The sequence below is a fragment of the Anaerococcus sp. AH8042_DFU013_CI05 genome, from assembly GCF_047936775.1.
Taxonomy (GTDB): Bacteria; Bacillota; Clostridia; order Tissierellales; family Peptoniphilaceae; genus Anaerococcus.
This window is the reverse complement of sequence record NZ_CP175954.1, coordinates 935,001-1,050,343: the sequence shown is the minus strand read 5'-3', so window position 1 is coordinate 1,050,343 and position 115,343 is coordinate 935,001. Positions and strand designations below refer to the sequence as shown.

109 protein-coding genes, 3 tRNA genes and 2 pseudogenes (2 of these 114 cut by a window edge) are annotated in these 115,343 nt (G+C 31.4%); 106 read left to right on the top strand and 8 right to left on the bottom strand.

Annotation, left to right across the window (positions count from 1 at the left end; genetic code table 11):
• The 9 genes from ACKRLN_RS05455 to ACKRLN_RS05415 all read left to right on the top strand — a co-directional run.
• On the top strand, positions 1 to 2 hold a 2-nt sliver of the coding sequence (locus tag ACKRLN_RS05455; protein WP_416334516.1) for a hypothetical protein. 208 nt of this gene lie to the left of the window's left edge; just 2 of its 210 coding nucleotides fall inside the window; its start codon lies beyond the left edge, outside the window; only part of the stop codon is in view: it crosses the left edge, with 2 bases visible at positions 1 to 2.
• Between the two features lie 68 nt (positions 3 to 70).
• Positions 71 to 1,414 (top strand): hypothetical protein, encoded by a 1,344-nt coding sequence (locus tag ACKRLN_RS05450; RefSeq protein ID WP_416334515.1) that lies wholly within the window; start codon positions 71 to 73, stop codon positions 1,412 to 1,414.
• A 64-nt stretch (positions 1,415 to 1,478) separates the two neighbouring features.
• Positions 1,479 to 2,378 carry an RluA family pseudouridine synthase gene (locus ACKRLN_RS05445; RefSeq protein WP_416334514.1) on the top strand — a complete coding sequence of 300 codons (900 nt, stop codon included), beginning with the start codon at positions 1,479 to 1,481 and terminating at the stop codon, positions 2,376 to 2,378.
• A 1-nt stretch (position 2,379) separates the two neighbouring features.
• Positions 2,380 to 3,909 carry a YifB family Mg chelatase-like AAA ATPase gene (locus tag ACKRLN_RS05440; RefSeq protein ID WP_203128248.1) on the top strand — a complete coding sequence of 510 codons (1,530 nt, stop codon included), beginning with the start codon at positions 2,380 to 2,382 and terminating at the stop codon, positions 3,907 to 3,909.
• Entirely contained in the window at positions 3,909 to 5,090 is a 1,182-nt protein-coding gene (locus ACKRLN_RS05435) for a GspE/PulE family protein (RefSeq protein WP_416334513.1), read from the top strand. The genes ACKRLN_RS05440 and ACKRLN_RS05435 overlap by 1 nt, the downstream gene beginning before the upstream one ends.
• Before the next feature lie 95 nt (positions 5,091 to 5,185).
• A complete protein-coding gene (locus ACKRLN_RS05430; RefSeq protein ID WP_416334512.1) occupies positions 5,186 to 6,247 on the top strand; it encodes an NCS2 family permease in 1,062 nt (353 codons plus the stop codon).
• A gap of 8 nt (positions 6,248 to 6,255) precedes the next feature.
• Positions 6,256 to 6,792: a phosphoribosyltransferase family protein gene (locus ACKRLN_RS05425; protein ID WP_203128254.1), complete on the top strand. Its 537-nt coding sequence runs from the start codon at positions 6,256 to 6,258 to the stop codon at positions 6,790 to 6,792.
• Positions 6,793 to 6,865: 73 nt separating this feature from the next.
• Positions 6,866 to 8,277 (top strand): IS3 family transposase gene (locus ACKRLN_RS05420; RefSeq protein WP_416334511.1). Its coding sequence is split into 2 segments (ribosomal slippage): positions 6,866 to 7,372 and positions 7,375 to 8,277, totalling 1,410 coding nucleotides; the frame shifts between segments, so codons are not numbered across the junction.
• Between the two features lie 235 nt (positions 8,278 to 8,512).
• Positions 8,513 to 10,210 carry an alpha-keto acid decarboxylase family protein gene (locus ACKRLN_RS05415; protein WP_416334510.1) on the top strand — a complete coding sequence of 566 codons (1,698 nt, stop codon included), beginning with the start codon at positions 8,513 to 8,515 and terminating at the stop codon, positions 10,208 to 10,210.
• A 43-nt stretch (positions 10,211 to 10,253) separates the two neighbouring features.
• Here ACKRLN_RS05415 and ACKRLN_RS05410 read toward each other — a convergent pair whose 3' ends face one another.
• Positions 10,254 to 11,018, bottom strand: a complete 765-nt coding sequence (locus ACKRLN_RS05410) for a type III pantothenate kinase (RefSeq protein WP_203126752.1) — start codon at positions 11,016 to 11,018, stop codon at positions 10,254 to 10,256.
• Positions 11,019 to 11,765: an ECF transporter S component gene (locus ACKRLN_RS05405; RefSeq protein ID WP_296142008.1), complete on the bottom strand. Its 747-nt coding sequence runs from the start codon at positions 11,763 to 11,765 to the stop codon at positions 11,019 to 11,021. It abuts the gene before it with no gap.
• A 153-nt stretch (positions 11,766 to 11,918) separates the two neighbouring features.
• On the opposite strand from ACKRLN_RS05405, the gene ACKRLN_RS05400 reads away from it, so the two are divergent.
• The 7 genes from ACKRLN_RS05400 (at position 11,919) to ACKRLN_RS05370 (ending at position 22,708) form a co-directional block, all read left to right on the top strand.
• Positions 11,919 to 12,689: an isoprenyl transferase gene (locus ACKRLN_RS05400; RefSeq protein ID WP_296142006.1), complete on the top strand. Its 771-nt coding sequence runs from the start codon at positions 11,919 to 11,921 to the stop codon at positions 12,687 to 12,689.
• Entirely contained in the window at positions 12,676 to 13,452 is a 777-nt protein-coding gene (locus ACKRLN_RS05395; RefSeq protein ID WP_416334509.1) for a phosphatidate cytidylyltransferase, read from the top strand. The genes ACKRLN_RS05400 and ACKRLN_RS05395 overlap by 14 nt, the downstream gene beginning before the upstream one ends.
• A gap of 9 nt (positions 13,453 to 13,461) precedes the next feature.
• Entirely contained in the window at positions 13,462 to 14,481 is a 1,020-nt protein-coding gene (gene rseP, locus ACKRLN_RS05390; protein ID WP_296142003.1) for an RIP metalloprotease RseP, read from the top strand.
• Between the two features lie 9 nt (positions 14,482 to 14,490).
• Positions 14,491 to 15,552, top strand: a complete 1,062-nt coding sequence (ispG, locus tag ACKRLN_RS05385; RefSeq protein ID WP_296142000.1) for a flavodoxin-dependent (E)-4-hydroxy-3-methylbut-2-enyl-diphosphate synthase — start codon at positions 14,491 to 14,493, stop codon at positions 15,550 to 15,552.
• Positions 15,542 to 19,666, top strand: a complete 4,125-nt coding sequence (locus ACKRLN_RS05380; protein ID WP_416334508.1) for a PolC-type DNA polymerase III — start codon at positions 15,542 to 15,544, stop codon at positions 19,664 to 19,666. The genes ispG and ACKRLN_RS05380 overlap by 11 nt, the downstream gene beginning before the upstream one ends.
• A gap of 159 nt (positions 19,667 to 19,825) precedes the next feature.
• Entirely contained in the window at positions 19,826 to 22,054 is a 2,229-nt protein-coding gene (locus ACKRLN_RS05375; RefSeq protein ID WP_416334507.1) for a hypothetical protein, read from the top strand.
• A 9-nt stretch (positions 22,055 to 22,063) separates the two neighbouring features.
• Complete coding sequence (locus ACKRLN_RS05370; protein ID WP_203126762.1) at positions 22,064 to 22,708, top strand: ABC transporter ATP-binding protein; 645 nt, start codon at positions 22,064 to 22,066, stop codon at positions 22,706 to 22,708.
• 38 nt (positions 22,709 to 22,746) lie between these two features.
• On the opposite strand, the gene ACKRLN_RS05365 is transcribed toward ACKRLN_RS05370, so the two are convergent.
• A complete protein-coding gene (locus ACKRLN_RS05365) occupies positions 22,747 to 23,058 on the bottom strand; it encodes a hypothetical protein (protein ID WP_203126763.1) in 312 nt (103 codons plus the stop codon).
• A 50-nt stretch (positions 23,059 to 23,108) separates the two neighbouring features.
• Entirely contained in the window at positions 23,109 to 24,563 is a 1,455-nt protein-coding gene (locus tag ACKRLN_RS05360; protein WP_296141995.1) for a carbon starvation protein A, read from the bottom strand.
• A 215-nt stretch (positions 24,564 to 24,778) separates the two neighbouring features.
• Between ACKRLN_RS05360 and rimP the strand changes: the two genes are divergently transcribed.
• From rimP to recA, 16 genes and pseudogenes are all read left to right on the top strand, one after another.
• Entirely contained in the window at positions 24,779 to 25,222 is a 444-nt protein-coding gene (rimP, locus tag ACKRLN_RS05355) for a ribosome maturation factor RimP (protein ID WP_296141993.1), read from the top strand.
• 9 nt (positions 25,223 to 25,231) lie between these two features.
• Positions 25,232 to 26,605, top strand: coding sequence for a transcription termination factor NusA (gene nusA / locus ACKRLN_RS05350; protein ID WP_203126767.1), 1,374 nt, complete (start codon positions 25,232 to 25,234; stop codon positions 26,603 to 26,605).
• 3 nt (positions 26,606 to 26,608) lie between these two features.
• Positions 26,609 to 26,875, top strand: coding sequence for an RNase P modulator RnpM (gene rnpM, locus ACKRLN_RS05345; RefSeq protein WP_203126769.1), 267 nt, complete (start codon positions 26,609 to 26,611; stop codon positions 26,873 to 26,875).
• Between the two features lie 10 nt (positions 26,876 to 26,885).
• Positions 26,886 to 29,186, top strand: a complete 2,301-nt coding sequence (infB, locus tag ACKRLN_RS05340; protein ID WP_416334506.1) for a translation initiation factor IF-2 — start codon at positions 26,886 to 26,888, stop codon at positions 29,184 to 29,186.
• Between the two features lie 2 nt (positions 29,187 to 29,188).
• Positions 29,189 to 29,572 carry a 30S ribosome-binding factor RbfA gene (gene rbfA / locus ACKRLN_RS05335; protein ID WP_203126772.1) on the top strand — a complete coding sequence of 128 codons (384 nt, stop codon included), beginning with the start codon at positions 29,189 to 29,191 and terminating at the stop codon, positions 29,570 to 29,572.
• Positions 29,562 to 30,518 carry a DHH family phosphoesterase gene (locus ACKRLN_RS05330; protein WP_416334505.1) on the top strand — a complete coding sequence of 319 codons (957 nt, stop codon included), beginning with the start codon at positions 29,562 to 29,564 and terminating at the stop codon, positions 30,516 to 30,518. The genes rbfA and ACKRLN_RS05330 overlap by 11 nt, the downstream gene beginning before the upstream one ends.
• Entirely contained in the window at positions 30,519 to 31,403 is an 885-nt protein-coding gene (truB, locus tag ACKRLN_RS05325) for a tRNA pseudouridine(55) synthase TruB (protein ID WP_416334504.1), read from the top strand.
• Complete coding sequence (locus ACKRLN_RS05320; protein WP_416334503.1) at positions 31,393 to 32,331, top strand: bifunctional riboflavin kinase/FAD synthetase; 939 nt, start codon at positions 31,393 to 31,395, stop codon at positions 32,329 to 32,331. Before truB ends, ACKRLN_RS05320 begins: the two co-directional genes overlap by 11 nt.
• Before the next feature lie 112 nt (positions 32,332 to 32,443).
• On the top strand, positions 32,444 to 32,710 hold the full coding sequence (gene rpsO / locus ACKRLN_RS05315; RefSeq protein ID WP_416334502.1) for a 30S ribosomal protein S15: 267 nt from the start codon (positions 32,444 to 32,446) through the stop codon (positions 32,708 to 32,710).
• A 43-nt stretch (positions 32,711 to 32,753) separates the two neighbouring features.
• Positions 32,754 to 34,916 (top strand): polyribonucleotide nucleotidyltransferase, encoded by a 2,163-nt coding sequence (locus tag ACKRLN_RS05310; protein ID WP_416334501.1) that lies wholly within the window; start codon positions 32,754 to 32,756, stop codon positions 34,914 to 34,916.
• Between the two features lie 129 nt (positions 34,917 to 35,045).
• A pseudogene (locus tag ACKRLN_RS05305) lies at positions 35,046 to 35,985 on the top strand (ABC transporter ATP-binding protein).
• Between the two features lies 1 nt (position 35,986).
• Entirely contained in the window at positions 35,987 to 37,084 is a 1,098-nt protein-coding gene (locus ACKRLN_RS05300; RefSeq protein ID WP_416334500.1) for an ABC transporter permease, read from the top strand.
• Positions 37,071 to 38,183 (top strand): ABC transporter permease, encoded by a 1,113-nt coding sequence (locus tag ACKRLN_RS05295; RefSeq protein WP_416334499.1) that lies wholly within the window; start codon positions 37,071 to 37,073, stop codon positions 38,181 to 38,183. Before ACKRLN_RS05300 ends, ACKRLN_RS05295 begins: the two co-directional genes overlap by 14 nt.
• 97 nt (positions 38,184 to 38,280) lie before the next feature.
• On the top strand, positions 38,281 to 40,617 hold the full coding sequence (locus ACKRLN_RS05290) for a DNA translocase FtsK 4TM domain-containing protein (protein ID WP_416334498.1): 2,337 nt from the start codon (positions 38,281 to 38,283) through the stop codon (positions 40,615 to 40,617).
• The gene (gene pgsA, locus ACKRLN_RS05285) at positions 40,601 to 41,131 is read left to right on the top strand and encodes a CDP-diacylglycerol--glycerol-3-phosphate 3-phosphatidyltransferase (protein ID WP_416334497.1); all 531 of its coding nucleotides are present in this window, start codon (positions 40,601 to 40,603) and stop codon (positions 41,129 to 41,131) included. Before ACKRLN_RS05290 ends, pgsA begins: the two co-directional genes overlap by 17 nt.
• A 9-nt stretch (positions 41,132 to 41,140) precedes the next feature.
• Complete coding sequence (gene recA, locus ACKRLN_RS05280; protein WP_203126794.1) at positions 41,141 to 42,181, top strand: recombinase RecA; 1,041 nt, start codon at positions 41,141 to 41,143, stop codon at positions 42,179 to 42,181.
• Between the two features lie 39 nt (positions 42,182 to 42,220).
• On the opposite strand, the gene ACKRLN_RS05275 is transcribed toward recA, so the two are convergent.
• Positions 42,221 to 43,255 carry a DNA polymerase IV gene (locus ACKRLN_RS05275; RefSeq protein ID WP_416334496.1) on the bottom strand — a complete coding sequence of 345 codons (1,035 nt, stop codon included), beginning with the start codon at positions 43,253 to 43,255 and terminating at the stop codon, positions 42,221 to 42,223.
• Between the two features lie 76 nt (positions 43,256 to 43,331).
• Here ACKRLN_RS05275 and ACKRLN_RS05270 point away from each other — a divergent pair, with 76 nt between their 5' ends.
• The 36 genes from ACKRLN_RS05270 to ACKRLN_RS05095 all read left to right on the top strand — a co-directional run bounded on the left by ACKRLN_RS05270 (position 43,332) and on the right by ACKRLN_RS05095 (position 75,708).
• Positions 43,332 to 43,571: a DUF2382 domain-containing protein gene (locus ACKRLN_RS05270; protein ID WP_203126798.1), complete on the top strand. Its 240-nt coding sequence runs from the start codon at positions 43,332 to 43,334 to the stop codon at positions 43,569 to 43,571.
• 123 nt (positions 43,572 to 43,694) lie between these two features.
• Positions 43,695 to 44,507, top strand: a complete 813-nt coding sequence (locus ACKRLN_RS05265; RefSeq protein ID WP_416334495.1) for a YsnF/AvaK domain-containing protein — start codon at positions 43,695 to 43,697, stop codon at positions 44,505 to 44,507.
• Positions 44,508 to 44,589: 82 nt separating this feature from the next.
• Positions 44,590 to 44,835: an RNA-binding S4 domain-containing protein gene (locus ACKRLN_RS05260; RefSeq protein ID WP_416334494.1), complete on the top strand. Its 246-nt coding sequence runs from the start codon at positions 44,590 to 44,592 to the stop codon at positions 44,833 to 44,835.
• Complete coding sequence (locus ACKRLN_RS05255) at positions 44,828 to 45,208, top strand: septum formation initiator family protein (RefSeq protein ID WP_416334493.1); 381 nt, start codon at positions 44,828 to 44,830, stop codon at positions 45,206 to 45,208. The genes ACKRLN_RS05260 and ACKRLN_RS05255 overlap by 8 nt, the downstream gene beginning before the upstream one ends.
• The gene (gene tilS / locus ACKRLN_RS05250; RefSeq protein ID WP_416334492.1) at positions 45,192 to 46,553 is read left to right on the top strand and encodes a tRNA lysidine(34) synthetase TilS; all 1,362 of its coding nucleotides are present in this window, start codon (positions 45,192 to 45,194) and stop codon (positions 46,551 to 46,553) included. Before ACKRLN_RS05255 ends, tilS begins: the two co-directional genes overlap by 17 nt.
• Positions 46,546 to 47,100: a hypoxanthine phosphoribosyltransferase gene (hpt, locus tag ACKRLN_RS05245; RefSeq protein WP_416334491.1), complete on the top strand. Its 555-nt coding sequence runs from the start codon at positions 46,546 to 46,548 to the stop codon at positions 47,098 to 47,100. Before tilS ends, hpt begins: the two co-directional genes overlap by 8 nt.
• 33 nt (positions 47,101 to 47,133) lie before the next feature.
• Positions 47,134 to 47,637, top strand: coding sequence for a DUF5673 domain-containing protein (locus ACKRLN_RS05240; protein ID WP_416334490.1), 504 nt, complete (start codon positions 47,134 to 47,136; stop codon positions 47,635 to 47,637).
• Between the two features lie 71 nt (positions 47,638 to 47,708).
• A complete protein-coding gene (locus ACKRLN_RS05235; RefSeq protein ID WP_203126824.1) occupies positions 47,709 to 48,494 on the top strand; it encodes a type III pantothenate kinase in 786 nt (261 codons plus the stop codon).
• A complete protein-coding gene (dusB, locus tag ACKRLN_RS05230) occupies positions 48,475 to 49,437 on the top strand; it encodes a tRNA dihydrouridine synthase DusB (RefSeq protein ID WP_416334489.1) in 963 nt (320 codons plus the stop codon). The genes ACKRLN_RS05235 and dusB overlap by 20 nt, the downstream gene beginning before the upstream one ends.
• A 1-nt stretch (position 49,438) precedes the next feature.
• A complete protein-coding gene (gene greA / locus ACKRLN_RS05225; RefSeq protein ID WP_203126827.1) occupies positions 49,439 to 49,912 on the top strand; it encodes a transcription elongation factor GreA in 474 nt (157 codons plus the stop codon).
• Between the two features lie 9 nt (positions 49,913 to 49,921).
• On the top strand, positions 49,922 to 51,823 hold the full coding sequence (lysS, locus tag ACKRLN_RS05220; RefSeq protein ID WP_296141959.1) for a lysine--tRNA ligase: 1,902 nt from the start codon (positions 49,922 to 49,924) through the stop codon (positions 51,821 to 51,823).
• Between the two features lie 208 nt (positions 51,824 to 52,031).
• Positions 52,032 to 53,108 carry a siderophore ABC transporter substrate-binding protein gene (locus tag ACKRLN_RS05215; RefSeq protein ID WP_416334488.1) on the top strand — a complete coding sequence of 359 codons (1,077 nt, stop codon included), beginning with the start codon at positions 52,032 to 52,034 and terminating at the stop codon, positions 53,106 to 53,108.
• A gap of 1 nt (position 53,109) precedes the next feature.
• On the top strand, positions 53,110 to 54,075 hold the full coding sequence (locus tag ACKRLN_RS05210; protein WP_416334487.1) for an ABC transporter permease: 966 nt from the start codon (positions 53,110 to 53,112) through the stop codon (positions 54,073 to 54,075).
• Positions 54,072 to 55,085, top strand: coding sequence for an iron chelate uptake ABC transporter family permease subunit (locus ACKRLN_RS05205; RefSeq protein ID WP_296141953.1), 1,014 nt, complete (start codon positions 54,072 to 54,074; stop codon positions 55,083 to 55,085). Before ACKRLN_RS05210 ends, ACKRLN_RS05205 begins: the two co-directional genes overlap by 4 nt.
• Positions 55,082 to 55,837: an ABC transporter ATP-binding protein gene (locus ACKRLN_RS05200; RefSeq protein WP_416334486.1), complete on the top strand. Its 756-nt coding sequence runs from the start codon at positions 55,082 to 55,084 to the stop codon at positions 55,835 to 55,837. The genes ACKRLN_RS05205 and ACKRLN_RS05200 overlap by 4 nt, the downstream gene beginning before the upstream one ends.
• Positions 55,838 to 55,881: 44 nt before the next feature.
• Positions 55,882 to 56,397 carry a hypothetical protein gene (locus ACKRLN_RS05195; protein ID WP_416334485.1) on the top strand — a complete coding sequence of 172 codons (516 nt, stop codon included), beginning with the start codon at positions 55,882 to 55,884 and terminating at the stop codon, positions 56,395 to 56,397.
• A gap of 84 nt (positions 56,398 to 56,481) precedes the next feature.
• Complete coding sequence (locus ACKRLN_RS05190) at positions 56,482 to 57,762, top strand: CapA family protein (protein ID WP_416334484.1); 1,281 nt, start codon at positions 56,482 to 56,484, stop codon at positions 57,760 to 57,762.
• Entirely contained in the window at positions 57,762 to 58,328 is a 567-nt protein-coding gene (locus ACKRLN_RS05185; RefSeq protein WP_416334483.1) for a phosphatase PAP2 family protein, read from the top strand. The genes ACKRLN_RS05190 and ACKRLN_RS05185 overlap by 1 nt, the downstream gene beginning before the upstream one ends.
• Before the next feature lie 30 nt (positions 58,329 to 58,358).
• Positions 58,359 to 58,445, top strand: a tRNA-Leu gene (locus ACKRLN_RS05180).
• 194 nt (positions 58,446 to 58,639) lie between these two features.
• Entirely contained in the window at positions 58,640 to 61,282 is a 2,643-nt protein-coding gene (gene polA, locus ACKRLN_RS05175) for a DNA polymerase I (protein WP_416334482.1), read from the top strand.
• Positions 61,269 to 61,862, top strand: a complete 594-nt coding sequence (coaE, locus tag ACKRLN_RS05170) for a dephospho-CoA kinase (RefSeq protein WP_416334481.1) — start codon at positions 61,269 to 61,271, stop codon at positions 61,860 to 61,862. The genes polA and coaE overlap by 14 nt, the downstream gene beginning before the upstream one ends.
• Positions 61,859 to 62,515: a lytic transglycosylase domain-containing protein gene (locus ACKRLN_RS05165; RefSeq protein WP_203126862.1), complete on the top strand. Its 657-nt coding sequence runs from the start codon at positions 61,859 to 61,861 to the stop codon at positions 62,513 to 62,515. Before coaE ends, ACKRLN_RS05165 begins: the two co-directional genes overlap by 4 nt.
• A 65-nt stretch (positions 62,516 to 62,580) precedes the next feature.
• Positions 62,581 to 63,918 (top strand): electron transport complex subunit RsxC, encoded by a 1,338-nt coding sequence (rsxC, locus tag ACKRLN_RS05160; protein WP_416334480.1) that lies wholly within the window; start codon positions 62,581 to 62,583, stop codon positions 63,916 to 63,918.
• A gap of 10 nt (positions 63,919 to 63,928) precedes the next feature.
• The gene (locus ACKRLN_RS05155) at positions 63,929 to 64,903 is read left to right on the top strand and encodes an RnfABCDGE type electron transport complex subunit D (RefSeq protein ID WP_416334479.1); all 975 of its coding nucleotides are present in this window, start codon (positions 63,929 to 63,931) and stop codon (positions 64,901 to 64,903) included.
• The gene (locus ACKRLN_RS05150) at positions 64,896 to 65,435 is read left to right on the top strand and encodes an FMN-binding protein (protein WP_416334478.1); all 540 of its coding nucleotides are present in this window, start codon (positions 64,896 to 64,898) and stop codon (positions 65,433 to 65,435) included. The genes ACKRLN_RS05155 and ACKRLN_RS05150 overlap by 8 nt, the downstream gene beginning before the upstream one ends.
• An 8-nt stretch (positions 65,436 to 65,443) precedes the next feature.
• Positions 65,444 to 66,124: an electron transport complex subunit RsxE gene (rsxE, locus tag ACKRLN_RS05145; RefSeq protein WP_416334477.1), complete on the top strand. Its 681-nt coding sequence runs from the start codon at positions 65,444 to 65,446 to the stop codon at positions 66,122 to 66,124.
• Positions 66,125 to 66,132: 8 nt separating this feature from the next.
• Complete coding sequence (locus tag ACKRLN_RS05140; RefSeq protein ID WP_416334476.1) at positions 66,133 to 66,705, top strand: electron transport complex protein RnfA; 573 nt, start codon at positions 66,133 to 66,135, stop codon at positions 66,703 to 66,705.
• Positions 66,706 to 66,714: 9 nt separating this feature from the next.
• Positions 66,715 to 67,515 carry an RnfABCDGE type electron transport complex subunit B gene (locus ACKRLN_RS05135; protein WP_416334475.1) on the top strand — a complete coding sequence of 267 codons (801 nt, stop codon included), beginning with the start codon at positions 66,715 to 66,717 and terminating at the stop codon, positions 67,513 to 67,515.
• Positions 67,516 to 67,636: 121 nt separating this feature from the next.
• Positions 67,637 to 68,017, top strand: a complete 381-nt coding sequence (locus ACKRLN_RS05130; protein WP_203126875.1) for a NusG domain II-containing protein — start codon at positions 67,637 to 67,639, stop codon at positions 68,015 to 68,017.
• A 3-nt stretch (positions 68,018 to 68,020) separates the two neighbouring features.
• Complete coding sequence (locus tag ACKRLN_RS05125) at positions 68,021 to 68,551, top strand: Gx transporter family protein (protein WP_416334474.1); 531 nt, start codon at positions 68,021 to 68,023, stop codon at positions 68,549 to 68,551.
• Complete coding sequence (radC, locus tag ACKRLN_RS05120) at positions 68,535 to 69,215, top strand: RadC family protein (RefSeq protein WP_203126879.1); 681 nt, start codon at positions 68,535 to 68,537, stop codon at positions 69,213 to 69,215. Before ACKRLN_RS05125 ends, radC begins: the two co-directional genes overlap by 17 nt.
• A gap of 12 nt (positions 69,216 to 69,227) precedes the next feature.
• Positions 69,228 to 70,238: a rod shape-determining protein gene (locus tag ACKRLN_RS05115; RefSeq protein WP_416334473.1), complete on the top strand. Its 1,011-nt coding sequence runs from the start codon at positions 69,228 to 69,230 to the stop codon at positions 70,236 to 70,238.
• A gap of 6 nt (positions 70,239 to 70,244) precedes the next feature.
• The gene (gene mreC, locus ACKRLN_RS05110) at positions 70,245 to 71,135 is read left to right on the top strand and encodes a rod shape-determining protein MreC (protein WP_416334472.1); all 891 of its coding nucleotides are present in this window, start codon (positions 70,245 to 70,247) and stop codon (positions 71,133 to 71,135) included.
• Positions 71,128 to 71,616, top strand: coding sequence for a rod shape-determining protein MreD (mreD, locus tag ACKRLN_RS05105; protein WP_203126884.1), 489 nt, complete (start codon positions 71,128 to 71,130; stop codon positions 71,614 to 71,616). The genes mreC and mreD overlap by 8 nt, the downstream gene beginning before the upstream one ends.
• An 11-nt stretch (positions 71,617 to 71,627) precedes the next feature.
• Entirely contained in the window at positions 71,628 to 75,071 is a 3,444-nt protein-coding gene (locus ACKRLN_RS05100; RefSeq protein WP_416334471.1) for a penicillin-binding transpeptidase domain-containing protein, read from the top strand.
• A gap of 10 nt (positions 75,072 to 75,081) precedes the next feature.
• A complete protein-coding gene (locus tag ACKRLN_RS05095; protein WP_416334470.1) occupies positions 75,082 to 75,708 on the top strand; it encodes a hypothetical protein in 627 nt (208 codons plus the stop codon).
• 9 nt (positions 75,709 to 75,717) lie between these two features.
• Here the strand turns inward: ACKRLN_RS05095 and ACKRLN_RS05090 are convergent, their stop codons facing one another.
• Positions 75,718 to 75,975, bottom strand: a complete 258-nt coding sequence (locus ACKRLN_RS05090; RefSeq protein ID WP_203126890.1) for a GIY-YIG nuclease family protein — start codon at positions 75,973 to 75,975, stop codon at positions 75,718 to 75,720.
• Entirely contained in the window at positions 75,972 to 76,577 is a 606-nt protein-coding gene (locus tag ACKRLN_RS05085; protein ID WP_416334469.1) for a regulatory protein RecX, read from the bottom strand. Before ACKRLN_RS05085 ends, ACKRLN_RS05090 begins: the two co-directional genes overlap by 4 nt.
• A gap of 346 nt (positions 76,578 to 76,923) precedes the next feature.
• Here ACKRLN_RS05085 and ACKRLN_RS05080 point away from each other — a divergent pair.
• From ACKRLN_RS05080 to ACKRLN_RS04950, 27 genes are all read left to right on the top strand, one after another.
• Positions 76,924 to 77,000: transfer RNA gene (locus ACKRLN_RS05080), tRNA-His, on the top strand.
• Between the two features lies 1 nt (position 77,001).
• Positions 77,002 to 77,087: transfer RNA gene (locus ACKRLN_RS05075), tRNA-Leu, on the top strand.
• A 139-nt stretch (positions 77,088 to 77,226) separates the two neighbouring features.
• Positions 77,227 to 77,943 (top strand): UMP kinase, encoded by a 717-nt coding sequence (pyrH, locus tag ACKRLN_RS05070; protein WP_416334468.1) that lies wholly within the window; start codon positions 77,227 to 77,229, stop codon positions 77,941 to 77,943.
• Complete coding sequence (gene frr / locus ACKRLN_RS05065) at positions 77,944 to 78,504, top strand: ribosome recycling factor (protein ID WP_416334467.1); 561 nt, start codon at positions 77,944 to 77,946, stop codon at positions 78,502 to 78,504. It begins immediately after the preceding gene.
• A 1-nt stretch (position 78,505) separates the two neighbouring features.
• Positions 78,506 to 79,603, top strand: coding sequence for a type II secretion system F family protein (locus tag ACKRLN_RS05060; protein WP_416334466.1), 1,098 nt, complete (start codon positions 78,506 to 78,508; stop codon positions 79,601 to 79,603).
• A gap of 8 nt (positions 79,604 to 79,611) precedes the next feature.
• Positions 79,612 to 79,989: a type IV pilin protein gene (locus ACKRLN_RS05055; RefSeq protein ID WP_416334465.1), complete on the top strand. Its 378-nt coding sequence runs from the start codon at positions 79,612 to 79,614 to the stop codon at positions 79,987 to 79,989.
• Between the two features lie 2 nt (positions 79,990 to 79,991).
• Positions 79,992 to 80,696, top strand: a complete 705-nt coding sequence (locus ACKRLN_RS05050; RefSeq protein ID WP_416334464.1) for a prepilin peptidase — start codon at positions 79,992 to 79,994, stop codon at positions 80,694 to 80,696.
• 4 nt (positions 80,697 to 80,700) lie between these two features.
• Positions 80,701 to 81,129: a pilus assembly FimT family protein gene (locus tag ACKRLN_RS05045; RefSeq protein ID WP_296141910.1), complete on the top strand. Its 429-nt coding sequence runs from the start codon at positions 80,701 to 80,703 to the stop codon at positions 81,127 to 81,129.
• Positions 81,116 to 81,466 carry a competence type IV pilus minor pilin ComGE gene (comGE, locus tag ACKRLN_RS05040; RefSeq protein WP_296141908.1) on the top strand — a complete coding sequence of 117 codons (351 nt, stop codon included), beginning with the start codon at positions 81,116 to 81,118 and terminating at the stop codon, positions 81,464 to 81,466. Before ACKRLN_RS05045 ends, comGE begins: the two co-directional genes overlap by 14 nt.
• The gene (locus ACKRLN_RS05035) at positions 81,438 to 81,950 is read left to right on the top strand and encodes a type II secretion system protein (protein WP_416334463.1); all 513 of its coding nucleotides are present in this window, start codon (positions 81,438 to 81,440) and stop codon (positions 81,948 to 81,950) included. Before comGE ends, ACKRLN_RS05035 begins: the two co-directional genes overlap by 29 nt.
• Positions 81,947 to 82,429: a hypothetical protein gene (locus ACKRLN_RS05030; protein ID WP_203126904.1), complete on the top strand. Its 483-nt coding sequence runs from the start codon at positions 81,947 to 81,949 to the stop codon at positions 82,427 to 82,429. Before ACKRLN_RS05035 ends, ACKRLN_RS05030 begins: the two co-directional genes overlap by 4 nt.
• Before the next feature lie 56 nt (positions 82,430 to 82,485).
• The gene (locus tag ACKRLN_RS05025; protein ID WP_416334462.1) at positions 82,486 to 83,676 is read left to right on the top strand and encodes an acetate/propionate family kinase; all 1,191 of its coding nucleotides are present in this window, start codon (positions 82,486 to 82,488) and stop codon (positions 83,674 to 83,676) included.
• Positions 83,677 to 83,748: 72 nt separating this feature from the next.
• Positions 83,749 to 83,928, top strand: coding sequence for a 50S ribosomal protein L32 (rpmF, locus tag ACKRLN_RS05020; RefSeq protein WP_203126906.1), 180 nt, complete (start codon positions 83,749 to 83,751; stop codon positions 83,926 to 83,928).
• Positions 83,929 to 83,976: 48 nt separating this feature from the next.
• On the top strand, positions 83,977 to 84,960 hold the full coding sequence (gene plsX / locus ACKRLN_RS05015; protein ID WP_416334461.1) for a phosphate acyltransferase PlsX: 984 nt from the start codon (positions 83,977 to 83,979) through the stop codon (positions 84,958 to 84,960).
• The gene (locus ACKRLN_RS05010; protein WP_203126908.1) at positions 84,950 to 85,174 is read left to right on the top strand and encodes an acyl carrier protein; all 225 of its coding nucleotides are present in this window, start codon (positions 84,950 to 84,952) and stop codon (positions 85,172 to 85,174) included. The genes plsX and ACKRLN_RS05010 overlap by 11 nt, the downstream gene beginning before the upstream one ends.
• Entirely contained in the window at positions 85,174 to 85,884 is a 711-nt protein-coding gene (rnc, locus tag ACKRLN_RS05005; RefSeq protein WP_416334460.1) for a ribonuclease III, read from the top strand. The genes ACKRLN_RS05010 and rnc overlap by 1 nt, the downstream gene beginning before the upstream one ends.
• Positions 85,877 to 86,968, top strand: coding sequence for an elongator complex protein 3 (locus tag ACKRLN_RS05000; RefSeq protein ID WP_416334459.1), 1,092 nt, complete (start codon positions 85,877 to 85,879; stop codon positions 86,966 to 86,968). Before rnc ends, ACKRLN_RS05000 begins: the two co-directional genes overlap by 8 nt.
• Positions 86,950 to 90,468, top strand: a complete 3,519-nt coding sequence (gene smc / locus ACKRLN_RS04995) for a chromosome segregation protein SMC (protein WP_416335381.1) — start codon at positions 86,950 to 86,952, stop codon at positions 90,466 to 90,468. The genes ACKRLN_RS05000 and smc overlap by 19 nt, the downstream gene beginning before the upstream one ends.
• 45 nt (positions 90,469 to 90,513) lie before the next feature.
• Positions 90,514 to 90,990, top strand: a complete 477-nt coding sequence (gene def, locus ACKRLN_RS04990) for a peptide deformylase (RefSeq protein WP_203126911.1) — start codon at positions 90,514 to 90,516, stop codon at positions 90,988 to 90,990.
• Positions 90,974 to 91,918 (top strand): methionyl-tRNA formyltransferase, encoded by a 945-nt coding sequence (gene fmt, locus ACKRLN_RS04985; protein ID WP_416335380.1) that lies wholly within the window; start codon positions 90,974 to 90,976, stop codon positions 91,916 to 91,918. The genes def and fmt overlap by 17 nt, the downstream gene beginning before the upstream one ends.
• A complete protein-coding gene (gene rsmB, locus ACKRLN_RS04980) occupies positions 91,884 to 93,191 on the top strand; it encodes a 16S rRNA (cytosine(967)-C(5))-methyltransferase RsmB (protein ID WP_416334458.1) in 1,308 nt (435 codons plus the stop codon). Before fmt ends, rsmB begins: the two co-directional genes overlap by 35 nt.
• A gap of 1 nt (position 93,192) precedes the next feature.
• The gene (gene rlmN / locus ACKRLN_RS04975) at positions 93,193 to 94,218 is read left to right on the top strand and encodes a 23S rRNA (adenine(2503)-C(2))-methyltransferase RlmN (protein ID WP_416334457.1); all 1,026 of its coding nucleotides are present in this window, start codon (positions 93,193 to 93,195) and stop codon (positions 94,216 to 94,218) included.
• 2 nt (positions 94,219 to 94,220) lie between these two features.
• A complete protein-coding gene (locus tag ACKRLN_RS04970; RefSeq protein WP_416334456.1) occupies positions 94,221 to 94,943 on the top strand; it encodes a Stp1/IreP family PP2C-type Ser/Thr phosphatase in 723 nt (240 codons plus the stop codon).
• A 9-nt stretch (positions 94,944 to 94,952) separates the two neighbouring features.
• Complete coding sequence (gene pknB / locus ACKRLN_RS04965) at positions 94,953 to 96,959, top strand: Stk1 family PASTA domain-containing Ser/Thr kinase (protein ID WP_416334455.1); 2,007 nt, start codon at positions 94,953 to 94,955, stop codon at positions 96,957 to 96,959.
• The gene (gene rsgA, locus ACKRLN_RS04960; RefSeq protein ID WP_416334454.1) at positions 96,959 to 97,828 is read left to right on the top strand and encodes a ribosome small subunit-dependent GTPase A; all 870 of its coding nucleotides are present in this window, start codon (positions 96,959 to 96,961) and stop codon (positions 97,826 to 97,828) included. The genes pknB and rsgA overlap by 1 nt, the downstream gene beginning before the upstream one ends.
• Positions 97,822 to 98,484: a ribulose-phosphate 3-epimerase gene (rpe, locus tag ACKRLN_RS04955; protein ID WP_416334453.1), complete on the top strand. Its 663-nt coding sequence runs from the start codon at positions 97,822 to 97,824 to the stop codon at positions 98,482 to 98,484. The genes rsgA and rpe overlap by 7 nt, the downstream gene beginning before the upstream one ends.
• A gap of 70 nt (positions 98,485 to 98,554) precedes the next feature.
• Complete coding sequence (locus ACKRLN_RS04950; protein WP_416334452.1) at positions 98,555 to 100,684, top strand: catalase; 2,130 nt, start codon at positions 98,555 to 98,557, stop codon at positions 100,682 to 100,684.
• Between the two features lie 68 nt (positions 100,685 to 100,752).
• Here ACKRLN_RS04950 and rpmB read toward each other — a convergent pair whose 3' ends face one another.
• Positions 100,753 to 100,941, bottom strand: coding sequence for a 50S ribosomal protein L28 (rpmB, locus tag ACKRLN_RS04945; protein ID WP_416334451.1), 189 nt, complete (start codon positions 100,939 to 100,941; stop codon positions 100,753 to 100,755).
• A gap of 154 nt (positions 100,942 to 101,095) precedes the next feature.
• Between rpmB and murB the strand changes: the two genes are divergently transcribed.
• From murB to ACKRLN_RS04890, 11 genes and pseudogenes are all read left to right on the top strand, one after another.
• Entirely contained in the window at positions 101,096 to 101,998 is a 903-nt protein-coding gene (gene murB, locus ACKRLN_RS04940) for a UDP-N-acetylmuramate dehydrogenase (protein WP_416334450.1), read from the top strand.
• Positions 101,999 to 102,847, top strand: coding sequence for an RNase adapter RapZ (gene rapZ / locus ACKRLN_RS04935; RefSeq protein ID WP_203126921.1), 849 nt, complete (start codon positions 101,999 to 102,001; stop codon positions 102,845 to 102,847).
• Between the two features lies 1 nt (position 102,848).
• Positions 102,849 to 103,565 (top strand): tyrosine-protein phosphatase, encoded by a 717-nt coding sequence (locus ACKRLN_RS04930; protein WP_416334449.1) that lies wholly within the window; start codon positions 102,849 to 102,851, stop codon positions 103,563 to 103,565.
• Between the two features lie 8 nt (positions 103,566 to 103,573).
• Complete coding sequence (whiA, locus tag ACKRLN_RS04925) at positions 103,574 to 104,470, top strand: DNA-binding protein WhiA (RefSeq protein WP_296141888.1); 897 nt, start codon at positions 103,574 to 103,576, stop codon at positions 104,468 to 104,470.
• Between the two features lie 30 nt (positions 104,471 to 104,500).
• Entirely contained in the window at positions 104,501 to 107,956 is a 3,456-nt protein-coding gene (locus ACKRLN_RS04920) for a DNA polymerase III subunit alpha (protein WP_416334448.1), read from the top strand.
• Between the two features lie 9 nt (positions 107,957 to 107,965).
• Positions 107,966 to 108,924, top strand: a pseudogene (pfkA, locus tag ACKRLN_RS04915) (6-phosphofructokinase).
• 14 nt (positions 108,925 to 108,938) lie between these two features.
• Entirely contained in the window at positions 108,939 to 110,717 is a 1,779-nt protein-coding gene (gene pyk / locus ACKRLN_RS04910; protein ID WP_416334447.1) for a pyruvate kinase, read from the top strand.
• Entirely contained in the window at positions 110,717 to 111,967 is a 1,251-nt protein-coding gene (gene rlmD, locus ACKRLN_RS04905) for a 23S rRNA (uracil(1939)-C(5))-methyltransferase RlmD (protein WP_416334446.1), read from the top strand. Before pyk ends, rlmD begins: the two co-directional genes overlap by 1 nt.
• A 21-nt stretch (positions 111,968 to 111,988) precedes the next feature.
• Positions 111,989 to 112,411: a polyketide cyclase gene (locus tag ACKRLN_RS04900; RefSeq protein ID WP_416334445.1), complete on the top strand. Its 423-nt coding sequence runs from the start codon at positions 111,989 to 111,991 to the stop codon at positions 112,409 to 112,411.
• A 279-nt stretch (positions 112,412 to 112,690) separates the two neighbouring features.
• Positions 112,691 to 113,962 carry an ATP-binding protein gene (locus tag ACKRLN_RS04895; RefSeq protein WP_416334444.1) on the top strand — a complete coding sequence of 424 codons (1,272 nt, stop codon included), beginning with the start codon at positions 112,691 to 112,693 and terminating at the stop codon, positions 113,960 to 113,962.
• A 985-nt stretch (positions 113,963 to 114,947) separates the two neighbouring features.
• Positions 114,948 to 115,343, top strand: partial view of a hypothetical protein gene (locus ACKRLN_RS04890; protein ID WP_416334443.1) — the beginning only. The gene runs 1,077 nt beyond the window's last position; 396 of the gene's 1,473 nt are visible here — the first part of the coding sequence; it begins with the start codon at positions 114,948 to 114,950; its stop codon lies beyond the right edge, outside the window.

The following is a 115,343-nucleotide window of genomic DNA, read 5'->3' as shown; positions in this document are numbered from 1 at the left end:
AAGTGCTTTTTTTTATTTAAAATATCAATAAATTGGGTAATATATATAAAAGAATATTAAGGAGGATTTTATGAAAAATAAAATACTAGCATTAGGACTTAGTTTTACATTTTTATTTGCAATAAGTCCTAACACATACGCAAGCGAATCAGCAAATCCGAAACAAGAAGTAAATCAAGAAAATCAAAATGAAGAACATAGTTATGTTTTTAATGTAACTAATATTAGCGAAAATCAAGTAACTCTTTCCTATGCTGGAGAAATAAGAAACGATGCTCGTGAAATAACTATGGATGATAATTACAATAACCTTGTCCTTAGCCAAGATTTATTTGCTGAGGATGTAAGTTTAAAAGATGAATATCAAATCAAAACAACAAAAAATATTCATGAATTAAACAAGGATAATATTAAAAAAGAAGATTTAGAATTAATTCAAAAATACGAAAAACCAGTGAATATGCCAGTAGATCAACTTCCTGAAAATACTGATACAATTGAAGTAGAAGTAGGAGAAGTTTTTGCAAATGACCCTATAAATAAGGCAGCAAATGTATTTGAAGTAGGCAATAAAGATAATCTATACTCAATAAGCTTTGATGACTTAAGAGATGAAAATCCAAAAGTAGGAGATAAGTACAAAATTTATTGGGATGGCATTATCATGGAGTCATATCCAGGACAATTTGGTGAAATCTATAGAGTAGAAAAACTAGAAAGTAAGCCAGCAGAAAATTGGGACACAAGAGAATTTGAACTAGTTGAAATACGTGACACAAAAGATGGCAAAGAAGCAGTTCTTAAAGATTTAAAATTTAATAAAAAAACTTATTGGACATATCTGGATAAATTAAAAGATGAAAATGCCCAAGTTGGAGATAGATATTTAATCACCTTCAATGATAAGGGTGATGATGATATGACCCAAATACAAAAAGTTGAAAAATGGATGAAAAAGGAAGATCCAAAATCAGAAATAAATTATGATGAGCTTAACAAAGTGATTGATGAAGCATCAAAGATTGTATTGGGAGATCAAACATACACAAAAGAAAGTGCAGAGCATTTTCAAAATACATTTACTGATGCTAAAAATCTATTAAAAAAGCCAGATGCTAGTCAAGAAGAAGTAGATGAGGCTGCAAAAAAAGTAAGAAATGCAATTGATGGTCTTACAGAAGAAAAAGAACAAGCAGCACCAACAAAACCAGAAGACAAATCAAAATCAAACAAAAGCGATGAAAACACAAAAAATAAAAAAGAAAATACAAAAGCTGCTGGTGTAGAAGAGCCAAAAGAAGATAAAAAATCAGTATTTGGAAACCCAAGCACTGGTATCACTTCTATAGCTCCAATAGCAGTAACTGCTATCCTTGCTGGTGTAGGTTATGCTGCAAGTAAGAAAAATAAATAAGTAAACTAAAATGCAGGTAATTGCCTGCATTTTTTTGTGCAAAAATCTATGCTATAATAAAATTATGAAACTAGAAGCATTTGAAAATATTAGAATTGATAAATATATTTCCGATGAATTTGAAGAAATTCCTAGGGAAAAAATAAAAACATTTATCAAGGATGAAAAAATAAAAGTAAATGACAAAAAAATAAAACCAAGCTATAAATTAGAAATCGATGATGAGATTTATATAGATGATGAACTTTTTGAAGTCCCAGAAATAAAGCCTGAAGAAATGGATTTAAAAATAGTCTATGAAAATGAAGACTTTGCAATAATTGATAAGGATGAGGATGTCATAGTCCACCCAGCAGGCTCGATAATAACGGGTACTTTGGTAAATGCTTTGCTCTATAAGTACGGTTATGATGGACTTTCTCACATAGGTGGCGATGACAGACCAGGGATAGTTCATAGACTTGATAAGGATACAACAGGCCTAATGGTGATTGCAAAAAATAATGATTCTTACAAATATTTAAAAACTCTTTTTGAAACCAGAAAAGTAGATAAGGAGTATCTAGCCATTGTCCACGGTAATTTTGAGCAAAAAAAAGGCAGAATAGAGAACTTTATGGATAGGGATCCCAATAATCGTAGGAAAATGGCAGTGACTTCTAGTGGACGAGTTGCTATTAGTGAATATGAAGTTTTAAAAGAAGTGCAAGGATACTCACTTGTCAAAATTCATATAATCACCGGCCGAACTCATCAGATAAGGGTCCATATGACTGATATTAATCACCCCCTTGTTGGAGATCCGGTTTATGGTAATGTCAAAACCAATTTTAATTTAGACCACCAATTGCTACACTGCACTTATTTAGGATTTACAGATAAAAATGGAGAGTATTTAAGTTTTACTAAAAAGCCTCATAAAACTTTTTTAAAATATCAAAATATCTTAAGACTTGGAGAATAAAATGTACTCAAAAACAAACACTTGCTCACTTTTAGGCCTGGCTGGAAATTTGGTAGAAGTAGAAAGCGATATTACTTCTGGCCTGCCAGCTTTTTTAATAGTAGGTTTGCCTGACTCATCTATAAAAGAATCAAAGGAAAGAGTTAGAGTTGCAATAAGTAACTCTGGATATTCGTTTCCTCCTGGAAGAATCACAGTAAATTTATCCCCAGCAGATCTAAAAAAAGAAGGTACTCAGTTAGATTTACCAATTGCTATTTCACTTTTAAATTCTATGGGCATTATCACTTATCCTTATGAGGATTATGTATTTTTAGGAGAACTTGCCTTAGATGGTAGAATTTTACCAGTAAGAGGTGCTCTTGCCATGGTCATTTCCATGCGTGAACTAGGATTTAATAAATTTATAATTGCAGATGAAAATAAGGATGAATGCGCAATAATAAATGATGTAGAAATATTACCCTTTAAAAATTTAAATGACATAGTTGGATTTTTAAATAAAGAAAAAGAAATAAAAGCCTATAAGCTTGATTTATCCAAAGCAAACGAAGAGTTAGATTACGATTTGGATTTTAGAGATATAAAGGGTCAAGAAAGTTTAAAAAGAGCCTTACAAATTGCTGCAGCAGGCAATCACAATCTATTAATGATAGGCCCACCAGGTTCAGGAAAAACTTTTTCTGCCAAACACTTACCAACCATTCTTCCGGATATGAATTTTGATGAGAAAGTTGAAGTAACAAAAATCTACTCAATAATGGGACTTTTGGATAAGGGACGACTTGTAAATGAAAGACCATTTAGATCTCCCCACCACTCAGCAAGTGAAGTTGCACTTATAGGTGGCGGTCATTCTATACCAAAACCTGGAGAAATCTCTCTTGCCCATCGTGGAGTTTTGTTTTTAGATGAGTTTCCAGAATTTAACAAAAAAACTATAGAGGCCCTTAGGGAACCACTTGAAAATCGTGAGATAAATATATCCCGTGCCCAAGCAAGTTTAAAATATCCATCAGATTTTATTCTAATTGCAGCTATGAACCCTTGCCCATGTGGAAATTATGGAAATCCATTAAAAGAATGTACTTGCTCTCAAAATGAAATTAGAAGATATCTTAATAAAATTTCTGCCCCTATACTTGATAGGATTGATATCCATATTGAAATATCACCTGTAAAATATGAGGATTTAAGAAACAATGCTCATTCAAAGTCGTCTAAAGAATTAAAAAAGGAAGTAATTCTTGCAAGAAAAATCCAAGAAGACCGTTATAAAAACGAAAAAGTATCTACAAACTCACAGCTTTCTACAGCACAGATGAAAAAATACGTAAAATTAAGTCCAGAAGTAGAAAAAATAGCGAAAATGGCCTTTAATAAATACAATTTTTCGGTAAGAAGTTTTAATAAAATTATAAAAATGGCAAGAACTATTGCTGATTTAGATCAAAGTATTGAAATTGAACAAAAGCATTTGCTTGAAGCTGTCAGATATAGAACTTTAGATGGTAAATATTGGGGAGAATAATGCTTGATCAACGTGATATATTAGCAAATATTGATAAATTTATTTATGATTTATTTGACTATGCAATTTTTTATAAAGCAAGTGATATTCATATAGAAGCAGAAGAAAGTTACGGTCGTGTAAGACTTAGAATTGATGGTAAGCTTGATGAAATTTTAAGGATTACACGTAAAAATTATGAAATGCTCGTATCAAAATTAAAGCTTCTAGCAAATATGGATATCAGTGAGCATCGTAGACCCCAAGATGAAAATTTAAAACTTATTGCTTATCCAAATGTGGATTTTCGCGTATCTGTAATTGGAACAATTAATGGGGAAAAATTAGTAATCAGAATATTATCCTTGGGTGAATTTAAAGAAAATGCTAATTTGCTTGGTTTTAGCGAAAAATCAAAAAATATTTTAGAAAAAACACTTAAAAACAGATCTGGCATGATTATTTTCTCGGGTCCAACCGGATCTGGAAAGTCAACCTCACTTTATTCATTGCTAGAAGAGTTAAATAATGATTATGAAAATATAATCACAGTTGAAGATCCAGTCGAATACAATATCGAGGGCATAAATCAAATAAATATCAATGAAAAAATTGATTTTACATTTGCAAAAGCTTTAAGATCTATTTTAAGACAGGATCCGGATATAATTTTAATTGGGGAAATAAGAGATTATGAAACAGCACAAATTGCTGTAAGAGCAGCCATAACTGGACACTTAGTTTTAACTACCCTACATACTAATAATGCTTTGTCATCTATTATTAGATTAAAAGATTTAGGTGTCGAAAATTATTTATTATCCTCAGCAATAAATGCAGTTGCTAGTCAAAGGCTAGTTAGAAAACTTTGTGATTGCAAGATACCTGATAAAATGACAGATTTAGAATACAATTTAGCTAAAAAGTATATAGATGTTGATAGGAAAAAAGAAATTTATAGACCAAATGGCTGTCCAAATTGTAATGAAGGTTATAGGGGAAGGGAAGCTTGCGAAGAAGTTTTTATCCTTAACGATGAGTTTCGTGATATGGTAAGAGCGGATAAAATTGACTTGGTAAGTGTAAGTGAATTTGCCGAAGCTAATGATTTTGTTCCTATGGTTGCTAATGGACTTCAAAAAGTTTTTGATGGAACTACTAGCTTTGAAGAGTTAATAAATGTTATGTATGACCAAATATAAAATTACTAATTAATAAAGAAAAATAGATAAAGCATATAAATTTTATTAATTTAGTATGGTATAATTATAAGCGTATTTTTATTTTTGGAGGTTATATGACATTAAATGATATTATGGCGGCTTTGGGGGTTGTAATTAATGGGATCCCTCAAGCACTGTTAGCTTTATCTGTGGGTTTTGCAGCTTTTCCAACTTCACTTGGTTTTGCGGTTGGAGTTATAGCTTGTGCTATCTTACAATCACCTATTCCAATTTCTATGCAAGCTGAAACTATTGCATTAGCGGGAGCTTACGGTGATGATGTAAGCGAAAGATTGTCAGTTGTTTTTTGGGCTGGGATAATAATGACTATCCTAGGAGTTACTGGTAGTTTAAATTATATTGTGGATTTAGCTGGTGAGTATGTCCTAAATGGTATGATGGCAGGAGTTGGTTTAATTTTAGCGAAAATTGCTGTAGATGGATTAAAACTTGAAACAAAAATGGTAACATTAATTTCTATCCTGACAGCTTTTATCACTTATTTTATCTCAGGTAGAAATTTAGTTTATACCATAATTATTTCTGTAATCATCTCTTCAATTTATGCAAATATTAAAAAAATGGAAATAGGAAAAGATATAAAAGAAGAAGAAAGAAAACTTTCTATAAAAAAACCACCTTTAAATAAAAAAGTGGTGAGGGGAGGTCTTTCTCTATCATGTTTAACCATTGGGGCTAATATTGCTTTTGGGAACATTACTGCATCATTATCAGGTGGAAAAGTTGCTGCAAATATTGACCATCTAACAGTATACTCTGGAATTGCTGATGCAGTTTCTTCAATATTTGGAGGTGCGCCTGTGGAAGCTATTATTTCAGCAACAGGAGCAAGCGATAATCCAGTAAATTCAGGTATTTTAATGATGGCAATACTTGGAATAATTATGTTTATGGGACTTTTACCAAAGCTTGGGAAATATGTGCCAGGAGAATCAATTCATGGATTTTTATTTGTACTAGGAGCATTAGTAACCGTTCCTACAAATGCAAACATTGCTTTTGCGGCTGGTGGCGATGCAGCCTTAGTTGCAGGTATTGCTATGGCAACAACTGCAGCAAGTGATCCATTCATTGGACTTATAGCTGGAATTATTCTTAAGCTTATTATTTTATAGGAGGTTTTATGGATAAATATAAATTAAATGTATGTGGATTAGAAAAAGACTTACCTATTATACAAATATCAGAAAACTTAAAAATTGCATCCTTTGTTTTATTGGGAGATGCAGAACTAGCAGAAAAAGCAGGCTATGAATTAAGCAAAAAAATAAATTGTGATATTATCATCACAGCAGAAGCCAAGGGAATCCAACTTGCTCACGAAATTGCTAGAAACTTAGGTGAAAAATCATTTATCGTTGCTAGAAAATCAGAAAAAGCTTACATGAATGACCCAGTAAGTGTAGAAGTAAACTCAATAACTACTACAAATGTACAAAAATTATATCTCGATTCAAAAGATGCAGAAAAAATAAAAGGAAAAAAAGTAGCTCTTGTAGATGATGTAATATCTACTGGTCAATCTATAGCAGCTCTTGAAGCTTTAGTGGAAAAAGCAGGTGGTGAAGTTGTTCAAAAGCTTGCTATCCTTGCAGAAGGTGATGCTGCAAATAGGAAGGATATAATCTATCTAGAAAAGCTTCCTTTATTTGAAATATAAATTTTAAAACTTCCAAAGAAATGAACTGACCCCTTAAAGTTGGACCTAATCAACTTAAGGAGGTCAGTTTTTTATGGCAAAATATAGAACAGAATTCAAATATAAACTAGTTAAAAGATATTTAGAAGGTGACGAAAGTTATGAATCTTTAGCTAAATCATTCAATATTCCTGATAAATATCAACTAAGAGTATGGGTGAACGCATATCAAACACTAGGTTATGAAGGATTAAAAAGATCTAGAAATAAGAAGGATTACTCTACAGAATATAAATTAAAAGTAGTAAAGTTGTATTTAACAAGTGAAATGTCCTATCTAGACCTAGCCAATAATTTAAATATATCAAATCCATCTATGATATGTACATGGATTGGCAAATATAGAAAATATGGAATTAAGGGACTGGAAGCTAAAAAACGAGGAAGGCCTTCAAGTATGACTAAAGAAGATAAAAAAGTTAGTAAATCAACAGATAAACAATATACTCAAGAAGAAAAAGATAGAATCAAAGAACTTGAAGATCAAGTATATTGGCTACAAATGGAAGTAGATTTCTTAAAAAAAAAGAGGGAATTCAGACAAAGGGACAAACTCAAAAAGAAGAAATAGCTAGGATAATACACGAACTTAGAGAAACATACAAATTGAAAGATTTACTAAATAAATTAAACTTTCCAAAATCAACATATATGTATTGGCAAAAAAGATTCGGTAGAACTAACAAAGATGCTGATTTAGAAGAAAAAATATTAAATATTAGAGCTAATCATAAAAACTATGGATATCGTAGAATATATGGACATTTAAGAAATCAAGGAATACTAATAAACAAAAAGAAAGTACAAAGATTAGTCCAAAAACTAAAACTACAAGTTACAAGCTTTGCAAGAAAATCTAAGTATTCATCATACAAAGGGCATATAGGAAAGTTATCAGACAACCTAATAAATCGTAATTTTAAATCAGACCTAGCTCATCAAAAGATAACAACAGACACATCAGAATTTAAATATTACGCCACTGATGATAAAGGTAATACTAGAATAGGTAAACTGTACTTAAATGCATTTCTAGATATGTATAATAGTGAGATAATATCATATTCCATAAGTAAAAGGCCAACAATAAAAGCAATCTTAACCCCACTAGAAGAAGCCATCAACATAACAAGTGACTGCAAAGAAAGAAGAATAATTCATTCAGATCAAGGATGGGGATACCAGATAAATCAGTACACAAAAAGACTTAAAGAATATGGAATAACTCAAAGTATGTCAAGGAAAGGTAATTGCTTAGATAATGCTCCAATGGAAAACTTCTTTGGAATACTAAAACAAGAAATGTATTATGGTCAAACTTACAAATCCTATGAACAACTAAAACAATCCATAGAAATGTATATCGAATACTATAATGAAGAAAGAATAAAAGAGAAATTAGGATACTTATCACCGGTAGAATATAGAAGAAGGAATGCTGCTTAAAAATAGACTTTCCCCTAGGGGAAAGTACAAACAAAAACATCAGACACAGATATAAATCTATGCCTGATGTTAAGTCCAACTTTTTGGGGTCACCTTAGAAATTTGGGAGTTTTTTTAATGCCAAAATTAATATTAAAAATTTATAATGGTTCATTAACTTGATATTTTTTGGTAAAGATTGCTATATTGGGTATAGTAATTAATAATGATAATCAACGAAAAGAAAGGAATAATAATGAAAATTACAATAGGAGATTATATTCTTAAAAGACTTAAAGAATTAAATATAAAACACATTATCGGGGAACCAGGTGACTTTAACTTAGAATTCCTTGAGCAAATTTCAGAAGATAAAGACATAGAATTTGTAGGTATGTCTAATGAGTTAAATGCTGCATTTGCGGCCGATGGGTATGCAAATGAAAATGGAATTTCAGCTTTAATGACTACTTATAGTGTAGGGGACCTTAATGCTCTAGGTGGTATTGCAGGATCTGTTGCAGAACACAGACCAATTATAATTATTTCTGGTACTCCACCTCTATTTGCAATGAGAGAAAGAAAAATGACCCACCACACATTAGCCGATGGAGATTATGAAAATGTTCGTCGTGCTATGAATGAATTTGTGGATGATTCTGTTTTAATTACTCACGAAAATGCAAGATATGAAATTGATAGGTTAATTGAAAGAGCCGTAACATACAGCAAGTCTGTAAATATTGAGCTACCTTCAAATATTGCTTACCTTGATATTAAAATCGAAGATGATTTAAAACCAATTGAGAAAAAGAAAACTAAATCTGATGATGAAAGGCTAGATGCAGCGGCTAAAAAAATTGCAGAGAGATTTGTAAATGCTAAAAATCCAGTTGTTTTAATTGATGAAGCTGTTGATAGATATGATGTAGCTGACAAAGTGCTAGAATTAATCGAAAGATCCCAAGTACCATTTGCAGTTCTTGCAACAGCAAAAGCATATTATAATGAATCTCATCCGTTATATTTAGGGATCTATCAAGGTGAAGAATCAGATAAGGGTGTTCAAGAAAAGGTTGAAAATTCTGACTTTCTAATTTCAATTGAGCCAGTGTTTATGCAAGCAAATAATGGGGAATTTACATCAAAATTACCAGAAGATGCAATTATTATCAATGCAGATTATACAAAAGTAGGCGAAGAAATCTTTGAAGCGGTTTATGTAAATGACTTAGTAGAACTTGGTCTACAAAACATTACACAAAGAGAAAAAATCGAAAGTGTAAATAAGACAAAAGAAAAAGAATACAAATTTGAAGCTGATAAACTAATTATGCAAGAAGATTTCTATGCACAAATTGCAAGATACTTTAAAGAAAATGATGTTGTTTATGGAGAAACTGGTACAGCTAGTCATGGGCTTACAGAAATAAAAATTCCTGATGGAGTAAAACTTGTAAGAAGTCAAATTTGGGGATCAATCGGAGCCATGCTTCCAATGCAAATGGGTGGTATGCTAGCAAGTCCAGAAAAACGCCACATACTATTAATAGGAGATGGTTCCTTCCAAGTAAGTGCTCAAGCCCTATCAAGAATGATTTATAATAAACAAAATCCAATTATTTTCCTAATCGATAACGACGGATACACAATTGAACGTTATATCATGGGCATGAAAAGAGATTATAACGATATACCAAAATGGGATTACTCATTACTTCCACAAGCATTCAGTAAGGGTCAATCAAATATGAAAACTGCTGAGGCAAGAACACAAGGAGAACTTGAAGAAATTTTAAAAACACTTGATGATGTAAATGAAGGAATAATAATCACTGTTTATATGCACCAAGAAGATTCACCAGAAGTAATGGTAGATTATGGTAAAAACAAAGAAGAATTTAACTTTGGTGAAAGAGGACCTAAAAACCCAGAACCAGACTTTAAAGCTTAATAATAGTATTAAAAAACTGCAGATTAATTTCTGCAGTTTTTTATTAATTTAATTTATAAATTTTTTGTAAGCCGTAAAGTCCTAGATTTTCTATTATTTCAAAATTATAATTTTCTATATTTAAAATATCTACAAAAGGACCGGTAAGGATTATTTTTAACTTATCAACTTTTAATTTATTTTGGATGACTATTCTATCTATTATTCCATTTATAGAAAAATTATAAGAATGATAAATCCCGTTTTGTATTGCCTTTTTTGTAGAATTTCCTAAGACTTTATTACTTTTTAAAATTTCAACTTTTGGAAGCCTAGCGCTTTGTTCATTTAATGATTTTGCATATAAATCAATACCTGGTAAAATAACCCCGCCCAGAAATTGATTTTGGCTGTTGATAAAATCTATTGTGGTTATAGTTGCTGCAGAGATTATTATTAAATCATTTTCAAAATTATTTACTCCGACAGCTCTAATTATCCTATCAGATCCAACATCTTTTGGATTTTCACATTTTATGTTAAGACCGGTTTTAACGCCAGAAGAGATTAATATAGGTTTTTTTCCTGTAATATTTACAGCAATTTTTTCAAAAGTATATGCCATTTCTGGAACTACTGTTGAAATTATAATATCATCAATATCTATAAAATAAATATTATATTCATTTAACATCAACTTAATTAAGAGATTAAGCTCATCTACGGTTTTATCTTGATCGGTCTTAAAATTAAAATTTGCTATTAAACCTTCCTCATCAAATACCCCAAAACTAGTAAATTTATTATCTATGTCAATTGCAAGTAACATTTATCTCCTCGCTTTTAAAACTGCTTTTATTACTCCACTTGTAATAATTATTGATAAAAATGCTTCTGGCAAACCGGATGTGATAGATACACCAAGTATGGCTGACCTTGCATTTTCTAATGGGATATTTAAAGCTTCTACATATTTTTGAGCATAAATTAAATATATCCCAGTTAAAACTAATATAGTATTAGTCATTGATCCGACAAAGGCACCGATAGCTATAGGAAAATCTTTGGTTGCTGTTTTATTAGAATAATAAAATAGGCCTAAGCAAACTATAATTAAAATTATTACTAAAATAATATTTACTTTTGAAGCTCTGTTTTTAATATTTTTGTACAAAATAAAGGCTAAAAATATCAAAAGTAAGGACCAAAGTATCTTTGATGCAGTTTTTAAATTTTTATCATCAAACTTCTTAACAGATGTGTAAGCATAATAAGAAGTAATTCCTATCAAAATACGCGGAATGACTGAAATCAGTGGATTGTAAAATACAAAAGAAATAGGTGTTGGCCTTATTACTGCATTTATCAGAGAAAAGACTCCAAAAATAAGTCCGACAAGTCCCCCAACAACAGGACCTTCTACAATTGCTGCAATAATAACTGGAATATGCATTGTTGTTGCATTTATGATCCCTAAAGGAATAAGTCCAAGTGGGGTAAGTCCTAAAACAATAGTGATAGCACCAAGAACTGCAGCAGTAGTTAATTTTCTGCTGGATAGAGTTTTTTTATTCATTTTTTCCTCCTGATACGGTTCGATATAGATACCGTTCTATTCATAACTCTTGATTTTAATTTCTATACTAGCTAGGATCAAAGGTATCCTGCCTAAAAAATCTAAACCAATCCGATTATAACATAAGAAAAAATATTGGTAAATAATTGCAAAATGGATTCCAAATTTTGCTTTAAAAAATGGTATAATATTGCTAGACTTTTAGAAGAGGAAATTATGGATACTTTAAATACACCAAATCACCTTGCAATTATCTTAGATGGCAATGGACGCTGGGCTAAAAAACAAAATAAGCCAAGAACTTTTGGCCACAAAAACGGGGCGGAAAATGTCGTGGATATTGCAATTCATGCAAAAAAACGTGGGGTAAAATACCTTACTTTATATGCTTTTTCTACTGAAAACTGGAAAAGACCAGCTAGTGAAGTGGATTATTTAATGAAGCTGTTGATAAAATTTGTTGAAAAAAAGATAGATCAGCTTATGGAAGAAGATTGCAGAATTAATTTCTTGGGAGATTTGTCTGCCTTACCAGATGCAACACGTGATGCAGTTAACAAGGCATTAGAAAAAACAAAAAATAATAAGTCTTTGTTTATAAACATCGCCCTAAATTATGGGGGCAGGGATGAAATTGTCCATGCTGTAAAAAAAATTGTTGAAAAAGGATATAGACCAGATGAAATCACAGAAGATTTAATTTCTGAAAATCTTTATACTGCTAGTATCCCTGATCCAGATTTATTAATCAGACCGGGGGGAGAATTACGCATATCAAACTTTTTGATATATCAAATTGCCTATTCTGAATTATATTTTACTGATGTTTTGTGGCCGGATTTTGATGAAGACGAGCTTGACAAGGCTCTTGAGGCTTTTGCAAATAGAAATAGAAGATTTGGAGCACTTGATGAATCTAATTAAGAGAACTTTGGGTGGGGCTATAATCCTTCTTGTGTTATTTGCAATCACATATTTTGGCAAAATCAGTCTTGCAATTGGATTTACAATTTTTTCGCTAATTGCAATAAAAGAGCTAACAGATGCCTTTTGTAAAATAGGATTTAGATTTAATAAGCCCTTGCTTTATTTTTCTAATTTATTAATTATGGCAGCAAGTTTTGCCAAGGAAAGAGAACTTTTTGCAGTTAGTATCACCCTTTCATTTGCAATTATATTTGGCATATTAATCTTTGATGAAAGAAGAAATTTAGATGATATACTAGTTCATATATTTATTTTAATTTATGTGGCAGGACTTATAGGCTCTATTGTAAAAACCCATGATACAAGATATTTATGGATGCTATATCTTACTGCTTGGGGTTCTGATACCTTTGCTTATCTTACTGGATCTCTTGTTGGTAAAAGAAAAATTGAATCAGTAAGTCATATTAGTCCCAATAAAACCTTGGAAGGATCAATTGGCGGGATAATTGGGGCTGTGATTTTAAATTTAATTTATAATCACTATTCTGGACTTCATTTAGATATTAGTTTAGTAATTATATTTTCAGCACTAGGTGCTATACTATCGCAAATTGGTGATTTGGTAGCATCATATATAAAAAGAAAGACAGGAATAAAGGACTTTGGAAATCTTATTCCAGGTCATGGAGGGATCATGGATCGCTTTGACTCTATGATATTTATTGCTCCTTTATTTTATTTATTTTCTGTTTTGTAAGGAGGAGAAATGGGAACAATTATTATTGCCCTAATAATGTTTTTAGCCTTGGTAACCATCCATGAGTTTGGACATTTTATTGTGGCAAAATTATCAGATATTAAAGTAAATGAATTTGCTGTTGGCATGGGGCCTGAAATATTTAGCAAGCAAAATGGTGAAACAAAATATTCGCTACGTGCTTTGCCTATCGGTGGATACTGTGCCATGGAAGGTGAAGAAGAATCTTCGACTGATCCAAGAAGCTATGACAATGCGCCTGCATTCAAAAGATTTTTGACTATACTTGCAGGACCAGCCATGAATTTACTTTTAGCAATTATAGTTTTTACTATTGTAGTATTTAATACTGGAACAAGTACAAATTTTGTTGGGGGTTTTGCTGAAAATTCACCTGCAAAAGAAGCTGGAATCAGTGTTGATGATGAGATAGTCTCTATAGACAATAAGGAAATTAAGGAATTTACTGATATTTCAAATGTACTTAGAGATTATTATGCTAGCAACGCAAAAGACAAAGCAGTTGAAGTTAAAGTAAAAGATGCTAACAATGGGGAGACTAAAAATTATAATATTACACCAACTTTTGAAAATGATATAGCTCTTTTAGGTATCACTTCAAAAATGAGAAATGTTAATTTTCTAGAGGCCGTTGCTCTAGGAGTTAGTGAGACTTGGCGCAATTTCAAAATGATATTTAATATTTTAGGCATGCTTATAACTGGAAAGTTATCATTTGGTGCCTTATCAGGACCGGTGGGCGTAGTAAAGGAAATTGGCAACCAAGCTCAAAGTGGGATTATGAATGTTTTATATTTCTTATCCTACATTAGCGTAAACCTTGGTGTTTTCAATTTGATACCATTCCCAGCCCTTGATGGATCAAAGCTTGTAACCAATCTTTATGAGATGATTACTAAAAAAAGGGTTAACAAAAAAATTGAAGAAAGAGTTACTATTGTTGGTTTTATAATATTAATCAGTTTGATATTAATAATCACAGTTAAAGATATATTTACACTTTTTTAAGGAGATGTAATGAGAAAAGAAACTAGAAAAATTTATGTAGGAGATGTTGCAATTGGAGGTGACTCTCCTATTTCTATCCAATCAATGACCACTGCAAAAACAAGTGATATTGATGCTGTTGTCAGCCAAATAAATGCTTTAGAAGAAGCAGGATGTGATATTTCAAGGTCAGCCATAAATGATATGGATGATGCAAAAGCAATTAGTGAAATCAAAAAAAGAACTAATTTGCCATTTGTTGCTGATATCCAATTTGACTACAAACTTGCCCTAGCTGCAGTTGAAAATGGTTGTGATTGTCTAAGATACAATCCAGGAAATATTGGTAGCGAGGATAAGGTACGTGAAATTGTAGAAGCATGTAAAAGCAAAAATATTCCAATAAGAATTGGTGTAAATTCTGGTTCTATTTCCCGTGAAATAGTAGATAAATTTGGTGGAGTAAATGCAGATAGCCTAGTAGCTAGCGCTATAGAAGAGATAAAAATCCTAGAAGATATGGATTTTTATGATATGAAAATATCTGTAAAATCATCAGATGTAAATATCATGATAGATGCTTATAGAAAATTGTCTTCATTAGTAGATTATCCACTTCATTTAGGAGTGACAGAAGCAGGACCACTTTACCAAGCCCTTGTAAAATCATCAATAGGTATTGGATCTTTACTAAAAGATGGTATTGGAGATACAATCAGAGTTTCAATAACTGGCGATCCAGTTGAAGAAATCAAAGCTGGAAAAGCAATTCTAAAAGCTTTAAATTTACGTCGTGATGGTTTAGATATTGTATCTTGCCCAACTTGCTCAAGAACTACAGTTAACCTTGAAGAAATAGTAGCAGAAGTAGAAGAAAAAGCTTCTGGATTAAATATCGACGCCAAAGTAGCCATTATGGGTTGTCCAGTAAATGGACCTGGCGAAAGCAAGGAAGCCGATTATGGAATTTCTGCTGCAAATGGTATGGGTTTCTTATTTAAAGATGGAAAGACAATTAAAAAAGTAAAGGAAGATGAAATAGTAGATACACTTTTAGATGTATTAAAAGAAAGCTATAAGAATGAAGATTGATTTAAGCAGATTTGTTGACATCAAAGAAAATGAATACACTATTACAAATGCAATATACTATAAAAATACCAATGAATTAAAATTAACTGTTGAGTCAGACCTAGATCATTTTGATGATAAGGTAAGGGTAGAGCTTGATGATTTTTTATCCTTTGTAACACTCACAATTGAATTTGTAAACTTATCTCCAGATATTAATGAGGATGTATGTGGCAATGAAGTTGAGCCTGACATAAACGAGGTAGAAATTATCGAGGATAAGGACTTAGGTTCAAAACCAAAAGAGCTAGTAGAAAATATTTCTGAAAATTGTGAGCAAGATACTGTCTCAGATCTTCTAAATCAAAAAGAAAAAGATCTTCAGGCCCGTATAAGCCATGCTATAAACCTTAGCCATAAGGAAGAAAAAAAAGAAATCGAACCTGTTGATGGTCTTGATTATGGTGGCAAGATAAAAAATGATGTGATTCCTATAGCAGAAATTTATGATAAAAAGGGATTACGTGTTTCACTAATCGGTACTGTTTATAATCTTGATGTTTTTGAAACCAAAAATCATTATTTTATCTATACATTTGACCTAGAGGATAGCACTGATGCTATTTCTTGTAAGATATTCTCATCTGAAAAAAATAAAGAAAAACTAAGACTTTTAAGAGATGGCGTTGCTGTACAAGTTGAGGGTGTCCTAAATTATGATGATTATGCCCACGAAGAAATTTTTACAGCGAATATTTTAAAAGAAGCACTTATCAGCAAAAAAATAGATACCGCCTATGAAAAAAGAATTGAATTAGAAGTTCATACAAAGATGACAAATCTAGATGGTTTTGTAGACAATACTGATATTTTAAAAGTTTTAACAGATTGGGAATGGGATGCAATCGGTATTACAGATACAGAAACCTTGCAAGGCTTGCCAGACTTATACGATGCAATAAGTAAGACTGGAAAGAAAATGTTGCCGGGTGCTGAGCTTTTGCTTGTAGAAGATGAATTAAGAATTTTAACCAATCTTTCATCTAATCCTGTCCCAACTACAAAAGATATAAAAGACCAAGAATTTGTAGTATTTGACTTAGAAACTACAGGTCTTTCAAGGTTTGCCGATAAAATCACAGAAATAGGTGCTGTTAGAATAAAAAATGGAGAAATAACAGAAGAATTTAATGAGCTAGTAAATCCAGAACAATTAATCCCAGAAAAAGTTATTGAACTAACTGGTATTACAAATGAAATGGTAATGGATAAGCCAAAAATCGATGAGGTTTTGCCTAAATTTTTAGAATTTGCGGGTGATGCAATCCTAGTCGGACAAAACTCAGACTTTGATATTGGTTTTGTAAGAGAAAACGCTAGAAATTTAAGGCTAAATTTTGATCCTATTTATATGGATACTTTGCCTATGGCCAGAGCTCTCTTTGAAGATATGGGTAGATTTTCCCTAGATAAGATTGCTAAAAAATTAAATATTCCATCCTTTAACCACCACAGGGCAAGTGATGACGCAAGAGCTACAGCTCAAATTTTTATAAAAATGTATGAAATGATAATGAAGCAAGATCTTGATTTATCAACTATAAATAAGTTTGAAACTCATTATCCAAAGTCAAAATATGAAAACTTTTCTGCCCTTGTTTATGCAAAAAATGAAATCGGTCTAAAAAACTTATACAAGCTAATTTCAAAATCAAGGATGAAAAATTTTAATAATGAAGCAAAAACACCGATATCTATCTTAAAAGAGCATAGGGAAGGTCTTATAATTGGTAGTGGTGGACATGAAGGTATGTTTTTTAAGTATCTACTTGATGGCTATCCACAAGAAAAGATTGATGAATTAATAGAATTATTTGACTTTTTCCAAGTTGAACCACTTGGCATCTTTGCCGATGAAGTTTCTAAAGGTAGGGTTAGGAATCTTGACCAAGTCATAGATATAAATAAAAAAATAATTGAACTAGGAAAAGAAAACAATAAATTAGTGGCAGCTACAGGTGGGGTAAGATATTTTAAACCAGATGATTATATACTAAGAAATATCCTCCATAAAGGCCAATATTTTAGATATCATGAAAACAAACCCCTATATTATCTAAGAACTACAAATGAGATGTTGGAAGGTTTTTCATATTTGGATAAGGATACGCAAAGAGATATTGTAATTATCAATCCTAAAAAAATTGCTGATGAGATTGAGGATATCAGACCTATTCCTCCTGGTACTTTCCCACCAGTAATTGATGGGTCAGATGAAAAACTTCGAAATACTTGTTTTGAAAAAGCCTACTCAATCTATGGAAATCCACTGCCAAAAATTGTAGAAGATAGACTAAACAAAGAGCTTAATTCCATAATTTCAAATGGATATGCAGTTCTTTATATAATTGCAAAAGACCTAGTAGGAAAATCCAACGAAGACGGTTACTTAGTAGGATCTAGAGGATCGGTTGGTTCTTCTTTTGCGGCAACAATGGCAGATATTACAGAAGTAAATCCATTGTCGCCTCATTATGTTTGCCCAAACTGCAAACACAGTGAATTTTTTGAAGAAGATAGGTTAGGGGCCGGAATAGATTATCCAGATAAGGATTGTCCAAAATGTGGTACTCCTTTAAGAAAAGATGGGCACAATATCCCATTTGAAGTTTTCTTAGGATTTGAGGGAGATAAGGAGCCAGATATAGATTTAAACTTTGCTGGTGAATACCAACCAACCATCCATAGATTTACTGAAGAATTATTTGGTGAAGGCAAGGTATTTCGCGCAGGAACCATAGGAGCTATCCAAGATAATACTGCCTTTGGTTATATCAAAAAATATTCTGAAGAGTATAATGAAGAATTTACCAATGCTCAAATTAGAAAACTTCAAAGAGGGCTTAAAGATGTAAAAAGAACCACAGGCCAACACCCTGGCGGACTTATAGTCGTGCCAAATGATATAGATATCTTTGATATAACACCTATCCAGTATCCAGCAGATGATCCGGCAGGTGATATAAAGACAACCCATTTTACCTACAATATGATGCATGAAACTTTATTAAAGCTCGACTTACTAGGCCATGATGTGCCATCCATAATCCGTGCCTTACAAGATTTAACAGGTACAGATCCACTAAAAATAAAAATGGGTGACCCAAATGTAATGAAGATTTTCTCATCAACGGATCCCTTAGATATAAAACATGATTTTTCAAATAATGAAATAGGTACCTTGGGAATTCCAGAATTTGGTACAAATTTTGTAAGGGGAATGCTTAAAGAAACTTATCCAACAAAGTTTTCAGAAATGACCCGTATATCAGGGCTATCCCATGGTACAGATGTTTGGAATAATAATGCCAGAGACCTAATTATGGCAAAAACTACAAACTTTAATGAAATCATCTCAACCCGTGATGACATAATGAACTCCCTTATCCAGCAAGGTCTTGATAAGAAAAAGTCTTTCCAAATCATGGAAATTGTTAGAAAGGGTAGGACTTTATCAGAAGAACAAGTAGATTATATGAGAGATAACGGTGTACCTGAATGGTATATAGAATCTTGCCTAAAAATAAAATATCTATTCCCAAAAGCTCATGCTGTAGCCTATTGCTTGATGAGTTATAGAATAGCTTATTATAAGGTTTATTATCCAGCAGCATTTTATGCAACATACTTTAATACAAAAGTTAATGATTTTGTATATTCAATAATAATAAATGGTCTAGGATCTATCCAAACAGCTCTAAGTAGTTATAAAGAAAGATTTGACTTGACTGCAAGAGATGAAAATATCAGAAAAGTATTAGAAGTTGCAGAAGAAATGTATGCCAGAGATATTAAAATTGATAAGGCTGATTTGTACAAATCAGATGCTATAAAATTTATCTTAAACGAAGAAAATGGATATTTAATTCCACCTTTAAGTTCTGTAGACAATGTATCAGAGGCTATGGCTCTAGATATAGTAGAAGAACGAGAAAAGGGAGAGTTCATATCTATTGAAGATTTTAATAAAAGAACAAAAGTAAATAAAAATGCCCTAGAAAGCCTAAAAACTTTTGGAATTATAGATGGCATCCAAGAAGAAAATCAAATGAGCTTATTTGATGGGATGTTTTAGTTTTAAACTGCTATTTTTATAATAGCAGTTTTTTTGTTTTAATTTTTTTATTTAGAATTTCTAATATATATTTTGATAAAACTAAAAATGATTGACTCACTATAAGTAAGGTGTTATACTAAACATAACACACTAGTGCTATTGAATTTGGAGGTTATTATGAAAAGGAGTGCAAGTTACAAGTTACTTATAGTTTTGATAGTCATACAATCAATAATATTTGCTGTAGTAACAAGCCTTTATTTAGATCAAAAATATACGGAAAACTTTGATAATTTAGTTAGCGATTACAAAGAGATCTCTATAAATAATATTGATATAACTAAAGGCAATGAAGTAGGAGATTACATAGATGATTTTTTAAAGGAAAACCAGGCCTTAATGATAAAAAAAGTCGAAGGTACTGACTATACTGGAAAAAAATTAGTTCATGGCTATTGGATGAGTGGGAACTATGAGGCTAATAAAGAAAAATTAAATTTAAAGTTTTTGGATAAGCAATATGCTTCAGATAATAGTTTTAAAAATTTAGATAAGGGTGGGACTATTGGTCTGCTAGGAGGAGATTATAGTATGATAGAGTCCACTCCTAGATTTATTTTAGGGGATAGTTATTTTTTTATAAATTTAACCGGAACTGGAAAAATTGGAGGGTTTAATGGTGAATATAAGCTAGTTGGCCTAGACGATGAAGGTGTAAATAGATTTTATGAAGGATTATCTAAGGTAACCGGACTAAGTGTAGATGATATTAAAACCTCAAATGGTGGATCAGCTATAATGGGAGGTGGATCTTCCCTTACCTTTATAATTATTTATGCAGTATTAACTTTAATAATTATAACAATTTTAACTACTACAACAGTATCGTCTTTAAAGAATATGGGAGTTTACCTCCTTCAAGGTTGGTCTAAAAAATCTTATATAAAAAGTATATATGAACCTGTAAATAAAATAGCATATTTTTCACCACTTTTATTTATTCCCTATGGCTTTATCTTAACTATGGGAAGCTTTAATACTTTAAAATTTTACTCGGTATTTTTGCTAGCAGGGATAATAAATCTAGCTATATTTTTACTTTTTGAATTTTTAATATCACTAATCTTAAGAACTGTTAAGCCAATAAATGCTATCCATGGCAGGACATCAAAAAAAGGCTTACTTATTTTTGGCATAATTTTATTTATGATATTTAATACTTCAACAAGTTCCCTATCCTTTATGGATATAGATAATATGATAATCGAGCTAAAAGATCAGATAGTTACCAAAAACGAATGGGAGAATGTATCTGATTATTATGTAAGTACTTCTTTTTACGAAGGAGATGATTTTGAAGGTGACCACTCTCGAACTCCTATGAGTTTTCACAGAGATTTTTATAAATTTTATGAGTCTATAGAAAATGAGGATGGAGTTAAATTTATAAATACAGAATTTCAAAGGAAGAATTGGAATAAAGAAATGAAAGAAATGGGGCTATATAAGCATGCACCCGATTTTTCTTATCTCTTATTTACTGCTAATAAAAATTATATAGAAGATGATATGCAAGTAAAATTGACAGATGAAATGGAAAAATTTGCTAATGAAGGTTATAGAGTTTATCTGATACCAAAAAGTTTTTCAAAAGAAGATAGAAAGTCTTTAGAGATAGCTTTAAAAGAGATGGATGAAAAAATGTTTCTTGATGACACTGATGATAGCGATAGAGAAAATTTTGATATAAAGTTTAAAGGGATCAAGTTCTTTAACTATGACAATAATAAAGATTATTTTGCCTATCCAAGCAATATTGATGATGAAATGTTTGGTGAAGAATTTCCAACTACATCCAAAGAACCAGTTATAAACTACGTTAATACTAATAACATGAGTGTTCTTGAGATATTAAATTTAATAACTGGTGGAGAAACTAATTCAGAAATAAAGTTAAATCAAGAGGCCTATGATAAGTTTGTAAATAATGAATACTATAAAAAATATAATATTGATGATAATAAACCTGAATTTGTTCAAATAAGAGAACTTATAGGTGGCATGATTAGAAGTCTAACCCAAGCTATCTTTACATTTTTATTAGTTGGACTACTATTTTTTGGGATATCAGCAGCGATATTATCTGCACTCATAAACCTTTATAGGGAGATATACCTAGAAGAAGTAAATATCAAAAAGTTCTTAGGCTATGATAATAAAAAAATATATAAGCCAATTTATATAATGGTTATAGTTGCAAGTATTATAAACTTAATAATTGCAATATTTAATAGGTCAATATTTGGTATATGCTTTGGTATCATTTTTGCTTTAATTGAGCTTATACTATTAAGAAAGTTTACCAATAAAAATCAGTTTGAAATGTTAGTAGAGTTTTTAAAATAGGGGATAAAAATGAAACATATAGAATTAAATAATATTTCTAAGTCTTATGGTAATAGAAAAATAATAGATGATTTATCATTTTCAATAGATGAAAATGAGATAGTAGCGATAGTTGGAAAAAGTGGTTCAGGCAAATCAACTCTTTTAAATATGATTGGACTTTTAGAAACTTATGATAGTGGAAAGATCTTACTAAAGGGAGAAAAACTTCCTAATCTTAATAGTAAAGAAGCTACATCACTAAGGAGAAATGAAATAAATTATCTTTTTCAAACAAATGCTTTGATAAGTGAAAAAACTGTTAGAGAAAATCTTTTAATTTCTATGGAGTATGTAAGTATAAAAGATGAAGAAAAATCTAAAAAAATAAATGAAATTTTAGATAAGCTTGATATCTTAGATATAGTAGAGCAAAAAATAAATACTATATCTGGAGGAGAAGCCCAAAGAGTAGCCTTGGCTAGATGTGTACTAAAACCAGGAGATTTAATTTTGGCAGATGAGCCAACTGGATCTTTAGATCCTATTATGAGCGATGAGGTTTTTTCTCTACTTTTAAATTTAAGAAGTGCTTATAATAAAACTATTTTGATTGTAACCCATGATATGGATATAGCTAGAAGATGCGATAGGATTATAGATATAAATAAATAGCAAATAAAAAATTCCATTTTTTTTAAAAATGGAATTTTTTATGAATTTAAAGGTGAAAACTCAGTTGCAGTATAGAAACTTTTTCTATTTCCAATTCCAAAAACTGATATCTCTACTTGAGGACAATTGACTAGTAAGGATTCAAGTCTTGGGTCATAATAGGTTGTAACTAAATCAGAAACTTCTTTTTTATAATTTTCTTCATTACCACCTTTCTGACTGATTTTTAACTTTATAGATCCTAAATCACAGCAACCCATTCCGCGTTCGATATCTTCTCTTATAAAAATTTTTTTAATATTATTTTTATTTATATAATTTTTAGCTTTTTCACTATAAATAAATTTCATCTAAAATCCTTTAAAAAAATGAGGAGATTAAATCTCCTCAAATTTAATTGTTAGTTTAATATAATATTTGCAATTCTATCTTGATTTTTACGAGCTTTCCTAACTGTTAGAACAGCTATTACTAAACTGATAATTGCTCCTAAGATGTATGCAATATTATAATCAGCACCAAATCCTACTCCCTTATCAGAAATGATAAATGCAAATACTATGAATGCATAGAATAATTCTGGTATTAATGCAATCCAGTAATTGTTATGGTTATTTAATAGATAGCTTGTTGCAGTTGCTAGAGCAAAGATTGCTACTAATTGGTTTGTAAATCCGAAGTATCTCCACAATAAGTTGAATCCGTTTGGATCGTTTTTAGCCCAAACCAGGATTAAAATTGCTGGGATAAATAGTACTGCAGCAACAGCAATTCTTTTTACAGGAACTTTTTGATCGATATTTAATTCTTCAGCTACGATTAATCTTAATGATCTAAATGCAGTATCTCCAGATGTGATTGGAAGTACGATAACCCCGATAATTGCTAGAAGACCACCGATGTTACCCATGAAATATTTTGAAATTTCTCCTACCATTAAAGTAGCTCTTGTATCTAATGGAACAATTCCTTGTGAGAAGATTACCATAGCTCCAGCAGCCCAAATCATAGCAATTATTCCCTCAGCAATCATTGTTGAGTAGAATGTAGCTCTGTTTTCTCTTTCACTTGCAACTGTTCTTGAAACTAATGTTACTTGAGAACCATGGAAACCAGAAAGTATACCACAGGCAACAGTAATAAAGAATGCTGGTATAAATCTTTGGCCAAGTGGGTGTTCACTTAAATATCCTGCTCCTTGAAACTCTAGATGAGAAGCTCCTTTTGTAAGAACTCCAAATAAAACTCCAATAGCTGAAATAATTAAAAATGCACCAAATAATGGATAAATTCTACCGATAAGTTGGTCTATTGGAAGAACTGTAGAAAGTATGTAATACAAGAAAATAATTCCGTATATAATCCAAATTCCTTTTGAACCATCAGCAAAACCCATAACATCATTTGCAAGTAAGTCTCCAGGTGTATAAACGAAAACAGTACCTGTTAAAAGAAGTAAGATTCCTATAACTATATTATAAATTTTTCTAGTACCATTACCTAAGTATTTACCAACAAGTTTTGGAACTTGAGCTCCACCGTTTCTCATTGACATAGTACCAACTAAAAAGTCGTGAGTAGCACCTGCTATAACACAACCAATTGGAATTGCTAAAAAGGCAATTTTTCCAAAAAGGATACCTTGAATAGGTCCTAAAATTGGGCCAGTACCTGCAATATTTAATAGATTAATTAGCCAGTTTTTCCATTTTGGCATAGCAACAAAATCGATTCCATCAGCTTTAGAAACAGCTGGTGTTGGTCTATCATCTAAATCTAGTTGGCTTTCAACATATTTTGAATAAAAGTAACCACCAACTAGGAGGATGAAAATACCAATTAAGAATAATAACATATAAACCTCCTATCAAAATAATATGTATTATATAGCTATATTATAAACTTAATTAAGAGATAAAAGCAAATTTTTCGTAAAAAAATTATCAATAAAATCTGAGCTTCCATTAGCTTATATATTATTGAATAAAGTAAGCTTTGCAGTATAATATTTCTATCAAAGAGTGGGCAAGTTATCCGCTCTTTTAATATGTATAGGCAAAGGATGGTAAGATGGATTTAATAACAAACCTTAAAGAAACCTTTGAAGATGATATAAAAAACTTAGGATACGAATTAGTTGATATAGAATTTAAAACAACAAAGGATGGCAAAACCTTAACATTTTTTATCTATAATGAAAACGGCATTACAATCGATGATTGTGAAAAGGTAAGTACATTTTTAGATGAAAAATTGGATGAACTTGATTTAATAAAAGGCCAATACTATTTAGAAGTTTCATCCCAAGATTTATCAAGACCCCTAAAAACTGATAGGGACCTTGAAAGAAACGCTGGTGAGCTTTTAAAAGTAGTAATGAAAAATGGTGAAAGCTTTGTAGGCTATATAGATAAAATAAATGAAAAAACTTATGCATTTTCTTTAAATGAACAAGAGGAAATAGAAGTAGAAAAAGAAGATATAAAACAAATAAAAATTGAGATTGTGTTTTAAGGAGAACTGATGAATGAAGAGTTTATACTAGCCTTAGAGGAGCTAGAAAAAGATAAGAACATTGATAAGGATGTAATCTTAGATGCATTAGAAAAAGCCCTAGTAAAAAGTTATCAAAAAAATTATGATAACGCAGAAAATGTAGATGTTATAGTTGATAAACAAACTGGGGATATAGAGGTTTTTGCCTTAAGAGAAGTTGTAGATGATGTTAATGATAATATAAACGAAATTTCTCTAAAAGAAGCAAAAGAAGAAATTGATAGTAATTTAGAAATAGGGGATGTTGCAAGAATAAAAATTGCACCAAAAAACTTTGGAAGGGTTGCAGCCCAAACAGCTAGAAATATTGTCATCCAAAAAATTAGAGATGCACAAAGAGATTCTGTTTATGGAGAGTACCTAGATCGTGAAAACGAAATGATAACAGGAACTATCCAAAGACAAGATAACTACAATCTTTATGTAAACCTTGATAAAATCGAGGGCATCGTTCCAGTTAAGGAACAGGTGGTGAATGAAAAATATATTCCAAACGAGAGAATGAAATTTTTAATTAAAGATGTTAAAAATTCATCAAAAGAACCACAAATTATCCTTTCTCGTACAAGCGAAAATCTTGTAACAAGACTTTTTGAGCTAGAAGTGCCAGAAATTACAGAAGGAGTAATTGAAATTTACTCCATTGCTCGTGAAGCTGGTTCTCGTACAAAGATTGCAGTTTTCTCAAATGATGAAGCAATTGACCCAGTTGGTGCTTGTATAGGCTATAAGGGGGCTCGTGTAAATTCAATTGTAGAAGAGCTTCAAAATGAAAAAATAGATATCATAAACTATAACAAAGATATTGAAGAATTCATTTCAAATGCCTTATCTCCAGCAGATATCATAGAAGTTTTGACAAATGAAAAAAATAAACAATCACTAGTTGTAGTAAATGACCAACAACTATCACTTGCTATAGGCAAAGAAGGCCAAAACGCAAGACTTGCAGCAAGACTTACAGGTTGGAAAATAGATATAAAATCAAAAGAGGACTTCGATAATATGACTAATGAAGATATCGATGAAATTTTGGGTTTAAATCAAGAAATGGAAGATGAAGACATTATGATAGATGAAAATTTAGTAGAAAATCCAAACGAAATTACTGATGATATGTCAAGCGTTGACGAACAAATTATTGAAGATGCTAGTGATGATTTATCTGATGAACAGGTAGAAGACATCACAAGCGATACATTAGAAGAAATCTATGATGAAGAAAACGATGAACTTTCTAATCAAATCGATGTAGATGATAGTCAACTCAATGAAGTATATACTGATGAATCTGACCTTATCCCACACAGGGAAAGTGATAAAGAAGATGAGGATCAGTAGAAAATGAAAAAAACAAAAAAGATTCCCCAAAGAAAATGTATTAATTGCGGAAATCTTTACGATAAAAATGACCTCTTAAGAGTTGTAAACAACAAGGAATTAGGGGTTGTTATTGATGAAAGTGGCAAACTTAACGGACGAGGTGCTTATATTTGTAAAAACAGTGAGTGTCTTTCAGATGTTAGGAAAAATAATAAGCTTAATCGTGTATTTAAACAAAAAATAGATGACAAACTTTACGAGGAGTTAGAAGCTTATGAAGTAAAATGAGGTGAAATAGATGGCTGATAAAATAAGAGTTTACGAACTAGCAAAAGAACAAGGAATGCCAGCAAAAGAAATGGTTGAACTTTTGAATAAGGAATTTGGATTGGGAATTAAATCTCACATGTCAAATGTAAGTGGAGATAATCTTGAGTTGATTAAAGAATACTTTAATGAAAATTCTAAACCTGATAATAAAGAGAATTCAAAAGAAAAACCAAGAGTAGAAAATAAAGACAATAATACAGAACTTAAAAATAATCAAAAATCAAATAAGGCTACAGATAAAAAATCAAATATGAAAAATATCAATACTAGCAATAATGATAAGTACGATGATATGGATGAATACGATGATGATGAAAGCATGCACGGATCAAAACAAAAAATCGGAAAATCTAATAAATCAAAAAATCAAAAAAAATCAAAATCTAAGAAAAACTTTGAAAATGATGACAACGATGATTATGAAGTAAATAAACCTAACAAAAATCGTAAAAAGAAAAATAGAAAATCAAAATCAAACAAGTCTAATAACCAACAAGCTAAGAATAATGAAGCAAATGATAAAATAGAAATCCCTGAGGTTATCAATGTTGGAGCTTTTGCAGAAAAAATTGGCGAAAATCCAAATGCAGTTATAGGAAAATTAATTCAACTTGGTGTAATGGCAGGTCTAAATGACCCAATCGAATTTGAACAGGCAGAATTAATAGCAATGGATTTTGGAAAAGAAATTACTTTAGAACAAGAATATTCTGCAATTGAAGAACAAGCGATGGACCTAGATTATGAAGATAAAGAAGAAGATTTAATTACTCGTGCACCAGTAGTTTCAGTTATGGGACACGTAGACCATGGTAAAACTTCTATCCTTGATGCAATTAAAAACACACGCGTAACAAGCGGAGAAGCTGGTGGTATTACACAACATATCGGTGCTTATTCTGTAGATTTAGATGGCAGACCTATTACATTCTTAGATACTCCAGGCCACGAAGCATTTACTGAAATGAGAATGAGGGGTGCTCAATCAACAGATATTGCAATCTTAGTAGTAGCAGCTGATGATGGGGTTATGCCTCAAACTGTAGAAGCTATCAACCACGCAAAAGCTGCTGAAATTCCAATAGTTGTTGCAGTAAATAAAGTGGATAAAGAACAATCTGATCCAAATAGAGTAAAACAAGAGCTTATGGAATATGGATTAGTTTCAGAAGATTGGGGTGGGGACACCATCACAGTTGATGTTTCTGCAAAAACTGGCCAAGGAATCGAAGATTTACTAGAAATGGTTCTATTAGTAGCAGAAATGAGAGAACTAAAAGCAAACCCAGATAGAGATGCTGTTGGTCTTATCATCGAAGCTCAACTTGACAAAGCTCGTGGTCCAGTTGCAACAGTTCTAGTACAAAAAGGTACATTACATGCAAGTGACTATGTACTTACTGGATCAGCTTCAGGTAGGATCCGTGCTATGTTTGACTCAAAAGGAAATGCTATCAAAGAAGCAGGCCCATCTGTACCAGTACAAATCTTAGGTTTATCTGATGTAGCAGAAGCTGGAGATAAATTATTTGCAGTAGAAGATGAAAAAACTGCTAGGGCATATGCACAACGTGCTGAAGAACAAAAAAGAGAAGAACGTCTTATGGCAAAAGGTGCAAGCCTTGAAGATATATCAGGTGATGCAGCTGAAGGTGAGCTAAAAGACTTAAATATTATCGTAAAAACAGACGTAAAAGGTACTGTAGATGCCATGAGCCAATCACTTCTAAAACTTTCAAATGAAGAAGTAAAAGTTTCAGTAGTAGCTGGAGCTGTTGGTGGTATTACAGAATCAGACGTACTTTTAGCCCAAGCTTCAAATGCTATCATTATCGGATTTAACGTTCGTCCAACCCAAGGGGCAATGGAAAGAGCAAAAGATAATAGTATTGAAATTAGAACATATAGCGTAATCTATGAAGCAATAGAAGATGTAGAAAAAGCTATAAAAGGGATGCTTGATCCAGAATTTGTTGAAGAAGTCCTAGGTCGTGCAGAAGTACGTGATACATTTAGAGTACCAAGTGTCGGAACTATTGCCGGTGTTATGGTAACAAGTGGTTCAGTACCAAGAAGAGCAAAAATTAGACTTCTTCGTGACAACGTAGTTATCTTTGATGGGGATATCACATCAATGAAACGATTTAAAGATGATGCCAAAGAACTAGCAAATGGTTATGAAGGTGGTATCGGCTTAAACAGATTTAATGACATCAAAGTTGGAGATGTTATGGAAGCGTACGAAGTAGTCGAAAAAGAAAGAGAATAAGAATGAAAAAAATTAGAACTGAAAGAATTGGAGCAGAAATCCAAAAAGAATTATCAAAAATAATTAGAGATGATTTAAATGATCCAAGACTATCAGATACAGCAAGAGTTTCAGTAATAGAAGTAAGGGTCACAAATGACCTTTCTTTTGCTGATTGCTACATCTCTGTCCTAGGAGATACTAGCAAAAAAGATGATGTCCTAGACGCTCTTAACCAAGCAAAAGGCTACATCAAAATGCTAATTGGGGATAGAATGAGACTTCGTTCCATGCCAGAATTTAGATTCAAACTTGATGAATCGATAGAATATGGAGCTTACATGGAAAAATTAATCAAAGAAACCATCGCAAAAGATGAGAGGGCTCACCAAGAAAATGATAATTAGTAATGAAAATATCGAAAAACTTAAAAATCTAATAGATGATGCAGAGACAATCGGGGTTGTCTCCCACGTAAATCCAGATGGGGATAACCTAGGATCATCATTAGCATTTGCAAGAGCACTTAGAAATTATGGTAAAGATACACAAGTAGTAGGCCATGATACTATTGATAATTATTTGAAATTTTTACCAGATTTAGAATTTTATGAAAATAATTATAAAGATTCATATGACTTGCTTTTAATCCTTGATGCATCAGAGTTAGACCGAATAGGAGATGCTCAACCACTTGCATCAAAATCTAAAAAAACTGCAGTAGTTGACCACCACCTAGGTGGCAAAATTACTTCAGATTTAAATATTATCCATCCAGAAGCTCCTGCAACTTGCCAATTAATTTTTGAAATAATCGAAAGAATGGCTTTACCATTAGATGAAAAAACGGCAAACCTATTATTTACAGGCATAGTGACAGATACAGGTAGATTTATGTATTACGATACAAATCGTGAAACATTTGAAATTGCTGGAAAATTAATTGATTTAGGAGCAGATAAGGAAAAAATCTACTCAGCCCTATACCAAAATAAACCTATAGATGTTTTAAAATTTGAAACAGACCTTATTGCCAATGCAGAATTTATGGGAGATAGGGTTTTTGCCCTTGCATCAATTGACAAGGTAGATGAATATGGTGTGCAAATGGGTGATAGTGAACACATTGTAAATATCTTAAGAGATTTAGAGGGTATAAGCATTTCTATGCTTGTAAAAGAATATGGCAATGGAGAATATAAGGTGTCTATGAGATCAAAAGGCATTGATATTTCTAAAACTGCCAGAGAAAACGGCGGTGGTGGCCATGCCAATGCCAGTGGTTTTTCAATTTTCGATGATAGTCTTGAGTCGGCAGCCGCAAAGGCGCGTGAAATTTTACAAAATATATAGATGATAAGTGGAATTTTAAACATAAATAAAGAAGTAGGCATTTCTTCTAATAAATGCGTAAGCCTTGTAAAAAAGGCTCTTGATACAAGAAAAGTGGGCCATACTGGTACTTTGGATCTTGAAGCTAGCGGAGTTTTGCCAATTGTAATTGGAAAAGCTACTAGAGTTTCAGATTTTTTAATGGATGAGAAAAAAGAATATATTACAGAAGCCATTTTTGGAAAAAGAACTGATACTCTTGATTATGATGGGGAAGTTGTGGATACTTCTGATAAAGTTTTTTCTATCGAAGAATTAAAAAATGAGATGGAAAACTTCACTGGCAAAATTATACAAATCCCACCCATGTATTCAGCTTTAAAAGTAAATGGTCAAAAACTTTACGATTTGGCTAGAAAGGGAGTCGAAGTTGAAAGAAAAAAACGTGAAGTAAATATTTTTTCTTTTGAAATAATTGGCTTTGATTTTCCAAAAGCAATATTTAAGATTACTTGCTCAAAAGGCACTTACATTAGAACTCTTATTGATGATTTGGGAGAGGCTTTAGGTTCTTTTGCATATGTAAATAGTTTGACTCGTTCTAAAGTTGGTGATTTTTATATAGAAGATGCTATTAATTCCGAAGATTTACTTAAAATGAGCAAAGAGGAAATTTTAGATAAGCTAATGCCAGTAGACTATGCCTTAAAAGACTATCCAGAGATTGTTCTTGATAAATCATATCTTAAACAGGCTACAAATGGAATGACCATGCATATTGATAAGTGCCATTTTGATAAACTGATTAGAGTCTATGTTGAAGATGATTTTATAGGACTTGGCAAGACCCACAAAGATAACGACAAATATTTTCTAAAAATGGAGAAAGTATTTTATGAAAAATAATATTAAAATATATGATCTAGATAGGGGCATGACTGACTTTGAACCCAAGGCTATAGCCTTAGGTAATTTTGATGGTATCCACATAGGCCACCAAAAGCTCATAAAAAAAGATTTGGAGATTGCAAGACAACTTAATCTGGTCCCATCTGTTTTACTTTTTAAAGAAAATAGCAAGAAAACATTGCATGATGAAAAAGATTATTTGACAAGTTTAGATGATAAGATTGAAATACTTGCAAATATGGGCATGGATACCTTTTGCATCCTTGATTTTAATGAGGAATTTAGATCCCTAAGTCCTAAAGAATTTATCTCACAGATTTTATATAGAAAGCTTAATACCAAATATATTGTCATAGGTGAGGACTACCATTTTGGAAAGAATGCTGAAGGTGATATAAAAACCTTAGCTCGCTTTGAAGATGAGTTTGACTATGAGACATTAATTATAGATTTTGAACTTGTTAATGGTGAGAAAATATCATCAGGAAATATAAAAGAGCTTATAAAAAGTGGAAATATAAAAAAAGCAAATAAATATTTAGCAAGACCCTATAAAATAATAGGACATGTAGTGGATGGTCATAAAAGAGGTCGCACTTTAAATTTCCCAACTGCAAATCTTAAAATGAAATTTTCTTACACAATCCCAAAAGATGGAGTTTATCTAACTAGGGTAAATGTAAAGGGGAAAAATCACTTTGCTTTAAGCAATGTTGGGTCTAATCCTACTTTTGAAAATGATTATAGAAAAATAGAAACATATATCCTCGATTTTAATCAGGATATATATGGAAAAAATATAACAATTGAGTTTTTGGAATTTTTCCGTGATGATTTAAAATTTGATTCGGTTGATGAATTAATAAATCAGATGGAAATGGATAAAAAAAGAGCAATTGAAACCATAAACAATAAGTATTTGTAAGCTTTACAAATGCTTTTTTTATTGGTATAATACCTTAGGTACCTTGGCTTTGTAAATGCAACCTCGACTTTTACACGGTCAAAGGCAAATGCAACATATAGGAGGAAAAATTATGTTATCACAAGAAAAAAAGACAGAACTAATTAAAGAATATCAATTAAAAGAAGGAGATACAGGATCTCCAGAAGTTCAAATAGCTATTTTAAGCTATAGAATTAAAGATTTGACAGAACACTTAAAAGCTAATCCAAAAGACCACTCATCAAGAAGAGGACTTTTCAAAATGATTAGACGTAGAAAAGGGTTATTAAACTACTTAAGAGATAATGATATCGAAAGATATAGAGCTATTATCGAAAAAGTAGGCATCAGAGGTTAGTAGATTGGCGGGGTATATCCCGCCTTATTTTTTAGGAGAAAAGATGGAGAAAAATTATATTTATACATCAAATCATGGATATGAGCTTGATGTAACAATAGGAAAATTTGCAGAACAGGCTAATGGCGAATGTTACATAAAATGTGGTGATACCTCTCTTTTAGTAACAGCAGTAGCTAGTGAAAAACCAAGAGAAGGGATAGACTTTTTTCCACTAATTTGTGATTTTCAGGAAAAATTATATGCAGTTGGCAAAATCCCAGGTGGTTTTTTAAAAAGAGAAGGTAAAGCATCTGATGAAGCAACCCTAATTTCCCGCCAAATGGATAGACCTTTGCGTCCACTTTTCCCAGAAAATTATTACAATGATGTGCAAGTAATTGCTACAGTTCTATCAATGGATGAAGATAATCAGCCAGATTGCCTATCAACAATTGGGGCAAGTATTGCACTTGGGACTTCTGATATACCATTTAACGGTCCAGTGGGAGCTGTTTCTGTTGGATTTGTAGATGGTGAATTTGTTGTATTCCCAAATGAAGAACAAAGAAAAAAATCTGAATTAGATCTTACAGTTGCAGGTAGCAAAGAAGCTATAAACATGGTTGAGGCTGGTGCAAATGAGCTAACTGAAGCACAAATGCTTGAAGCAATGCTTATTGCCCATGAAGAAATTGGCCATATTTCTGACTTTATTCAAGGAATAATTGATGAGATCGGTAAAGAAAAAAATATGGTAGAAGTTATCGTGCCATCTGAGCTTGAAGAAAAAATTATAGCAGAATATGCTGAAGCTATTAAAGGATCTATCAGAACAACTGATAAAATGGAACGTGGCGAAGCTATGTTTAATATAGAAGAATCTGCAAAAGAGAGATTTTTACCAGATTATCCAGAAAGTGAAGATGAAATCCACAGAGTAATCGATAATATCATGAAACTTGAAGTACGTCGTATGATTTCAATTGATAAAATCAGACCAGATGGCCGTGATCTTAAAGAAATCAGACCGCTTTCAGCAGAAGCAGGACTTTTACCAAGAGTACATGGATCAGGTTTATTTAAACGTGGACAAACTCAAGTTTTATCAGTAACTACACTTGGTTCACCAGCTGATGTTCAAATTATTGATGGATTAAATCGAGAAGAAATTCAAAAAAGATATATGCACCAATATAACTTCCCACCATTTAGTGTAGGAGATGTAAAACCACTTCGTGCACCAGGACGTCGTGAAGTTGGTCATGGTCACTTAGCAGAAAGAGCATTAGTGCCAGTATTGCCAGTTGAAAGTGACTTCCCATATACAATTAGGGTTGTATCCGAAGTTTTAAGTTCAAATGGCTCAAGTTCTCAAGCTTCAATCTGTGGCTCTACACTTTCACTAATGGATGCAGGTGTTCCAATTAAAAAACCAGTAGCTGGTATTGCAATGGGACTTATTAAAGAAGATGAATCTATTTCAATTCTTACAGATATCCAAGGTCTTGAAGACCACTTAGGCGATATGGACTTTAAAGTAGCTGGAACACGTGATGGAATTACTGCCCTACAGATGGATATGAAAATTGCAGGAATTACTCGTGAAGTCTTAGAGGAATCACTCGATAATGCAAAAGAAGCCAGAATGCAAATCCTTGATTTAATCGAATCTACAATTGAAAAACCAAGAGAAGATATATCTGATTATGCACCAAGACTTTTCACAATTGATATTGATCCAGAAAAAGTCCGTGATGTAATAGGTTCAGGTGGTAAAACAATTAATAAAATTATCGATGAGACTGGTGTAACGATCGAGACAGAAGATGATGGACACATAACAGTAGCTTCAACTGATGGAGCAAGTGGTAAAAAGGCAATCGAAATGATTCGCGCAATTGTTACTGACCCACAAGTAGGAGATGTTTACACAGGAAAAGTTACTAGAATTATGAATTTTGGTGCCTTTATCGAAATTGCAATTGGAAAAGAAGGACTTCTTCACATTTCTCAAATTGACCATACAAGAACTGACAAGGTAGAAGATGTACTTTCTGTTGGCGATGAAGTTACTGTAAAGGTAACAGAAATCGACAAACAAGGCAGAATTAACCTATCAAGAAAAGCTCTTTTAGAAAAACCAGAAAGAGAAGAAAAAGAAGATTACAAAAACAATCCAAATGCTGGGGCATGGCCAGCTGATGAAGATCCAAGAAATAAATAATAAAAAAATAAATCGGTTATTAAGTAAAGCTTAATGCCGATTTTTTTGTATCCATTAAAAAATTGTAAAATTTATTTTATATATTAGATTAATTATAAAATGATGATATAATTTCCCTAGGAGGAGCCTATGGAAAATATAATTGAAATAAGAGGATTAGAAAAATCTTACAAAAAAATAAAAGCCATTGATAATCTGGATTTAAATGTGAAAAAAGGCAGGGTACTAGGACTTTTAGGCCCAAATGGATCTGGAAAATCAACAACTATAAATTGCCTTCTAGCCCTTATAAAAAAAGATAAAGGGTCAATTAAAGTTTATGGCAAAGAAATGACACCGGAATCCTATGATATAAAAGAAAAAATTGGTGCAGTATTTCAAGATGTAGGTGTATATGATGAGCTAAATGTCTATGAAAATATCGATTATTTTTGTGGCCTCTACATAAAAGATAAAGAGCAAAGAAAAAAAACTTATCAGCGAAACTATCGACTTAGTAGCTTTAAATGATTTTCTAAATTTCAAACCAAAGGAACTATCAGGTGGTTTACTAAGAAGGCTCAATATAGCTTGTGGTATAGCCCACAAACCAGAAATAATAATTTTTGATGAGCCAACAGTAGCTGTGGATCCTCAATCTAGAAATAATATTTTAGAAGGCATTAAAAAGTTAAACGAGAATGGGGCAACCATAATATATACATCTCACTACATGGATGAAGTCGAGGAATTATGCGATGATATAGTAATAATTGCCAGGGGCAAAGTCATTGCTAAAGGAAGCTCTGATAGTCTAAAAAATATAATTGCTATAAACGAAAAAGTTTCCTTTATTAGTGAAAATCTAGATGATTCTGTAATAAAGAAAATAAAATCAATGGAAACTCTTGTTAATTTTGAATCTAAGGACAATTTTTATCATCTAAGCTTTGGCCATGGAAAGGATAATTTAATAAAACTAATTAGTATTTTAAATGAAAATTCAGTGGTCTATGACAGTCTTACTAGCCAATCGCCATCACTTAATGATGTATTTTTATCACTAACTGGCAAAGAATTGAGGGACTAATATGTTTTTCCATGAATTTAAAAAGACATTTAGAGTCTTTGTTAGACAAAAATCTTTATTATTCTGGGCCTTAATATTTCCTTTAGTCCTTGGGGTGTTTTTTAAACTAGCACTTGGAAATATTGTAAATGCTGATGAATTTGAACCTATAAAAGTTGCAGTAAATGAAAAATTATTGGATGATCAAAATTTTAAGAACTTCACTGATAATATGATAGAAGAAGAAATATTAGATATTTTTCCAGTCGATGATGATAAGGATTTAGACAAGGAAGAAATCAAGGCCTACATCGATAAAAAAGATAAAGTTATTGTGAAGAAAAATGGGGTTTTTGAAAGTATCTTGGTAAGTTTATTAAGATATTATAATATGAGGGAATCAATGATAAAAACAATCCTTGAAAAAAATCCAAATCCTGATTTCGATACTATTCTAGAAGAAAAGTCCTACTTAAATATTAAGGGTCCTAGAAAAAAATTAGATCCAATGATGACATTTTTCTTTGCTTTGATTGCTTATCAATTAATATATGGCTATTCTTGGGGGCTTGAAATAATCCACCAATATGAAGCAAATCTATCTACAGTTGCAAAAAGAAATGCAATATCTCCAGTAAATAAAAAAGTAAGCTTATTTGCATCCATGTGTGTTGGATTTATTCTAAATTTTTTAATATCAATAGTAACTATAATAATTTTCAATAAAATATTAGGGGTTGATTTTTCTGAGAAATTAGTAGAACTATTGTTGATTACCGGCATAGGTGCCCTTTGTGGAGTATCTTTGGGTATGCTAATTGGTTCTAGCAATAAAGCTAATATTGAAATCAAATCTGGAATTGGTTTAGCTTTGTCATTATTAATGTCTTTTTTAGCTGGCATGATGGTTTCGAATGTCAAAGTAATGATTGCTGATAATGCTCCAATCATAAATAAATTAAATCCAGTTGCTCTTATTAGTGATGGGATATATTCCTTGTACTATTACGACACCTTTGACAGATTTTACAATAATATAGCTTGGCTTTTGGCAGTAACATTATCTTTTATAGTCCTAACATATATATTTACTAGAGGTAAGCAGTATGATAGTATTTAAAAATTATTTTAAGATATTAAAAAGTCATATTAAGTCACTCTTATTGTATTCGGTAATATTTTTAGTATTAATTTTTATATTTACAAAATCTGGTGATCCTGTTGATAAGTATAGTAATTTAAAATTGCCGATCTATGTAAATGATCAATCAAATGCTGATAGGTCTAAGGCTCTTGTAGATTTTATAGATAAAAATCACAATCTAGTAAAAATTGATGATGATAAGGTTGATGACAAATTGTTTTACGGAGAGATAGTTTGTGCTTTAACAATACCTCAAGATTTTGATGAGAATGGTAAGCTTGATTTTAAAGAAGTTTATGATGATTCCTATACACTTTATGCAAAAAATGAAATAAATTCATTTTTAAATCAAATTGTTTCATTTGAAAAAGCAGGATTTTCGACAAAAGAAGCTATAAAAAATGCAAAAGAAAATTTTGACAAAGATATCGATGTGGAAGTTAAATCGCTTGTAAAAAATCAAAAAGATAATGCACCATACTTTTTTAGGATGCTTGGATATGTAATTATGAGCCAGATCATAATGATGGTTGGTATTATAAGTCTTACTTATAATAAAGAAAGTACTAACAAAAGAAATTTAATATCTCCTCTTAAAAAATCTAAGCAAAATTTACAAATAATCCTTGGCCATATAGTTTGTGGTCTAGGGATTTGGTTAGTCTATATGATTTTTTATTGTATATTCTTTAAAGATTTCACGTTTTCAAAACCAACTATGCAAATGATGGCAAATGCACTATTATTTACAGCAACTATTGTATGTTTTGCAGTAATGATATCAAAACTAGCAAAAAATCAAAATACAATTACAGGAATAATGAATGTATTTTCTCTGGGATCATCATTTTTAACAGGAATATTTGTACCACAAGAACTATTAGGCGATTTCGCTAGTAAACTAGGAAAAATATTCCCTTCCTTTTACTATGTGGCAAATATTAAAAATATAAATACAGATTTAAATTACTCATTTTTCAATACTAATACCTTTATATTACTTGGATTTTCGATTGTTTTTATTATAATAACCATATTTACAAAAATGAATGTAGAAAAAACCAAGACTGAGTAATAAATTCTTTGGGCAGCTAAGTTTTACTAGCTGCCTTTTATCTTTACCAAGGTTTATTTTTTTAGTCATTTCATATATAATTTATAGTGAGGTAATTATGACAAACACTAAAAATGACAATAGAATAAGAAAAAAATCTACAAATAAGCCTCCAAAAAATAGAGCTAAGAAAAAGAGAGAATGGGCCTTTGATTTTAATGTATTTTCATTAGTAATGATGGGCCTATCTTTAGTTTTATTTATATTTATATTTTCATCAAATACAGGAAAAGTTGGAAATATTATAACCAATGCTTTTAAAGGAACATTTGGAAAATTTGCATTGGCTTTTCCAGTAGTTATCTTTGTAAGTTTTTTATTTGCTTATAGGGATAAGTACAAAGAAAATATTAAGAACTTTTTGTTTTTGTATTTACTTTTTATAATGACTTTATCATTTTTCTCAAAAGCTTTTGTCAGAAATGATTTAAGCTGGTCAATGGATTATAGCATCCAAAATGCATCTGACTCTGGAGGACTAATTGGTGGATTTTTTGCATATTATATAATTAGTTTTCTAGGAAGCCTGGGACTTGATATATTATTTGTACTTTCTATATTTTTATTTGTTATAGGGATTAGTCCTTTGACTTATGGAGAATTTATTAGAAAGTTAAGAGATGTTTTAATTCTAATTGGAACTAAGATTACAGAATTTTTTAATATACTAAAAGAAAAAAGACAGCTATCAAGAGAAAATACAGAAAATGCTGATACAAGTGATGAAGAAATTATTGTAGCTAATGACAACCACAATCTCGGACCAACCTTAGAAGAAAAAGCTATTACAGAAACTGATATATCCCAAAAGATTGATCATCCAATTGAAAGAGAAATAAAAGCAAAAAGAAAACCAATCAAAGCCTATGATTTTTCAGAAGATGATGAGATAGAAGTAAGAAGCTATAAGTCAAAGCAAATCGAGATGAAAGACTTAGATGATAGTTTTAAAAAAGAATTTGATAATTACAATTATCCACCAACTGATTTATTAGAAGATAGATCAAATGCAGGATCAATTGATGAGGGCGAAATAAAAGAAAAGGCCCTAGCCATAGAAGAAACTTTAGAAAGTTTTGGTATAGAAGCAAAAGTTGTTCAAATTGACATAGGACCTACAGTAACTTGCTATGAATTAAAACCACAAAGAGGGGTAAAGGTAAGTAAGATATTAAATCTTGCGGATGATTTGGCCTTATCTCTAGCAACTAGTGGAATTAGAATATTAGCCCCTATTCCTGGCAAGAGTCATGTGGGTATAGAAGTCCCAAATGATAGCAAAGAAATAGTAGGATTTAAGGAAATAATATCCACATCGAAATTTGCAAATGCTAAGTCAAAAATACCTTTTGCTATGGGTAAGTCAATTGCTGGTGACCCAGTGGTTTCTGGTATAGAAAGAATGCCACACTTACTTGTTTCTGGGGCAACTGGATCTGGTAAGTCAGTTTGTATCAATACTATCATAATGAGTATCTTGTACAAACATTCACCAGATGATATAAAATTATTGATGATAGATCCTAAAGTAGTTGAGCTTTCAGTTTATAATGGCATACCACATTTGATAATGCCAGTAATTACAGATCCAAAAAAGGCTAGTTCTTCGCTATTTTGGGCTATATCTGAGATGGAAAAAAGATATAAGGCCTTTCAAAAATATCACGTCCGTGATATAGAAGGTTATAAAAAAGCAGCTGAAACTGATGAATCTATGGAAAATTTACCATATATAGTAGTTATTATAGACGAGCTTGCTGATTTAATGATGACGGCCGCTAGTGAAGTGGAAGATTATATTATGCGTCTAGCTCAAAAATCTAGAGCCTGCGGAATCCACTTAGTAATTGCAACTCAAAGACCAACAGTTGATGTAATTACCGGTACAATTAAGGCAAATATTCCATCTAGAATTTCCTTTGCAGTTACAAGCCAAACTGACTCTAGAACAATACTGGATACATCTGGAGCAGAAAAGCTTCTAGGAAAGGGTGATATGCTCTATGCATCAAGTGATTCTATGAAGCCACTAAGAATCCAAGGAGCTTTTGTATCTGATACAGAAGTTTTAGATGTGGTTGATTATATAAAACAAGAAACCAAGGCTGATTACAATCAAGAAGCCATTGAAACAGTTGAAGAAAATTCTCAAGTAAAAGAAGTGGATGATGAAGATGAACTAATTGATGAGGCCACTAAAATAATTATAGACGAAAATACAGCCTCAGTTTCGCTTTTACAAAGAAAACTTAGAATTGGATATGCAAGAGCTGGTAGGATAATAGACCAGCTTGAAGCAAAAGGAATTGTAGGCCCATATGAGGGTAGCAAACCAAGAAAAGTCTTGGTAGATAGTTCTTATTTTGAAGGAGATTTAGGTGAATATAGCGAATAAAGTTACGGTTTTAAGATTACTTTTAATTCCGGTTTTTCTAGTTTTGTATTACATGTATGGTAGTACATATAATATTGCAGCAATAGTATTTGTAATTGCATCTTTAACAGATGCACTCGATGGCCACCTAGCTCGTAGCCGCAATCTAGTTACAACATTTGGTAAATTTGTTGATCCATTGGTAGATAAATTATTAACCGTGGCGGCATTTATAGTTTTGGTAGAAGGAAGTATAATTCCTGCTTGGGCGGTAATAATTATTATAGTAAGAGAACTAACTATAACAGGTTTTAGAACACTTGCAGCCGATAAGGGTATAACTATTGCAGCTAGCAAATGGGGAAAACTAAAAACAACCAGCCAAATGATAGCACTAGTTTTACTATTAGTAAACAATACTATTTTAAATAATATAGGAATATATGTATTTTATATAGCAGTTATACTAACGATTATTTCAGGACTTGATTATATAATCAAAAACAAAGAAGTTTTGGACTTAGAAAACATATAGGAGATTTTTATGGATGATAACAAACAAAAAGCATTAGACCAAGCCTTTAAAAATATTGAAAAAAAATATGGTAAAGGCTCAATAATGAAAATGGGCGAGGCTCCAAAAGTTGCAGTTTCAGCTATACCTACAGGTGCCATCAATCTTGATATTGCACTTGGAATAGGTGGTATCCCACGCGGTAGGGTTATAGAAATATTTGGTCCAGAATCATCTGGTAAAACAACCCTTGCCCTTCATATGATTGCAGAAGATCAAAAACAAGGCCATATGTGTGCATTTATAGATGCAGAACACGCAATGGATGCAGAATATGCTAGAAATTTAGGAGTAGATATTGATAATCTTATCCTATCCCAACCGGATACAGGTGAGCAAGGTTTAGACATTGCTGAATCTTTAGTGCGTTCGGGAGCTGTAGACTTAATTATTATTGACTCAGTGGCAGCTTTAGTACCAAGAGCAGAAATTGAAGGGGAAATGGGAGATAGCCATGTAGGTTTACAAGCTAGACTTATGAGTCAAGCTTTAAGAAGACTTACAGGTGTTATTGCAAAATCAAACACAACAGTAGTATTTATCAACCAATTAAGAGAAAAAGTTGGTGTAATGTTTGGATCTCCAGAAACCACAACAGGTGGACGTGCCCTTAAATTCTATTCATCAGTTAGACTTGATATTCGTAGAATAAAAACTATTACAGAAGGTGATAATTCTATCGGATCACGTACCCGTGTAAAAGTTGTAAAAAATAAGGTAGCACCACCATTTAAGGTAGTAGAATTTGATATCATGTATGGATCTGGTATTTCAAAGTCTGGGGTTATCCTAGATACAGCTGTAGAGATGGATATTGTTGATAAGGCTGGATCTTGGTTCTCCTACGGTGGAGAAAAGCTTGGTCAAGGTCGTGAAAATGTAAAAACATATCTTGAAGACAATCAAGATATCATGAATGAAATCGAAGGCAAAATAAGAGCATCATTAAGCCAATCAGAAGAAGGCGATTTGTTCGAAGAGGAAGATACTCAAGAAAGCCTAGATGTGTAAAATTAAAAAAAGTACTGGTTAAATCCAGTACTTTTTCTTTTATAAAAAAGATAATTGGTTACTATTGCGATTAGATAATTTGGATAGTGAGATGCCAATTAGCCTTATATATTCATTTTTGTAAACCTCGTTTAATAATTCGCTAGCTGATTTATATATATCCTCTCTTTTATAAATGGGCTCTTGGAGGGTTATAGCTCGTGTAATTGTTTTAAAATCACTATTTTTAAGTTTAAGATTTACTGTTTTGCCTTGCAGATCTTTTTTTTCTAAATCATTTTCGACTTTTTCAGATATTTCTTTTAGATACTGTTTAAGAATATTTATATCATTTGTATTTTCTCTAAAAGTACGTTCGCGACCAAGTGACTTTCGTTGACGGCTGGGATTTATTTCTCTATCATCTTCACCGCGGATGACCCCATAAATATAGGAACCATGTTTGCCAAAAAGACCTATTAGGAAGTCTTTATCAAGTCTTAGTAAATCTTTTATAGTATAAATTCCAATTTTTTTTAATTTTTCTACTCCGTGGCTACCAAGACCGTGGACTTTTTTTATATCAAGATCTAATAAGATTTCTGGAACATCTTTCCTAGATATTTCTTTTATGCCATGAGGCTTGTTCCAATCACTGGCAAGTTTTGCTAAAAATTTATTATACGATATACCTATAGAGACATTAATTTGAGTTTTTATAAAAACTTCATCTTGGATTTTTTTTGCAAGAGCAAATGGATTTTGGTTTTTTATCCTCAAATAGGCCTCATCTATAGAAACCTGTTCAAAATTAACCGCATATTTTTTAATTATATTAAATACCTCTTCAGATTTTTTTCTATAGTAAGGATGATCCACAGGTATTAAAATCAGATTTGGGCAAAGTTCTTTTGCCATAAAAACCGGCATTGCTGAGTGGATGCCAAATTTTCTTGCCTTATAGTTTGCAGTTGTAATAATTGATTTATTTGTAAGTCCGCCAACAGCTACAGGAAAATTTTTTAGCTTAGGATTTCTAATTTCTTCACAAGATGCATAAAAAGCATCGCAATCTATATGTAAAATATTATTCATATCATCACCATATTTACTATACTTTTAAAATTGTGGGTATAAATTAATAAACTGCGATGCGAAAGGATGATGTCACATGGAAACTTTAAATTTAAATGATGAATATTTAGAAAAGTTAAAAAATGGTGAAACTATTACTATTCCTCTTCATGAAGAGCGAATACGTGTAAAAAAAGAAAAAGTAGTTGTAGAAGAAATAGTTATTAAACGTGAAAAATATATAGAAATGCAAAAGATTACGGTACCAGTAAGAAGAGAAGTACTCAAGGTCGATGATTCCAAATTAAATTTTGAAGATATTGATAAACATATATAAATAACTGTAGAGTTAAAAAAAAAGTTTGATATTTATGTTTAATAATTTTTTCTAGGGGGTATATAGCTACTAGAACGATATAGACGAGAGTCTAAGAAGTTAAAAATAAAAAGGAGATATATAATGGCAAATTTTGAAACATTTAGAACAGAAGATGAATTACTAGCAAGAATTGACCAGCTAAGAGCTCAAGGTTTTAGCGACAGTGAACTTGAAGTTATTTCTGCTAACGAATTTGATAATGATAATTTAAGATACTATGGAATTTCTGATAGAGCAAATAGAGACACACTAGATCCAGACTACAACGGAATCTACGCTTACTACACAGGTGAAGATTTAGATCCAGCTTACTTTGGAGACTTCGGATTTGATAGAACAGTTTCTGATGAAGCTCTTGGAGCTGTTGAAAGTGGTAACTACGTACTAGCTATCGAAAGAGATGACTATTTAGAAGATCCAGAATATGTAGATACAGCTTATGAACAAAGAAAAGACTACATCGATGAAGATATACTAGAAAGAGATGACCTATCAAAAAGAGATAAAATCAGACTTCATGAAGAAAGATTAAGAGTTAACAAAGAAAAAGTTCAAACTGGTGAAATCGGACTTAAAAAAGAAGTTGTAACTGAAACTCAAGAAATCGAAGTACCAGTAGAAAAAGAAAGAGTAACAGTTGAAAGACATGCAGTAGATGGAACAGCTGCTGATGGATACCAATTTGATGAAACAGCTGAAGAAATTAGAATTCCAATTCACGAAGAAAAAGTATCTGTAGATAAAGAAGCTTACGTAACAGAAGAAGTAGATGTAAATACAGAAACAGTTACAGAAAACGAAAAAGTTTCTGATACAGTTAGAAAAGAAAGATTAGACGTTGTTGAATCTGGTGATGTTAAAGAAGTAGATTCAGAAGACGATAACTTACTATAAAAATAATCTTTTAAGCCCAGGCCATCCTGGGCTTTTATTTTTTTGCCTAGATATAAATCCTCCCTTATAGTAAAATTAAGCTATGAGAATAGATAAATTTTTAAAAAATGCAAGAATAATAAAACGTAGACAAGTAGCAAAAAAAGCTTGTGAAAATGGTAGAGTATCTATAAATGGAAATCTCGCAAAACCAGGTTCTGTGGTAGAAGAAGGCGACATAATCGAAATTGCATTTGGAAAGAGTAATTTAAAAATAAAAGTTATAGATCTAATAGATGGAGCTAAAAAAACAACTGCAGAAGAAATGTATGAGGTGATAGATGGCTAGGGCAAAATCTTATCAAAAAAAGAGAAAGGCTAAAAATAGGCGATTTTTATTAAGCATTTTTCTCATACTAATACTTAGCACTATTGCTTATGTATTTTTAAACAATATGATGAATGCAGAGATAAACACCCTTAATTCTGAGATAAATTCTACTAAGAAAAAATTAGATGCAGTAAATGAAGAAATAACATCGCTAGAAAGTGATTATGAGATTAGAAATACTGATCAATTTAAAGAAAAAATTGCGAAAGAAAGACTAGGAATGGTTAAGGGAAAGAAGCCTATACTGAATGAAGAAGAAAAAAATAACAAAGAAGATAAAGAAAAAACAGAAGAATTAGATCAAGAAACAAATAATGACAGTAACGAATAGATTTTTATCAAATATAAATAAATATAATTTAATAGATAAAAATGATACCATAATAATAGGTTCCAGTGGCGGACCAGATAGTCAATTTCTTATATATCTTCTGAATGAAATAAAAAATGAATATAATCTTACTATTATCCTCGCTCATCTAAACCACTTACACAGAAAAGAAGCCAGTTTTGATGAAAAATTAGTAATAGATACTGGAGAAAAGCTAGGGCTAAAGGTAGAAGTCAGAAAAGCGAGTATGGATGAGTTTGCAAAAGTAAATAAAATCTCCCCAGAAGATGCCGGCAGAAGGCTAAGATATGAATTTTTTAATGATATAGCAAGTTCTTATAGAAATTCAAAAATTGCCGTTGCTCACAATATGGACGATCAAGCAGAAACAATGCTATTTCGTATGGCACGTGGGACAGGATTAGATGGACTCGCTGGCATGGATTATAAAAATAAAAACATTATAAGACCAATTTTATCATTTAAAAAATCAGAAATTTTAGAATACCTAAAGCAAAATAATATTTCCTATGCCATTGATGCAACTAATTTAGAAAATGATTATAGTAGAAATTACATAAGAAATGAAATCTTTCCAAAAATTAGTGAGATTAACCCAAATGCAATAAATAACTTTTTTAATCTATCAGATATAATAAAAAATGATTTGGCTATTATAGATGAAGTTATTGATAAAAAGTATAAAGAAATAGTAATAAATGAAAAAGATTATTTTGTAAAATTTGATAAAGAAGAATTTGAAGACATATCTTATCCTATAAAAACTCGCTTAATTAGAATAGCAATTTTTAAGCTTACAGGAGATACTAAAAATATTTCTAAGGAGAATATAGAAGACTTCATAAATATAGAGAATCTTCAAACTGGAAAGAAAATTATAAAAGATAAACTAGTATTTCAAAAAAATTATAATAGCTATGAATTGATGGTTTTAAATCGTGAACAGAATGATAGTGTCATAAAAAAAATTAATTTGGATGAAGAAATAGTTTTTAATGGTAGAAAAATTAAAACGTCCATAGTTTTTGAAAAAAAAGAAAAATTAAAGAATATAGGATATTTTGATTTAGATAAAATTTCTTTTCCTCTTACAGTTAGAACAAGAGAAAATGGAGATAAATTTAGGCCGCTTGGCATGAATCACAAAAAAAAGTTAAAAGACTTTTTTATAGATGAAAAGATAGATAAAAGCATTAGGGATCAAATCCCTATAATTTTATCAAATGATGATATAATTTGGATAGCAGGATACAGAATTTCTGAACAATTTAAGGTCGATAGTGGTACAAAAAACATTTTAAAAATAGAGGTTGAAGATGATTAATGATACAAACGAAATTATAGAAAAAATTTTGATTGATGAAGAAAGCTTAAATATTCGAATCAAAAAATTAGCAACAAATATAAATGAGCATTACAAAGATGAGGATACTTTGATAATGGTTGCTATTTTAAAGGGTTCAGTTATGTTTATGTCAGAGCTTGCAAAACATATAAAGCTTGATATAAATTTAGAGTTTATGGCTGTTTCTTCATATGAAAGTGGGACTACTTCTAGTGGAAATGTTAAGATTTTAAAGGATTTAGATACTGATATTACCGATAAAAATGTATTGTTAGTTGAAGATATTATAGATACTGGAAATACACTTTTGAAACTTAAAAACAATTTAGAAAAAAGGGATCCAAAAGATATTAAGATTGTAACTTTGCTTGATAAACCAGAAAGAAGAGAAGTTAAGATAAAACCAGATTGGTATGGATTTAAAATACCAAATGAATTTGTTGTTGGATTTGGTCTTGATTATGATCAAAAATATAGAAACTTGCCATATATCGGCGTACTAAAAAGATCAGTTTATGAAGGATAGGTCAATGGATCTATTTTTTGTTAAGGAGATATTATGTTTAAGGGAAAAAATAATTTAGATAACTTTGTTTTGATAATGTATATTGCAATTATTGCATTTTTTATTTATAGAATTTATAAATCATTTAAAAATAAAAAGCTACTTGCAGGAGAAATTAATAAATTTGATAGACCATCTACCACTTTTGAATGGGTACTATTAGCCTTTTTACTTGCAACAGGAGTTTTTAACTTAATAGCAGGAATTAAACAAAATAACCAAAATGCTATCTATATGTCAGTAGTAATGGTTGTTCTAGCTATTGTATTCTTAGTGGCTCAGCAAAATAAATTATATGTTGCAGAAAATGGAATCTTAATTAATTCTACTTTTTATACCTACAAAGAGCTTAAAAAATGGGGATTTGATAAAGAAAAAAATGATTTTGTAATGGCAGTAAAAAAAGATAGGCAAGATACTAGTGAAGCAACAAAAGTAAAAAGTGAGGATATCAAGCCTCTTAATGATCTAATTAGAAAATATAAATTAGGTAAATAGCTTGAATATCACAAAAAATATCGTATCATATTAGGGTTAAATTTGATTATAAAACTCTAAGGGGAGAATAGATGCTTCTAGTAGTAGATATTGGAAATACCAACACTGTGCTTGGTGTTTTTAACAATGGTAAATTAGAATTCAGATATAGAGTGGCTACAAATTTAAAACGCACCAGCGACGAATTGGTAGCTACCCTTTTTAATATGTTCATAATTCATGAGATTAAAAAAAATTGCATTGAAGATACCATAATTTCTTCAGTAGTTCCAGATATCATGTATGCATGGCAATCGTGCAATAGAAAGATGTTTGGTAAAGATCCAATAATTATTGATTATAAAACCGATACTGGAATTATAAATGATTATGAATCACCAAAGGATGTTGGAGCTGACAGAATTGTAAATGCAGTTGCAACTTTTAACAAATACGGTGGTCCGGCGATAATTGTTGATATGGGTACAGCAATAACTTTTGATGTAATTACTAAAGAAGGAAAATACCTAGGTGGGTCGATAGCTCCGGGAATCCGAATTGCCCAAGATGGTCTTTTTGGAATGACTGCTCAATTACCAAAAATAGAACTTCGAAATCCAACAACAGCAATTGCAAGAACTACACCTGAAAGTATGAATGCAGGTATTGTGTATGGTTATATTTCGCTAATAGATGGAGTAATCGAACAAATAGAAAAAGATCTTGTAAATGATTATGAACTTTGTGGGAAAATAAATGTAATTGCAACTGGCGGATACTCAGAATTAATTGCTCATGAATCAAAATATATCGAATATATAGAACCTGATCTAATGCTAGATGGGCTAAAAATTATTTATGACCGAATTAAAAAATAAAGAGTTAATGCTAGCTCCCCTAGCAGGAGTTACTGATGTAGCCTTTAGGATAATTTGCGAAAAATACGGTGCTGATAAAACATTTACAGAAATGGCAAGTGTTAATGCCATGGTCTATGATAATAGGCAAACTGATGAGATACTTTTCATATCAGAAAAAGAAAAACACGCAAATGTCCAAATTTTTGGCAGAGATCCAGAAAAAATAGAAATGGCTATTAAAGATAAGATAAACCCACTTGAAAATATTACCGATTTAAGTTTTAATATGGGTTGTCCTGCACCCAAAATTTTTAAAAATGGGGAAGGCTCTGCCCTAATGAAAGAACCTGATCTAGTAGATAAGATTACAAAAACTTTAGTAAAATCAACTAATAAAAAAATAAATGTAAAATTTCGATCAGGCGTAGATGAATCTTTAAAAAATTATATTGAAATTGGTAAGATTTGCGAGGATAATGGAGTAGATTATGTCATCCTCCACGGCAGAACACGTGAACAACATTATAGTGGAATTGCAAATTGGGATGATATTAAAAAATTAAAAGAAGCTCTTACTATACCAGTAATTGCAAATGGTGATGTATTTACTGTAGATGATTTTAAAAATATTATCGAAAAGACAAATGCTGATGGCGTTATGCTTGCAAGAGGAGCAATGGGCAATCCATTTTTATTTAAATACATTAAGGAATATCTAGAAACTGGAGACTATACTCCAATAACTCCAAGTGAGATTATAGATCAGATTAGAGAGCAATACGATTTATCACTAGAATTTAAAGATCAAAGACTAGTAGTAAATCAAATGAGAAAGCATGTAGGCTGGTACATCAAAGGTTTACCAGATTCAAGTAAAGTTAGAGATGAAGTTAATAAATTAAAAACAAAAGAAGAGATTTTTGATTTATTAGATGAATATAAGAATGTTTTAGAGGGATGAAATGGCAGAAAATAAAGAAGTTATACTTTCTAAAGAATATTTAGAAAAATTAGAAGATGAATTAGAGTACTTAAAAACCAAAAGAAGACCAGAGATTGCAGAAAAAATCAAAATTGCAAGAAGTTTTGGTGACTTATCAGAAAATGCTGATTATGATGAAGCTAAAAATGAACAAGGTGAAATCGAAAGTCGTATAGCAAAAGTTGAAGATATGATAAGAAATGCAAAAACTATCGAAGTAGACTTAAATTCTGATGAAGTTGGGGTAGGAAATACAGTGACAGTATATGATGAAGAATTTGATGAAACTTTGGATTATAAAATCGTAGGAACAGCAGAATCTGATCCAATAAAAGGTTTCATATCAAATGAATCACCAGTTGGTGCTGCACTTTTAGGTAAAAAAGTCGAAGACAGAGTAGAAGTAGCTACTCCAAACGGCAAAATGTATTTCACTATTAAAGACATTAAATAAGGAGAAATGATGACTGATAACAACAAAGATTTAAATGAAATGCTTAAGATTAAAAGAGAAAAACTTGAAGAACTTAAGCAAGAAGGCAGAGATCCACACGAAATTGTAAACTTTAAGGACCGCACACCTGCAAATGAAATTAAAGATAATTTTGAAAATTACGATGGCAAGTCTGTAAGAATTGCTGGTCGTATAAGAGCAAAACGTGGTCACGGAAACATGAGCTTTATGGATATCCAAGATGAATCTGGAACAATCCAAATTGTAAATCGTAAAAATGTTATCGGTGATGAATTCAAACAAGTTAAAAAATACGATATTGGTGATATCGTAGGTATAGAGGGAAATGTATTTAAGACCAATCAAGGTGAAATTTCAATTGAAACACAAAATCCTCAATTACTAACAAAATCCTTACAAATATTGCCAGAAAAATGGCACGGACTAAAAGACCCTGACTTAAGATATAGACAAAGATACCTAGACCTTATTGTAAATCCAGAAGTAAAAGAAGTTTTCTACTTAAGAAGCAAAATCATTACTGAAATTAGAAAATTTTTAGACGGTAGAGGATTTATAGAAGTAGAAACTCCAATTCTTAATACAATTGCAGGGGGAGCTACAGCACGTCCATTTATAACCCACCACAACACTTTAGATATCGATATGTATCTAAGAATTGCAAACGAACTTTACCTAAAAAGACTAATTGTCGGTGGATTTGATAAAGTTTATGAAATGGGCAGAATGTTTAGAAACGAAGGAATGGATGCTACTCACAATCCTGAGTACACCGCAATGGAACTTTACCAAGCCTATGCTGATTACGAAGATATGATGGAAATTACCGAACATATGGTAGAAACAGTCGCAACAAATGTTTTGGGAAAAACCACTATCGAATATGATGGCCAAGAAATAGAATTAAAAGCTCCATGGGCTAGAATCCCTATGATTGATGCTATTAAAAATGAAATTGGTATCGACTTTAACGAAATCACATCCTATGAAGATGCAGTTGCAATTGCAAAAGAAAAAGGCGTTGAAGTAAAAGATACACGTGGAGAAATTATCGCAGAATTCTTCGAAGAATTTGTAGAAGATAAGCTAATCCAACCAACATTTATAATTGACTACCCAGTAGAAATCTCACCACTAGCTAAAAGAAAAAATGATGATAAATCATTAACATATAGATTTGAAGCATTTATTAATGGTAAAGAAGTAGCAAATGCCTTCTCAGAATTAAATGATGCTGCAGATCAAAGAGAAAGATTTGAAGCTCAAGTTGCTAAACGTGAAAAAGGTGATGATGAAGCACAAATGATGGATCACGATTTTGTAAATGCTCTAGAAGTAGGACTTCCTCCAACAGGTGGCCTTGGTATAGGTATTGATAGAGTGATAATGCTGCTTACTGGCCAACACTCAATCCGTGATGTCCTATTATTTCCAACTATGAAACCAACTGGCAAAAATGCTGTAGAAAGCAATGAAATAGCACCTACAAAAACAGTTGAAGAAACTAATGAAGTAATAGACTTTACAGGTGTAAAAACAGAAGATTTCTATGATGATATAGACTTTGATACATTTACAAAATCTGACTTTAGAGTTGTAAAAGTAACTGATTGTGAAGAAGTACCAAAATCAAACAAACTTCTTAAATTTACCCTTGATGATGGATCTGACACACCAAGAACAATCTTATCAGGTATCAAAAAACATTACACAGCAGAAGAGTTAATCGGCAAAAACTTAGTAGCCATAGTTAACCTACCACCAAGAGCAATGATGGGTGAGGAATCTCAAGGTATGATTCTATCAGCAGTACATGAGCAAAACGGTGAAGAAAAACTAAATGTCCTAATGGTAAGCAATAATATCCCAGCTGGGGCAAAATTATATTAATAGAAAATGTAGACTTCCTAAATCTCCTAGAGACTTAGGAAGTTTTTTTATTGAAATTAGAGTATTTTTAATAAATTTAATTGACAATCTAAATAGAGAGATTTTGTAACAAAATATATTAGTTCTTAATCTTGACTAGTTTACTAGGGTATGTTATACTTTTGCTAATGATAATCAGTATCATTAATAATATGTTTAAGGAGTATTTATGAAAAATACAAAAATCATGTCAATAGCAATACTTGCACTGGCTTTATCAGCTTGTGAAAATAATGTAGGCACCGAAAATACTAAAGCAGAAAATCCTGCCCCCAAAAGTGAAGTTAGTCAAGAGCTTGAAAAAGACTCGCCAAGTATTGATGAAAATTCAAAAGATACTGAATCAAGCATGGAAAAATCAGATATTATTACTATAACAGATGCCCATGGTGAAGTAGAAGTAGCCCGCAATCCAAAAAAAGTTGTTGCTCTTGATAGCAGAAACTTTGAAGTTTTAGAAGCAATGGGAGTTGATTTAGTAGCTGCACCAAAAGATGTTATGCCAAAGACATCTTCTTATTTAAAAGATGATAGTATAGAAAATATTGGCAACCACAGAGAACCAAATCTAGAGTTACTCGCAGCAACTGATCCAGACCTAGTAATAATTGGACAAAGATTTGCTGATTACTATGAGGATATTAAGGCTATCGTACCAAATGCTTCTGTAATTGATTTAGATACAGATGTCTCAGAAGAAGCAAATTCTCCAGGAAATAATCTTATAGAAGGATTTACAAATTCTACAATGATTTTAGGAGAAATCTTTTCTAAGGAAGATAAGGCAAATGAGCTAATAACAGACCTTGAAGAATCAATTGAAAAAGCAAAAGATGCCTACAAGGGTGGCAGTGTAATGGGAATGGTAGTTTCTGGTGGAGAAATTGGATATTCAGCTCCAAAATATGGAAGAGTTTGGGGTCCGGTTTATGAAATATTAGAACTAGAACCATCTTTAGATGTGAAAAATGATTCTTCAGACCATAAGGGAGATGATATTTCTGTAGAAGCAATTGCAGAATCAAAACCAGATTATCTAATGGTCTTAGACCGTGATGCCGGAGTAGCTAGCGAAGAAAATGCAAAACCTGCTATGGAAGTAATTGAAGGATCAGAAGCCTTAAAAGACCTTGAAGCTATAAAAAACAATAAGATTTATTACGCTCCAAATGATACCTACACCAACGAATCAATCATTACTTATACAAAGATATTTGATGGTTTAGCAGAATTGTTTAGCAAATAAGATGGAAAATACAAAAAGAAAAATATTTACAAAACCCTTTATTTTTGCACTAGGGATAGTAATAGTCCTTGCCATAGCTTCTGTTTTTACAGGAGCTTATGATATTTTTAAAGAGAACAATTCTATTGAAATGGTATTTATAACAAGAATTCCAAGGACCTTAGCCCTAATGCTTTCAGCAGTAGCCATGAGCCTATCGGGCATTGTCATGCAGCTAATATCACAAAATAAATTGGTAGAACCAACCACAACTGGAACTATTGAATGGGCTGGTCTAGGCCTTGTTTTAGTTTATATTTTAATTCCAAAGCCTAGCCTGCTTCAAAGAATGACAGGTGCAATCATAGCTTCATTTATTGGATCTATGGTTTTCTTTTATTTACTTAGAAATATAAAATTAAAATCATCCCTATTTGTGCCAATTGTTGGTATTATGCTAGGAGCAGTTGTTTCTGCAATTTCAACCTTTATTGGCCTAGAATTCAATATGACTCAGGTAATAGAAGTTTGGTTTCAAGGATCATTTGCCCCAGTCCAACGTGGTCGCTACGAATATTTATTTTTTATAATAATAATTACAATAGTTATTTATAGGTATGCTGATAAGCTGACAATTGCAGGGCTTGGAGAGGATATAACAACAAATCTTGGTCTCAATTATAATCAGATTATTTTAAGGGCTAATATTTTAGTTGCATTAGCTTGTGGGATAGTTTCTGCAGTGATTGGCAACATCCCATTTTTAGGTCTAATAGTGCCAAATATTGTCTCCATCTATAGAGGAGACAATCTAAGGGCAAATATTCCTTGGGTTTGTTTGGTATCCATGATGGTGATGCTAGCAGCAGATATTATTTCAAGGACGATTATTGCACCATTTGAAGTACCCGTATCACTTATTTTAGGAAGCGCAGGTTCAATTATATTTATAATTATTTTATTAAATATGAGGAGATTTAAGATATGAAAAGTAAATCTTCTTTTATAAGTAGTTTTAGATCAGAAAAAGAAAAAAAATCATATTTTATAGGTCTGGTAATTTTATCTTTGCTAGCTATTTTAACAACATATGGGCTCCTTGTTTATAAGAACCCAGTCCCAATTGATTCACCATCATTTTTACCAATTATTAAACGCAGGCAAAATGCTATTATTGCCATGGCAATAGCAGCTATCTGCCAATCAGTTGGAAGCATACTTTTTCAAAGTGTAACAAATAATAGGATAATAACTCCATCGATTTTAGGCTTTGAGGCTATATATTCCACAATAAATACAGCAATCATGTATTTTTTAGGAATAACAGGTTTTTTGGTCATAGGAGGTAAGGGTTATTTTATATTTCAAATCCTCCTTATGGTAGGCCTTTGTTTGCTCCTTTTTATGGGGATTTTTACAAAAAGAAATGGAAATATAGAGCTAATGCTTTTAATAGGAGTTATTTTAGGCCAAGGGCTTAGAGCAATATCAGCCTTTATGCGTAGGCTCCTTTCTCCATCAGAATTTGATATTTTGCAAGCAAAACTTTTTGCTTCTGTAAATAATTCTGATACAGAATATTTCCCCCTAGCAATTGGAATAATCTTTTTTGTGACACTGGGAGTATTTTTAAATATGAGAAAGCTAAATGTTTTAAGTCTTGGCAAGGATGTGGCTACAAATTTAGGTCTAAACCACAAAAAAGCAACTTTTCTATCATTGATAGCAGTTGCTATTTTAATTAGTATTTCAACAGCCCTTGTTGGCCCAATGACCTTTTATGGTTTTCTAGTAGCTACATTAACTTATGAACTAGCGAAAACTTATGACCATAAATACCTGATGATTATGGCAATACTACTTGCCTTTGATATATTAGCTGGTTCATATTTTATTATGAATCACATATTCAATGCAAACGGAGTGGTTTCAGTCTTGATTGAATTAATAGGAGGGATTTCATTCCTTATTTTAATATTTAAGGAAGAAAAATTATGATAAGTTTAGAGAATGTAGAAAAAAAATATAGCGATGAAGTTAGTATAGGTCCAGTTAGTCTTGATATAAAAACAAACGGTATAAACTCAATAATCGGCCCAAACGGTGCAGGCAAGTCTACCTTACTTATGATGATTGGTAGACTTTTGCCAAAGGATGCCGGAAAAATAAATGTAGGTGGTCTGGATATTGATAATACAAATCCAAATCAAATGGCAAAGACAATTTCAATTTTAAAACAAGAAAATAATTTTATCAGCAAATTAACCGTAAAGCAACTAGTAAGTTTTGGAAGATTTCCTTATAGCCAAGGCAGACTTACTAATGAAGATGTAAAAATAATTGAAAAATATATAGACTTTTTTGATTTAAGAGCTCTTGAAAATAGGTATTTGGATGAATTATCTGGAGGACAAAGACAAAGGGCCTATGTTGCAATGGTCCTAGCCCAAGAAACAGAATATGTTTTGCTAGATGAGCCGTTAAATAATCTTGATGTGGCAAGATCAGTTTCAATGATGAAACATCTAAGACGTGCTTGTGACACTTTGAAAAAAACTTTTGTTTTGGTAATCCATGACATAAATGTAGCAGCCCAATATTCAGATAGGATATTTGCTATGAAAAATGGAAAATTAGTCCTAGAAGGATCTGTAGACGAGGTAATGGATGGGGCTAAATTAACAAATATTTTTGATACAAGTATAAATATTGTAAATGGTCCCTATGGGAAAATTGCTGTCTATAATTAACTTTAGCAATCCATTGTGGGTATAAATCCATAAAGGAGATAATTATGAACGATAATTTTCAATCAGAATATAAGGACACCGAATCAGTTAGAAAATACGTAAATAGACAAAACATTTATTCACTACTTTTTGCCCTAGGTTTTTTTATAATTATTATATCAATAATTCCATATTTACTAATAACTTCTGAAAAGATAGAAGATAGGATATTACCATCTATTATAGTTTTCTTAATTGGTTTGATAATGGTAATTTCAAGTAATTTTTCCAAAAGAAAATTAAGAGACAAACAAGCCAATAAATATACTGTTGCTGCAAGTGAATTTATAGATTTAGAGACAGAATCGAGAAGGAAAATATTTAGAAAAGACCTTATAATTTCAATTTTATTAATAATTTTAGTTCCGATTATCTATTATTTAATCCACAAAAAAACATCGATGATTGCTACAAATTCAAATAAATATATAAATTCAATATTAATATTAATTATTGCCATAGCAGTATTTATTATTTTATATAGCAAGGGTAAAAAAGACGCATACAATAGCTTACATTAAAATGCACCTAGCAATGGGTGTTTTTTTATTGCTTTATTTTAAGCTTATAGGTTACAATGGATGTAGTATATATTTGGAGGGAATATGAAGTATATAAAAAGAACACTCGCCTTTATTTTTTCAATTTTACTACTTACTGCCTGTGGCCAAGAAGAGGTAAAGGAAGAAAGTAATGAGCCAATAAGAACTACTGACCTTATTGAAAATTTAAATTCAAATGATCTTGCAAAGCAAGATGATAAAGAAGTAGGTAAGGAAGTTGCCGCTGAAAATACTAAAAAATCAGAAGAAGTAGAAGAAAGTAAAGAAGAAAAAATCGAAACCATTACTTTAAAAGTCGGCGGAGACCTTATGGCAAATATGGGACAAACCCAATATGCCTACAACAAGGGTGGAGGTACTTATGATTTCTCTGACTCTTTTATGTATATATCAGATTTTATAAGCGATGCAGATATCGCAATTGCTAACTATGAGACAACGACAGATCCAAATGTTCCATATGCGGGTCATCCAAGATTTAATGCGCCAGCAGAATATTTGAATGCTATAAAAGAATCTGGATTTGATATTGTAACAACTGCTAACAATCACTCGCTAGACAATGATATTGAGGGAGTCAATACCACAATTGAAGCTATCCAAGATGCAGGACTAGACCATGTTGGTACACGTGCTGAGGATGATGATACTAGATTTATTATAAAAGAAGTAGGTAATATTAAACTTGCATTTTTATCCTACACCTTTGGTTGTAACGGGAAAGAAGATTTATTCCAAGTACGTGAGGAAGTTCCAGAAGTAAACTATTTACATGAAGATCAAATCAAGGATGACATCAAAAAAGCAAAAGCAAAGGGTGCTGATTTTGTTGTGGTATATCCTCATTGGGGCATAGAATTGCGTTCAAATGCAGATTCTAGCCAAATAGAATTAGGACGTAAGATGATTGAATGGGGAGCAGATCTTGTAATAGGAAATCATCCACATGTAGTAGAGCCTTATGAAGAATATGAAACTGAGGATGGGAGAAAAGGATTTATAGCTTATGCTTGCGGCAATTTCATTAGCATCCAAAATTTAGAAACGGTAAATGATATCAGAACAGAACAATCAGTTGCTTATAGTTTTAAGTTATCCAAAAATTTAGCTAACGGCACAACATCAATAGATGAAATCGAAGCATATCCACTCTGGGTTGGCATGACTTATAATGAATATGGCCGCAGTGTAAGAACTTACTTATGTGAAGATTTCCTAGAAGGTGGCAAATATTATGATGAAGTTGACGAGTCCCAAAGAGATAGGATACAAAAAGCCTATGATGCAACCATGGCGACTATTAACAGTGAGGTAGATTATTAATGCGGCCTTGGACTAGTTTTGAAATAGGAATTCTAGATGCGATTCATAAATTATCGACACCAGGCCTGGATAAGTTTATGGTAACTATAACAAATCTTGGAAATCTGTCTATAATTTGGATTGCATTTATTATAATTTTTATGTCAACAAAAGAGTACAAGTCTATGGCTAAGGTCATGGTAATAGGATTTATGCTAAATATAATTATAGTTAATCTTTTGCTAAAAAATATTTTTGCAAGAGTCAGACCCTTTGATTATGTTAATAATATTGAATTACTAGTACCTAAATTAAAAGATGGATCTTTTCCATCAGGGCACACATCATATGCCTTTACATTTTTTGCGATTATATTTTTTATGAGTAAATCAAAAATGATAAAAATATTCACTGGTATACTTGCCTTGCTCATAGCTTTAAGTAGACTATATTTATACGTTCACTTTCCAACAGATGTAATAGCAGGAGCTGTAATAGGATTTGCTATAGGGATCCTATCAATGAAAATCTATTTTGACAAAAACATAAGAAAAAAACTAGCCAATTGCAATTTGCAAAGAAAGTAAAAAGTGTTATAATTAATAGGTAACCATTGAGCCGGTGTGTTGGAATTGGCAGACGAGACAGACTCAAACTCTGTTGTCCACCAGGGCGTGTGGGTTCGAGTCCCACCACCGGCACCAATAAAGCCTATACGGTTAAAATAGGACCAAGAGTCTATAAAAATAATATATAAAAACCTCGTAGTCAATTAGATTACGAGGTTTTTTTATATGATTTCTTAAAAGACTTTACAAACCTATAAAATCATAAGCTATTTTAATCAAATCTTTAAAATATCCACATTTTACGTTATACTATAACTAAGGAGTGACAAATGAGTAAAACACTTATGCTAATTGATGGTTCTAGTTTGATTTTTAGGGCGTTTTTTGCTCTTCCAAACCTTACAAACAACGATGGGGTTATGACCAACGGTGTGTATGGTTTTTTAACTATGTACCAAAATGCTTTTGATAAATATAATCCAGATTCTGTACTTGTTGCCTTTGATAGGTCTAGCAAAACTTTCCGACATGAGGAGTTTAAAGATTATAAGGCAACTCGTGATAAGATGCCAAGCGAGCTTTCTTATCAGTTTGGAATTTTAAAAGATATACTTGATTCTATGAAAGTAGCCTATACTGACCTTGATGGTTTTGAAGCTGATGATATAGTTGGAACCTATGCTGATATGGGCCAAGATGCAGGTTATGAAGTTGTAATCATAACTGGAGACCGTGATTATTTACAGTTAGTTGATGAGCATATTACAGTTTATCTTACTAAAAAAGGCATTTCTGATATGGTTGAGTATAACTTATCAACTATAAAAGAAGAATATGGTTTGACACCCCAACAATTAATAGATGTTAAAGGTCTTCAAGGAGATAAATCTGATAACATTCCTGGTGTAGATGGAATTGGTCCCAAAAAAGCAGTGGGCTATATTCAAAAATACGGGTCCATTGAGGGATTATACGAACATATTGATGAAATTTCTGGTAAAAAAACCAAGCAAACTTTAATAGATAGCGAATCTATAGCCTACATGAGCAAAAAAATTGGAACAATAGTAAAAAATGCTCCAGTTGAAATAGCTTTATCTGACTTGCAATTAACCGATCCAGATTATCCAACTCTTAAAGAAAAGTTTTCAAAATATAATTTTAATAAGTTTTTAGAAAAAATAGAAGGTCATGTAGACCTAGCAGATACTGATAGAGAATTTGAGTTTACCGAAACTGATGATTATACTGATTTAATTGATGATATCAAAAAGAATAAAGAATTTGCTTTCAAATCATTGTATAATGGGGAAAATTACATCCATTCTGTGATTTATAAACTAGCTATAAAAACAGCCAATAGCAAAGCTTATATTATAAAAGCTGATGAGAATTTTATAACAAACTTTAAAGAAATTTTCGCAGACAAGACTATAATCAAAAATTCATTTGATATAAAAGAAGATGTAGTTTTATTGGATAAATTAGGAATTGATTTGGCGCTACCTTATAATGATGCTATGCTCATGCATTACCTAATTGACCCATCTAGGTCATCTTATGATGTAAAAACTTTAAGCCAAACTTATTCGGATTTTGAAGTGATAAATGAAGTGGATTTAATTGGCAAGGGTGCAAAAACTAAAAAATATGAAGACATTGACCAAGATGAGCTAAACTCATACATGGCATCAGTCCTTTATACAATAGAAAATTCAAAAGAAAAACTAGAAGAAGAATTAAAATCATATAAAATGTATGACCTTTACCAAGATATTGAAATCAAGCTTTCCAAAGTTTTAGCTAGCATGGAAATAGCTGGTTTTGTAACCGATATTAATGTTTTAGAAAAGCTGAAAGCTGAAATCGATGAGGTTTTAAAAGGACTTACAAGTGAAATTTATGAACTGGCTGGTTCTGAATTTAATATCAACTCTACAAAACAATTAGGAGAGGTTTTATTTAAAGATTTGGAATTGCCTGTTATTAAGAAAACTAAAACTGGATTTTCAACTGACGCTTCGGTTTTAGAAAAATTACGCGATGAACATCAAATAATCCCTAAAATTGAGCAATATAGGGAAATGTACAAATTGCGTTCAACTTACATCGAAGGTCTTGAAAGTGCAATCGATGAAGATGGAAGAATCAGATCGACTTTTAGACAAAGTATTGCATCTACTGGTAGACTCTCATCTACAGAGCCAAATTTACAAAACCTACCAATAAGAACAGAAGAAGGCAGAAAAATCAGAAAAGCATTTAAAGCAAGTCCCGGAAAAGTTTTGATAGATGCCGATTATTCTCAAATTGAGTTAAGAATCTTAGCTTCACTTTCAGAAGATGAAAATATGATAGATGCTTTCATAAATGGGGTTGATATTCATACAAAAACAGCATCAGAAGTTTTTAATAGACCGCTTGATGAAGTGACTAAAGTTGAAAGATACAATGCAAAGGCAGTAAATTTTGGTATAATTTATGGAATAAGTGATTATGGTTTGTCACAAAACTTAAACATTCCAAGACCTGTGGCAAAAGACTATATAGAAGGATTTTTTGAAGGATATCCAAATGTAAAAAAATATATGGATAATATAATCAAGCAAGCACGCGAAGATGGATTTACAGATACCTTATTTAACCGCAGAAGATATATACCAGAGATCACTTCAAAAAACTTTAATGTAAGAAGCTTTGGAGAAAGGGTTGCCCTAAATACTCCAATTCAAGGTACTGCAGCAGATATTATCAAAATTGCTATGATAAAGACAGACGAAAATCTAAAAAAAGCAAATCTTGATGCTCAAATCATCCTTCAGATTCACGATGAAATTATTCTTGAATCGTCTATTGAAGATAAAGAGAAGGCTATGGAAATTTTAAGAGAATCAATGGAATCAGCAGCAAATCTTAAAGTACCTTTATTAGTTGAAATAGACACTGGAGAAAGTATGTATGAGTCCAAATAAAATTGTGATCACTGGGACAATTGCATCTGGGAAGTCAACCTTGTGCAAGCTTTTAGAACAAATGAATTTTAAAGTTATATCTGCTGATGAGGTCAACAGAAACTTGCTAATTCCGGGAGCGAAAAATTTCGAAGCAATAAGAGCTTCAGATGAATTTGATGAAGCATTCAATAATGATAACTTAGATAAAAAAAAGCTAGCACAGATAATTTTTTCTGATAGAGAAAAGTTAAAAAAATTAAATCAACTAACTCACAGAAATATATTAAATGAGATTGAAAGACAAATAGAACTCCTAGATGAAAAAGTAGTTTTTATAGAAATTCCGCTTTTTTTTCAAATGGATGAAAGATTTGATGCAGATGAAGTCTGGTTAGTAGTTGCTGATTATCAAATTCAACTTGAAAGATTGATGCAAAGAGATAAAATCAGCCTTGAATATGCTAAATCAAAATTAGAAAGTCAAGAGCAATTACTAACCATGAAGGAAAATAGTGATGTAGTTTTTGATAATAGCACAAGTGTGGAGCATCTTACAAAAGAGCTCAAAAAAACCTTAAAGCAAAAGGATTTACTATGAAAGTATTAAAATTTATAGGAAAATTAATAGGATATATACTGCTAACAATACTATTAGCAATAGCTCTATCCTACGGAATAATAGCCTACCAAACTTCTCGTACACGAATTAACTATCAGGATCAAATCACAGAAATCTCAGATGAGGCTAATGTAGATCCTTTACTTACTGCAGCTATTGTAAAAGTAGAATCAGACTTTGACAATGATGCCCACAGTCATCAAGGTGCCCAAGGACTCATGCAACTTTTAGATGATACAGCAAGACACTCTGCAGAAGTAATTGATATGGACTATTATCCTGAAAAATTAAACGACATTGACTACAATCTAAAACTAGGCGTAGGATATTATGATTATCTAATGAAATATTACAATAATCGTAAGCTAGCTCTTGCAGCCTACAATGGGGGAGTAGGAAACGTTGATAAATGGATAAAAGAAGGAGTTTTGGATAAGGAAAATCCAGACATTTCAAAGATACCATTTGAAGAAACTAGACAATATGTCACAAAGGTAGAATCCACCTATGATGTTTATAAAACATTTTATAAGGATGGATTACCAACAAATTCTGAACTGTCAGATATTGGACAATTAAGCTATAATAATTTTATGACATTCATCAGCGAACTTTTATATAATATTGCATAATTGTTGATGAATGTCACAAATTCATTTATAATAGAAAAGAACAAAAAAATATTAAGGAGATGCATATGGCAGGAAATGCTTTGACATTTAAGAAAGGTGTGCACATTGATGAGTTTAAAGAACTCTCTGAAAACAGTGAACTTTACACCTTACCTACACCAAACGAGCTAGTGATTCCGCTTACTCAGCATATTGGTGCACCAAGTAAATGTCTTGTTAATAAAAAAGACGAAGTACATATTGGAGATTTAATCGGGCAAGCTGTTGGTAATTTCTCAGCAAACATCCATTCATCTGTAAATGGAGTTGTAAAAGACATAATCGATATACAAACAGCATCCGGTAAAAACGCTCAAGCAGTTGTGATAGATACAGAAGGCTACGATCAAGAAAAAGAGTACATACTTAACGAAAACGTTCGCTTAAATAAAGAAGAGATTGTAGAAAAAATTAAAGAAGCTGGAATTGTTGGTATGGGAGGAGCAGCTTTCCCAACTCATATTAAATATACACCGGCAAAAGAAGTCGATACAGTAATTGTAAATGGTGCTGAATGTGAACCATACGTTACTTGCGATGACTATATTCTAAAAAATAAACCGGAAAATATCGTAAAAGGCCTTGAGATATTAGTAGTAGCATCTGGTGCAAAACAAGGAATTATTGCAATTGAAGATAATAAACCAAAAGCCTTTGACGCAGTTTCAGCATTCTTAAATGAATACTCAAATAATGCTACAAATCTGCCAGATTTAAAAGTTGTAAAACTTGCTACAAAATATCCACAAGGGGATGAAAAGAGACTTATAGACGCTACTCTAAATAGAACTGTACCATCAGGTGGTTTACCAATGGATGCAGGTGTTATAGTTTCTAATGTTTCTACTGTAAATGCTGTTTATGAAGCAATCTACTATGACAAACCACTTTATGAAAGAGTAATGACAGTTACAGGTCATAATGTTAAAAATCCTCAAAATGTTCTAGTAAAAGTAGGTACATCTTTTAACTATGCAATAGATGCAGTTGGAGGATTAAATGGTGAAATTGGAAAACTAATTAGTGGTGGTCCAATGATGGGTATTGCCCAACCAAATTCAGGAAATCCAGTAGAAAAAGCAACAAACTGTATTTTAGTACAAACAAAAGAAGAAGCAATCCCAGCAGACATCGAACCATGTATCAGATGTTCTCGTTGCGTAAATGTTTGTCCAGTAAGTCTTCTTCCACTTTATATTCACAAATTTGCTTTAAATGAAAAATTTGAAAAGGCTGAAGATTATAGAATTATGGATTGTATAGAATGTGGATCTTGTTCTTATATTTGCCCATCTAAGAGACCTCTTGTTGAAGCAATTAGATTTGGTAAACGTCAAATAAGACAAGCAGGAAAGGGTAAGTAGGAGTAGATAAATGGAAAATAGAGAAAAATTATTAGTTACATCTTCTCCTCATGTGAGAAGTAAAAATACTATTCAAAGCGAGATGAGAGATGTAATTATCGCTTTAGTACCAGCAGGTATAGCTGCAGTATATTATTTTGGATACAGAGCCTTAATTTTAATATTAGCATCAGTATTAACATGTGTATTATCAGAGTATTTATTTAATAAGGCAACAAAAAGAAAACAAACAGTGAAAGATTTATCAGCAGTTGTAACAGGTATATTACTCGCTTACAATGTGCCATTTACACTACCTGTTTGGCAAATAGTTATAGGTGCGATTTTTGCAATTGTAGTTGCAAAAATGGCCTTTGGTGGAATTGGTCAAAATATTGTAAACCCAGCCTTAGCTGCAAGAGCATTTTTACTTGCTTCTTGGTCTGAGTCAATGTCAACATTTGTGCCACCACAAAGAGTAGCAACTTTAAAATCAGTTAGTACTATCTCGGCTCTTTCTGCTGCAACACCACTTTCAGAACCACAATCTTATTCTGTAATGGATTTATTTTTAGGAAATATTCCTGGATCTTTAGGTGAAGTTTCAGCCCTAGCCCTACTTTTAGGATGTGCTTACCTATTAATTAGAAGAGTTATTAATATCAAAATGCCACTTATTTACATAGCGACAGTTACAATTCTTTCAGGATTATTTACAGGTTTTGATAATATACTAAAAGATGTTTTATCAGGTGGTTTACTTCTTGGTGCAATATTTATGCTTACAGACTACACAACTAGCCCAGTAACTCCAAAGGGTCAAATTGTCTATGCAGTATTAGCAGGAATATTGACAGCAGTTATTAGAGCCTTTGGTGGTTATCCAGAAGGGGTAAGTTATTCTATCTTACTTGCAAACCTTGTAGTACCAATTATAGAAAAATATACAAGACCAAAAGTATTTGGGGTAGATTATAGCAAGAAAAAAGGAGTAGCAAATGAATAATTTTAAATTAGGTTTAAGATTATTTGTTATAACAGCAGTAGTAGCATTAGCTCTTGCATTTACAAATAGTCTGACAGCTCCAGTAGTTGCAGAAAATCAAGCACAAGAATTAAAAGAATCTCTATCTGTAGTTTATCCTGCAGATTCTTATGAAGAATTAGAAGTGGATAAACCAGAAACAATAGAAAATGTTTATAAAGCCGTTACAGCTGATGGAGAGGGATATGTATTCCAAATCAATTCTCCTGGTGGTTATGGTGGGGACATCGAATACCTAATTGGTGTCGATCCAGACCATAACATAACAGGATTTGCTCCATTAGTTCACTCAGAGTCACCAGGATTTGGTGCTGAAATGGAACAAGATTTCTTTAAAGAGGGAATGGTTGGAGTAAATATGGATAATGAAGTTGGCTATTCAGAAGCTGGTGGCGAGAATGAAATCGTAGGTATTTCTGGAGCAACATATTCAACTCAAACTATTGTAAATGGTATAAATGATGCTAGAGAAGTACTAGCTAGTCTAGAGTAGGAGTTATTATGGAACAACAAATAGACAGACCTCTTGTAGACGAAAATACAAAGGTAGATAGTAAAAGAAAACAAAAAGTAAGTCTTGGTAAGGTATTTTCCGATGGTATATTTAAAAATAATCCAGTCTTTGTACAATTAGTAGGAATGTGCTCAGTCCTAGGGGTTTCATCAACTATGCAAAATGCTATTGGTATGGGATTATCAGTTATATTTGTAACAGTGATGAGTAACCTAGTAGTATCCTTACTTAGAAATTTTATAAAAGATGAAATTAGAATCCCAGCTTTTATCGTAATTATTGCAGGATTTGTAACTATAGTTCAGTTAGTACTTAGGGCGTATGTACCTTCTTTATATAAATCTTTAGGTATATTTATCCCGCTAATTGTAGTAAACTGTGTAATCCTTGCTCGTGCAGAAGGATTTGCTTCAAAAAATGGTCCTATCGCATCTATTGTGGATGGACTTAGTCAAGGACTTGGTTATACTCTTGCTATCTCAGTTTTAGCTTTTGTAAGAGAATTATTAGGAGCAGGAACAGTATTTGGAAAAACTATTATTCCAGCAGAATACACAATTGGATTCTTACAACAACCAGCATCATCATTTATAGTTTTAGGTTTATTATTTGCAGCATATGCAGCTTATACTAACAAAAAAGAACGTAAAGCTGCTTTAGCTAAATAGGAGAGCATATGACAGATTTAATATCAATAATAATTGGTGCAATATTTGTATCAAACTATGTATTAGGACAATTCTTAGGAATTTGCCCTACTTTAGGGGTAACCAGTAAAGTTGAAACAGCTCGTGGTATGAGTTTCGCAGTTATATTTGTAATTACTTTATCATCAATAGTAACCTGGTTTATTCAATACTACTTACTTGAGCCATTACATATAGAATATTTACAAACAGTTGTATTTATCTTAGTAATTGCATCTTTAGTACAATCAGTAGAGACTGTAATGAAGAAAAATATGCCTAGCTTATATGGAGCTTTGGGTGTGTTCTTACCACTAATTACAACTAACTGTGTAGTACTAGGTGTAGCTATAAAAACAATTACAAACCAATATGATTTGCTTCAAACTATTGTTTATGCCCTAGCAGCATCATTAGGATTTATGCTAGCTATGATGATCCTATCATACATAAGAGAAAGAATTGCAGAAAATGATACTCCAGAAGCCTTTAAAGGTGCGCCAATGAGTCTAATCACACTTGGACTAATGTCAATTGCATTTATGGGCTTTCAAGGTTTATAGGAGTAATTTATGAATAGTATTTTATTACCAGTTTTAGTTCTAGGAGCATTAGGATTTTTATTTGCTGTAGCTCTAGGACTTATAAGTACAAAATTTAAAGTAGAAACATCTGTAACAGAAGAAGCGGTCAGAAATGCACTTCCAGGTGCAAACTGTGGTGCTTGTGGCTATCCAGGTTGTGATGGTTGTGCAGCAGCAATTGCAAAAGGAGAAGCACCTGTAAGTGCTTGTGTAATTGGTGGACCAACTACAACAGAAGCAGTTGCAAAAGCTATGGGAGTTGAAGCAGTTGCAAATGATGATAGACAAGTAGCAGTTGTAAAATGTAATGGAGATTGCGAAAGTGCAAAAGATTTATTTGAGTACTCTGGTCTTGATGATTGTAGAGCTCAAATAGCACTTTTTGGTGGTAAGAAGGAATGTAACTACGGATGTATAGGCTGTGGTACTTGTGAAAAAACTTGTCCTTTTGATGCAATTCACGTACATAATGGTGTAGCAAAAGTTGATCGTGATAAATGTGTAGCTTGTGGTAAATGTGTTGAGGCTTGTCCAAAAGACATTATCACACTAGTACCATATGCACAAAAGGCAGTTGTTTTATGTTCAAATCAAGAAAAAGGTAAAGATGCACGTAAAAAATGTGATAAAGCATGTATAGCATGTACACTTTGTGCAAAAACTTATCCAGAAGGATTTGAAATGAAGAAAAACTTATCAGTTGAAAATATTAATCCTGATCTTGATGTTGAATTATTACAACAAGCAGCTGATAAATGTCCAAATAAATGTATAGAAGTTTTTAATTAAAGAAATTTTTAATTGATAAATGATAAACCGGTAAAGCCGGTTTATTTTTTTGCCATCCACAATTTGGCCTAAATTGACAATAAAAACTATAAAATGTAAACTCATATAATGAGGTATTTTTATGAAAATTAAAAAAGGTGACATTATAATTTCACTGGGACTTTTAGTATTAAGCATGCTAATGGCCTTTGGAATATCAAATATGAATACAAAATCTGGAGGGCAGATTTTAAGAATTGAAAAGGATTCTAAATTATATGGAGAATTTCCTCTAAACGTGGATAGAGAAATAGTTATAGATGATGATGCTCACTATAATAAAGTAATTATTAAAGATGGAAAAGCTTATATGCAAGAGGCAAATTGTAGAGACCAAATTTGTACACATATGCAAGAAATTAGCATCAATGGAGAAACAATAATATGTCTTCCAAATAGAGTTTTTCTAGAAGTAATAGACACTTCAAATCAAGACGATGGGATAGATAAGGTGAATAGGTAAGCTATGCGAGATATAAAAAAAATTACAAATATAGGACTACTTACTGCTATGGCCCTTGCCATTTCGTTAATTGAACATATGATTCCAATTCCAGTTCCAATACCTGGAGCAAAACTTGGTTTTTCAAATATGATTATTTTGCTAACCCTATATTTTTACGGTTTGAAATCAGCACTTTTAGTAGGAATACTAAAATCTTTTTTACTAATGCTTATTACTGGATCTGTGACTGCATTTTTCTATTCATTTGCTGGAGCGATCTTAGCATCCATTTCTATGGGACTTTCTTTGAAACTTTTAAATAAATTTTCATCATTTATCGGTATTTCTGAAATTGGAGCATTTTTTCATAATCTTGGTCAAATACTAGTTGCCGCAGTTTTTATGGGCAATATAAAGATGCTAATATATTTTCCAGCTTTAGTAATGATGGGTGTTTTCACAAGTTTTTTTGTAGGTCTTAGCGTAAATTATGTTGCAAGTCATATGGATAAATTAAATATCGGAGATATTAAAAATGAAAAAGGCAATTAAGGATTTTGATGTAGACGATAGACCAAGGGAGAAATTAATCAGCAAGGGTGCAAATAGCTTAACAGATGAGGAGCTTCTTGCTATCATTATTTCTACTGGTACTAAGGAAAAAAATGTAATCGAACTTTCTAGAGAAATTTTAGAAACTTTTTCTTATGAAAATTTAGCCGATATTGAAGTCAGTGAACTTACAAAAATTAAAGGGATAAAGTCAGCAAAAGCAAGCTCAATTGTAGCATCCCTTCGTTTTGGGCAGAGGGTTGCCCAAAAAACTATTGAAAAAAAGATTACAAAAATAAAAAATAGTGATGATATCTATCAATATTTAAAAAATGAGCTTCAAGAAAAGAAAAATGAATACTTTTATGCTATCCTTTTAGATACTAAAAATGTTATAATATCTAAAGAAGTAATTAGTATAGGCATACTAGATGCATCAATTGTTCATCCTAGGGAAGCCTTTAAAACTGCTATCAAAAAATCAGCAAAATCAATTATTTTTGCTCATAATCATCCAAGTGGAGATTTTACACCATCAAAAGATGATTTTAAAACAACCCAAAGACTATTTGAAGCAGGCGAGATATTAGATATAGAAGTCTTAGACCATATAATTATTGGTAAGGACGGATACTATAGTTTTAAAAAAGAAAATTTTATATAGGAGCAAATGTAGATGAATTTAAGAATGGTTGCCACAGATTTTGCTATAGATCTGGGCACTAGCAATATTTTAGTTTATAAAAAAAATGAGGGTGTAATTATAAATGAACCTTCGATGATAGTTTTAGATCAACATAATACTAAGGTTTTGGCCATTGGACAGGAAGCTAAAGATATGATTGGTAAAACCCCATCAAGTATTCATGTTGTAAAACCAATAGAAAATGGAGTGATTACTGACTTTAACCTCACTGAAGCAATGCTAAAACATTTTTTTAATCAAGTAAATCCAGGTACATCTATTTTCCAGCCAAAAGTTGTAATTTGCGTACCAAGTGGAATTACAGACATTGAATCACGCGCCATAGAAGATGCAGCTCTTCATGCTGGCAGCCGTGATATTATTTTAGTTGACGAATCATTAGCAGCAGCATTCGGTATGGGACTTACTCCAGAAGATCCTAAAGGGATTATGCTTTTAAATTTAGGAGCAGGAACTAGCGAAGTAAGCGTAATTTCTCTAAATGGTGTAGTTACAAGTAAAACCATTAATAAAGGTGGGGATTACATAGATGATGCAATCATTGATTTATTTAGAGATAAAAAACGTCTAGACATAGGCAGGCAAACAGCTGAAGATATAAAAATAAATCTTTTAAGCCTGAGGATAAAAGATGGGGAAACATCAATAACTGTTGATGGTAGAGATTTATTATCCGCTGCACCAAAGACTGTAGATGTCAAAAGCAAAGACCTAGTAGAATGCATAATGCCTTATGCTGATGAAATTGTAAACATGATATATGAAGTTTTAGAAAAAGTACCACCAGAACTTACAGCTGACATCAAAAAAGATGGATTTGGTTTAACTGGTGGACTAAGTCAAATACGTGGACTTCGAGAGTATATCGAACACAAACTAAATCTATCTTCCTATATATCTGATAATCTAGAGACAGATGCTATCCTTGGTGCTGGTAAAATCTTGGAAGATCCAGATAGATTTTTTAAATATCGTAAGTAGGTAAAAATGGCATATAGAAGAATTAAAAAATCCAACAAATCTTTTATAATTACAGTCCTAGCGCTCTTAATAGTAATGGGAGTTTCTTCACAAACTGATGCTCTTTCAGGTGCTGGATCAAATATTGCAAATACAATATTTAAACCAATAGAGGGTGTTACATACTCGGTATCATCAGAAATAATGAATCAAATTGAAAGAACAGTTGGTTCTAAAGAAACCAGAGCAGAAGTAATGAGACTTGAAGCGGAGAATAGATCGCTAGTAATGGAAAATGCTAGACTTACATCTGTAATAAATAAAGAGGACTTTTTGAAAAATGAGGCAGAGGCTGTAGATAGTTCAAAAAATGAATACATTAAAGCAAATGTTGTAAACTCTGATGTAAGTTCTCTAACCAGCAATTTTACAATAGATAAGGGGAAAAAAGATGGTATTAAACAAAATGATATTATCTTACAAGCTATTGGAGATAGTAAATATTACACAGGATTAGTAGGTAAAGTTACTGAAGTATTTGAAAGTACAGCTCGTGTTGAAACAATTAATAATCAAGCAAATGACGTATCCTTTATAAACACCAGAAGTGGTGACTATGGGGTTATTGATAAATTTACATCAAGAACTATTCAAGGATATATGCTAGATGTAGAAAGTGAAGCAAAAAATTCTGATGTAGTAATGACAAGTGGTCTAGGTGGAGTATATCCATATGGTATATATATTGGGACAATCAGTAATGTTTCAATGAGTCAAGATTCACTTAGAAAAAATATTACAGTAGATTCACCAGTAGATTTTTCACATGTTTATAGAGTTTTAGTACTTAAAGGCAATAATTCTTATGAAATAGATGAAAAAGCTAATGGAGTAGAGGAGGAGAATATAAGTGAATAAATTTAAAACTTTTTTAGTATTTTTAATATCTTTTATTCTCCAAACAACAATTTTTTCTAAAATTGATATTTTTGGAGCTAATATTAACATTATGATTCCAGCAATAGTTGCTCTTTCACAAATATTGGGCAATAAAATTGGACCATATGGGGCGATGATTACAGGATTAATTGAAGATTTTCTATTTACTAACCTAGTAGGTCCTAGAGCCTTATCATATTTTTTGGTAGGATCATTTGTTTCAAGTGATAGACTTAATTTAGCAAAAGATAAACCAACAGGTCTTGTCATGACATTTTTTGCAAGTATTTTTAACTTCTTGCTTTTAACATTAATTTATTTTATATTTACTGGACAAAATAATTTGATGAATTACTTGCCAACACCTTTACTAGTTGAATCTATATTAAATACACTTATTTACTTTATTTACTATTATATAGTTAAGAAAATAATGTATATACCAACATATAGGATTTAGGAGTTTTTAAAGTGAGGAAGATAAAGGAAAGACGATTAGTATTTATTCAAATTCTTGTAATTCTCCTAATGGCCGTTATAATCGGTAGGCTATTTACAGTTATGATTGGCCAGGGAGATTATTATAGAGACTTATCAGATAATAGAAAAGTAAAAGAGGTAGATGAAATTGCAAGCCGTGGTAATATTTATGATAGAAATGGGAAAATACTTGCAACAAGTATCCCATCTTTTGCTGTTCAAATTTATAAGGACCAACTTCAAGAAGTAGAAGAAAAAGACAGAATAAAAAATTTAGGAAAACTTGTTAATATCCTAGAGGCTGATGGAGTAAATTATACAGATGATTTTGCTTTAAAATTAAATTCATTTGTATATAAAAGAAAAGAAGATTATTTTATCTTAGGCCAAATGCCTACAGAAGTAGCAGTATCAACAATAATAGACAATGATCTTGTAAGAGACTTTTTAACTACTGTATACAAAGATGAAAATATTGAATATGAAACTATGAGCACAGCCTTGCTTGCACTAAAAAAACGTGGAATTGATATTCCAGCAAATGTTAGTCAAGAAGATGGTCAACTAAAAATGGCTTATAGGAAAAATTCAAAAAACAAACTTAAAGCAGTCGGATATAGCGAAGACCAAGCTCCTATAGATGTTGTAGTTGATGCTGTAGGAAACGATAGATCAGTCTTGCTTTCAATTTTACAAAATTCAAATGCTAGAAGGTTGGCATATGATCTTCTCAAAAATGCTAATTTACTAGGAAGCATTGAAATGGAACCATATGTTGTAAAAGCAAATGAAGATATGATTGAAAAAAAGGCTAAATTATCAAAAGTATATCCAGAAGTTACACTAAAAAGTGAACCAAGTAACGATTTTTACGAGATAGTAAAAACTTCAACGATAAATGATGTTCTTAGCCAAGCTAGTGTAAAAGATGATGGATCTTATGTCATTCCAGCTGATATGCTTATTCAACAGCTAGAAAATCTAGGGATTTATGCAAACTTTGAGACTGAAGTTATTACGGAAACAAAAGATGAAAAAAATACCTATAAGGTAAATATTAATTTTAAAAATCCACAAGCGGGATCACCAGTAGATGAGCTTGCTAGAATTGCCGATGAAAATAATTTGCTAAAACCACTTATTTTATCTGAAGATATAAAATATATGGCACAAAATGCAAACACACAAAACAATATTTATCCATCCATAGATATTTCTGAAGATGATCCAGATGATTGGGACTATACATTTAATATCGAAAAAAATAATTTTTATACTTATTATGCAGGAAAAGATAAGATAAATGACCTTGATAAAGTTGTTTCAATACTTGAAAATGAACAAGACGCTAAGGAAATCTTAAATTATCTAAAGAAAATCAATGGTCTAGAAAATTATTCTGATCTTGAAGCACTAGGTATCCTAACTATAGACAATAAAATTAATCGTCAAGGAAACTTTGGATATCGACCAATCAACTTAGTTTATAATATTGACGAATCCACAGTTTTAAAAATAGAAGAGAATATTGATTCGACTGCGGGCATCCAAGTAGATACCATACCAATTAGATCTTATCCAAATAGATATTTAGCAAGTCATATCCTAGGATATATGGGACCAATTGCGACAGCTGAAGAAGTAGATAAGTATGTAAATGAACGTGATTATTTACGTGATGAAATCATTGGTAAGACAGGTATCGAAGAATCATATCAAGATAACTTAAAGGGTAAAAACGGTAAATCATTAGTAACTGTAGATTCAGCAGGAAATAGAAAACAAACTATATCTCAAACGCCTTCAGAACCGGGTGATGATTTATATTTATCAATTGATGCTGATCTTCAAGAACAAGCTGAGAAATCATTAGAAGGTGTTTTGGAAGCAATAAGTAAAGGCTACCAATATGAATCAGATTATGGAAGCTTTATGCCACTTAGACAGGCTCCTCACGCATCAAGTGGTGCAGTTGTAGTGTCAAATGTAAAAACTGGGGAAGTCTTAGCTATGGCTTCTTTCCCAGATTATGATCCAAATTTATTTTCTACTGGTATTTCTCAATCAGACTGGGAAAGTTTACAGGTAGAAGAAGATAGTGGGCCACTTGTGCCTCGTCCAATGCTAAATATTGCAACACAAACTGCCGTTATGCCTGGATCAACATTTAAATTAGTAACAGCACTAGCAGCATTAGAAAGTGGATTAGATCCACAAGCAGTAATTACAGACTATGGTTATGTAGAAGTAGGTAACCAGAGATTTAATAACTTAGCTTGGACAGAATATGGTATAACTCAAGGTGAAGAAAATTTATATGGGGCAATTAGAGATTCTAATAACTATTATTTCTATGTTTTAGCTCTTGGGGAAAATCCGCATGATGGTAAGTCCATAGGTACAAAACTAGACTTAAATGATATTAGGATTGCAGCAGAAAAACTAGGACTCGATCAACCGACAGGTATTGAGGTGAATATACCAAAAGAAACAACTGGAAATATACCATCAGTTGGTAAAAAAGTTGAAATTACTAAGATGATGCTACAAAGTTATCTAGAAGAAAAATTGCCAGTATATCTAAAGGATGGAGTAAAAAAATCTAGAAGCGAATTTGAAAGTGATGTCCTAGAAATTGTAAAAATGACTGCAAATCCAAGCCAATGGACTCGTAAAAATATAATTGAGTTTTTAGATGAAAAAGGTTATGACGCAGAGATAGCAAAAGGTGAAGACAGAGCAGGTCTTACTGATACTATTAAATACACATATTTAAACCAAGCTGAATGGGATATTACAGATATGCTAAACATTGTAATCGGCCAAGGGCAAAATTCTTACACCCCGATTCAGATGAATAGGGCTATTGCTACTCTTACAAATGGTGGTTATTTAAATAAATTTACCCTAGTAGATAAGGTTACAAATCATGATTCTGGGGATATATTGTTTAACAATGTACCTGAAAGATCAAGGATAGATATAAAGGATAAAAAATATCTTGAAGATATTAAATACGGTACACTTTTAGTATCTCAAAATAACAAAATATTAAATCAAATGCCGGTAGATATAGGTATCAAAACAGGTACAGCAGAAGTAGAAGGTAAAAACCTAGATGGAACAGACTATGATTCTTATGCATGGCTGGTAGGTTTTGCACCATATGATGACCCAGAAATTTCAATAAGTATAGTCCTCACTCAAGGTGATACATCATACAATGCAACTCCAATTATGAGAGATGTAATTTCCAAATATTTTGACCTAGACGTTTATCTTACAAATTCCGGAGATACTCCAAATGATGCAGATATTGCAGAACTTGGTGATTCTGTAGCAGATGATCAGCAAGGATTGCCTGAAGATAATCAAAATAAAGAAGATAAAGATATAAAAGAAGATAATGATAGTGCCGATGGTACTCCAAACTAAAGGAAGAAAAATGAAAGTTTATATTATAAATGGTCCAAAAGCTATTGGAAAAACTGATTTTTCAGTAAATTTAGCTGAGCACTTACAAGAAAATAATAAAGTTTTATTACTCCAAGGAAAGCGCGCCACAAGCTCAAACATTGAAGATTATTTTCAAAAAGATGGGATGATTACTTATGATTTGGCAGATTATTTCACAGGGCTAGCACCACTTGAAACAGTGCTAGTTCATGAAAATGATAATCTAGACTTTATGATAAGCCCTCTTTTAGAAGATAAATATGAAATCAAAGGGGAAGATATTAATAATCTCTTAAATGATATTTCATATGATTATGTTGTCATCGATGGAGTAGATAAAAACTTAATTTCAAATAAGACTTCAGTAGACATTATTGGAGAAAATGATTTGGGATTAGTAAATGATAGCGATACATTTTTTATAAATAAAACATCAGATAATTTTGATATCAGAAACCATAAAGATACTATCGATGGCAAATCATCAAGATATCTTGGATCTGTAAAAACAGGAGAATATTTTAAAAATGTTATTGATAATCTAATTTCTGAAAGAGAAGTAGAAATTCCAAAACTAGGATTTTTTGAAAAATTGAAGGCTAGTTTTAGAAGATAAAAATAAGGACTAAGTTAGATTAAAATTTCTAACTAAGTCCTCTTTTTTTGCCTTTGATAATTTTTTTATTGCAATTTCTCTCTTTAAAGCCTCAGATTTATTAGATATTTCTTCATAATAAACTAATTTGCAGGGTCTTTTTGATCTGGTATATTTTGCGCCCTTTCCAGAATTATGTAAGGCTAATCTCTTTTTTACATCAACACACCATCCAGTATACAATGAGTCATCCTTGCATCTTAAAATATATACATAACCATAAGTCATTTAAAAAGTTCACCAACTACTTTATTAATGATATCAAATTCAAAACCCTTGCCCGCTAAATATCTATATACTTTTTGTTTATTTTCAATTGAAAAATCATCTCTAGCTTTTTTAAAAGCAAAATTGTAGGCGTTTTCGTATTCTTCGTCATAATTTATTTTTTCTATATAAGTATCTATCAATTCATCACTAATTCTTTTAGATTTTAGAGAATAACGTATTTTATTTTTACCCCATCTAGCAATATTGTGTTTATCAGCTACATAGGATTTTACGAAAAGATCATCATTTAAGATTCCATATTCATTTAGAAAATCTATTGTTTTTTGAATTGCTTCATTAGAAAAGTCATTATCTTTTAATAATTTTTCTATTTCAAAACTAGTTTTTTGAGCGTAGGATATTTTTCCAAGTGCAAAGTTTTTTGCTCTATTAAACTCATCGTCATTTAAAATTTCTTTATATATATCAAAATCAAGCTCATCATCTATATTTAATTGTAAGTCATTGTATAAATCATATGATATATTAAAATTCTCACCAGATATGGTTAGGATTACTAAGTTATATTTATCAGAATAATCTATAGCCTCTATAATCATAGACCAGCAAATGAAGCATAAGCACTATACAAAATAGGGGCAACCATGGCAATGGCAATAATTACTGCAAATATTTTTAGTATTGTTTTATTATTTTTCATCTAATTCACCTCTCATATATTCTACTATATATCTTGTAAAATACACTTTCAGAAAGTTTTTTAAAAAAAATCAAAAAAAGCTTGACAAGCTATGGGTAAAAGTATTATAATTATTTTTACAGTTAAGAATGCATGGATGGCCTTTAATTATGCAGATAAATCTTATGTAAAGTAAATGTAAAAATTATATTAAAAAAACTTGACATAAATTTTATATAGTGTATAATAGTAAGGGTAATGACCTGGTGGGTATGGTCCAGTTGGTTAAGACACCTGGTTGTGGCCCAGGAGGCCGTGAGTTCGAATCTCACTACTCACCCCATGCGGGATTGGCGGAATTGGCAGACGCGCTAGACTTAGGATCTAGTGAGAATTTCTCGTGAAGGTTCAACTCCTTTATCCCGCACCAATAAATATTTAAGCCGTTGTTAGTTCAACGGTTTATTTTTTTGTCTAAAAATGTATTTCTTAATATTTATATAAATTTTAAAGCCCCTATGTTAAAATTTTCTAAAATAGGTTATAATTTATATTAATAGGAGGCAGTTTTGCAAAAATTTAAAAGAGTTGTATTAAAATTAAGTGGTGAGGCCCTCGCAGGTACCAAGGGCTTTGGATTTGATGATGAAGTTATAGAAAACATTTGTGCATCTATCAAAAAAGTTCATATGCTTGATGTTGAGATAGCAATTGTAGTTGGTGGTGGTAATTTTTGGAGGGGTCGTTCTGGAGCTCAAATAGAAAGAGCTAGCTCAGATACTATTGGTATGCTCGGTACTGTTATGAATGGTTTAAGGATCCAAGGCAGTCTTGAAGAGATGGGTATGGATACTAGACTTATGACAGCCATAGATATGAAAGAAGTTGCTGAACCATATATAAGACGCAGGGCTATAAGACATTTAGAGAAAAATCGTATAGTAATTTTTTCTGCAGGAACTGGATTACCATATTTTTCAACAGATACTACAGCTAGCCTACGTGCTCTAGAAATTGATGCAGATGTAATCCTTCTAGGAAAAACAGGTACTGATGGAATATATGATAAAGATCCAAATCTTTTTGATGATGCAGTTAAATATGACAAATTAACATATAAAGAAATATTGCAACAAGAAATCAAAATCATGGATACCACAGCAACTAGTCTTGCTATGGATAATACTATGCCACTTATTGCGTTTGGAATAGATGACCCTAGCAATATGGTAAAAATTTTCACGGATGAACAAGCTATCGGTACAATTGTAAAGGAGAAATTTTAAATGAATTATGAAGAAATTAAATCATCAGCTGATAAAGATATGAAACAGGCTGTTGAGTCATTCGAAAGTAGAATAGCAAATATTAAAGCTGGACGTGCTTCAGAAGCAGTTTTAGATGGTATTACTTTTTCATATTTTGGAAACGAAACTCCAATTAATCAAGCTGCGACAATAACTATTCCAGAGGCTAGACTTTTAGTTATCAAACCTTGGGATAAAACAAATGTTGGACCAATCGAAAAAGCTATTATTAAAGCAGATATTGGTATCAACCCACAAAACGATGGAGAAGTTATCAGACTACCATTCCCAGCTCTTACTGAAGAAAGACGTAAAGAATACACAAAAGAAGTAGGAAAATACGCAGAAGATGCAAAAGTTTCTATCAGAAATAAAAGACGTGATGCAATGGATGAAGTGAAAAAAAGTGAAAAATCTGGGGATATCACAGAAGATGATAGATTCTCACTTGAAGAAGAACTTCAAAATCTGACAGACAAACGTATCGAAGAAGTAGAACAATTAGCTGATAAGAAAAATAATGAATTATTAACAGTTTAATGTGGCTAATTTAAATTTAAATAAAATAAAAGAATTTTTAAATAAGGATATATCCTCTAGCAAGATTGATAGCAGGATTATGTCCTTATTTTTAAAACAATTATCTTTACTAATTGGGGCAGGTGTTCCACTTGATAGGAGTTTAAAGATAATTGAACAACAAAAGCTAGATAAAAAACTCAGCAATGCTCTCCACCAAATAAATTTCGACTTATCAAAGGGACTATCAATAAACGATGCCTTTAATCGCAACAAGAAATTTTTTAATCCCATGTTAGTAGCTTTTATAAAAAGTGGAGATCAGAGTGGGCGAATGGCAGAAGTTCTTGATGAACTATCTACCTACATAAACGAAGAAAGCAAAAATAAAAATATAATCAAACAAGCACTTACATATCCCATTATGCTTTTATTTGTTATGATTATCATAATTGTAATCATAATGAATTTTGTTTTGCCAACTTTTGAAGGGGTATTCGAATCTTTCGGCAAAGATTTACCAACATCTACAAAAATTTTGTTGGAAATTTCGAGATTTATTTCTAATTATGGATTTTATATAATAATATTTCTTCTTGCAATTGTATTTAGTATTTTAATTTTAAGAAAAGATAATGAAACTAAGCTTAAGATAGATAAATTTGGTTTCTTAAAATTACCATTTTTTAAGTACAGAAGATTAAGCTTGGAATATCAACTTACATCCTTACTTTATATTCTAAAAGCTGGAGATGTCGATATAGTAACTAGTTTAGATATTATAAAAGAATCATTTAAAAATCAATTTGTTAAACAAATCTTCAATGAAATAATAATTGATCTAAAAAAAGGATTTAGTCTTAGTTCTAGTTTATCTAGTAAAAAAATATTTTCACCTCTATTGATATCAATGATAAAGATTGGTGAAGATAGTGGAGAGATGAGATCAGCCTTAGAGAAATCAAGTGAATATTTTGCCACAGATTATATTTATAAGCTTCGTCATATTTCATCTCTTGCAGAACCTGTGATGATAATTGTGATGAGTATAGTAGTTGCTTTTGTAGTTTTTGCCATAGCATTGCCAATATTTGAATCGGTAAATGGGGTTGGATTTTAGGAGTGAAAATGAAAAATAAAAAGAAAAAAGGATTTACTTTAATTGAATTAGTAATTGTAATAGCAATTATAGGAATTTTGGCTGCAGTAGCCCTTCCAAAATATAATAATTCAAGACTTGCTGCTGCTGAGGCTGCTCATAAAAGTAATGTGCAAATGTTAAAGTCTGCTGCGCTTTTAAGAAGAAATGAGATGAGCAATGCAGATAAAGAAATTAATTGGAATGAAGGAGATTCCGATCATAAAAACTATGTAGAAAAATGGCCGAAAATTCCTGTTGGGTTAAAGGATTCTAGTGGAAATACTCCAAATGGATATACTGTTACAATTTCACCTCAGTCCATTATTGTTAGTCCAGAGGAAGATTATTTTAAATCAAATAATTAATTGTGGTCTATATTTTATTATTTTTCCTAGGAGCGATTTTTGGATCATTTGCAAATCTAGTTATAAATCGCACAATCAAAGAAGAAAGCATAATAAGTCCTCCCAGCCATTGTGACAATTGTGGCCACAGATTACAAGCCTGGGATTTAGTTCCTATATTAAGTTTTATATTTTTAAAAGGTAGATGTAGATATTGCAAGGGTAAAATTTCAATAGATAACTTAATATTAGAATTCATATCAGGATTGTTTGCTATTATATTCTTCAATCCATTTGAAATAATTAAATCAGGCTTGATTTTTTTGGTAATATTACTTTCACTTATAATAGCAGTTATAGATTTAAAAACTTTTGATATCTATATGAATCAAATTGGGATTTTAGCATTATTAGGCATAATATACAGGTATAATTTCTTAACATTTGATTTAGAGTTTTTTAAAATCACATTTTTATTTATAATTGCATATGTAATAATATATTTGGCATCAAACAAGGGATTGGGAGATGGTGATATTTATTATTATCTAACGCTATTTTTAATATTGCCTAATCAAAAAATTATTTATTTTATACTAATATCAATCTGGCTTGGTGCTATTTCAGGATTAGCTATCGCTTACAAAAATAGAACGCTAAAATCACAAATACCATTTTGTATTTATATATTTATGTCATTTTTAATTTTAAATTTGCCTGGAGTTTAAGTAAATGAAAAAGCGTGGGTTTACTTTAATCGAATTAATAGTAGTTTTAGCTATAATGTCTGCTATACTAGCCATCGGTTTTTTTCGATTTTCAAGCTTACATAAAATAAAATCTGAAATTGAAGTTCAAACTTTGATTAACGATATCCAATATGCAAAAACTAAATCACAAACAACGGGTGATACATCCTACATATCTTTTAATAGGACTAATTACAGAATTGATTCGGGAATTAATTACAAGAAAAGTCGCAAATTAGAGTATATTGAGATGCAAACTTATAACAATCAGCAAGTAAGTTTTTACTCAACAGGGAGTGTTGGTGGCTCGGACACTATTTATTTAAAATATAAGTTTGATCCATTAGACAAAAACAGATATAAGTTAATTATTGCGCCGGTAGGGGGACGAACTAGAATTGAAAAAACATAAAAAGGGTTTCACTTTGATTGAAACCATACTAGCATTAGGGATACTTGCTTTAATCGCTACTTTTCTATTACCATCCTTACAAACTCTTATTAATTCTTCTGATGAATTAAAAGAAGATCCACAAATAATATTTGCTCTTGAAGAGGCCCTAGAAGCTGAGAAATCAAATACAAATCCAAGCTATAATTCAAAAGTAATATATGTAAATGGATATGAAATAACAATTACAAGGTCTATTTATAATAAAGATTTAGATAGAATAATAGTAAAACGAGATAAATATGAGCTTGAACTTTTAGAGGAAAATTATGAGAAAAAAAGGCTTTACTCTAATTGAATTACTAACATCACTAGCTATTGCATCTATCTTAATCTTAACTTCATACATGATTTTTGGAACGAGCATTAATGCTTCAAAAAAAACTTTCACTAACGAGCTCGAATTCAAATCAACATCGGTTGGATTTACATATATAGAAAATATAATTAGAAACTCTTATAAAATAGAAATTACAGAGGATAATGGAGAGAGTAATTGCAAATTTTACATAATTAATAAAGCACAGCCAAATAGTGATCAAGAAATTTCTACATACAGATTTTTGACAGATATTAGCAAATCATCTAATGAAAAAACTTTATTTGCTGAAATAACAAATATCTCAAATCAAGGCTTACGAAATACAAAAGTGCCAATATCAAAATGCGATGACCTTTACTTATATTTTGACGTAGAAAATGAAAGGGTAAAAATTATCATAAATAAGGACAATCCTAGGCTTAGATATGAAACTTTAATAAATGTTGGTAAAAGATTATGAAAAAGGGATTTGTATCAATATTGACTCTATTTGTACTTTTAGTTTTATCCCTTACAATTACATTTGTTTATAGGCAAAATGAAAATACAAATGAGTACATAAGAGATTTGTATAGTAAAAAACAATCTATTTATTTAGCTGAGTCTGTGATGAATAGATTTTTAGTTGAAAATTATGATGAATTAAAGGATATAATCTTAGATGATAATTCTAAGCTTGATAAGAAAAATACAGATAATTATGAGTTAGATAAGTCAAGAAATGTATATTATGAAAATCAAAGATACTATATTAGAATTTGGCACTACAATAATAATGATGAATCGAAGTTACAAAATGTATATAAAGTAACAGTAGATAATGTAAGAGTAGGAAGTAGTAAAGCTAATTCTGAAGCTTGGTTTAAGCTAGTAGAAAATAATGATGATTTGGAAAAAGATAGCAAAAGTATTAAAATGATTATTAGACGTACCTATTGATTTTAAATTTTAGAGGGTACAGGTATAATGTATGTATAAAAATATAAGGAGATAAAATGAAAATATTAGTAATAAATTGCGGAAGTTCATCACTTAAATACCAACTTTTCAACATGGAAAATGAAGAAGTAATGGTAAAAGGACTTGTAGAGAGAATTGGAATTGAAGGAAGCCGTTTAGTTCAAAAAAACAACGGAGATGAATTTGTAATCGAAGAAGCTATGGAAAATCACACACAAGCAGTATCACATGTATTTGATGCACTTGTTGATAGCGAAAATGGAGTAATTAATAGCCTTGATGAAATTGATGCTGTAGGACATAGATTTGTTCACGGTGGAGAGAAAATGACAAAATCTGCCCTTATCACAGATGAAGTTAAAGATGCTATTAACGAAGCAGCTAAATTTGCTCCACTTCACAATCCTGCAAACTTAATGGGACTTAAAGCTTGTGAAGAATTACTACCAAATGTACCTAATGTAGCAGTATTTGATACAGCTTTCCATCAAACAATGCCTGCAAAAACTTATCTTTACGGTATTGACTATAAATACTATGAAGAAGATGCTATTAGAAAATATGGTTTCCACGGAACAAGCCACAATTATATTACAAATAGAGCAGCTGATCTTCTAGGAAAATCAGTTGAAGAAACAAACATCATTTCAGCTCACTTAGGAAATGGATCATCAATTACAGCTGTTAAAGAAGGTAAATCATTTGATACATCAATGGGTCTTACTCCACTTGAAGGACTAGTAATGGGAACAAGATCAGGAGATTTAGATCCAGCAGTAGTAACATACATTGAACAAAAAGATGGAGTTTCTGCTGAAGATATGAGCAACATCTTAAACAAAGAATCAGGTGTACTTGGAGTATCAGGTGTAAGCTCAGACTTTAGAGATCTTGAAGATGCAGCTAAGAATGGAAACGAAAGAGCTCAATATGCCCTTGATATGTTTACTACAAGAACAAAAAGATATATCGCAGGATATATGGCAGAAATTGAAAAAGTAGATGCTATTGTATTTACAGGTGGTATCGGTGAAAACTCAATCGAAATGAGAGAAGAAATCCTAAAAGGATTTGAACAATTTGGTATCAAAATCGACCCAGAAGCAAACAATATCCGTGGCGGCGAACACGTAATTTCTACAGAAGATTCTAAAGTAAAAGTTATGGTAATTGCTACAAACGAAGAGCTAATGATTGCAAGGGATACACAAGATTTAGTAAAATAAAAACCTTGACATATGGGATATCTCAATATATAATATAAAAGATTGCTAAAACTGATAAGAGGAGGTGTAACGATGGCAGTACCAAAAAGAAGAACATCTAAAACTAGAAAAAATAAAAGAAGAGCCTCAGCTTATACTTTGAACAGATCAAACTATGTTGAGTGTCCAAATTGCCACGAGCCAAAACTTCAACACAGAGTTTGCCCAAACTGTGGAGAATATAAAGGCGAAGCAATAATTGATGTAGAATAAGATAGTGTTTAAGCACTATCTTTTTTTATACAAAAAATGAGGAAAATTATGAGAATATTAATAGATACTTATGGAGCAGATGCTGGTGCAAAGCCAATTATCGATGGTACAGTAAAAGCACTTGGAAAACGTGATTTTATACCTGTTTTTGTAGGAAATGATAGGGAAATAAAACTTTTAGTTCACGATAGAATAAAAAATTACGAAATAATTCCTACAAATGAATTTATTTCAAATGATGAAGACCCAGTAAGAGCCATTAGGAAGAAAAAAGATGCTTCCATAGTTTTAGCTTATGAAAAGAGTAAAGAAGAAGGATATGATGGAGTAATTTCTGCAGGGTCTACTGGAGCCTTGCTTGCTGGCGGATTGTTTATTGCAGGAAGAATCCCGGGCATAAAAAGAGCTTGTCTTGCTGCAAACATCCCATCTTTAAATGAAGAAATAACTCTATTGATGGATACTGGTGCAAATATGGATTGCAAGCCAGAATTTTTATATGAGTTTGCCCTAATGGGGAGGGTATATCTTGAAAATGTAATGCACATAACTAATCCTAAAATAGGGCTTTTAAATGTTGGCGTTGAAGAACATAAGGGAAATGCTCTTACAAAAGAGGCTTACAAACTTCTTAAAGAATCTAATATGAATTTCACAGGAAATATTGAAGCCCGTGATTTATTAACTGGAAAAGTAAATGTAATTGTGGCAGATGGATTTGATGGAAATATTGCAATAAAAACAACAGAAGGCGTTTTAAAAAGTTTTGGATCTGAACTTAAAAAATTAATATATTCATCTCCTAAAAATAAAATTGCAGGTGCAATACTTAAAAATGATATAAAATCTCTGGCAAACAAATTTAGTCCAGATGAAGTTGGAGGAGCGCCACTTCTTGGGGTAAAATCTTATGTATACAAGGCCCATGGCAGCACAAATGACATAGCATTTTCAAATGCAATCCTAGGCCTAATAGAATATATAGAAATGAATGTTATAGAAAAAATCGAAGGAGAATTAAATGGTAATTGATGAATTAATCAAACTAGCAAATGATAATCTTGACATAGATTTTAATGATTTAGACATGAATACAAAATTATCAGATCTTGATATTGATTCTATTGATATGCTTGATTTTATAATGCTTATAGAAGAAAAATACGACATAGAATTTGAAGAAGATGAGCTAGATGAAATCGAAAGTTTAGATGATATAGCAAGTCTTATAGAAAGTAAAATTTGATGATAACACAATTAAGACTCGAACAAATAAAAGAATTTGAAGATAAGATTGGCTACACATTCAATGACAAATCGTTGATAGATGTAGCCTTTACTCATTCTTCCTATACAAATGAAGCAAAGACAAATGTAAAAAGCAACGAACGCTTGGAATTTTTGGGAGATAGCGTTTTGGATTTGGTTGTAAGTGAAGTTTTATTTAAAAATTTCAATAACAAACCAGAAGGATGGCTTACAAAAACAAGATCTAGATTAGTATGCACAGATTCTTTTGCAAAAGCCAGTGAAAAATATGACTTAACAAGTTATTTAAATTTTGGAAAAGGTGAAAAGCAACACGGTGGGGGACTAAAAAAACACGTAAAAGCAGATACTTTTGAAGCAGTTTGTGCGGCAATTTATCTTGACGCAGGTTTTGATTATTTGTATGAATTTTTAGTCAAAAATTATACTGATGCTGCTAAGAAAATTATTGAAGACGACTCCATGTTTAATGATTACAAAACAAGGCTTCAAGAATATCACAATGCACATGATAAAAAAATCCTAAAATACACATTGATTAATCAAGAAGGCCCAGAGCATGATAAAATTTTTACTATGCAAGTAAAGGCTGGAGATAAAATTTTGGCAACTGGTGTTGGTAAAAATAAGAAAAAAGCTGAGCAAGATGCAGCTAAAAATGCCTACGAAAGAATAAAAAATGACTAAAAAAGAATATATTATCCCAATTTTTATACCATTTTTAGGCTGCCCACATGATTGTGCCTTTTGCAATCAAATAAAAATTACCAATTATAAAGACAAAATGGATCCTAGCAAAGTAATTGGCGAGATCGAGAAAAATTTAGAATATTTTCCGGACAATGATAATATAAAGGAAATTGCATTTTTTGGTGGATCTTTTACTGGACTTGACCCAGATGTAATGATTGGATATTTAGAAATTGCAAAAGAATACAAAGAGAAGGGAATTATTGATAGAATCAGACTTTCTACTAGACCTGATTATATAAATAATTCTATTCTTGATATACTAAAAGATTACAAAGTTGATATCATAGAGCTTGGAATTCAATCCTTGACCCAGAAAGTTTTGGATGCTAATGAGAGAGGGCACAGTGTAGAGGCAAGTTATGAAGCATCAAAAATGATAAAAAAATATGGTTTTACCCTAGGCCATCAAATAATGCCTGGACTTTTTAACGATACTTTTGATAAAACTATAGAAACTGTTATAAAATCCATAAAATTTGGGCCAGATATTGTAAGGATTTATCCTACACTTGTAATTAAAGATACAAAGCTTGAAATGCTTTATAATGCAGGAATTTATAAACCACTTACTATTAATGAAGCAGTAAAAGTTTCTGCTGAAGCTGCTATGCTTTATAAATTCGCTGATATAAATATTATAAGGATAGGCCTTCAGCCAACAGAAAATATAAATGAAGGTGCAGATGTAGTGGCGGGACCATTTCACCCAGCCTTTAGACAATTGGTAGAAGCTGAAATTTATAAAAAATATCTTGAAGAAATTATAAATAAAAATCATATTGAAAATGAATTTACAATTTATACTAACAATCGCAATATTTCTTTGATAGCTGGAAATAATAAGGCCAACAAGAAGTATTTTTATGATAGATACAAAATAAATCTAAAATTCCAAAATAGTTATGAAGATTTTATTTTATATAATGATAAGAAACTAGAATTCAATATCGACAAATTTATAGAAAATTATGTAAGAAAAAACTACGGCGGTGATTTACTATTAGACTCGAAAGCATAGAACTTAAAGGATTTAAATCCTTTGCAAATAAAACAATAATACCATTTGAAAAACAAATCACAGCCATAGTGGGCCCAAATGGTTCTGGAAAATCAAATATTTCCGATGCTATTAGATGGGTTTTGGGAGAGCAATCTGTAAAATCCCTCCGTGGCGCAAAAATGAATGATGTCATTTTCCAAGGAGCAGAGGGAAAAAATTCATTAAATCTTGCTGAAGTTAATTTAATATTTGACAACCAAGATAAATCTTTGCCTACAGAATACGAGAAAGTTGTAATTTCCAGACGAATCTACCGTGATGGAGAAAATGAATACAAAATTAATGGCAAAAAAGTAAGGCTAAAGGATGTTCGAGAATTATTTTTGGATACCGGCATTGGTAAAGAAGGATATTCACTAATCGGACAAGGAAGAATAGATGAGATAATTAGCTCATCAAACTTTGAGAGAAGAGCCCTTTTTGAAGAAGCAAGTGGTATATCAAAACACAAATATAGACGAGATGAGGCAGGTAAAAAGCTTACAAAAGTAAGCAATGACTTAGAAATTATCGAGAGAGAGTGGGAATATAAATTTAAAGACCTAGAAAAATTATCTAATGAAGCAAAAAATTATGAAAAATGGCAAGAGTTAAGTGCTGATTTGGATAAAAAAGCCTATGGGTATTTAAAAGAAAAATCTGCTAGTCTAATACAAACTAAAGACAAACTAGCTGGTGAAATTAAGGGAATTTCAAAAGATTTAGATGATAAAAATAATAAACTAGAAAAGCTTGGCAAAGACCTAAACCCATTTAACAAACACTTCGAAGAGTTATCCCGCTCTATCGAAGATTTAGAGAAAAATTTATCTAAATCAAAAAAAGTTATTGAGAATAATAAAAATAAAATCGAATTAAATGATAAAGAATTGACCTACAATAAAAAAGATTTAGATAGAATCAGCCAAAACATTTTTACAAATGATGAAAAGTCAAAAAGTTTAAATGAAAAATTAGCTTATGATGATAAAAATCTAAAAGCAAAGTCTGATGAAATAAATAAATCTAAAGATGAAATAAGTAGTTTAAATGATAAGATTAATGACTTAGTTGATGCTAATAAAAAATTAAATACTGATATAAAAATTATAAAATCAGAAGATAAAAATCTATCTGAGCAAATTTATGATTTAGAAATAAATACAAAGACAAATGAACTACTTAAAGAAAAGCACGCAGCGGAAATCAGTGAAAAGCAAGAAAAAATTAAGTCTTTGGATCTTGAAATAAAAGCTATCAATGAAAAAATCGATCGACTTTCTGCGAAAAAAATAGAAAATCTAGAAGTTAGCAAAAATTTAAGTGAGAAAAAAGAAAAGATAGAAAGTCATTTAATAAATATAGAAAATGATATAAATAACTCACAAAAAAGATTAAATAATAACAATATTGAGCTAAAAACATCGATAAATGAATATAAGTTTAATAAAAATCTTATAGATTCTAATGAGGGCTACTTTTATTCTGTTCAGAACTTTTTAAATAAAACTAAGGCAAATAATTTAGACCATTTATATGAAGATACCCTAGCAAATCTTATTAGTGTTAAAAGTGGCTATGAAGAAATAATTGATAATCTAATGGGTCAAGCTGTGCAAAACATAGTAACTAGAACAAAAGATGATAGTAAGACTTTGATAAATTTTGTAAACAAAAATAATATTGGCCGCATCACATTTTTACCGATTGATTCTATAAATTCTTTTGAAAAAGCAAAGCCAAATGAGCCAGAAGTAATTGCAATGGCTAATGAATTGCTAGACTTTGATTCAAAATATAAGTCAATCATAAATCATTTTTTAGGGTCAACTGTCATTGTAAAAAACATTGATGATGCAACAAATTTATCCAAAAAAATTAAGGGATACAGAATTATAACTTTAAATCTAGATGTTATAAATAGTTGGGGATCCATGGTTGCAGGTTCCAATAAAAATAAAAAAACAAATACAGGTATCCTTAATCGCAATAAAAAGTTAGAGCAAAATAAAGAAAAAATAACTGATTTAAAAAAGGTAAATGCAGAAATAAGAAATAAATTAAATGAACTTTTAAATACTAGAAATAATTTATCTACAGAAAATAAAAATGTTCAAGAAAAATTTGAACAAACAAAAATAATAATAAATGATATAAATAATGAAATTTCAAATATATCTTATAAACTGCAAAACCTTAATTTACAAAAAGAGGACTTAAACAAAAATTTAAACATAGTAGAAAATGAAAATTTTGATTTAAATTTAGATGACTTAAAAACTAAAAAAATTAAATATGAAAATTTATTGGCTGAAAATCAGAAAAAAGTAAGCCAGAACGAAGAACAAATAAAAGAATTGCAAGCTAATTTAATTAAAAATCAAAACAGAGTTGAGATTTTAAGTCGAGATATCAATATGATAGAAAATGCTATTTCTGGATTTAAAGCGGAATTATCAAATATATTTGAGAGTAAAAAGATTGAAAGTAAATTAAAAATAGAAACTGAAAATCTAATTACAAGTAAAGAAGCTGAGAATGAAAAATTAAATAGTCAAATAGAAAAATTATCTGCTGAAATAACTGACTTAGAAAAAGAATTAACTAATAAAAAGCAAATCCTAAGTGAAAGTAAGTCAGAAAATGAAAAATTAATAACAATTGCAAAAAAACTTGAAGAAGACTTAAATAAATTAAATATTAAAAAAGTAGAGTTATCATATAAATACGAGTCAGTTATAAAAGATTACGATAATCTTATAGACGAAATAAAACCGTTTTTATCAAAAGAAATTGATGAACTTGATAAGGATTACAAAGACACAAAATTTGAAAAGATAAATAAAACTGATTTGATAAATCTACAAAAAAGTATAAATAATATTGGATATTTTACAGCTGATTCATTAAATAACTACAATGATACAAAAAAAGAGTTTGACTTTATTGATAGCCAAGTAAAAGACTTAAAGCAATCAAAAATAAATATTGAAAAGCTAATTAAAAGTCTAGAAGATGAAATGAAAGATGAGTTTAAGAAAAACTTTGACATAATCAATAACAGATTTACTGAAATATTTAAAGTCTTATTTATGGGTGGAAATGCTAGGCTAAAACTCGACAGCGATGATGAGTTATTAGCAGGTGTAGAAATCGAAGCTCGTCCACCATCAAAATCTTTAAAATCCATATCATTATTATCAGGTGGGGAGAAAGCCCTAACGGCAGTTGCACTTTTATTTGCAATTTTTGAAACAAATCCAGCACCATTTGCAATACTTGATGAAATCGATGCAGCACTTGATGAGACAAATATAAAAAGATATATAGAATACCTAACATCACTATCAAAAAATTCTCAATTTATAATGATAACTCATAGGCAAACAACCATGCAGCTTGCAGAAAAAATCCATGGAGTTACTATTGGTGATGATGGTATAAGTAAGGTATACTCAATAGACTTTGATGAAAATTGATTAAATACTTGGCAAAAAGTAAAATATGAGTAAATAGGAGGACTTATGGCTATTAGAAATATAAGAATTGAAGGCGATCCTATACTTAGAAAGGTATGTAGGGAAGTCCCAGAGATAACAGACAGAATTAAAATTTTATTAGAAGATATGGGCCAAACAATGTACCATGCTGATGGAGTTGGTCTTGCAGCCCCTCAAGTTGGTATTTTAAAACGTATTATAGTAGTAGATCCACGCGATGAAGAAACTGGACTTGTAAAACTAATCAATCCAGAAATTATAGAAGCTGATGGAGAACAAGTAGGTGTAGAAGGTTGTCTTTCTATACCAAATTTTAACGCAACTGTAAAAAGACCAGAGCACGTTAAAGTTAAATATTTAGATGAAAATGGTAAAGAACAAATCTGGGATGCTCATGGTTTCCCAGCAGTAATTTTATCTCACGAAATCGACCACCTAAACGGAGTACTTTTCAGAGATAAATATATAGATGAGATAAATTATGATGTCGAAAATGCTTAATATTTGTTTTATGGGCAATCCAAAGTTTGCGGTGCAGACTTTGGATGTTCTTTATAAGGAAGAAAATATTGATGTAAAACTAGTGGTTTCATCAAAAGATAAGAAAAGATCTAGAAATAAAGTAACACCAACACCTATAAAGCAATATGCTTTAGACAATGATATACCAGTAGATACTCCAGATTCTGTAAATACAGAAGAATTTGTAAATCAACTAAAAGGTCTTGAAATTGATTTCATAGTTGTTGTTGCCTTTGGTCAGCTAATCGGTGATTTACTATTAAAAGAGTTTAAAGACCGAATTATAAATCTACATCCATCCATACTTCCAAAATATAGGGGAGCAGCCCCAATGCAATTTACATTATTGAATGGGGATACAAAAACCGCACCTACTACCATGCTTATAGAAAAAGGTATGGATAGTGGTGATATTTTAATGCAAAATATTGTTGATGTTGATTTAAAAGATGATTACTACAGTCTAGAAGAAAAAATGTCTGACTTAGGTTCACAAGCTATACGTGATACACTTTTAAACTTTGATATAGTTTACCAAAATCGTACAAAGCAAGACGATGATAAAGCAACATTTACCTCTAAAATTAGCAAAGAAATGGGAAAAATAGATTGGGAGAAATCTAGTTTTGAGATTTATAATCAAATTAGGGCTCTAATTGATTTTCCAAAAGCTTATTTTGTTTATGAGGGAGAAAATGTAAAAGTACTAGAAGCTGAGATTTTAGAAAATTATGATTCTAAACCAGGATATATTTATGAGGCTGATAGCAAAAATAATATCATCATAGGTACTGGAAATGGGGCAATAAAAATAAATAAATTGCAATTTCCTGGTAAAAAAGCTATGGAAACAAAGGCTTTTCTGATGGGGAATGAATTTAAAAAAGGAATTATCCTTGATGACTGATTTAGAATTAAGCTTTGAAATTCTTGATAGGGTTATAAATAAAGAAGCAAAATCAAATGATGAAATAAATAAGATTGCAGATACTGCAAATAATTTAGGATTTGTGACCAAAAATGTCTATGGAGTCTTAGAAAATAAAATTTATCTTGACTACATGATCAGAAAACTTTCTACAATAAGACTTAAAAAAATCCACCCTTCAGTGTTAATTATTTTAGAAATTGGTATATACAATATCCATTTTTTAAATACAAAAGATTATGCAATTGTAAATCAGCTAGTAGACTTAACAAAGCAAAAAAACAAAAGATCAGCTGGTTTTGTAAATGCAATTTTAAGAAATTTTATAAGAGATGAAGAAAAAATTGCAAAGATTAAAGAAAGCGATGATATAAAATCCCTTTCCATTAGGTATTCACTACCGGAGGAATTAACCCGCTATATATTTAATAATTATGGTATGGAATATACCAAAAATTTCTTAAGGTATATTAATAGCGAGCAAACAATATCTATCAGGGTAAATAATTTAAAAACTGATAAGGATACCCTAAAAAAATCTCTAGAAGATAAAGGTTATAAGGTAGAAAATGGAAATCTATCAGTAAATGCTCTTAAAATTTTAAATCCATCTGGACTAGTAAATACTGATGAGTTTAAAAATGGATTTTTTACCATCCAACAAGAAGGATCTATGAAAACTATAGAAATCCTAGATCCTAAAGAAAATTCTAAAATCTTAGATTTGTGTGCTGCTCCAGGCACAAAAACTTCCTATATAGGAGAGTATGTTAAAAATAATGGAGAAATAATTGCAAATGATATATCAGAAGATAAATTACCTTTGATAAAAGAAAATATTGATAGATTGGGCCTAGAAAATATAAAATTAACTAGCTTTGATGCTAGTATTTTAAAAAAAGAATATGAGGATCAATTTGATTATGTCCTTATTGATGCACCTTGCTCAGGACTGGGTGTTATGGGAAGAAAGCCAGAAATACGCTATAATAGAAGCATGGATGATATAAAAATATTGGCAGAATTACAAAAAGAAATTTTAAAAAATGCTATAAAATATTTGAAAAAAGACGGAGTTCTGGTTTACTCAACTTGTACCATAGGTGATATTGAAAATAAGGAAAATTTTTTATATTTATCATCTGACGATAATTTGGAAATCATGTCAATTGATGGCAAAGATTACATAGAATATGTAAATTACATCGACAAAACTGATGGATTTTTTATAAGTAAATTTAAGAAGATTTAATATGAAACAAACTATAAATGATAAGACAATTAAAGAAATAGAAGATATTTTTACAAAACTTGGTTTTCAAAAATTTAGGGCAAAGCAAGTCTATCGTCAAATACATGTTAATAAAATTAATGATTTTGACCAAATGACAGACCTGCCTTTAGATATGAGAGAGAAACTATCTAATGATTTTGAGATTCAAAAGGTAAAATTATTAGAAACTTACGAATTAAAAATAGATTCTACAAAAAAATATCTTTTTGAACTAAATGATGGCAATATTATAGAAGCAGTTTTTATGGAATATGATGATCGCAAGACTATTTGCATATCATCTCAAGTAGGATGCAGAATGGGCTGTACTTTTTGTGCGTCAACTAAAAATGGTCTTGTAAGACATCTTAGCTCATCAGAAATAATTGATGAAGTTTATGAACTTGAAAGGCTAAATGGCGATATAAATAATATTGTAATCATGGGAATAGGTGAGCCCTTAGATAATTTTAAAAATATAACAAAATTCATAGAAATTATCACAGACGAAAAGGGTAGAAATCTTTCCCATAGATCAATCACACTTTCAACATCTGGACTAACACCTAAGATCTATGAGCTCGCTGATACAGGTCTTGATGTAAATCTTGCCGTAAGCTTACATTATGCTACAGATGAACAAAGAAAAGAATATATGCCTGTTGCAAGAAAATACAATATAAATGGACTTTTAAAGGCAACTGATTATTATCTTGATAAAACTAAAAGACGTGTGTCATTTGAATATGTTGTAATAGATGGTGTAAATAATAGGGACACTGATATTGAGAATCTAACAAAACTTATGCGTGGAAAAAACATACACATCAATTTAATACCATTAAATCCAATTGAAGAATTTAAGCATGGAAAAACTAGCAAAAAAGTTATACATGATTTTAAGGATAAACTTATAAGCAAAGGATTAAATGCTACAATCAGATATTCCATGGGTCAAGACATAGATGCTAGCTGTGGTCAGCTAAGAAATAATTATGCGAGGTAGTAATGAAATTTTCTTCTATATCTAACATTGGTAAACTTAGAGAAACCAATGAAGATTTTTATAGCAATGTTTCAATTGATAATTATGATTTTTTTATAGTAGCAGATGGCATGGGTGGCCACAGTGATGGAGAGTTGGCTAGTTCTATGGCTAGCAAAAGCTTTACAGAATTTATAGAAAGTAAAAACCTAAAGGACTTTGATTCAATCACAGATTTTCAAGAAAGTGCAATAAGATATGCAAATGAAAAAGTATTTGACATTGCATGCGAAAAACAAGAGAAAATAGGAACTACTGTAGTTTGTCTGTGCTTAGATTATAATGAAAACCTATATCACATAAGTCATATCGGGGATTCTAGATTATATTTATATCGCAAAGGTGAAATTACCCAGCTTACAAAAGATCATTCATTGGTAAATGAACTTATTGAAAGTGGAGCTTTAAAAGAAGATGAAGCTGAAAACTTTATCAATAAAAGTGCAATAACCAGAGCTGTCGGTATAGCTGCTGATGTAAATATTGATAGCAAAACTATCGATATGGAAGATAGTGATGTGATTTTAATAGTAACAGATGGCTTAACAAATGAAGTAAGCACTGATGATATAAAAAAAATTATTAGTGAAAATTCAGATGTTTACGACATTTCAAATAAGCTTGTTGAAGCTGCCAATCAATCAGGTGGTAGAGACAATATAACAGTAACAACCGTGAAGATTTAAGAGGGTATTATGGAAAAAATAATTTTGGACGATAGGTACGAGATTATCGAACAGATCGGCGTAGGAGGTATGGCAAAGGTTTATAAGGCCAAAGATAAACTCCTAGATAGATTTGTAGCTATCAAAATACTCAAAGACCAATACGCTGAAGATATCGAATTTCTTAAAAAATTTAATAATGAGGCACAATCAGCTGCCAAACTTTCTCATATAAATATTGTAAATGTATTTGATATAGGTGAAGACCTTTATAAGGGAGAGCGCATCTATTATATAGTAATGGAATATGTAAATGGGCAGACCTTAAAAGACTTGATTGTAAAAGAAGGAAGACTTTCAAATCCTGATATAATAGATTATTCAGTACAAATTGCTCAAGCTTTAAAAACAGCTCACCAGGCAGGGATTATCCATAGAGATATCAAACCACAAAATATTTTGATAGATAATTATGGATTGTTAAAAGTAACTGATTTTGGGATTGCAAGGGTTTCATCAAATGCAACTATCACATATACAAGTTCCATATTAGGAACAGTTCATTACATTTCGCCAGAACAAGCAAAGGGAAAAATTGTGGATGAAAAATCTGATTTATACTCCTTAGGTGCTGTAATGTATGAAATGGCTACAGGAAAAGTTCCTTTTGATGCTGATAATTCAGTAGGAATTGCTGTTATGCATATTCAAGATGAACCAGAACCCGCAAAAAATCTAAATCCAAATCTTTCTGATCATTTAAATTACATTATCATGAAACTTTTGGATAAAGATCCTGCTAATAGATTCTTAAATGCAAAAGAGTTAATAGATGCCTTAGAAGATCAAAATTTTATACAGGAGGAAGAGGATTTAACAGATACTGCAAGAATACCAATCGTAGTTCCTCAAGAACGTTCATATCAAAAAGTTTATAACGATCAAGCTCAGATGGAACGTAAAGAGGAAGAAGAAAAAAAAGAAGCAGTCTATGTTTCAAACTCTGATAAAAAAGTAAAAAGCAAACACAAAAAGCCTGACAAAAAAATTTGGCCATTGTTATTACTTGCTTTAGTTTTAGTGTCTGCAGTTTATTTTCTAAGTGGCAGGGCAAATAGTAAGGAAACTATTGAAGTCCCTATGCTATTAAATCTTGATCAAGAGCAAGCAGTAAATGAGCTTGAAAGAAGAGGTCTTAAAGCAAATATATCTAGAACTGAAGAAAGTGATGAGTATGAGATTGGTAAAGTCATGAGTCAAGACCCAGAGCAAAATACAAAGGTAGATCGAGGTACGACTGTAAATCTTGTTATAAGTGGTGGCCGTGAGGTAGAGGTACCAGATTTAAGAAATATGACATTATCTCAAGCAGATGAAACATTAAAAGAGGTTGGACTAAGGCTAGGTAGAACAAATCCACAATCTAGTGACAATGTAGAAAAAGACTTAATCTTAAGTCAAACACCAAGATCATATTCAAAACTACAAGCAGGTAGCGAAGTAGATGTTGTAGTAAGTACCGGTCCAGATCAGAGAGTAAGTACAGTAGAAGTACCTAATCTTATTGGTAAAAGTGAGCAAGATGCAAAAGCTGTTATAAATCAATACGGTTTAAACTTACGTGATGTAAAATATCAAAATAGCTCAAGTATAGAAAAAGGTTTTGTAATTAGTCAGTCTATTGCAAAGGGTACTCAAGTTGCAAATAATTCAAATATAGATTTAGTGGTTAGCATAGGAGCTGAAGAAGATACAGAAGAAGAAACTCCTGATCAAAATCAAGATCAAAATACTGATACAAACGGTCTTAGAAATGTTGTTCTAAGAGTAAACCTACCAGAACAAAAAGATCAATTCAGGGTAATGGTGTTTGATATAGTAGATGGACAAAGAAATCAAGCTATTATAAATCAAACTATGACAAGTGCAGATTTAAATAGTGATGGTAGATTAATATTAAATGTAAAAGCAAGGTATGGAGCAAGTCTTGAAGTAATAGTAGATGATGAAACCTTAGGAGTGTATAAAGTAGAGTAATGAATGGCAAGATAATCAAAGCTCAAAAAGAATTATATTATGTAGAAACCGGTGATAATATATACATGGCAAAGGCACGTGGCAATTTCCGCAAAAAAGGTATCAAGCCCTTAGTGGGAGATAATGTAGTTATTGATATCCAAGATGAAAATAATGCCTACATTACAGAAATTTTGGAAAGAAGAAACACCATAAAAAGACCAAATATTGCAAATGTAGATCAAATGCTGGTATTTGTTACCATTACTGACCCACCACTTAATTTATATAATCTAGATAAATACTTATCCATGTGTGAATACGAAAATATCAATGTGGTTATAGTATTATCGAAAAAAGACTTGGCAACTAGTGAAAAAATTAATAATTTAACCGATATTTATCAAAAAATTGATTATACTATCCTTACTTTGGATAATTACAATAATTTCCCAGAAGAAGAAATAAAAGAAATCTTAAAGGAAAAAACTTCTGCAGTCTCAGGAGCATCAGGAGTTGGAAAATCAACTTTCTTAAATAATCTTGTTGAAAATAATTTAGAAATTGGTGAGATTTCAGAAAAATTAAAAAGAGGAAAAAATACTACCCGCCATACAGAAATATTTACTATAGAAAATAATACTTACATTTTTGATACTCCGGGTTTTGATAGCTTTGACTTTGATTTTCTAGAAGATGAAAATAATTTAAAATATACTTTTAGAGAAATGTCTGATACGAATTGTAGATTTAAAAACTGCAACCACATAAATGAGCCAGATTGTGAAGTAAAGGAAAAACTAGCCAATGGAGAAATAGCAAAATCAAGATATGAAAATTATCTAATGATATTTAATGAATTAAAAGATAGGAGAGAAAACAAATGGTAGAACTAGCCCCATCAATTTTATCTTGTGACTTTTCAAATTTACAAAGAGATTTGGACCAAACAAAGGGTACAGATTTAAAAATGATCCACATCGACGTAATGGATGGGATTTTTGTACCAAATATATCTTTTGGTTTTAAGGTTATAAAAGATATCAGATATAAAAATGATTATTTTTTTGATACTCATGCTATGATTGTTGAACCAATAAAGTACATTGAAGAATTTAAAAACTCAGGAGTAGATAGACTTACAATTCATTACGAAGCTTGCGAAAATCTTGATCAAACAATAAAAGAAATTAAAGAAAGCGGAATGGAAGTAGGACTTACATTTAAGCCAGCAACTGACATTAATTTAATAATCCCATATCTTGATAAAATTGATTTAGTTTTAGTAATGAGTGTTGAGCCTGGTTTTGGCGGACAAAAATTTATGGAAGATTCTGTTGAAAAAATCAAAATTCTAAGAGCTTATATTGATGAAAATAATCTGGATGTTAAAATTCAAGTAGATGGTGGAATAAAAACAACAAATGTAGAAAAAGTTATTGATGCGGGTGCAGATGAAATTGTATCAGGATCTGATGTATTTGGCAAAGATATAAAAGAACAAATAAATAAATACTATGAAATATTTAAAGAAAAGTCACTTTAAAAGTGGCTTTTTTTTATTTGAGGGTATGTATATACAGACGTAATGTTAAAATAATTTAAAGGAGATAACAATGGCAAAAAAACAAGACAATAAAAACGAGCATGATTTTAAAAAAGCTCTCCTAACTCCTCCAGATATAGATAAAGTAGAGCAAGTTGCAGATAATGCTAAGCAAAAAGACTTAGAAAAAAATAAAGTTGATAATAAAAATCAAGCATTTACTACAAACAAAGGCCTTAAAATGGCTGAAGATGAATTTTCATTAAAAGCTGGCAGACGTGGCCCAACTCTTATTGAAGACTTCCATTTAAGAGAAAAGATAATGCACTTTGACCATGAAAGAATTCCTGAAAGAATCGTTCACGCTCGTGGTGTAGGTGCTCATGGTGTATTTAAATGTACAAAAGATATGAGTGAATATACAAAAGCATCTATTTTTACAGAGGAGGGAAAAGAAACTCCATTATTTACTAGAATTTCTACAGTAGCAGGTTTTAGAGGATCAACAGATACACCTCGTGATGTACGTGGATTTGCTCTAAAATTCTACACTGAAGAAGGAAACTACGATATAGTAGGTAATAATATCCCAGTATTCTTTATCCAAGATGCAATCAAATTCCCTGATTTCGTACACGCAGTAAAACCAGAACCAGATACAGAAGTACCACAAGCACAATCAGCTCACGATACTTTCTGGGATTTTGTAAGCCGCAACCAAGAATCAGCACACATGACAATGTGGGCAATGAGTGACAGAGCAATTCCTTTAAGTCTTAGAATGATGGATGGATTTGCTGTTCATACATTTAGATTTGTAAATGAAGAGGGAAAAGGAACATTTGTAAGATTCCAATGGAACCCACAACTAGGTGTACATTCAAGAGTATGGGATGAAACATTAAAAGTTTCTGGTAACGATCCAGATAGTCAAAGAAAAGACTTATACGATTCAATTGATGAAGGAAACTATCCTGTTTGGGACTTCTGCGTACAATTATTGCCAGAAGAAAAAGAATTTGACTTCTCATTTGATATTCTTGACCCAACAAAAGTTTGGCCAGAAGACCAAATCGAAAAAATTAAAATTGGTGAAATTACATTAAATAGAAATGTAGACAACTTCTTTGCAGAAACAGAACAAGTTGCCTTTAACCCAGGAAATGTAATTCCAGGTATTGATTTTACAAATGATCCACTATTACAAGGAAGACTTTTCTCATACACAGATACACAATTGCTAAGACTTGGTGGACCAAACTTTGCACAAATCCCTATCAATAGACCGATTTCTGAAGTTCACAATAACCAAAGAGATGGTTGGCACCAACATATGATTAACAAAGGACCTGTTTCTTACCACAAATCAGCTATTGATGACCAATCACCATACTACGAATCAGCAGAAAATGGCGGATATGAACACTATCAAGAAAAAATTGATGGAGTGGTTATAAAAGATCGTGATGATAGCTTTAGGGATCACTTTAGCCAAGCAACAGCATTCTATAAATCATTAAGCGAAGTAGAACAAAAACATATTAAAGATGCATTTTCATTCGAACTATCTAAAGTAAGAAGACCAGAAATAAGACAAAATGTTGTTGATATGTTTGCAAATGTAGATGAAAAATTAGCAGAAGAAATTGCAAAAAATGTTGGAGCAGATAAACCAAATGCGGAAAGAGGATTTGATCCAGCAGGAATAAAAGCAAGCAAAGAAGCCCAAGAAGTAAAAATGCCAGAATTTTCACAAGAAAATACAATCTTTAAGGCAGATACTCTAAAAGTAGGCATCTACTCTGACAACAACGATGACTTTGATTTCAAAGCTCTTGTAAATGCGATTAAAGAAAATAAAGCAAAAGCAGAAATCATACAAGGCGACCTTCAAGATACAAAAGATGGCTCTGTGGTAAAACATAGATACGAAACAATTCACCCAGTTCTAGAAGATGCGCTAATCGTAGTTGTACCAGAAAAACCAAGCCATGAATTTAGCAAAAATGTTGGTGAATTTGTTGATGAAACATTTAAACACTACAAACCAATTTGGGTAATTGGTGAAGCTAGCGATATCCTAACTAGCGAGCAAGAAAAAGCAGACGGTGTAATGGTAACAAAGGATAGTAAAGATATTGATAAATTTATTGAAAATTTAGCAAAACAAAGATTCTGGGACAGAGATGGCTCAAACTAGGCAAAAAAAGACCACTAGGAAATTTCCTAGTGGTTTTATTTTGAATTCAAAATAAAAAAAGCACTCGATTATGCTTTTTGTACTCTTCCAGATTTTAAACATTTAGTACATACGTTGATTGATTTTGGAGATCCATCTACTATAGCTCTTACTCTATGCACATTTGGTTTAAAAGTTCTGCTGTTGATTTTGTGTGAGAAAGTAACAGTTTTACCTGCTTTTGTACCTTTACCACAAATTTCGCATGTTTTTGCCATATAAACACCTCCTAGCTTTTTACAATTAATCTTTATTATTTTACCAAACCTTCGGCCAAATTACAAATTTTTTTATCATAAACAAAGAAAACAAATTAGAGTATAATAAAATAATAGAAAACTTTGATTTAATTTATTAAATCTAGGAGGATATATGGATTACAAATCTATTTATGAGGGAAAGAGATTTGGAGAAATACTTTTTGACGAACCCTTAAAAGATTACACAACTTGGGGCATAGGCGGACCGGCAGATGTGCTTATCAAACCAAGTAATGAAGAAGAATTAAAAAGCTTATTAAAATTTAACAATGAAAACAAAATCCCAACCACAGTTATAGGACTAGGCTCAAACCTGCTTATTACAGATAAGGGTATCCGAGGATGCGTTTTAGTTTTATCAGATAATTATGATGACATAACAATAGATGGAACTAGAATTACAGTTCTAGCTGGTACCTCATTAAACAAAGCTGCTACAACTTCTATTGCAAATCATCTTACAGGCATGGAAGAAATTTCTGGCATACCAGGAACAGTTGGTGGTGCAGTAGCTATGAATGCTGGTGCATATGGTAGAGAAATAAAAGATGTTTGCATAGGTGTAAAAGCTTTTGATTTTGCTGGTAATGAGTACAACTTTACAAATGAAGAAATGAATTTTTCATATAGACATTCAAAAATTTTTGAACAAGATTTAATAGTATCATCAGCAGTATTTGAACTTATGCCAGATACCTTAAATGAAGCACTTAGCAAATATGAAGATTATACAAATCGACGTGAAACCAAGCAGCCTCTTGATAAAAAATCCGCTGGATCCACATTCAAAAGACCTGAAGGCTCTTATGCATCAAAATTAATTGATGAATGTGGTCTAAGAGGATATAGAATTGGTGATTGCCAGGTAAGTGAAAAACACTGTGGATTTATAATTAATGCGGGTAATGCAACTTGTGCCGAAATGTTAGAATTTATCGATGAAGTTGCAAAAATTGTCTATAACAAAACAGGATTTACTTTAGAACGCGAGGTTAAATTAATCGGAGAATTATAAATGAAACTTAAAATAATTACTGGTTTAAGTGGTTCTGGAAAAACTACAACTTTGAGGGCGTATGAAGATATGGGTTATTATGCTATGGACAACTCACCAGCATATTTAATAGAGAAGTTTATAGAACTTAACGAAACCCAAGAAAAGCCAATTGATAAAATGGCTGTTGTAATTGATTTTAGGTCCCACAATCTTGATAGTAATATGTATGAGTCCTTTAAATCTTTAAAAGAGAAAAATGCTGACACTGAAATAATATATGTATATTGCAATGATAGCATAATTTTAAAAAGGTACAACGAACTACGTCGCCCACATCCATTGGGAGAATTTGGGAATGTTTCTGATGGAATAGAAAAAGAAAAAATATTTCTAGAAGATATAAGAAAAATATCTGATAGATTTATAGATACCAGTAATTATACAGCCAAGGAACTAAAAAAAGTTATAGAAGATTCTTTGGAAAAAAAAGATTCCATGATAGTAAATGTCCTATCATTTGGTTATAAAAATGGGATTAGCGAGGATTTTGATTATGTATTTGATATGAGATTTCTCCCAAATCCATTCTATATACAAGAATTAAAACCATTAAATGGGACAGATAAAAAGCTTAAAAAATACTTGGATGAATTTGAAATTATAGATGATTTTGCCGATGATGTTTATAAAATGATTAATTATCTAATCCCAGAATTTAAAAATCAAGGCAAAAATACAGTTACGATAGCCTTTGGTTGTACAGGTGGCAAACATCGTTCAGTTTATATGGCAGAAAGAATGTATAAAAGACTTAAAAACGAAGATTACATAGTTGTAAAAAAACATAGAGATAAGGAAAAGTGGTGAAATGCAGTATTATAAAAGATTACCTTTTGAAAATATAAAAAATGCAAGAGAAATAGGAGGGGTGCCAACCGTAGATGGTAAAGTAACTCAATGGAAAAACTTTTTAAGAACTGCAAATCTAGATGACATTAGCATTGAAGAAATAAATATATTAAAAGAATATGGGGTTGAATCAATTATTGATCTAAGGCGTGAAAGAGAAATCCCATTTGATAGCGAAAGTCACAAAAAAATTGCTAATAATTTTAATTTCTATAATATTTCCCTTGCACCAAATGATGAGTTTCGAAAAGAAGAAATAGAACAGATAATAAATAGAGAAGTGTCTATTGGATCGACTTATAGAAATTTAATAGATAATTTTACAAAAATTAAAGAAATAATGGAAGTTTTTGCAAATACTAAGGGAGCAACACTTTTTCATTGTCAAGAAGGCAAGGACCGCACAGGAATCGTATCTATGATACTGATGGGTCTTGCAAATGTAGGGCGTGCTGATATAATAGCAGATTATGAAATCTCTTCAGCATATCTTGGATATATTGAAAGATATGACGAGGAAGAACCATATTCTGTATTTAGAATTACCAACCCATATGCAATGAAAGAAGCTTATGAGTATATAGAACGCAAATATAAAAGCTTTGAAGAATATTTGCTCTATGCAAAAGTTGACCAAGATACAATTGATAAGGTGAAAAATAAATTAATTAACTAGGTGATACTATGTCTTTTTCAAAAAGATGTAAAAAAGAAGTCTTAAAAAAGGACCCAATCAATCCATTGGCAGAACTTATGTGTGTTGTAGATTTTATTGGATCGATAAGGATTTCTAATGGCGGCTACAAGATAGTTTTTAAAACTTATTCAAACACTGAAGCTAGATACATTTACAATATAATAAAGTCTGCTTATAGCTACTCCTCAACATTTGAGATAAAAGATTTGGCCAATGATGAGAGATTATTTACAGTTATTATTGAAGAAAGTGAAATATCTGAAGATATAATTGATAAAAGTAGCAAGTTTTTTATAAACAATTCGATAGATTTAGAAGATGTGTCCTTTGACGAAATAAAAGCTTTTTTAAAAACAGCTTTTGTTTTTAAAGGATCAGTAAATGACCCACAAAGGGGATATAATCTTGAAATAGGCTCAAATGAAGAATCTGGGGCTGATTTAATAAAAAAATCAATGGAAATATTTTCACTAAATCCAAAAGTAAATGTAAAAAAAGATAGTTTTGTGGTATATCTAAAAGATAGCGATAAAATTTCTGATTTTTTGGCAATTATTGAAGCCAACAAGTCATTGTTTGAACTAGAAAATGTCAGAGCCATGAGATCCATTCGAAATGATATCAATAGACAAACAAATTTTGACAAGGCAAATATTGATAGAACTGTTAATGCATCGTTAAAACAGGTTGATGCAATAAATTATTTGATAAAGCAAAATGAATTTCAAAAACTATCTAATGATATGATTGAAATTGGTAACTTAAGACTCGAAAATCCCTACGCATCCATAGAGGAACTAGGGTCTATGGTTAATCCACCTATGAGCAAATCAAAAGTAAACTATAGGTTACAAAAATTTATAAAATTGGCTGAAGATTTGTGATAAGCAAATCTTTTTATTTGGAGACATATGATGGAAAATAAATTTACTCACTTACACTTGCATACTGAATATTCTTTGCTGGATGGCTTTTCTAGAATCGATGAATTAATTGAAAAAGCCAAGTCCTTTGGCATGGATTCTCTAGCTATTACTGATCATGGACAAATGTATGGAGTAATTGAATTTTACAAAAAAGCTACAGCAGCTGGGATAAAACCAATTATAGGTTGCGAGGTCTATGTAACTGAAAAAGACCATTTAATAAAAGATCCTACAAATAAGCGCTATTACCATCTTATTTTGCTTGCAAAAAATAATAATGGCTACCAAAATCTTTTAAAAATAGTTTCTGAAGGATATGTAAATGGATATTATTACAAACCTAGAGTTGACCTAGATTTTATTGAAAAATATTCAGAAGATATCATAGCCTTAAGTGCTTGCCTAAGTGGAGAAGTAAATCAAAGAATTTTAGAAAATGATATAGATGCTGCATATGAAACAGCAAAAAAATATGCAGAAGTTTTTGGTAGGGAAAATTATTACTTAGAGTTACAAAACCATGGACTTCCTGAGCAAAGAAGAGTCAATGAAATTTTGGTAAAAATGCATAATGATTTGGATATAGAACTTATTGTCACAAATGATGTTCACTACATAAACAGGGAAGATAGTTTTTATCAAGATGTTCTTTTATGTATACAAACAGGGGCGCTATTAAAAGATGAAGACAGGATGAAGATGCCATGTGATGAGTTTTATTTAAAATCTCCTGATGAAATGTATGCTATCTTTAAAGATTATGAGCGTGCCTTAGAAAATACAAATAAAATTGCAGAAATGTGCAATGTTGAAATAGAGTTTCATCATCCACACTTGCCGTATTTTTCAAAATTACCGGATAATATGACAAACTTAGACTATCTAACTCAATTAGTTGATGAGGGACTGGACAGAAAATATGAAAATGTGGATGAGGAGATAAGAGCTCGTGCCCTTAAGGAAATAAATGTAATCAATAATATGGGCTACATTGATTATTTCCTTATTGTTTGGGATTTTGTGCGTTTTGCAAAAGAAAATGATATAGCAGTTGGCCCAGGCCGTGGTTCCGCTGCTGGATCTTTGGTTTCTTATGCCCTAGATATTACCCAAATTGATCCCTTAAAATACGATTTGATTTTCGAAAGATTTTTAAATCCTGAAAGGGTATCCATGCCTGATATCGATATTGATTTTGATTATGTAAGGCGTGATGAAGTTGTAGAATATGTAAACGAACTATATGGTCGAGATCATGTATCGCAAATTGTGACCTTTGGTAGGATGCAAGCTAGAAATGCCATACGTGATGTTGGACGTGTTTTAGATATTTCCTATGGAAAAGTTGATAAAATTGCAAAATTAGTACCTGCAGTTATAAATATGACACTGGACCGTGCCTTAGAAGAATCGGATAAATTTAAAGAGGCTTATGAAAGTGATGCGGAGAGTAAAAGATTAATAGATACAGCAAGAAAAGTAGAAGCCTTACCTAGACACACTTCAATTCATGCTGCAGGTGTGGTGATGAGTAAGGAAATTTTGACAGATATTGTTCCACTTGCCTTATCCAATGACCAAGTTGTTACTCAGTTTAATATGACAGAAATTGAAGAACTGGGCCTTTTAAAAATGGACTTTTTGGGCCTTCGAAATCTTACTGTCATAAAAGATACTATAAAAGATGTCAAAGAAAATCACGGCATAGATGTTGATATTGAAAATATCGATGAAAATGACCCCAATATTATCGACCAATTTAACAAGGCCAAAACAATAGGTCTTTTCCAATTTGAATCACCAGGGATGAGAAATTTTCTAAAAAATTTAAAGCCAACCGTATTTGATGACTTGGTTGCAGCAAACTCATTATTTAGACCAGGGCCAATGGATGAGATCCCAACCTACATCCACAACAAAAATAATCCAGAGGATGTATCATTTTTAGATGAAAAACTAAAGCCTATTTTGGGAGTTACTTATGGAATTATAGTTTACCAAGAGCAGGTAATGCAAATTGTTCAACAGCTAGGAGGTTTTTCTCTCGGGGAAGCTGACAATTTAAGGCGCGCCATGAGTAAGAAAAAAATGGATGTTATGGAGGCAAACAGGGATATTTTTGTAAATGGGAAAGTAGATGAAAATGGAGAAGTCATAATACCAGGCTGCATCCGTAATGGAGTAAGTAAAAAGGCAGCAAATAAAATCTATGATGAGATGATTTCCTTTGCAAAATATGCCTTTAATAAATCTCACTCTGCCGCTTATTCCTTGGTGGCAGTACAAACTGCATATTTAAAACACTATTTCCCTGAAGAATACATGGCCAATCTTATTTCATCAGTTATGGACAGTGCATCAAAACTTTACTTATATGTTAGTGAAGCAAAATCTATGGGAATAGATGTAATCGCCCCAAATGTTAATTTGTCATACCAGAAATTTTTTGCCAAAGATGGCAAGATTATTTTTGGTCTTTCAGGAATTAAAAATTTGGGAATTAACTTTATAAATGCCATTATAGCTGCAAGGCAAAAAGATGGTGAGTTTTTAAATTTTAAAGACTTCTTAGAAAGAGTTGAAGCTGTTGATAGTAGAGCCTTAAACAAAAAGGTATTAGAATCGCTAATAAAGGCTGGTGCTTTTGATTCTATGGGATATGCTAGGTCAAAACTTATGGCTGTTTATGAAAAAGCCATGACAAACGTCCACGAGGGTCAAAAAGTAAATGTAAAAGGTCAAATGAATTTGCTAGACATGACTGGGGAAACAAATGAAAATTCAACTGAGGATATAACATTTCCTGATGTGAGCGAATATCCCAAAAAAGTAAAATTATCCTTAGAAAAGGATGTACTAGGATTTTATATTTCTGATCACCCGCTAAGCGAAGCCACTGACAAACTTAAAAATACCATTACATTTAGGACAAACTATAAAGATCAGATGACTGATCCGGAAATAGCAAGACTTGATAATCAATTTGTAACTATGGCTGGTATAATTACTGGCAAGTCAGAAATAATGACAAAGAAAAGAAGTCTAATGGCCTTTGCAAATATTGAAGACTTGCATGGTTCGATAGAAATGGTAATATTTCCAGAAACTTACAAAAAATATAGAAATTTAATAGAAGATGATAATGTTGTGCTTGTTAAGGGTAAATTACAAGTGGATGATGAAGATATAAAACTTTTAAGTCAAGAATTTATTGACATAGAAAGTTTAGATTTAAGAACATTATACTTAAAAACAAGGTATAATAAGTATAATAATCTACGAGAAGTATTAAAGGAGCACAGTGGTAAAACACCTGTTGTGGTATATTTTGAAGATCGCAAAAAATCCTTTAAGCTTGATCAAAGGTTGTGGGTTGATGCTAACGACCACAATATTAGTAGATTAGAACAATTTTTAGGAAAAGAAAATGTTAAGTTAAATTAAGGAGTTTATATGAATACTATAGGTATTTTAACAAGCGGTGGCGATGCACCTGGTATGAACTCAACCATAAGAGCGGCAGTGAGAACAGCTTTAAATAATGGGATGAGAATAAAGGGCATCAGAAATGGATATGATGGCTTGATGAAAGGTGACATTTATGAAATGAATGTATCATCAGTTGCTGATATTATCCACAAGGGTGGTACCATCCTTGGTACTGCAAGGTCCACAGAATTTACAAACGAAGAGGCCAAAAAAGAGGAGCTCAAATTTTATCTGATTATGGTATTGAAGGGCTAATCGTTATTGGCGGAGATGGATCATTTAAGGGAGCAAAGGCTCTTTCAGATTTAGGTATTAAAACAATTGGTATACCTGGAACTATCGATAATGATATGGGTTATACTGATTTTACAATTGGATTTTTTACAGCAATGGAGACAGTAAGCGATGCTATCGGTAAACTAAGAGATACATCTAGCTCACATGGGCGAGCTGTTGTGATTGAAGTTATGGGTAGACACTGTGGAGACTTAGGTCTTTACTCAGGTCTTGCTGGTGGTGCAGAGTCAATAATTGTGCCAGAACATGAGTTTTCTATTGAAGATATAGTGGAAAAAATGGAACATGGTAGAAAAAGAGGAAAACTTCACCATCTTATTACCCTTGCAGAAGGTGTCGGCGATCCATATTCTATTGCAAAAGAGTTAGAAGAAAAAACAGGAATTGAGACAAAAGTAACAATTCTGGGCCATGTTCAAAGGGGTGGTTCACCATCAGTTGTAGATAGACTTTTAGGATCTACTATGGGAGCACACGCTGTAGAACTGCTTTCAGAAGAAAAAACTAATCTTGCGATTGGATATGTAAATGGAAAACTTATTGAAGTTAGCATTGATGAAGCTGTAAACACAAAATCTCAATTTGATGAACATTTATACGAATTAGCAAATAACTTATCAAAGTAGAAAGGAAGTTATAAATGAATCAAGTACCTGATATACTTAAAAAGACCAAAATAGTTTGTACAATTGGACCAGCATCTGAATCTCCAGAAATATTAGAAGAACTAATCAAAAATGGAATGAACGTTGCTAGATTAAACTTCTCACACGGAACTCATGAAGAACATCTTGAAAAAATAAAAACAATCAAAAAAATTAGAAGAAAATTAAATGAACCAATTGCAATTATGCTTGATACAAAGGGACCAGAAATTAGAACTGGTAACTTTACTGTAGATGAAATATTCCTAAAACCAGATGATATATTTACACTTACAACTCGTGATGTAGAGGGAACACAAGATATAGTTTCAGTATCATACGAAGGCCTTCCAAATGATGTTGAAAAGGGATCATATATTTATATCGATGATGGTTTAGTACAACTTGAAGTTATAGAAATAAAAGATGGTACAGATGTAATATGTAGGGCAATCAATAATGGTGTGCTTTCTGACCATAAGGGTGTAAACTTGCCAGGTCGTCAAACAAATCTACCGTCATTAACACCAAAAGATATTGATGATATCAAATTTGGTATTGAAAATGATATTGACTTTATAGCAGCATCATTCGTTCGTAAAAAAGAAGACGTATATGATATTAGACGTGTGCTAGAAGACCACGGTGGAGAGCATATCAAAATCTTCTCTAAGATCGAAAGCCAAGAGGGTGTAGATAACCTTGATGAAATCATAGATGCAAGTGACGGTATCATGATTGCTCGTGGTGACTTAGGTATAGAAATCAGAACAGAGCTAATCCCAATTGTTCAAAAAGAAATGATTAGAAAAACAAATCTAGCTGCAAAACCAGTTATAACAGCAACCCAAATGCTAGATTCTATGATCAGAAATCCAAGACCAACCAGAGCAGAAACTACAGACGTTGCTAATGCCATTATTGATGGAACCGACTGTGTAATGCTTTCAGGAGAAACTGCCGGTGGTAAATATCCAGTTGAAGCAGTTCGTACTATGAGAGATATTTGTATTACAACAGAATTATCTGATGACTTTAGAGAAAATATTTACGAAACAGATATTACTTCATCTAATACAACAACAAATGCTATTGCGAAAAATACTTGTCAATTAGCAAAACAACTAGATGCAAAAGCTATCATTTCTTGTACATCAAGTGGTAATACTTCAAAAATAATTTCAAAATTCAAACCACAAACAAATTCTATAGCAGCGACTACCACAGAAAGAGTAGCTCGTCAATTATCAGTAGTTTGGGGAGTATATCCAATAGTAATCCAAGAAGCAGGAGAAACAGATGAACTTATCGATCGCGCAATATTTGGAGCAATTGATAATGGATTTGTATCAGAAGGAGACCTTACAGTAGTAACAGCAGGTATACCACTAGGTATTTCTGGAAATTCAAATTTAATCAAAGTTCATATCATAGGTGATATCATTACAAGTGGTACGGGCATAGGAACAAAATCTGTTTCAGGTAAAGTATGCCTCGCTTCAACTAAAAAAGAACTCGAAGAAAAATTTGAAGAAGGCGACATTATCGTGGCTAAATTTACAGATGCTGATATTACAGAATACATTCAAAAATCAAAAGCTATTGTCACAGAAGAAGGTGGACTAACAAGTCATACAGCAATTGCGGCAGTTCACTTTGGACTTCCAGCAGTAGTTGGAGCATTTAATATTAGAAATCTAGTAAAAGATGGCGATACAATAACAGTAGACCCAATCGGTGGCGTAATTTATAAAGGGGAAGCAAAAGTTATCTAATGATTATAAAAAATATTAAGATAATTGATATCCTACAAGATGGCAGAGGTGTAGCCCGCACAGAAGGCAAAACAGTATTTGTAGAAAATGCTATTTATGGCGAAACTTTAGATGCCGAAATCCTTGCTGAAAAGAAAAATTTCTTAGAAGCTAGAAAAATAAATACAAAAATAAAAAGTGATTATCAAAGAAAACCTCCATGTCCATATTTTTATGAATGTGGAGGTTGTTCTATAATGGATATCAATTATGAAACACAAATAGACTTAAAACAGAATCTTATAAAAAATGCAATCAAAAAATCCACAGGCATTAACTTAGAAGATATTGAAATTATTGAAAGTCCAGAATTTAGCTATAGAAACAAAATTCGTTTGCATGTAGACAAAGAAGGTGGATTGAATTATCTGGAAATATATTCTAAAAAATTAGTAAAAATAAATGATTGTCTAATTGCAAATGAAAAAATATCTGAAAATCTAGTTGGAATTGAAAAAATAACCAGAGATATCAATCAAAAATTCATAGGCATTATAGAAGAAATCTCCATAAGGGCAAGCGAAAAAAATATATTATTAAATCTACAAGGAAACTTTGATAGTAAAGCTATTGCATACATAAAAGAAAGATATTCAAATAGTATTTATAATATCAACTTATTATTTGGTAGAGATTTAATAATTATCAGTGGGGAAGGGTATCTTGATTATAAAATTGGTAAAAAAAAATTTAAAATAAGTGCCAATGATTTTTACCAGGTAAATGACTATCAGATAGAAAAATTATATAGTGTGGCCAAAGAATTTTTAGGAGAAAATCAAAAACTTCTAGACCTCTACTGCGGATCTGCAACTAGCTCCATGTCAATAAATAATGATAATATAGTAGGTGTAGAAATAAATAAAAATGCTATAAAAGATGCAAAAGAAAATGCAAAAAGAAATGGACTTCGTGACTATAAACTTATAGCAAAAAACGCAAAATTTATAGATAGTAAATTTATAAAAAAAGAAAAAATAGATGCAGTAACAGTAGACCCACCAAGAGCCGGCCTAGATAAAGAAGTAGTAAAGACAATAGCAAATGCCGGCATGGAAAAAATAGTCTACATATCCTGCAACCCTCAAACCTTAGCCCGTGATATAAAAAGATTTATGGATAGGGGATATAAACTAGAAAAAATAAAAGCGGTAGATATGTTTTCTCAGACTATGCATGTGGAGAGCGTGGTATTGATGTCAAGAAAATAGAGTGAGTTAGGAGGAAATATTATGGCGATTGCAAATATTAAAGTCACGTTATTGTGTCCCATTGAAGAAGTATGGAACAAGATAACCAATCTTCATGATTTTTCATGGAGAAGTGATTTGCAGAATGTAAAGATTATAGACGAAAATAATTTTGTAGAGATTAGTAAAAATGGAATTGAAACACATTTTGAAGTTACAGATTTTTTGAAATACAAGTGCTGGGCTTTCAAAATAGAAAATGAAAATATTGTTGGAACCTGGGTTGGAAAATTTTATTACCTTGGAAATAAAATAACTTTGGATTTTACTGAAGATATAGTTTCTAAAAACTTCATTTTTAAACCATTTATAGGCTCTTATATTCGTAAGCAGCAGAGACGTTACTTTAAAGATTTAAAGAAAGAACTTAATTGCGAGGAAGCTAGTTTTATTCAAAAATTATAAATATATATTAGTAAAAAATAGTACCCGACACGCCTCTTATTATAATGCGGACCAAGTCGGGTCTTTTGATTGCATAAAATTAGCCCCATCACTATGGTAAGGTCTTGTGCATTAAGTATTATATCGTAAAGATAAAAATATAGAACAATAAACGACAAAACACTTGAATAGAAGCTAGATATGTACTTGAATGAATTACGGATAAATACACGAACAAAAAATGGACAAATGCTTGAATAACTGATAAAATTTACTTAAGTAATGAGTATGGAGGCAATCATGAAAGAATATTTACCCAGAATTGCAGATAAATTGTTAAAGGAACGATTAGACGCAAAGGGAGCGGTTTTAATTGAAGGTCCTAAATGGTGTGGAAAGACAACAACAGCGAAACAAAAGGCTAAAAGTTTAATATCTATGGACCAACCTGATATGACTAGACAGTATCAGCAAATGGCAGAGATTTCTCCTAATACTTTGCTAGAAGGAGAAACGCCAAGACTAATTGATGAGTGGCAAATTGCACCTAATTTATGGAATGCTGTGCGCTATGAGGTTGATAATAGGGATGAATTTGGTCAATTTATTTTGACAGGTTCAGCAGTACCCAATGAATTTGATGATTCTATGCATACAGGTACAGGAAGAATTTCTAGGCTTTTAATGAGACCTATGAGTTTATATGAATCAAAAGATTCCAGCGGTGAAATATCTCTAAAAGATTTATTTGAAGGTAAAAATATCTCAGCCATTGATGAAACGGGTCTTGAAGAAGTTGCTTTTCTAATTTGTAGAGGTGGATGGCCAAAAGCAATTGGATTAGATGAGAAACCAGCATTATTCCAAGCTATAGATTATTTTGATGCAGTTGTGTCTACTGATATTAGTAGAGTGGATTCGGTAAAGAGAGACAAAGAAAAAGCTAAAAGATTACTTAAATCCTATGCAAGACATGTAGGTACGCAAAGTTCGTTAGAAACGATTAGGCAAGATATGTTAGTAAATCAGTCAGATACATTTGATCAGGTAACACTTTATTCTTACCTGGATGCTTTAAGAAAAATATTTGTTATAGAGGATTCTCCAGCATGGAATCCAAACTTAAGGTCAAAAACATCAATACGAACAACGGATACCAGATACTTTTCAGATCCATCTATTGCAACGGCATCATTGGGTGTAGGCCCTAAGGATTTACTAGATGATTTAAATACAATGGGGTTTTTATTTGAAAACTTGTGCGTTCGTGACTTAAGAATTTATACAGATTACTTAAATGGAACGGTTTATCATTATAGAGATAGGAACGGTTTAGAATGTGATGCAGTGATTCATCTAAGAAATGGAGATTATGGTCTAGTTGAAATTAAACTTGGTGGAGATAAGTTAATTGAGGAAGGTGCTGAAACTTTAAAAGATTTAGCATCTAAAGTTGACACAAAAAACATGTCCAAACCCTCATTTATGGTGGTATTATGTGCCAAAGCCCCTTTTGCTTATAAAAGAGATGATGATGTTTACGTATTACCTATTACGGCTTTAAGACCTTAATAGTATTAGCATTTATTAACATATTTACCCATACGAGGCTTTTGAAAAACTTGGAAATTTATCCATACTGATCCCTCAAGCCATGTGGAGACTGTGGTATTTATGTCACTAGAAATTTAGATTTAAATAATGGGAAAATAACTTTAGATTTAAATGGAAGATTAACTGGAGATTTACTGAGCTATGGTGATGAAATTGAAAAAATATATGGATACTTAAGTGATAATCTGTACGTGGCCTTGAAAAATTCTATCTTACTAACACTAGTATTATTTCTGATGGATATAATGTAGAGAAGTATGTTTCAAATTACGCATCTTTAATTTCATTAAGTAGTAATGATGTCTCAGTATTTAAAAATCAAGAAGTTTATGCAACTAGAATTAAATTTATATTTTCTTATATTGAGGATTGGTCTAATATTAATCTGCTTATATTATTTAGTGCTCAAGATAGTGAAGAATATTTTTTAAAAAAGTATATTTATAAATTTTCTGATAAAATAGCTTTATATTTTAGATGATGAATTTACCATAAAAATAAAGATAGATATTAGAACTATTTGCATATTTAATGAAGGCCCTATCTTAAAAATATATTATTACATAGAGGTTATATCTGATAATTAAGAAAGAAGTGTTAGGGATGTCTATGAAATCTCACAAGGGTTTATGAAACAGATTGAATATTTAACTTAATCTACAAAGAAGGTTTTTATACATTGAATTCTATCTATAATATTAAGACCAATAATAGATTTGTATCTAGAATGTTTCTCTATGATAAGTTAGATGAGAGAGATTATATTAACATTGTGTACCAAATGAGTGTCAAAAAAACGGAAAGCAAGAACAATTGATTTATAATCAATTTTAGAAAATATTTCCAAACAACAAGATAATAGGATGACAGACTAGTTTTTAATATAACAGTCTTATTAAATATAAAAAAAGTAAATTAGTAATAATTTTAACAGGTAATAAAAATGTTTAACAACTATATATGGCAACTTTATTTGAATGGACCAGGCAAGGAAGCTATAAAAATTTTCAAGGAAAATCTACAGAATACCTATACAGATAATTACAAAGATTTTATATATAAACTTCATAAAGAATACTGTCCAAGTGAAGTAATTAGCAAAGATATACAATTTCAGCTAGATGAACTTTTGATAGATTTAAATGAATATATAAGATTTTTTATGTCAGAAAGCTATAATTTTAAAGAGGCATCAAAATATATTCAGCAAACTTTTCTGAGAGATTTTAATAATAATGGAAAAAAAGCCTTTGAGCATTTTTCATATTGGATGGAATACTACACTACATATTTTTCAATAGAACTACCTGAGTTATTTATCCCTTATTATTTTAAATGT

Coding starts and splice junctions, on each gene's coding strand:
- frr (WP_416334467.1), top strand. CDS start 77,944: ATGAATTATGAAGAAATTAAATCATCAGCTGATAAAGATATGAAACAG.
- ACKRLN_RS05415 (WP_416334510.1), top strand. CDS start 8,513: ATGAAAATTACAATAGGAGATTATATTCTTAAAAGACTTAAAGAATTA.
- pyk (WP_416334447.1), top strand. CDS start 108,939: ATGAATCAAGTACCTGATATACTTAAAAAGACCAAAATAGTTTGTACA.
- rnpM (WP_203126769.1), top strand. CDS start 26,609: ATGAAAAAAACAAAAAAGATTCCCCAAAGAAAATGTATTAATTGCGGA.
- ACKRLN_RS05045 (WP_296141910.1), top strand. CDS start 80,701: ATGAAAAAGCGTGGGTTTACTTTAATCGAATTAATAGTAGTTTTAGCT.
- radC (WP_203126879.1), top strand. CDS start 68,535: ATGAAAAAGGCAATTAAGGATTTTGATGTAGACGATAGACCAAGGGAG.
- ACKRLN_RS05090 (WP_203126890.1), bottom strand. CDS start 75,975: ATGACTTATGGTTATGTATATATTTTAAGATGCAAGGATGACTCATTG.
- rpmB (WP_416334451.1), bottom strand. CDS start 100,941: ATGGCAAAAACATGCGAAATTTGTGGTAAAGGTACAAAAGCAGGTAAA.
- rpe (WP_416334453.1), top strand. CDS start 97,822: ATGGTAGAACTAGCCCCATCAATTTTATCTTGTGACTTTTCAAATTTA.
- ACKRLN_RS05210 (WP_416334487.1), top strand. CDS start 53,110: ATGGAAAATACAAAAAGAAAAATATTTACAAAACCCTTTATTTTTGCA.
- ACKRLN_RS05310 (WP_416334501.1), top strand. CDS start 32,754: ATGGAGAAAAATTATATTTATACATCAAATCATGGATATGAGCTTGAT.
- ACKRLN_RS05130 (WP_203126875.1), top strand. CDS start 67,637: ATGAAAATTAAAAAAGGTGACATTATAATTTCACTGGGACTTTTAGTA.
- ACKRLN_RS05240 (WP_416334490.1), top strand. CDS start 47,134: ATGTTTAAGGGAAAAAATAATTTAGATAACTTTGTTTTGATAATGTAT.
- dusB (WP_416334489.1), top strand. CDS start 48,475: ATGACCGAATTAAAAAATAAAGAGTTAATGCTAGCTCCCCTAGCAGGA.
- ACKRLN_RS05275 (WP_416334496.1), bottom strand. CDS start 43,255: ATGAATAATATTTTACATATAGATTGCGATGCTTTTTATGCATCTTGT.
- ACKRLN_RS05195 (WP_416334485.1), top strand. CDS start 55,882: ATGAACGATAATTTTCAATCAGAATATAAGGACACCGAATCAGTTAGA.
- ACKRLN_RS05025 (WP_416334462.1), top strand. CDS start 82,486: ATGAAAATATTAGTAATAAATTGCGGAAGTTCATCACTTAAATACCAA.
- ACKRLN_RS05320 (WP_416334503.1), top strand. CDS start 31,393: ATGAAAAATAATATTAAAATATATGATCTAGATAGGGGCATGACTGAC.
- ACKRLN_RS05395 (WP_416334509.1), top strand. CDS start 12,676: ATGAATCTAATTAAGAGAACTTTGGGTGGGGCTATAATCCTTCTTGTG.
- rsgA (WP_416334454.1), top strand. CDS start 96,959: ATGAATGGCAAGATAATCAAAGCTCAAAAAGAATTATATTATGTAGAA.
- ACKRLN_RS05300 (WP_416334500.1), top strand. CDS start 35,987: ATGTTTTTCCATGAATTTAAAAAGACATTTAGAGTCTTTGTTAGACAA.
- polA (WP_416334482.1), top strand. CDS start 58,640: ATGAGTAAAACACTTATGCTAATTGATGGTTCTAGTTTGATTTTTAGG.
- ACKRLN_RS05030 (WP_203126904.1), top strand. CDS start 81,947: ATGAAAAAGGGATTTGTATCAATATTGACTCTATTTGTACTTTTAGTT.
- rbfA (WP_203126772.1), top strand. CDS start 29,189: ATGAAAAAAATTAGAACTGAAAGAATTGGAGCAGAAATCCAAAAAGAA.
- ACKRLN_RS05410 (WP_203126752.1), bottom strand. CDS start 11,018: ATGTTACTTGCAATTGACATAGATAATAAATTTACTAGTTTTGGGGTA.
- ACKRLN_RS04930 (WP_416334449.1), top strand. CDS start 102,849: ATGCAGTATTATAAAAGATTACCTTTTGAAAATATAAAAAATGCAAGA.
- rsxE (WP_416334477.1), top strand. CDS start 65,444: ATGGAACAACAAATAGACAGACCTCTTGTAGACGAAAATACAAAGGTA.
- ACKRLN_RS05360 (WP_296141995.1), bottom strand. CDS start 24,563: ATGTTATTATTCTTAATTGGTATTTTCATCCTCCTAGTTGGTGGTTAC.
- ACKRLN_RS05215 (WP_416334488.1), top strand. CDS start 52,032: ATGAAAAATACAAAAATCATGTCAATAGCAATACTTGCACTGGCTTTA.
- ACKRLN_RS05235 (WP_203126824.1), top strand. CDS start 47,709: ATGCTTCTAGTAGTAGATATTGGAAATACCAACACTGTGCTTGGTGTT.
- ACKRLN_RS05365 (WP_203126763.1), bottom strand. CDS start 23,058: ATGAAATTTATTTATAGTGAAAAAGCTAAAAATTATATAAATAAAAAT.
- ACKRLN_RS05000 (WP_416334459.1), top strand. CDS start 85,877: ATGACTAAAAAAGAATATATTATCCCAATTTTTATACCATTTTTAGGC.
- rlmN (WP_416334457.1), top strand. CDS start 93,193: ATGAAACAAACTATAAATGATAAGACAATTAAAGAAATAGAAGATATT.
- ACKRLN_RS05085 (WP_416334469.1), bottom strand. CDS start 76,577: ATGATTATAGAGGCTATAGATTATTCTGATAAATATAACTTAGTAATC.
- greA (WP_203126827.1), top strand. CDS start 49,439: ATGGCAGAAAATAAAGAAGTTATACTTTCTAAAGAATATTTAGAAAAA.
- nusA (WP_203126767.1), top strand. CDS start 25,232: ATGAATGAAGAGTTTATACTAGCCTTAGAGGAGCTAGAAAAAGATAAG.
- murB (WP_416334450.1), top strand. CDS start 101,096: ATGGATTACAAATCTATTTATGAGGGAAAGAGATTTGGAGAAATACTT.
- ACKRLN_RS05370 (WP_203126762.1), top strand. CDS start 22,064: ATGAAACATATAGAATTAAATAATATTTCTAAGTCTTATGGTAATAGA.
- ACKRLN_RS05200 (WP_416334486.1), top strand. CDS start 55,082: ATGATAAGTTTAGAGAATGTAGAAAAAAAATATAGCGATGAAGTTAGT.
- ACKRLN_RS05445 (WP_416334514.1), top strand. CDS start 1,479: ATGAAACTAGAAGCATTTGAAAATATTAGAATTGATAAATATATTTCC.
- ACKRLN_RS05260 (WP_416334494.1), top strand. CDS start 44,590: ATGAGAATAGATAAATTTTTAAAAAATGCAAGAATAATAAAACGTAGA.
- ACKRLN_RS05295 (WP_416334499.1), top strand. CDS start 37,071: ATGATAGTATTTAAAAATTATTTTAAGATATTAAAAAGTCATATTAAG.
- ACKRLN_RS05400 (WP_296142006.1), top strand. CDS start 11,919: ATGGATTCCAAATTTTGCTTTAAAAAATGGTATAATATTGCTAGACTT.
- hpt (WP_416334491.1), top strand. CDS start 46,546: ATGATTAATGATACAAACGAAATTATAGAAAAAATTTTGATTGATGAA.
- def (WP_203126911.1), top strand. CDS start 90,514: ATGGCTATTAGAAATATAAGAATTGAAGGCGATCCTATACTTAGAAAG.
- rpmF (WP_203126906.1), top strand. CDS start 83,749: ATGGCAGTACCAAAAAGAAGAACATCTAAAACTAGAAAAAATAAAAGA.
- ACKRLN_RS05205 (WP_296141953.1), top strand. CDS start 54,072: ATGAAAAGTAAATCTTCTTTTATAAGTAGTTTTAGATCAGAAAAAGAA.
- ACKRLN_RS05290 (WP_416334498.1), top strand. CDS start 38,281: ATGACAAACACTAAAAATGACAATAGAATAAGAAAAAAATCTACAAAT.
- ACKRLN_RS05140 (WP_416334476.1), top strand. CDS start 66,133: ATGACAGATTTAATATCAATAATAATTGGTGCAATATTTGTATCAAAC.
- ACKRLN_RS05425 (WP_203128254.1), top strand. CDS start 6,256: ATGGATAAATATAAATTAAATGTATGTGGATTAGAAAAAGACTTACCT.
- ACKRLN_RS05010 (WP_203126908.1), top strand. CDS start 84,950: ATGGTAATTGATGAATTAATCAAACTAGCAAATGATAATCTTGACATA.
- ACKRLN_RS05430 (WP_416334512.1), top strand. CDS start 5,186: ATGACATTAAATGATATTATGGCGGCTTTGGGGGTTGTAATTAATGGG.
- rseP (WP_296142003.1), top strand. CDS start 13,462: ATGGGAACAATTATTATTGCCCTAATAATGTTTTTAGCCTTGGTAACC.
- ACKRLN_RS04920 (WP_416334448.1), top strand. CDS start 104,501: ATGGAAAATAAATTTACTCACTTACACTTGCATACTGAATATTCTTTG.
- ACKRLN_RS05375 (WP_416334507.1), top strand. CDS start 19,826: ATGAAAAGGAGTGCAAGTTACAAGTTACTTATAGTTTTGATAGTCATA.
- ACKRLN_RS04970 (WP_416334456.1), top strand. CDS start 94,221: ATGAAATTTTCTTCTATATCTAACATTGGTAAACTTAGAGAAACCAAT.
- mreC (WP_416334472.1), top strand. CDS start 70,245: ATGGCATATAGAAGAATTAAAAAATCCAACAAATCTTTTATAATTACA.
- truB (WP_416334504.1), top strand. CDS start 30,519: ATGATAAGTGGAATTTTAAACATAAATAAAGAAGTAGGCATTTCTTCT.
- whiA (WP_296141888.1), top strand. CDS start 103,574: ATGTCTTTTTCAAAAAGATGTAAAAAAGAAGTCTTAAAAAAGGACCCA.
- ACKRLN_RS05095 (WP_416334470.1), top strand. CDS start 75,082: ATGAAAGTTTATATTATAAATGGTCCAAAAGCTATTGGAAAAACTGAT.
- ACKRLN_RS05330 (WP_416334505.1), top strand. CDS start 29,562: ATGATAATTAGTAATGAAAATATCGAAAAACTTAAAAATCTAATAGAT.
- ACKRLN_RS05435 (WP_416334513.1), top strand. CDS start 3,909: ATGCTTGATCAACGTGATATATTAGCAAATATTGATAAATTTATTTAT.
- pknB (WP_416334455.1), top strand. CDS start 94,953: ATGGAAAAAATAATTTTGGACGATAGGTACGAGATTATCGAACAGATC.
- rlmD (WP_416334446.1), top strand. CDS start 110,717: ATGATTATAAAAAATATTAAGATAATTGATATCCTACAAGATGGCAGA.
- tilS (WP_416334492.1), top strand. CDS start 45,192: ATGACAGTAACGAATAGATTTTTATCAAATATAAATAAATATAATTTA.
- coaE (WP_416334481.1), top strand. CDS start 61,269: ATGAGTCCAAATAAAATTGTGATCACTGGGACAATTGCATCTGGGAAG.
- rapZ (WP_203126921.1), top strand. CDS start 101,999: ATGAAACTTAAAATAATTACTGGTTTAAGTGGTTCTGGAAAAACTACA.
- fmt (WP_416335380.1), top strand. CDS start 90,974: ATGTCGAAAATGCTTAATATTTGTTTTATGGGCAATCCAAAGTTTGCG.
- rsxC (WP_416334480.1), top strand. CDS start 62,581: ATGGCAGGAAATGCTTTGACATTTAAGAAAGGTGTGCACATTGATGAG.
- rimP (WP_296141993.1), top strand. CDS start 24,779: ATGGATTTAATAACAAACCTTAAAGAAACCTTTGAAGATGATATAAAA.
- ACKRLN_RS05190 (WP_416334484.1), top strand. CDS start 56,482: ATGAAGTATATAAAAAGAACACTCGCCTTTATTTTTTCAATTTTACTA.
- ACKRLN_RS05150 (WP_416334478.1), top strand. CDS start 64,896: ATGAATAATTTTAAATTAGGTTTAAGATTATTTGTTATAACAGCAGTA.
- lysS (WP_296141959.1), top strand. CDS start 49,922: ATGACTGATAACAACAAAGATTTAAATGAAATGCTTAAGATTAAAAGA.
- ACKRLN_RS04950 (WP_416334452.1), top strand. CDS start 98,555: ATGGCAAAAAAACAAGACAATAAAAACGAGCATGATTTTAAAAAAGCT.
- ACKRLN_RS05125 (WP_416334474.1), top strand. CDS start 68,021: ATGCGAGATATAAAAAAAATTACAAATATAGGACTACTTACTGCTATG.
- ACKRLN_RS05155 (WP_416334479.1), top strand. CDS start 63,929: ATGGAAAATAGAGAAAAATTATTAGTTACATCTTCTCCTCATGTGAGA.
- ACKRLN_RS04900 (WP_416334445.1), top strand. CDS start 111,989: ATGGCGATTGCAAATATTAAAGTCACGTTATTGTGTCCCATTGAAGAA.
- ACKRLN_RS05165 (WP_203126862.1), top strand. CDS start 61,859: ATGAAAGTATTAAAATTTATAGGAAAATTAATAGGATATATACTGCTA.
- ACKRLN_RS05115 (WP_416334473.1), top strand. CDS start 69,228: ATGAATTTAAGAATGGTTGCCACAGATTTTGCTATAGATCTGGGCACT.
- plsX (WP_416334461.1), top strand. CDS start 83,977: ATGAGAATATTAATAGATACTTATGGAGCAGATGCTGGTGCAAAGCCA.
- ACKRLN_RS04895 (WP_416334444.1), top strand. CDS start 112,691: ATGAAAGAATATTTACCCAGAATTGCAGATAAATTGTTAAAGGAACGA.
- rsmB (WP_416334458.1), top strand. CDS start 91,884: ATGAATTTAAAAAAGGAATTATCCTTGATGACTGATTTAGAATTAAGC.
- ACKRLN_RS05265 (WP_416334495.1), top strand. CDS start 43,695: ATGGCAAATTTTGAAACATTTAGAACAGAAGATGAATTACTAGCAAGA.
- ACKRLN_RS05035 (WP_416334463.1), top strand. CDS start 81,438: ATGAGAAAAAAAGGCTTTACTCTAATTGAATTACTAACATCACTAGCT.
- ACKRLN_RS05440 (WP_203128248.1), top strand. CDS start 2,380: ATGTACTCAAAAACAAACACTTGCTCACTTTTAGGCCTGGCTGGAAAT.
- ispG (WP_296142000.1), top strand. CDS start 14,491: ATGAGAAAAGAAACTAGAAAAATTTATGTAGGAGATGTTGCAATTGGA.
- ACKRLN_RS05135 (WP_416334475.1), top strand. CDS start 66,715: ATGAATAGTATTTTATTACCAGTTTTAGTTCTAGGAGCATTAGGATTT.
- ACKRLN_RS05255 (WP_416334493.1), top strand. CDS start 44,828: ATGGCTAGGGCAAAATCTTATCAAAAAAAGAGAAAGGCTAAAAATAGG.
- rnc (WP_416334460.1), top strand. CDS start 85,174: ATGATAACACAATTAAGACTCGAACAAATAAAAGAATTTGAAGATAAG.
- ACKRLN_RS05380 (WP_416334508.1), top strand. CDS start 15,542: ATGAAGATTGATTTAAGCAGATTTGTTGACATCAAAGAAAATGAATAC.
- infB (WP_416334506.1), top strand. CDS start 26,886: ATGGCTGATAAAATAAGAGTTTACGAACTAGCAAAAGAACAAGGAATG.
- ACKRLN_RS05405 (WP_296142008.1), bottom strand. CDS start 11,765: ATGAATAAAAAAACTCTATCCAGCAGAAAATTAACTACTGCTGCAGTT.
- ACKRLN_RS05270 (WP_203126798.1), top strand. CDS start 43,332: ATGGAAACTTTAAATTTAAATGATGAATATTTAGAAAAGTTAAAAAAT.
- ACKRLN_RS05185 (WP_416334483.1), top strand. CDS start 57,762: ATGCGGCCTTGGACTAGTTTTGAAATAGGAATTCTAGATGCGATTCAT.
- ACKRLN_RS05055 (WP_416334465.1), top strand. CDS start 79,612: ATGAAAAATAAAAAGAAAAAAGGATTTACTTTAATTGAATTAGTAATT.
- ACKRLN_RS05450 (WP_416334515.1), top strand. CDS start 71: ATGAAAAATAAAATACTAGCATTAGGACTTAGTTTTACATTTTTATTT.
- recA (WP_203126794.1), top strand. CDS start 41,141: ATGGATGATAACAAACAAAAAGCATTAGACCAAGCCTTTAAAAATATT.
- rpsO (WP_416334502.1), top strand. CDS start 32,444: ATGTTATCACAAGAAAAAAAGACAGAACTAATTAAAGAATATCAATTA.